The following is a 115,343-nucleotide window of genomic DNA, read 5'->3' as shown; positions in this document are numbered from 1 at the left end:
GACCCATCTCGTCGCTCACAAAATAGATAGCCACACCCACCGCGATAAGCATAAAGAGGGTTTGTAAGGTATCTGTCCACACAATAGTTTTTATACCAGCTTTAAAGGTGTATAGCCAGATAAGGATGATTGTAAGAGTTACTGTTACAAAAAATGGTACTCCCATCTCATCAAAAACGAGTAGCTGTAATACGTTTGCAACTAGGTACAATCTAAAACTCGCACCTATAATCCTGCTTAGTAAAAAGAAAGATGCTCCCGTCTTATAAGAATAGGTGCCAAATCTTCCTTCTAGATAGGTATAGATAGAAGTAAGGTTCAATTTATAGTAGAGTGGGAGTAGTACAAGGCCTATAACAGCATAACCCACAGTATAACCAAGGACGACTTGAAAATAGCTGAAGCTTGATGCCTCAATCCATCCAGGGACAGATATAAAGGTTACTCCAGATAGTGAAGCTCCTATCATCCCAAAAGCAACAAGATACCAAGGAGATTTCTTGCCTGCTTTAAAAAAATCTGTGTTAGAATCTCCCTTGCTTGTTAAGTAGCTTATGAGCATAAGCACACCAAAGTAACCAGCAATAAGAAGTAATATATGTAAGGGCTGCATATCAATTAAATTAAGAATACGAATATACTCTTTTGATAAATGATTGCAGATTGTGCAGTTAAGATTTCTCTATACAGGACTTCTCTTACTCGTAACGTAAAGACTCTACGGGGTCAAGTTTTGCCGCTTTTATAGCTGGAAATAATCCTGAGATAATTGCAATAACAAAGGTGATAATAGTCGCTGCAATAATAGCTCCCCAGGGCGTAGTAAACACAAAATCTGCCACAGATGCTATGAGCGCTCCTATACTTATACCAAGTACAATCCCTGTGAGACCTCCTAGCTGCCCTACGATGATTGCCTCGTATAAGAATTGTGCTGCAATGGTAGATTTTTTAGCACCAAGGGCCTTACGTACGCCTATCTCTCGTGTACGTTCTGTAACAGAGACAAGCATTATATTCATAAGTGCAATACAAGACCCAAAGATTGTAATAATACTTATAACCCAGGCGGCAACACTTAGAACTCCTGTAATCTCACCTATTTGATTTATGAGGTCGTCGCTACGCCCTATACCAAAATTATTTTCTTCTATAGGTGAGAGACCACGTATGTTTCTAAAGGTAATTATCGCTTCTTCTTCGGCGCTGTCTAGAAGTTCGGCGTCTTCTACCATTACACTCACGTTATAGTTTATGTTAGGTTGTGTAAACATTGTTCTCGCTACTTGTATCGGTATGAGAACTCGCAAGTCTTGATTGTTACCAAAGGTGGCTCCCTTTTCTTCAAGCATTCCTATTACGTTAAACTTGGTACCACGTATACTTATGGTTTTCCCTATGGGGTTATCATCCTTAAATATATTTTTATAAAAGTCACTTCCTAGTACACAAACACGTGTATTGTTATTTATGTCAAAAGAGGTGAAGTTTCTTCCCTTTTCTAGCTTGAGGCCGGAGTTGTTTAAGAAGTTTTCATTTACACCTACTACACTTGCTTCTGGATCTGTCTTTTCATTTTCATACTTCACTTCTGCAGTTCGTGTTCCTTGAAAAGAGATAGCCGTACGGGCGGTAGGGTAATTGTATTGTTCTGTAAATTCTTTTACCTGGCGATAACCAATGACGGGGTTAATAACCTGTTTTTCATCAGAGCGACGTGAGGTAAACTCATAGCGTTGCACATTAAAGGTGTTACTTCCCATACTTGCAAAGTCTGAGCTTATCGTATTTTCAAGCGCCTTTACAAGACTTAAAATCCCTACCAATGCCGTGATACCTATGGCAATGATAAATACAGTTAAAATAGTACGCAACAGCTGACTTTTAATACTGTCAAAGGCGATTCTTAAATTCTCGCGAAATAGTGAAAACATAGGTTCAAGTATGAATTAAGCATTTCAGAAACACAATTGTCTCTGTACACAATGTACGATAAGACTATTAACTCGTCAAAAAGTTACCAAACTTTTCAAATAATTCTCTCGTGGCTTCAATTTTTAAGATATTTGCGAGTGCATTTTAAAAATGCCACAACCGCAAATTTTGTGGTAAATCACATTATAAAAAAGAGATATACGCTTTCGCGAAAGCATAAAAAGAACACAGGTAGTCTTTCCTTTTAATAATTTTGATAGGAAGTACCTTAAAGAATACGACTGTAACATATGAGTACAAAACCTTCTATACCTAAAGGAACCAGAGATTTTTCACCAGAAGAAGTTGCTAAGCGCAGCTATATTATGAACACCATACGCACACAGTTTCAGCGTTTTGGTTTTCAGCCTATTGAGACGCCTAGTTTTGAAAACAGCAGCACCTTGATGGGTAAGTACGGAGAAGAAGGTGATCGCTTGATATTTAAGATTCTTAATAGTGGTGACTATTTACGTAAGGTGAAGGATGACGCTTTCGCGAAAGCGGACTCAACAGCACTCACACCACAAATCTCAGAAAAAGCACTTCGTTACGATCTTACGGTACCTTTTGCGAGATACGTAGTACAACATCAAAATGATATTGTATTCCCATTCAAGCGTTTCCAGATGCAACCCGTATGGAGAGCAGACCGCCCACAGAAGGGACGTTTCCGCGAGTTCTATCAGTGTGATGCAGATGTGGTTGGTAGTGATTCTTTATGGCAAGAAGTAGAGTTTGTACAGTTATACGATGCTGTTTTTAGCGCATTAAAGCTAGAAGGAGTTACTATAAAAATGAACAACCGCAAGGTACTTTCTGGTATTGCAGAGGTGATAGGCGCAAGTGATAAACTCATAGATTTTACCGTAGCGCTAGATAAGCTTGACAAAATAGGAGAAGAAGGTGTGACTAAAGAAATGCTTGCCAAAGGCATTACCCAAGAGGCGATAGAGAAGGTAGCACCGTTGTTTACACTATCTGGATCTTTTGGTGATCAGCTAGCAACACTTAAAACCTTGCTTGCAGATTCTGAGACGGGAATGGAAGGAATTAACGAACTGCTATTTATTAATGATGCTATAGAAAATTTAGGTTTACAAACCGCAACATTACAACTAGACGTAACCCTAGCCCGCGGACTTAATTATTACACGGGAGCTATTTTTGAAGTAAGTGCTCCAGAGGGCGTAAAGATGGGAAGTATAGGTGGCGGTGGTCGCTATGCAGATCTTACAGGTATTTTTGGACTTAAAGATATGAGTGGTGTAGGGATCTCTTTTGGTCTAGATCGTATTTACCTTGTGATAGAAGAGCTAGGCTTGTTTCCAGAAGAGGCGACAGAAGGTATAAAAGTGTTTTTTGTAAACTTTGGAGATCAAGAAGCGGGTTATGCAATGCAAGCGATAAGCAAGCTACGCCAAGCAGGAATCTCAGCCGAGTTATATCCAGATGCCGTGACGAGCAATAAGCAGATGAAAAAGCAAATGACCTACGCAAACCGTCGCAATATTCCGTTCTTGGTACTTGCAGGAAAAGAAGAGATGGATGCAAAACAATACACGCTCAAAAATATGGCAGAAGGCTCACAAGAGACTGTAAACATAGATGAGCTAGTAGCAGCTTTGAAATAAAATTAAACCGAGCCACCCTTCAAGAACGGAAAGCTCTGTGACTAACGACTATTGACTTAACACCTATGAACATCGATTTTAAAAAACTCCTTCCGCATATTCTAGTTGTACTTGGCTTTATAGTCGTGGCGCTGGTTTACTTCAATCCGGTGTTATCTGGAAAGCGCATTTATCAAAATGATATCAAGCTCTATGAAGGGATGGCAAAGCAACATCGTGACTTTAGAGCAGAGACGGGTGAGGAGACCTACTGGACTAATAGTGCCTTTGGAGGGATGCCTACCTACCAGATGGGAGCGAGGTTTGAGTATGATATGATGGATAAGTTGGACCGTGTGATTCGCTTTTTACCACGCCCAGCAGATTATCTTTTTCTATATTTTATTTCCTTTTATGCATTAATGCTAGTGATGCGCGTCCCTTGGAAGCTTGCTGTAGTTGGTGCGCTTGCCTTTGGCCTTTCTACTTATCTTATTATCATCATAGGCGTTGGGCATAACTCAAAGGTGCACGCCATAGGTTATTTTCCGCTCGTACTTGCGGGTATTATACTTACGTATCAAAAAAGATATCTCTGGGGATTTTTACTCACTGCTGTTGCAATGGGGCTAGAAATACAGGCTAATCACTACCAGATGACCTATTATCTAGGGTTGCTTTGTGTGATTTTAGGGATTGCATACCTCGTAGATGCTATCAAGAAAAAACAACTTCCACATTTCTTTAAAGCTTCGGGAATATTAGTCATTGCCGTACTATTAGGTCTAGCTACAAACGCAACGACCTTACTTGCTACTGCAGAGTATGCAGAGACAAGTATACGTGGTGAGCAATTATTAAAAGATGACCTTGCCAAAGACGCCGTAGAAGACGGTCTTGGTTTTGATTATATCACGCAGTGGAGTTATGGAAAGCTAGAGTCTCTCAATCTCATTGCATCAGATTTTATGGGAACCGGTACCGCTGCCGATTTGGGTCGTGATTCCGCTTTCGCGAAAAAGCTAAGCGAATTAGGAGTTCCTCCTAATGAAGTAAGTTACTATGCGCAAGGAACGAGATTGTACTGGGGAGAACAGCCCTTTGTAGAAGCTCCTCCATACCTTGGAGTAACAGTTTTTGCACTTGCATTATTAGGACTGTTTCTAGTAAATGGAAGATTGCGCTGGTGGTTATTAGCAGGTATGATTGTTTCTTTAGTACTGAGTTGGGGAAAGAACGTAGAAGGGATTACACGTTTCTTTATCGACTACGTGCCATTATACAATAAATTTAGAGCGGTTACGAGTATACAGGTGATTTTAGAATTACTGTTACCTATCGCTGCAATGGTAGGTTTACACAGATTTTTAAACGACCGAGTAGACCAAGCCGAAAAGCAAAAGAAGTTGCTCATCGCTATAGGTTCACTAGCAGGTCTTTTTGTGATACTCTACCTTTTTAGCGGAAGCTTATTTAACCTACGCTCTGCCGCCGAAGGACAGATGGCCATCGAGCAACCAGAAATATTAAATGCCATAAAAGAAGATCGCCTCGCTGTATTAAAAAGTGATGTGTTGAGGTCTTTACTATTTGTGCTTTTTATAGGAACCGCTTTGTGGTTAACGCTCAAGAAAAAGATTTCAGAAAATATCGCCATAATCACCATAGGCGCGCTCATAGTTTTTGACCTTGTAGGTGTAGATAGACGTTCTGTAAATGAAGAAAACTTCATCACCCAGCGACAGTATGATCAAAACTTCCAGATTACTCCAGCAGATGAGGAGATGCTTAAGGATGATAGCTATTTCCGCGTGATTGATCTTGCTCGAGGATTTAATAATAGCCATACTTCGTACTATTTCAATTCGCTTAACGGATATTCTGCTGTACAACCGCGTACGATTGATGATTTATACAATCAGCAGATTGCTCAGGGTAATGCTGAGGTGCTTAATATGTACAATGTAAAATACATCCTTCAAGACAGCGAGCAGGGTATGGGGATAAGCAAAAACCCAGAAGCAAACGGCCCAGCTTGGTTTGTAAATGAAATACAGTACGTACCAGATTATAATGCAGAGTTTGAGGGGCTCACAAAAGTAGACACAAAAAATACAGTACTCATCCGTGAAGAATATCGTGAGGAACTAGGAAACTTCCAGCCGCAGCGTGATAGTACGGCGGTAGTGAAAACTAAAGAGGTACAGCCTAACAAACTGGTGTACCAAGTAGAAAATGGTAGCGATGGCTTTATGGTCTTTGCAGAGAACTATTACAAAAATGGATGGATTGCAACCGTTGATGGTGTAGAAACTACCATTTTACCAGTAAACTATGCCTTGAGAGGTATTAAAGTGCCTGCAGGTGCTCACGAAGTAGTAATGACTTTTGAGCCACAAGTGGTAAAAACCGGAGGGATGATTATGCTGGGTAGTAGTCTATTACTTTTCTTACTAGTTGCCGGAGGAATATTCTACACGGTAAAAAACCGTGATACAGAAGCACAGGCTTAATGAATAACAAGGTACTCATCATCGCATATTATTGGCCGCCCGCTGGTGGTCCTGGTGTGCAGCGATGGCTCAAGTTTACAAAGTTCCTGCCAGAATTTGGGATAGAACCTATTGTTTACGTTCCAGAAAATCCTAGTTATCCTATCGTAGATGATTCTTTGGTTGCTGAGGTTTCAGATAAGGTGACTGTGATTAAACAACCTATTAAAGAGCCGTATGGGTGGGCGAGTACGCTTTCGCGAAAGCAAACTAAAACCATTTCATCGGGCATTTTACCTAAGGAGGGAAAGCAAAGTTTGTTACAAAAAGCGATGCTCTACGTACGTGGTAATTTCTTTGTGCCAGACGCTAGAGTAGGGTGGGTAGCACCTTCTGTGGAGTACTTGAAAAAGTACGTCGATGAAAACGATATTGAAAAAATCATCACTACAGGACCACCGCACAGTCTACATCTCATAGGCAACCAACTCAAAAGCTGGAAACCCAACCTAAGTTGGCTAGCCGATTTTAGAGATCCGTGGACGACTATTGGGTATCACGATAAACTCCGAATGACCGCCAAAACAAAAGCGCGTCACAAGCAGTTAGAAAAGCAAGTACTCACCACTGCAGATCATATCATTGTAACCAGCCCAGGAACAAAAATAGAATTTCAAGCAATTACCGAAAAACCTATTACCGTTATCACAAATGGGTTTGATGATAGAGTAATTACTCCGCATCAACCTACAGAGCGGTTTGTATTATCTCACATAGGTTCTTTACTCTCAGACCGTAATCCGCAGTTGTTGTGGAAGGTGTTGAGAGAATTATGTGATGAGTTGCCAGCCTTTTCTAAAGCGTTAGAAATACAGCTTGTAGGGAAAGTAAGTCAAGAAATCATTGACGCAATAACGGCAGCAGGTCTAGAGTCACAATTGAACCTTGTAGGTTATGTAAGTCACCAAGAAGCACAGCGATTACAAGAACAGGCAAATGCCTTGCTCCTCATAGAAATTAACGCCGAAAAGACTAAAGGCATCATAGCCGGAAAACTTTTTGAATACCTAAGCGCACAGCGACCAATAGTCGCTATAGGTCCAAAGGATGCAGACATAGGAGCTATTATAGAAAAAACAGCAACAGGTAGTTTTGTAGATTACAGTCAGGAAATAAAGTTGAAATCAGTAATTGAAGCGTTATTTACTGGTGACTACAAGTATGCAAGTAATACAACCGAAGTAGCCAAATATCATAGGAGAGAACTCACAGCACAACTGAGTAATTTAATAGCGTAACTATAAAAGAAAACTGTGGGAATCGTATTAAAACAATCTTTTCAGAATCTTATCACGACCTACTTAGGTTTTGGTTTAGGTGCCGTAAACACACTGTTTTTGTACGTGAATTTTATGAGTGACACCTATTATGGCTTAGTAAGCTTTATTCTTTCTACGGCGTTTATTTTAGTACCTTTTCTGGCTTTTGGGGTTCAAAATACGATAGTCAAGTTTTACTCATCTTTTGAGGGAGAAGATCAAGATCGGTTTTTAAGTTGGATGCTGGTTTTGCCACTATTTTTAATTTTACCCATTACTGGAATCACGTATTTCTTACATCAACAAATTGCAGATTTCCTTTCGTCAAAAAATGAGATTGTTGCTGGCTACGTGTGGTATATCTTCATTATCGCCTTGTCGTCGGCTTATTTTGAGATATTTTTCTCTTGGTCTAAGGTGCAGCTCAAAAGTACGTTTGGTAATTTTTTAAAGGAGGTTTTTCATCGTTTGGGCGTGACCTTACTTCTTCTGTTACTGGCTTTTTCTATCATAAATGTGGATACTTTTCTAGTGCTTACGGTTGCCATTTATGTAGTAAGAATGATTGTGATGCTGCTCTATGCCTTTGGACAACGAAAGCCTGTTTTTACGCTTTCGCGAAAGCGTAATCCCTCAAAACTTGATAGACAACGCACCGCTATTATAAAGTACTCCACGCTTATCATTATTGCGGGTTCTGTGGCGACCTTACTTATCGATATAGACAAGTTTATGATAGGTAAATATGTGGCGATAGAAAATGTAGCTTACTATGCAGTTGCTATCTACATCGCAACGGTAATAGGTGTGCCTGCGAGGGCAATGCACCAGATTACATACCCGATGGTGGCTGGTATGCTCAATAATAAACAGTGGGAGGAAATGCGCATACTTTACAAGAAAAGTAGCCTGAGTTTATTAGTGATTTCTGGCTTGTTATTTTTACTGATATGCTGCAACATTAAAAGCCTTTATCTCATTGTAGGTCCAACCTATGCGACGGCACTTTATGTAGTGCTTTGTATAAGTGCTTCAAAACTTTTAGATAACTGTCTGGGTATAAATAATGCTATTGTATTTAATAGTGATTATTATCGCATTGTACTGGCAATAGGAGTTGTGGCGGTAATGGTAGCAGTAATTTTAAATATGGTGTTGATTCCCACTCTGGGGATAAATGGCGCAGGAGTGGCAACGCTTATCGCAACGGTAGGCTACTCGCTTGCCAAATTACTTGTGGTACAGGCCAAATTTAAAATGCAACCATTTTCTAAAAAGTCGTTATTAACCTTTGGAGTGATCGCTACCTTGTTTTGTGGGTTTTACTTTTGGGATTTTTCTTTTAATCCACTAGTGGCAATTGTTGTAAAAGGCACTATGTTAGGAAGTATATACCTCATACTTTCATATAAGCTTAAACTTTCTTTAGATATTAATAACGCGATTGATAGCTTGCTCCGTACTGTGTTTAAAAGATAGAAATTTTACTTAATAACATAGAAAAACCCCGATTTACAATTGTAAATCGAGGCTTTAACAAACCAACCAAAGTTATCGTTAGTATTTGAGAATGAACATTTATCCTCGTACACGTATTTTTTTATTCTTCTTAATCTTTATATTTCTTCCGTTTGCACGCTGTGCTCTGTGTGTACGGTAGTTATAATCTACTAGATCTACAATGTGACCTCTTCTATTATAAATTACCTTCATATCTCCTACACGATCTAGACGACCATTATTATATCTCAAGGCAACAGAACCTATCTGTCTTACTTTACCACGACGGTTGTAATCTATGAGATTGCGACCTACTTTATAAATTTCACCTTGACAGTTATACTTTACAAAAGTGTTATTTCTGTAAGGATATGTTACACCATAAGCGTGTCCTGGCGTACCTTGATTAAAACCTCTGCGCCCTTGTGTGCGAGTTTGATATCTATTACCACGTTGTGTAAAATCAAATTGTCCATTTGTATATACCTCAAAGGTGATACCTCGCTCAGTAAATGTGATAGACTGTGGTACATTGTAACGTGGCCCTCTTTCTGTAGTGTGATCGAGATCTGTCACTGTGTTTGCTTGTGCAGTCATTCCTCCTAGAAACAATACTGCGATTAATAGCTTTTTCATAATATAAAAGTATTAGGGTTGATACGTTACCGTCTTTCGGTGTACGCTTGCTAGTTAGTTTGCAATCAGCGTGCCAGAAATAGAAAAACCTTGTTACGTGCAGTGTTTATAGGTGTTTACGCTTTCGCGAAAATGTATTCGGTATAAATTTTAGAAATTAAAAAAATGCTATTTCAAAACTTTTATAATCAGAAAAGCGCTATTTAATGATATAAATAACGCTTTTCCTCAACCAAACCTCAACCTTAGTTATAGATTTACTTTTTTATATTTTGGATACTTCAGTTCATAAGAAAATTGTTTGCTATTAGATGAAGCAGGAGAGAGCGTAAGTGTCCACTCAAGAATACCAGTATCCTCATCGTATAAAGCATCTCCTGTAATAATTTTTCCTACCTTGATTTCTTTGTTTTGTGATATAGGAACACGATCTACTACTTTTACAGTGATAGGTTTTGATTTATTATTTTTTACAACTACTTCATATTCTTTGTTGATAATACGTTGCGAGCCTATTAAAGATCTAGACTTAAAATTATCTAGTTCCCTACGTTTTACAATCAAATTTGGATCAATACCTAATGATATGGAAAGCTTTTCTGTGGTTTCTAAGGGATTGAGATATGTCTTTCCAGAAAAACTACCCTCAAAATAGACATTTGCCTCACCTGGTAATAAGCTATAGTTAATCCAATCTTTAATGGAAGCAGTTAGAAAAACATTTTCATTTATCGCTGGTGCTACGTAGTATTCATAACTTGCCGGAATCATAAAGCTATCTATCTCGATTACAGTTACGTCACCATCTGAGTTTATGGAGTATGGTTTGTTAATTTCAAATTTTGTATTAGTGATTCCTTCTGTTTTTATATCGCCTGTTGCCGTTGGAATACTACTTAGACCTCGAATTATAATATTATTAGATGATCCAAATGCTCCATTTCCTCTCGTTATTTGTACGCCTGAGGCTTTTCCAGATAAAACTCTAGCGACATCTCCTTCTTCTCTGCTGTTTAATTCTTTGGTTGTTACTTCACTTACTGCATATCCTAATGCTCTTTTTTCTCTTTTAATTCCATAGCCAGTAAGTACAACTTCGTCAAGTGCATTATCTGCTTCTAGATTTGCATTTATCATACTTGCGTGAATTGGAATCTCTTTAGTTTTAAAACCTACAAAAGAAAATAATAGCGTTTCTCCATCATTTACTTGAATTGTATACTTTCCATCAAAGTCAGTTTGTGTTCCGTTTGTTGTCCCTTTCACTATTACATTTGCGCCAGGTAATGGTCCATTATCTTCAGTGACTATTCCCGAGATCGTTTTGATGTTTGGGTTGTATTTATAGTTATAAGCTCTCGTCGTTGTGCTGTTGTTGCGATAATTACGATTTACAAAGCGTAAATACTTTGTATCAACTGTTGGTTTTATGTTATTCGTATTGGGGTCTCCAGTAGACAGCACAAGTTGCACGTTGTCCCAATCTTCACTTGTTTTTTGATACAAATGAGCTTTGTAAGAAACATCTAGCGGAGCGTCTGTACCTGTTGCCTTAATATCATATTCTGGATACCAGCCCGCTTCACGTACATTGTATTTGAGTATTAGATTAAGAGTTGTGGCTTCTTCACTAGATAATTTTAAGGTTATCTGTCCTTTACTTTTCTCTTCTGTGACATTTAGCTCTGTAAATTGCTTTTCTATATCTCTGATGTGTTTCTGTATTTTAGATTTTTCCAATTGAGCATCTACAATCGCATTTTTAATTTCTGTAACACGCGTTCTGTAATAGGTAGAAAGCTCCTTTACTTTAGAAATGTCTAACTCCTTACTAGTACCTCCTAAGCGCTGATTTGCTGAGATAACTTCTTCCTCCTTAGATAATCCGCTCATTTTACTATTAAGTTTAAGTATTTTGACTTCTAAACTTGTTTTTAAAGTATTAAGGCTGTCTATCTGAGCAGAGTTGCGCTTCTCTGTTAGGTAATTAATACCAAAGTTTATTGACAAAATAGATGCGTTGTCCAAACCAGATATTTGGATACTATTTTCGTTAACATCATTAGAAAGATTGTCAAATAATATACTCGTAGTACCGGGTGCAATGGTTACCTGTGATGATCTTTCTACCTGAGCGCCGCTTAAATAAACAGTTACCTTAGATATTTTAGATGGAGTAGGTCTTGGTGGGATTGAGTACGCTTTCGCGAAAGCATAATTTACAAGTAGCAGTAGCGAGGCGAGAAGTGTTAGTTTTTTCATCGGTTTGGTTTTTAAAGTTGCTCAAATCTATGAGTAACTCATACCGACTGAAATAGCCATTGAGGGAAGTGCCCTTATGGTTGAGTAAACATAACACTACATAGGTGTAGTGTCCAAAAACTTACTCTTAAGTTCTGGAGTAGGGATCATACAGGCTTCTTTTTTGCCAAACCATTTATAGCGATTACGGGCAATAAAATCATAAACCGCATCACGCAAGAATCTCGGAAGAATTAGAAACACTGCAAGCAAAGGCCAGCCAGCAGATAGTTGCTTTGCAATGCGAAGCGCCGCCGTAGATTTTGCATAGGCTTTATCTTCAGTCACTAAAATGATAGAGTCTACCTTATCAAGATCTATATGATGTTTTGCTGCAAGTTCTTTTCCTATCTCGCTTTGCAATGGAGCATATCTAAATAGATCCTTCTTATCACGCTGTATGATAAAGGTGATGGCCCCGTTGCACAAATTGCAAACTCCGTCAAAAAGGATGATTTTTTTAGTCATATTAATGATAGGCTAATACTTAGCATTCCTCTTTTTGCGTTGTACGAGCTCTAGTTGTTCTAGAGAAACATTTGTGGTAAACATCCCGTAATCTACGGTGGCTTTGCCTTTTTCTATACTATCTATCACTCCCACAGCCTTACCATCAAACATACGCACGCGATCTCCTTCTCTTAAAATCACCTTTGGTTTTACAACCTCTGGTTCTTTTTTCTTAGCCTCTTTCTTTTTCTCACGTATGACTTTTACGTGCTTTTCGGCTTCTTTTTTTGTGGCGATTGCTTTGGCTTTTTCTGCCTTGGCTTGTTTGGCACTTTGTTTTTTACGCTTACTATTTTCTATCTGTACGATTTTCATAAACTCGGCTACGAGTTCGCGTTTTTTCTTATCGTGATAGAATTTCTTGCTTATGCCATCTAGCTTTGTACCTAAGTAAATCAAGCGCTGGTTACTGTCATACAGTTCTTGGTAAGCCTCTAGTTTGCTTTGTACTTTCTCGTTTATTTCGGCGAGTTGGGCTTTTTCTTTTGCGGCTTGTTGCTCTTTCGCTTTAAGCGAACTTGTAGTTTTTGAAAGTTTGCTGCGCTCCTTTTGTAGGTTTGCGATACTCTTGTCAAAACGTATTTTGCCACGCTCTACCTTTTTCTTAGAACGGTTTATAAGCGAGTAGGGGATGCCATTTTTTTGTGCTACCTCAAAGGTAAAGGAGCTTCCCGCTTCTCCCATATGTAGTTTAAAAAGTGGCTCCAGCGTGCGTGCGTCAAAAAGCATATTTGCATTTACAATCTCTGGCGTCTCGTTTGCCATCATCTTGAGATTTGCATAGTGCGTCGTGATAATACCAAAGGCCTCACGCTCGTGAAAGACCTCAAGAAACGTCTCTGCCAGCGCACCACCCAGCTCAGGATCTGACCCTGTACCAAACTCATCTATAAGAATAAGCGTGTTTTTATCACACTTCTTAAGGAAGTAGTTCATATTCTTAAGGCGGTAGCTGTAGGTACTTAAGTGATTTTCTATACTCTGGTTATCACCTATATCTGTAAGAATCTTATTAAACAGGCACATTCTAGAATACTCGTGTACCGGTATAAGCATACCACTTTGTAGCATTACTTGCAGCAGCCCTACGGTTTTTAAAGTGATACTCTTACCGCCGGCATTAGGTCCAGAAATCACAATAATGCGACTCTCTTGATCTAGGTGTATGTCTTGCGGATACGTCTTCTCATTTTTTGCATTGTTATTAAGAAGAAGTAGCGGGTGATAGGCATCTTTTATGGTAAGTTCCCTATCTGTAGTGATTTTAGGAAGTAAGCCATTCAACTTTTCGGCATACTTCATTTTTGCGGCAATTACATCTATGTCACTCAGTAGTTCTTGATACTCCTCAAATAGCGGAATGAAAGGACGCATCGCATTAGTAAGTTCTTTAAGAATACGTTTTACCTCCTCATCTTCCTCAAAAATAAGATTGTTGAGTTCGCGCTGCGCCTGTAGCGTAGCTTCTGGTTGTATATAAGTGATGCTCCCCGTCTTTGAGCTACCCATAATAGAACCTTTTACCTTGCGTCTATGCATCGCAGTTACAGCAAGTACACGCACATTATCTACTATTGTCTCGCGTATATCATCTAGATAGCCATAACCAGCATACTGCCCTAGTGCGCTAGAGAAGCTTGAGTTTATACGACCTTTAGTTTGGTTAATCGCTCGGCGTAAAGTGCCTAGGGTAGGTGTTGCATCATCGCGCACCTCACCATACTTATCTATTATTCTTGTGACAGCATCTATAATCGCTGTGGTATACTCCGTTTCCCTTACAGTATTATAAAGCGTAGGGTAGAGTTCTTCAAACTTTTTAAAAAACTTGAGGTGGATATTTACCGTTTCAGAGATGCTAGATAGTTTTTTAAAACTCCCCTTCTCGAGGGTACTATCTTCTATGGCTAGGTATTTTAACTCGTGGTCAAGACTATCAAAGCCGTGATTAGGTATTGCACTATCCGCCGTTCTAGAAGACAGATACTCATTAGTCTGATGAAGGCCAAAAAGCGCTTGCTTAGGTGTAGGGTAGGGCTCTATGGTGAGCGCTTTTGCTTTACCTTTTTCTGTCGTACAACGCTCAGAAACCTGTTCACAAACAATATCAAATTCTAAGTCTTGAAGTGTCTTTTTATTGATTTTTATCATAGGGATCTCGCTTTCGCGAAAGCGTAATAGAACCACAACGGCTCTGTAATTATTTCTTTTTTCTCTAGCTTTGAGTTGTCTAATAGCAATGACAAACTCTTATACAAAAATACGGATTATGCACGTAAATATAGAAGACAGCTGGAAGCAAGAACTCACTACCGAATTTGAGAAGCCTTATTTTAAATCGCTTACCACATTTGTAAAGGAGGAGTATGCTACCCACAAGTGCTATCCGCCGGCTGGGGAGATTTTTTCTGCCTTTGATCATTGCCCTTTTGATAAGGTAAAAGTCGTGATTATAGGCCAAGATCCTTACCACGGAGCAGGACAGGCTAACGGACTTTGCTTTTCTGTGCAAGATGGTGTAGCGCATCCTCCATCACTTAAAAATATTTTTAAGGAGCTAGAGACAGATATGGGGCTACCTGCACCAGTATCTGGTAATCTAGATAGATGGGCAGCACAAGGAGTTTTACTTCTCAATGCAACGCTTACAGTAAGAGCAGGCGAGGCAGGATCTCATCAAAAACAAGGCTGGGAGCAGTTTACAGATGTGGTGATAGATACGCTTTCGCGAAAGCGTGAAAACATTATTTTCTTACTCTGGGGAGGATTTGCCAAAAAGAAAGGTAGAAAGATAGATGCGTCAAAACATTTTATCCTACTCTCTGGGCATCCATCACCACTAAGCGCAAACAGAGGGTACTGGTTTGGTAACAAGCATTTTAGTAAGGTAAATGAGATTTTATTGAGTAAAGGAGAAGCACCAATAAACTGGTAAAACAAGACATAAAAAAAACGACGCCGAAAATTTGAATTAGCTTTCAGCGCCGTTCTTAACTTAATATATAATTAGCTTACTCTTCTTCCTCAGTCTCTACTTCTAACCCCTTGTTGCAAGAAAATTGCAGCAGTAAAAAATTTACAGCGACTAGAATTCCTATAACAATAAAAAACGTCGTCATCTAGGGTATTGAAGGTTGGTTGTTGTGCTATAGATGCAAAGAAATAGGAATGGTTGCGTATAAAATCAAAAAAATTATAAATTAATCTTAAATTTTTTTATATCTATCTGATTTTCAATCATTTTTAGATCAAATATTTTAGACTGTACACGTGTTAATTCTTCGTCTGTAATCTGTTTTTGAGACCAAGTGGTCATAGAGAGCCATTGCTGTATGTCTTCTAGTTGTTGCTCGTATCTATTTGCTAGGGTACGGTCTATAGATGGTATTTTCTTAAAATCTGCTGTAACGGTATTAATTAAATCTAGCACAATCTCTATTGATGCCTTATGTTCCTCTATAAACGACTCTCTACCCGCAATTACAAAACAACTCCAAGGAGTAGGAAAGTCACCAAGACGTCTAAAGACTCCATTATCTACAATGGGTTTTGTTGTAAAATGTTCCCACATAAAATAGTCTGCAGTACCTTCAGTGAGTGCTTCTATAGCCCCGTCTAATGTGTTAATCACATTAAACTTAAGAGCACTAGTATCCCAGCCGCGCTGTTCTGCTTGTACGTGTGCCATTACGTGAGAGCCAGACCCAAAACGGCTTATGGCACAGGTTGCGTTCTCAAGTTCTTCTATAGATGTAAATTCACTTTTTGCACCTACGTGTACTCCCCATTGTAAAGGAGATGATACGTAGACTTGCAATATTTTTGATGGATTGCCATTTGCTATGTCTTTTATTATTCCTCCCGTGAGGATAACAGCAAGATCAATCTCTTTATTGCGCAGTGCCTTGTTCATTGCTCCAGTTCCTTCTGGAAACATTATCCACTCTAGATCTATGCCGTGATGAGCAAACATTCCATCCTCTATAGCAAGATGCCAAGGGAGGTTAAAGTGTTCTGGTACTCCACCTATGCGTATTTTAATCATATATTAGGTATGCTTATTCTTTAAGTAGTCAAAAATAGCATATTGTGACCTAATAGCTGTTTTATTTTCATCCTGCTGTCTCACATATGTATTTGAAGCCACAGCATCTTGTATGCGGGCTTTAACCGTATCTTCAAGTTGTAGGGTTAATATATCTAGTAATTCCTTTTTACAGTCAGGCTGTGTGATAGGTACAAGTACTTCTATACGTCTATCTAAGTTACGCGTCATAAGGTCGGCACTTCCCATATACACTTGCTCCTCACCACCGTGATAAAAATAATAGATGCGACCGTGCTCTAAGTATCTATCTAGTATAGAAGTCATATAAATATTGTTACTAAGCCCTTTTATACCAGGTACAAGAGAGCTAAAACCTCGTACCAGCATACGTATTTTTACTCCGGCTTGACTAGCTTTATACAGCAACTTAATCATTTCTTTATCCTCGAGGCTGTTGATTTTTATTTTAATTTCTGCCTTTTGTCCTGCTTGAGCATATTCTATCTCATCATATATAAGTTTTTCAAAAGTGCGACGCGTGGTAAAAGGACTTACTAGTAAGTGTTTGTTGCGCGGTACAATGAGGTCTCCCTGTAGCACTTTAAATACTCTATCGAGTTCTTTACTTAACTTTTTATCTGCAGAGAATAAACCGTGATCTGCATAAATTTTTGAGGTTTTTGCATTAAAATTACCTGTACCTATGTAGATGTATCTTCTGTTTTTACCTTCTTCTTTGCGCTTTACGAGTAAAATTTTAGAATGTACTTTTATTCTTGGGTAACTGTAAATAACGACAGCGCCTTTTTCTTCAAATTTTCCTCCCCATTTTATATTGTTCTCCTCGTCAAAGCGTGCTTTGGCTTCTATAAAAATAAATACCTTCTTATCGTTATCTAAAGCCTTAAGTAGCGCAGTTGTAAGTGGTGACTCATTTGCAACACGATAAAGCGATATTTTAATTTCGGTAACTGTGGGGTCTATAGAGGCTTGTTCTATAAAGCGCTCAACATAGTTAAAAGACATAAAAGGAAAATGCACCAGATGATCGCGCTCTTTTAATGCTGTAAAATAATCGTCTGTATGGGCTAGCGTGCTGTGTGGTATGGAGGGTTGTTCTTGATAATGAAGTTTTGGGTTATCTGTCGGATCGGGAAAACTAAAAAAATCATTAAAGTTATGATAACGACCTCCTGGCATCATATCTACCTTACCTACATTGAGTAATTTTCTTAAGCGTTTTGCATCTTCCTTGTCCATAGACGCGTCATAGAGTAGCCGCGTAGGTTGTCCTTGGTGTCTTCGTTTTAAAGATTCATAAATACGCTCTGCAAGTATACCATCTACCTCATCATCCAGATATAACTCTGCATCTCTTGATATTTTAACCTCATAAATTCCTCTAATAGTTTCGGCAGGAAAAATATCTTGCATTTTATGATGAATGATATCATCTATAAACGTGAGATAATGCGCTCCATTTTCTTCATATAGCTCTAGAAAACGATTTATTTTATCTGAGGGAATATTTACAAATCCTACCTTTTGAGTATCCTTAAATAGCACATAAAAATATAGCGCTTGATCCTGCAAGAAGATATCACCTTGTTTTACATTTACTACAGTTACTTCTAGAAGAGATTTTAATTTTTCTTCATAGTAAGTATCAATAATAGCATCGTGCTTTTCTGTATATAATTTTGAGGTAAGAAGATGTATACCATTTGCCTTAAGCTCTGGTATAATATGTAGTCTAAAGACCTTGCCAAAACGCTCCTGCTGAGTATGTACAGTTTTCTTTATCTCCTTAACAATCTTATTAGGCCTTAGTGAGAGTTCTTTACGTATCTTCTTTTTAACTCTTTTAAGTTGACGCAGCTGTGACACGCGCACACGAAAAAACTCATCGAGATTTGTAGAGTATATGGCAAGAAACTTTATACGCTCATAAAGCGGATTATTTTCTACATCTTCTGCCTCTTGTAATACGCGCTCATTAAAAGCTAGCCAGTTTATATCGCGATGCTTAAAATTAGTCTCGTCTAGTTTAATCATAGGGAGTTTTTCTCAAATGTACAAAAGCGTACTCCCTACAGTTTTAATTATCTGTTAAATGATAAACGGAACCATTACCTCTTTGTTTTATGAGTTTTAAAGCCTTTCTAAAACTTCTTGTATAAGTTTTTCTGTTTGCTCTGTAGGTGTTGTGCTAAAGGTTTTGTTTACTCTATTTGCGAGGATACAGTTTAAAGAAATTGCTCTATGCCCTAATAATTTTGCGAGCCCATAGATGCCAGAAGTTTCCATTTCTAGATTTGTAACGCGCAGGTTGAGTCCGCTTTCGCGAAAGCTAAAAGAACCCAATTTATCATTCATCTCAACGTCGCTCGTTTTAAGTCTAAGCATTCTACCTTGAGGCGCATAAAAACCTATGTTTGTAGCAGTAAAACCTTGGTAAAAATCTGGCTCATTAAATTTTGCTGCTAGCGTTTCATCACAAGACACTATGTAAGGAGCACTCTTTTCTGGAGCCCAGTTCATATGTTTCATAAAAGCCTCTTGCATCTCAGGATGTTGTATGTGCTTACTATCATAAAAATGTAAAAGCGCATCAAGTCCCATAGCGTAGCGACTTATTAAAAATGAGTCTACAGGGATGTCTTTTTGTATAGCCCCACTGGTCCCAATGCGTATAATATCAAGTGTTGTGTGCGTATCTTTTACAGCTCTAGTCTCTAGATCTATATTTACAAGGGCATCTAGTTCATTAAGGACAATGTCAATATTATCTGTACCTATACCGGTTGATATGACGGTAATCTCTTTTCCTTTATAAGTTCCTGTGCTTGTTTTAAACTCACGTTTTTGTGTTGTAAATCGTACACTATCAAAGTATTTTGTAACCGTATCTACACGATCTGGATCACCTACGGTGATAATTGTTGTAGCAATATCTTGCGGTTTAATATTAAGATGATAGATACTCCCGTCTGGGTTAAGTATAAGTTCTGAAGAGGCTATGGCCATATTATAATTTTGTAAGCTGGTGGTTATTTTCATCATAGGTGTAATCATACTTTGATACACCACCTAGGTTGCAAGAATAAGCGATTTTTTGAAATACATTTTTACCCGTATCCAGAATGTTATTAGACTCTTCTGTGAGAGTAAGTACATCATTCTCGAGGATGAAAAATGGTCGCATTCTAGTTATCATTTTAAATAGTTGTATATCTCCATACCCATAGTAACCTTGGTAATTGAGCATATAACCACATAGTTGTTTTTCTGTTTTTATTTCATATTTGCGTATGAGTCTAAGCATATTTGTTTCCAGTGTGTTAAGTCCACTCTGCACGTGCGGAAAACGCTCTTTGTGCGCACTTATACAGTTAGATAAATAGATAAAGCTAGCGTCTTTTGCACGCTGTGGTTTAAGTTTTAAGTGGTCATTACCACAATATAGTCTCCATAAATCATCTGCGAGAAAGATATCGTGGTTTGTAAGCGTTGTCTTGTCTTTATAATGAGCCAGTAGTTGCTGGTCAGATAATTGCGAGAGGCCTTTAAGCTCTTTTTCACCACTTACACGCCCGCTACACACAAGTGAGACAATACCTTTGTAATTTATAGCACGTAAAAAACTTATACAGGCAAGCATATTAATATGACAAAAGAGATCATATTCAAACCATAAGACGACTTCTTCATATAAATGGGCGTCTGCAATAATAGCTAGCTGACTCCCAAATTTATCATCATAAGATCCAGCGTGCTCCGGGTAATTTGATTTAAAAAAAGATATACGTGCCGCTCTAAACTCCTCACTGGCTAGGTTTGCCACTGTCTTACCTTCACACAGCATCTCTCGCCATACCGCATAATCACCTTTTACCTTAAGGGCAAGTAATCTATCATTAAGGCTATCGCCGTTTGTAACGTGTAAAAGCTTTGACATAGGGATGATGTATCTTAAGAGGAAGAAGTAAGCTTATCCGCCTACACGTTTAGTTTTAAAACCTTTATCTTTTAGAAAAGACATAATACGATCTCTATAATCACCTTGTATGATGATACTTTCATTTTTAAAACTACCACCTACACCTAGTAAAACTTTAATCTCTTTTGCAAGAATTTTAAAGTCTAAGGTAGCGCCGGTATACCCTTCTATAATCGTGATGGGTTTTCCTTTACGTTTCTCGTATTTACAAATGAGAGGATCATCTTGTATCCAGAGTGTATCTTCTATGTCAAGATTTTCTGTAACATCTATTTCCGGAGTGTGATCCGGAAAAAGATTCTTTAATTGATCACTTAAGTCCATACTTATTCTTTAATCAACCCTATTTCTACAAGACGCTGATGTAAAAAGTCACCCGCTGTAATATCTTCAAAAGCCTTTGGATGGTTTTCATCTACACACTCGTCAAGACAGTTAAGTTTCATATCTGACCTAGGGTGCATAAAGAAAGGAATACTGTAGCGAGCCGTTCCCCATTGCTCTTTTGGAGGGTTTACCACACGGTGTATAGTAGAACGTAATTTATTATTAGTATGACGCTCTAGCATATCACCTACGTTTATTACAAGCTCATCTTCATTAGGTATGGCATCTATCCACTCGCCATCTTTACGTAGTACTTGTAATCCTCCGGCAGAGGCTCCCATAAGTAAGGTTATGAGGTTTATATCACCGTGAGCACCTGCACGTACGGCACCTTTAGGCTCTTCTGTAATAGGAGGGTAGTGTATAGGTCTTAAGATGCTGTTTCCGTTTCTTGCCCAGTGGTCAAAATAAAACTCATCAAGACCTACATAAAGTGCTAGTGCACGTAATACATAGATTCCTGTTTTTTCTAGCATACGGTATGCTTCCATACCTTTTTCATTAAACGCTGGAACCTCGTTTACAATCACATTTTCTGGATACTCCTCGATAAGATTTGCATCATCATCTGCCTCTTGTCCAAAATGCCAAAACTCTTTTAAGTCACCTTCTTTCTTACCTTTTGCGTGTTCTTTTCCAAAAGAAATATAACCGCGCTGGCCACCGCCACCTTCTATTTCATACTTCTTTTTTGTAGCCTCTGGAAGTGCAAAAAAGTCCTTTACATTCTTATATAAATCATCTACAAGCTCATCATCTAGAAAATGGTTCTTAAGGGATACAAATCCTATTTCTTCATATGCCTTACCTATTTCTTGAACAAACTTATCCTTAGTTGCAGGATCATCGCTCAAAAAATCTGCAAGGTTTACACTTGGTATATTATTCATCTTGTAATCTTTACTGTTGTGTGACGAAGGTAAGCATTTTTAGGGGCTTAACAGCGTTTTTCACATTTTGGAGGCTCAAATTGTTAGTAACTTTTTGTGCGCTTTCGCGAAAGCGTATTGCAACACATTAACACTTGCTTTATGTTAATTTCATTAGTAATTGATTCTCAAAATGATACTTTCATACTAAATCGAAGTTAAACCGATTAGTAATCTATGGTTTGCCGTCAGTATCTTTCTATCTTGAGGTTATGGAAAAGATATTAGTAGCAGGTGCCCACGGTACCACAGGAAAAAAAATAGTAAACCTTTTAAATGAATCACAATACTTCACGCCTATAGCAATGGTGCGTAAGGAGGAGCAAAAATCTTTCTTTGCATCAAAGGGTATAGCAACCGTAATGGGAGATCTTGAGGAAGATGTGACTCCAGTATTTAACCAGCCTTATGATAAAGTACTTTTTGCAGCCGGATCTGGTGGTAAAAAAGTAGTTGCTGTAGACCAAGAAGGAGCAAAGAAGATGATAGATGCTTCAAAACAGAATAACATCAAGAAGTTTGTAATGCTAAGCTCTATGGGTGCAGATAATCCAGAGCAGGCAGAAGACTTACAAGAGTATCTCAAAGCGAAACATAATGCAGATGTATACCTTAAAGAAAGCGGTATTAATTACACAATAGTGCGCCCAGGAAGCTTAACAAATGATGAGCTCACAAATAAAATTGAGCTACAAGAAAAGCTAGGAAAACACGGAGAGATAAGTCGTAATGATGTAGCTCAAACGCTGGTACGCTCTCTTAATGATGATGTAGCAAATAGAGAGACTTTTGAAATTATAAAAGGAGATACGCTCATAGCAGACGCCTTAAATAAAGTAGCAGTAGAGGAGGCATAATCACTGCTTTTTAAATTATTTACAAATTTTATGAGAAGCTAGTAGCTCGTATGTACTACATATGAGCTACTAGCTTTTTTGCATATACGTACTTATTGATGAGCTTATTAGCTCAACATTTTACGGCAAGTCTTCGTTAGGCAATAATGATTACATTTGGTTATATCAAACACAACCTAATGGCTACGCATACAAAAAACACACTCTCATTTAATTATAATCGAGGTACTCTTGATGACAAAGTACTCTTGCAATTGTACAGAGCGATGCTCAAACCTCGTATGATAGAGGAGAAAATGCTCATCTTGCTTAGACAAGGCAAAATCTCAAAATGGTTTTCTGGTATAGGCCAAGAGGCCATTTCTGTAGGAGTTACATCTGCAATGCGCGACGAAGAGTATATCTTGCCTATGCACCGCAATCTAGGAGTGTTTACCACGAGAGAGATACCGTTGTATAGATTGTTTACACAATGGCAGGGTAAAATGAGTGGTTTTACAAAAGGAAGGGACCGTAGTTTTCACTTTGGCACTCAAGAATACAATATTGTGGGAATGATATCACATCTGGGTCCACAACTTGGTGTGGCAGATGGGATCGCGCTTGCTCATAAATTAAGAGAAGAGAAAGCCGTAACGGCCGTTTTTACAGGAGAGGGTGGTACGAGTGAAGGAGATTTTCACGAGGCGCTCAATGTAGCGTCTGTATGGCAGCTGCCCGTACTTTTTTGCATAGAGAATAACGGCTACGGACTCTCGACACCTACTAGCGAGCAGTATAATTGTGAGCATCTTGCTCACAGAGCTCAGGGCTACGGGATGGAGTCACAAATTATAGATGGTAATAACATACTTGAAGTCTACACACAAATTTCAAGAATAACAGAGGACATACGTAATAACCCGCGACCGGTACTTATAGAGTTTAAAACCTTTAGAATGCGGGGCCACGAGGAAGCTAGTGGTACAAAATACGTACCTCAGGAGCTTATGGATATGTGGGCAAAGAAAGATCCGCTTAGTAATTATGAGGCCTATCTGAAGCAAGAAGGTATACTTTCGGCTACGGTAAAAGAACGGTATGCCGTTGAGATTAAGAATGAAATAAATGAACACCTAGAAAAGTCATATCAAGAGGAGCAAATCACTCCAGATCTCAACACAGAGATGGAAGATGTGTATGCACCTTTCCGCTTTCGCGAAAGCGTACCCAGCAACACTACAGAAGAGCTAAGACTCATAGATGCTATCTCTCAAGGCTTGCGCCAGTCTATGGAAAAGTATGACGATCTTGTGATTATGGGACAAGATGTGGCAGAATATGGCGGTGTTTTTAAAATAACCGAAGGCTTTGTAGCGCAGTTTGGTAAAGAACGCGTGCGCAATACACCTATTTGTGAGAGCGCCATTGTTGAGACTGCAATGGGTCTTGCTATAAATGGAAAAAAAGCAATGATGGAAATGCAGTTTTCTGATTTTGCAACCTCGGGTTTTAATCCTATTGTAAACTACCTGGCTAAGTCACATTACAGATGGTCACAACCGGCAGATGTGGTAGTGCGTATGCCTTGTGGAGCAGGCGTGGCTGCTGGACCTTTTCACTCTCAAACTAATGAAGCCTGGTTTACACATACACCAGGTCTTAAGGTGGTTTTTCCTGCTTTTCCTGCAGATGCCAAAGGATTACTTGCAACGGCTATAGAAGATCCAAATCCAGTGCTATTCTTTGAACATAAAAAGCTATACAGAAGTATAAGACAAGAAGTGCCTACAGATTATTACACAATCCCGTTAGGTAAGGCTGCACTAGTAAGAGAAGGGGCACAACTTACCATCATCACCTACGGAGCAGGGGTGCACTGGGCGCTTGACTTATTAAATAAAAGAACAGAACTATCTGTAGATCTTATAGACTTGAGAACACTACAACCACTAGATAAGGAGAGCATCATCGCATCTGTTTGTAAAACGGGTAAGGCATTATTACTTACAGAAGATTCTGGCTTTGGGTCTATTATGTCAGATATTTCGGCCCTTATAATGGAATCTTGTTTTGAGAAGCTAGACGCACCGGTAAAACGTGTGACAAGTTTAGATACTCCTATTCCTTTTGATGCAAATCTAGAGCAGCAATACTTACCATTAGAGCGTCTAGAAAGTGCGCTTCAAGAGCTCATAGACTATTAAGAATTTACACTAGATTATTATTTAAAAAGGGCTTCATATATGAAGCCCTTCTTTTTATGGGGTTGAAAATGTTAATGTTTTAAGTAAAAATGAGTTAAAAGGTAGAATCTTGGCTATCGGTTAACATTTAGCCGTTAAAGGCTGCTAAAGTCTAAAAAAAACGCAACAAATGGCGATACTTTTACACCATACTAATCAATAAAACAATCACATTATGTTACGTTACACAATCATATTTATTATTATCGCTATTATCGCTGCAATCTTTGGATTTGGTGGTATAGCCTCTGGAGCAGAGAGTATTGCAAAGATCTTATTCTTTATCTTCATTGTATTATTTGTACTATCATTAGTAAGTCGTTTATTTAAGAGATAATACGTACTTATAGAAAATATCTGGCAATCTTTCATTTTTTTGAGAGATTGCCTTTTTACTTTAAAACCTAACTATTATGAAATATTTAAAAATGTCAATGCTAGTTGTTGTACTAGCTGTGATTACAAGTTGTGGTTCTACATCTGTTATTAAAGAATCAAAGAAAACACTTAAAGGAACCTGGACACTTAACGATGTGAGTTATGACCGTGCAGGTACTTATAATATAAACCTTTTGAACGATGCTTCTGAGGAGTGTATGGAAGGTAGTACTTGGAGATTTATACCTAATAATAATTTTGGAAACTATGAACTTTCGGGCGCGAGCTGCGATACCGAAAAAAGATACTTCGTTTGGTCTATACCTGATAACGAAGGCGATGACATGAATTATGACATCTTATTAAAGCCTACAGATGCAAAGATGAAATCTGATACTAATACCGGTTTTAGAATAGCCATTTCTTACCTTTCTGATAGCCAGTTACAAATGACGCAAACGGTAAATGTAGAGGGATCACCATTCAAAATCACAATGAATTTTACTAAGAACGCAGAGTAATTATAACACATCAAAAAATCATAAAAATGAAAAATATATTAAGAAATATAACGGTGGTAGCACTTGGTGCTGCAATGCTTACAGGTTTTACTAGCTGTGAAGCGACAAAAAATGCAAATAATAAACAAAAAGGTGCCGTAATAGGTGCTACTGGAGGAGCCATACTAGGAGCCATTATAGGTAACAACGCTGGTAGCGGTGGTAATGGAGAACTAGGTGCAGTGATAGGTGGTGTAGTAGGCGGTGGTGCTGGTGTTCTTATAGGAAATAAAATGGATAAGCAGGCACAACAGATAGAGCAAGAAATACCAGGTGCAAGTGTAGAGCGTGTAGATGATGGTATAGTCGTAACATTTGATGAGAACTCTGGTGTGTATTTTGATACAGCCAAGTATAACATTAACGCAAATAGCCAGACTATGCTCAATAAACTGTCTAATATTATGAAAGAATACAACCAGACTAATGTTATTGTAGCAGGCCATACAGATAGTGTAGGATCTGATGCGAGCAACCTCACATTATCTCAAAACAGAGCAAACGCAGTTACAAATTATATGATAGGTACAGGGCTCTCTGCAGGGCGTTTTACGACTGTATGGTATGGAGAGGCACAACCAGCAGCTAGTAATGATACAGCTGAGGGGAGAGCTCAAAACAGAAGAGTGCAACTTGCAATAGTGCCTAATGAGCAAATGAAAGAAGATGCAATAAATCAGGCTAACGGAGGTAATTAAGAACTAGCCTCAACAGAATTCATAAAATCCTTAAAACTTCAGTTTTAAGGATTTTTTATTGTCTCGCGGTTCGTAACTTCACAATGTGAGACAAGATTATGACATCATTATTGTAGGAGGTGGCCTTGCGGGACTAACCGCAGCTCTCCATTTATCCCAATCTGCTCACAGCATTCTTCTTATAGAAAAAAATGAGTACCCAAAACATAAAGTATGCGGTGAATATGTCTCAAATGAGGTTTTACCGTATCTCAAACGTTTAGGTGTAGATCCCATCGCTCACGGAGCAAAGGTAATTACAAAATTTGCTTTCTCAGGTTTAAGCGGTGAGGCGCTTCATATAGATTTGCCACTAGGCGGTTTTGGTATAAGCAGGTATGCGCTAGATTATATGATGTACAATAAGCTTATTGAAAAAGGCGTCACCGTTGAGAGAGCAAGCGTTTTGGACATCACGTATTGTGATGAGATGTTTGAAGTAGCCATCACAGATAAAAGCTATAGAACCCCACACGTAATAGGAGCCTACGGAAAGCGGAGTACGCTAGATATTACGCTTTCGCGAAAATTTATTTCCACCCGTTCTCCTTGGCTCGGTGTGAAGGCACATTATCAAGCAGATTTTCCAGAAGATCAAGTTGCCTTGCATAACTTTAAAGGCGGGTATTGTGGTCTATCTAAAGTAGAGACAGATGCTGTAAATGTTTGTTATCTGGCAGATGTTGCATCATTTAAAAAATATAAAGATTTAGATATCTATCGAGTTGAAGTATTAGAAAAGAATAAAGAGCTTAAGTCATTTTTCGCGAAAGCGAAACCCTTGTTTAACAAACCACTCACCATAAGTCAGATATCCTTTCAAAACAAGCAGACTGTGGAGAATCACATACTTATGGTAGGTGATAGTGCAGGTCTTATTCATCCATTATGTGGTAATGGTATGGCGATGGCGATACATAGTGCTAAGATTGTTAGTGAGTGTTTATTAGAGTATCTGTCATATCCAAAAAGTAGAATGCTTCTAGAGCAAAATTATACCAAGCAGTGGAAGGCTGCATTTACAACCAGAATGCGCAACGGTGCTATCATACAGCGAGGCTTGCAAAGCGATACTATCACTAAAGTAGGTGTGAGAGTTTTACAGCAATCACCTAGATTACTCACTAAGATTATAACATCTACTCACGGCAAAAACCTCTTATAATGAATTTTAATAAACGTAGTACTGCTCCAGAATTAATGGATGACCCAGAGTTGCCAGAAGCAGACCTACGTCTTGCTCTCAAAGATCTAGCTGTGGTAAACAAATACTTAGGTGGTAACCAGATTACAATCAATGCGCTTGAGGATATGATTACCTCACAACCCGATAAAAAACATTGGAGAGTGATAGATGTAGGTTGTGGAGATGGAGAGGTTTTAAGACAGATTGCAAGACATTTTGAAAACCTAGATTATAAGATAGATTTTATAGGGCTTGATATAAATGAGAAGAGCATTGCCAGAGCAAGAAAGAAGTCAGAAGGTATCTCACATCTCGCGTTTAGTACTCAAAATATACTTACGCTAGACGCTGCTACAGCAGGGTGCGATATTATTTTATGCACCTTGACAATGCACCACTTTACAGACCAGCAAATCTGTACCTTTATTAAAACCTTTGTGCAGCTTGCAAGTACAGGAGTGATTATAAATGATTTGCAGCGCAGTAAGATTGCATATCGTTTGTTTCAGCTTTTTAGCGGTATATTTATGAAAAGTAAGATTGCTAAGTATGATGGTAAGGTGAGTATAGCTAGAGCCTTTAAAAAAGAAGAATTAGAAACCTATTCAAAACAACTCGCACTAGATAGTTATTCCATACATTGGAAATGGGCATTTAGATACTTGTGGGTTATAAAAACAATATGAGCGTAAAAATCACAACGGTAGCAAAGCAGTTGCCACAATACTCTCGCACCACAGAGGAAATCTTGCCTTTTTTAGACATATGGCTAGACGGGCAAGAAGATCGCTTTAAGAGGAAGGTAAAAAAGATTTTTGGCAATGCCGCTGTAGATAAGCGCTACAGTATTATGGCACCAGAGGAGGTATTTACTGCTACCAGTTTTCAAGAAAAAAACGATATCTACACGAGAGAGGTTGTAAAGCTAGGAGAGCAAGTGCTCTCAAAAGCACTTGATAAAGCTGCGTGGGAAGGGCAATCGCTAGATTTTATAATAACAGTGAGCTGTACAGGTATTATGATACCGTCACTAGATGCCTATTTAATAAATGCTTTAAATTTAAGACAAGACATTGTACGCCTTCCAGTAACAGAGATGGGATGTGCAGCTGGTGTAAGTGGTACCATTTATGCAAATGAGTTTCTCAAGGCAAATCCTGGCAAGAGAGCCGCGGTGATTGCTATAGAGAGTCCTACGGCTACCTTTCAGCACGATGATTACTCTATGGTAAATGTGGTGAGCGCGGCAATTTTTGGTGATGGAGCTGCCTGCGTTTTATTATCGAGTAGAGAAGAAGATAAGGGACCAGAGATAGTAGATACCGCAATGTATCACTTTTACAATGCCCAAGAGATGATGGGTTTTAAGCTGGTAAATACAGGTTTACAAATGATATTAGACCAGCAAGTACCACAACAAATAGCAGATAAGTTTCCAGATATTATACATCCGTTTCTTGCACAAAATGGATTTAGTATAGAAGATGTAAATCACCTTATATTTCATCCAGGAGGCCGTAAAATTGTCGAGACGGTAGAAAACCTTTTTGGTAAACTAGGTAAAAATATAGATGATACAAAAGAGGTTCTAAAGTTGTATGGTAATATGAGTAGCGCCACTGTTTTGTATGTTTTAGAACGTTTTCTAGACCGACAGTGTGCTCCGGGGGATCTAGGGATAATGTTGAGTTTTGGTCCAGGTTTTTCGGCACAACGCGTACTTTTAAAATGGTAATAAGAGATGAGTCAAAGCTATAAAAATAAATATGCTGTTATACTGGGTGGAAGTGCTGGATTAGGCCTTGCCACGGCAAAGAAGCTTGCCCACGAAGGTATGAATATTATTATCATACACAGGTCAAGACGTAGCGTGGTCGCAGCTTTTGAAGATGCTGTGCGGGAGATGGAGGTCTCTGGCTGTGAGATTATATCTTATAACACAGATGCACTTAATCCTAAGAAAAGGCAAGAGACTGTAGATGATATTTTAGCAAAACTTGGTAAAGGTGTCATTAAATTAATCTTACATAGTATTGCACGCGGTAACCTAAAGCCGTTGTATGATGCAGAAGGCGGAAATATACTTTCTAATGAAGATTTCAAGGGCACGCTGGATGCAATGGCAGTGAGTTATTATGATTGGGTTTCCGCTTTCGCGAAAGCGGAATTATTTACCCCATCTGCAAGAGCCATTGCGTTTACGAGTGAGGGTAGTAGTCGTGCGTGGCCACAATATGCAGCAGTTGCGGCGGCAAAAGCTGCCCTAGAGAGTATCTCTCGCGGAATCGCCCTTGAGTTTGCACCGCTGGGTATAACGTCCAACTGCATACAAGCCGGCGTTACAGATACCGAAAGTTTACGCCTCATACCGGGTAGTGATAAGATGAAAGAAATGGCGGTTAAGAGAAATCCATACCAACGACTTACACTTCCTAATGATGTGGCAAATGCAGTGTATCTTTTAACAAGAGACGAAGCCTCGTGGATTAACGGTACAACAATACCAGTAGATGGTGGTGAACACATAAGATAATGAGCGGAGAAGAAATCATTGCAGCACTACCATATGGCGAGCCCTTTTTATTTGTAGACACTATAGATATGGTGACAAAAGAGGAGATACACGGTAGTTATACCTTTAAACCTGAGGCTTTTTTTTACAAAGGCCATTTTAAAGATTTACCTGTTACTCCTGGAGTTATTCTTACAGAGTGTATGGCACAAATAGGTCTTGTAAGTTTAGGTATTTTTAAAATGCAAGATAAGCATCTATCTCAATTACAAGTAGCTTTTACAAACGCACAAACAGAGTTTTTAAAACCTGTATTACCAGGAGAACGAGTTGTAGTAAAAGCTGTACAAAAATATTTTAGATTTAATAAATTAAAGTGTACCGTAAAGTTATATGATAAAGGAGGTGATATATGCGCTCAAGGTGAGCTAGCAGGAATTTTTAGCACAAAAGATGAAGCATAGAGTAGTGATTACAGGTATGGGTGTTTGTGCTCCTAACGGAATAGGATTAGCACAATTTTCAGATGCTATATTTTCGGGTAAAAGTGGTGTTACTTTTCATCAACAGCTAGCAGATTTGAATTTTGGCTGTCAGATTGCGGGACAGCCCGATGTTACTCCTGAGCTTTTAAAAAAATACTTTACTCCCTTGCAGTTACGTGATTTACAAAGTTCAGGTATTGAGTATGGTATGATAGCAGGTGTAGACGCTTGGAAAGATGCTGGTCTCACTATTATGGATAAGGATGCTGTAGACTATGATAGTGGGATAATATTTGGCGTTTCGCTACTGGGTGCAGAAAAATTTAGAAGCGCTATTTACCAAACTGATGAGGGTAAAGTGCGCCGCTTAGGAAGCACTACAGTAATCCAAACAATGGCAAGCGGCATAAGCGCCTACTTAGGTGGTTACATAGGTTGTGGTAATCAAGTTACAACAAATAGTAGTGCCTGTACTACAGGTCTTGAGAGTGTCTTAATGGGATATGAGCGCGTGCGCAATGGTGATGCGGTGCGTATGCTAGTAGGGAGCTGTAATGACAGTGGTCCTTACATATGGGGTGGTTTTGATGCTATGCGTGTACTTACTAAAAAATATAATGAGAACCCTACGGCTGGCAGTAGGCCTATGCAAGAAGATGCAAATGGTTTTGTACCGGGGAGTGGGGCAGGAGCACTTGTGCTAGAATCTTTAGATAGTGCACTGTCACGGGGAGCTCGCATTTATGCAGAAGTATTAGGAGGAGCCGTAAATAGCGGCGGACAGCGTATGGGAGGCACAATGACAGCACCTAACAGTGAAGCTGTGCAGCACTGTATACGTACTGCTGTAAGAAATAGTGATATAGGTAGTAGAGACATAGATACCATAAATGGTCACCTTACATCTACAGGAATGTGCCCTACAGAGATAAAAAATTGGAGTGAAGCGTTAGAGTTAAAGGGTAAAGATTTTCCTTATATTAATTCTCTCAAGAGTATGACTGGTCATTGCCTTGCTGCCGCTGGTAGCATTGAGACTGTGGCAACCATATTAGAACTTAAAAATAATAAGGTCTTTGGTAATATAAATACAGGTAATTTACATCCAGATATAAAGGGTATAATAGATGATAGCTGTGTGCCTAGTCATACCGTAAATAAAACAATTTCTATAGCGGCTAAGGCTAGTTTTGGCTTTGGAGATGTAAATTGCTGTATGATATTTAAAAAAATTTACAGCTTAAAATAAATTTGATAGTAACCTGACGAGTAAAAAATCTCATCGCACATTTAAAGATATGAACGCAAAGCATTACGACGAGTTAAAAAACATTATTAAAATCTATCTTCCAGAAGATGTCTCTGTAGATGATATTAAACCTACCAGTCATCTCACTCAAGAGCTTAATATAAATTCTGCAAATCTGGTAGACATCGTATTAGATGTAGAAGATCATTTTGATATTACCATAGAGGACGATGAGATAGAAAAGATGGAAACAGTAAAATCTGCTATAGAAATTATAGAAGCAAAGGTTTTATAAGACTTTTTGTAGTAAAATAAGTTATTCAAAAAGCTCCAGATAGGGGGCTTTTTTATTTGTAGTACATTTCTTTATTAAAAATAACGCATTTTTATTCCGAAGTATATTTACTTTATTTTTTGTGTTAACCGATAAAAACTTACTTTTTAATAGATTGATTTCTAGTATTTTAAGTTTAGTGTAGTTTGGGGTTAATATAATTTGTAATTTTAGTCTGTAAGTAAACTTTTATCGGTGCATACTTATAATCAATGATTTATACGATGTTTTTGTACCTTACAGACATCAATCAAACGAACACTTATGAAATCATCACTCATTGTATTATTACTTTTTCTAAGTATCCCGCTAGTCGCTTTTTCAAATCCTACGATAGACCCAGACGAAAATGCTACACAAGAAACTCAAGAAGGACTTTATATTGATACAGCAAGTGCGCTAGAGCGTGAGGCCATTTTGTATACCAAAAATGGGCAAGAAGATAAGGCGGTAGCATCTCTCGAAGCCTATATTGTAAAAACTGGTGATTTTTCTATTTTAGAAAATAGCGCATATGAAGTTCTAAAACGAAACAACGGCTTTATTGAATTAAAGGATAAGTACTTAGTTAAGTTTAGTATGGGTACTTTTTTCTATTTGTATGTAGGGTTGATAGGTATATTTATTGCCCTCATTCTAAATGCGAGAAAAAAGCAAGATAAAATGGCAAATGGTCTTATAAGTCTCTTTGTCTTTATGCACTCTTTTTTCTTAATACACGTAGCACTTTATTTATCTAATTATGTGTATTATGAGCCGCACACATTATCGATGTCTGCGCCGTTTTCATTTTTGTATGGTCCTGTACTTTACTTTTACTTTAAGCGAATTACAAAAAATTATGAGTTTAAAAAGACAGATGCGCTGCATTTAATACCTACGGTTATATTTTTAATACTGCTTATCCCAGTCTTTGCAATTTCTGCCGAGGGAAAATTAGAGATTATGCTTGGTGAAGGCTCTTACTCTACACTGCCGTATTTAGTGCCGGCTACTATATGTAAAGTAATATCTCTTGTAGTCTACGGATTTTTTACTATCAAACTCTATCTCAATAATAAGCAAGCAGCAAACGTTGAGATAAAGCAATTGCGTTTACGTCGTAACATAGTTGTTGTGCATAGCGTGTATGCAGTGTTTTATGCCCTTTATGCATTTATATTAATACAGTATAGTTTTGGAAGTGATTTGTTGCATATTCAACTCTTAGCAATGACAGGCCTTGTATTATATGTGGGGTATGTGGCTTACTCAAATCCACAGGCGCTTATAGGGACTACGGTTGTTAAAGTAAAAAAGGCGGTAAACAAATATCAAAACTCTGGTCTCACACCGAGTTTCTCAAACGAACTCAAAGAGCAACTTGTCAAGCTGCTAGAAGAAGACAAACTGTATAGACAAAGTACTCTCAAACTGGAGTATGTTGCAGAGCGACTAGGTACAACACGTCACAATGCTTCACAGGTAATAAATGAGCATTTTGGCCTTAACTTCTTTGAACTTATAAATAAATATAGAGTAGAAGAGGCTATGGAACGTTTAAAAAACAACCCAGAAAACCTTAATATCATAGACATAGCCTATGAGGTAGGCTATAATAACAAAGTGACTTTTAATAAGTCATTTAAAAGATTTTGTGATCTCACACCTACACAGTTTCTCAAGCTTGAAAATGTGAGCTGATCATTGTATTAAATAGTTGGAATATTCATAATCGGCTCTCAAGTAGAGTCGATTTTTTTGTGCGTCTGTGCGGTAGCTTTTACGCTTTCGCGAAAGCGTAAACCCTTTTTTATTAATCATTTCCTCATTAATTACCAGGCTATAATGATCTGAAGTTTGTACCCAGTACCCCAGCCAGTCTAATGTAGACTCTTCATAATAAAGATACCAAGTATCTGTGCCATCTTGAAAAGTCACTTTAAGCTCGTGCGCTGGTTTATCTTGAAACTCTGTAATACCTAAGTACGTTTTTGCCGAGCTATCTGTGTCTAGCGTGTAGGGAAGACCTAACACAAAAGTGGCGGCATATAATTTGTTTTGTAGAGCCTTCCTGCTTACAGATGTATCACGTGTACCATCCTTAAACTGCAGTATAGCAGTATCCTTCTGTATGAGTTTGTACGTGTGTAGGCTATCTTTCCAGGTAATGGATCTCATAGCACCATTTGTAAAATCATAGGTGTGTTTTTCGAGACGGTCTATTTTGGTAATACTGTCTTTATCGTAAAGTTTGAATGCTTTTTCAAAAGAGAGTGATTTTATACCCTCGTAGTTTTCCTTTCCTCCGCTGGAGTTCATTATTTTTTTTAATAACGAGTTTCCAGTTATTATTTCTGGTTGCACATTCTTATCATTGGTATTAAATATGATAATTAATGCTACTGCCACAGCTCCAGCAATAGCAATAAGTGCAAGTCTTCTTTGTAAACCTCTTAGTATGGCCATAAATATGATTTAACAAATGGTAAGATACAAATAGTGGCTGTTTGTGGTAGTAAAAAGTGGATGATCTAGGAGTGTTTCTTTTCGCGAAAGCGTATAAAATATAGCAATCAACAATAGCATTTTAAAATTGTTAATTACTTCTTTTTTTTGTGCTTACTTAACCCATCGCAAGTCCTTATATTAGCGACTCCACGACATTTTATGGCTCAAGAAACACAATACAACGAAGATAATATACGCTCCCTCGACTGGAAGGAGCATATCCGTATGCGTCCCGGGATGTATATAGGTAAACTAGGCGACGGCTCAAGTGCAGATGATGGTATCTATATCCTTGTAAAAGAGGTGCTTGATAACTGTATAGATGAATTTGTGATGGGTGCGGGTAAGACCATTGAGATTTCTATACAAGGCGAAAAAGTAATCGTACGCGATTACGGCCGTGGGATTCCGCTAGGAAAAGTGGTTGATGTGGTTTCAAAAATGAACACGGGTGGTAAGTATGACTCGCGTGCATTTAAGAAATCTGTAGGCCTCAACGGTGTAGGTACAAAGGCGGTAAATGCTCTTTCTAACTATTTTAGAGTAGAGTCTACAAGAGATGGTAAGTCTGCAAGTGCAGAGTTTGAGCGTGGAGAGCTTACAAATCAAGACTTACTAGATGAGACTTCTCGTAGGCGCGGGACTAAGGTTTCGTTTGTACCAGATAGTGAGATATTCAAGAACTTTAAGTTTCGCTCTGAGTATGTGGAGCGCCTTATAAAGAACTATGTATACCTTAATCCGGGTCTGACCATTGTTTTTAACGGTGAGAAGTTCTTTTCTGAAAATGGATTAAAAGATTTACTATCTGAGTCTATAGCAGAAGGGGATAGACTTTATGACATTATTCATCTTAAAGGTGAAGATATTGAGGTCGCAATCACACACAGTAAAACGCAGTACTCAGAAGAGTATCACTCTTTTGTAAACGGGCAGCATACCACTCAAGGAGGTACACATCAAGCGGCATTTAGAGAGAGTATCGTGCGTACTATACGAGAGTTTTATGGTAAAAACTATGAAGCTTCAGATATTAGAAAGTCCATTGTTTCCGCTATAAGTATTAAGGTGATGGAGCCTGTTTTTGAGTCGCAGACAAAGACCAAACTGGGTTCTACAGATATGGGAGGAGACTTACCTACGGTAAGAACCTACATAAATGATTTCTTAAAAACCGCCCTTGATAACTTCTTGCATAAAAATCCGCCAGTGGCAGATGCCTTGCAACGTAAGATTTTACAAGCAGAGCGTGAGCGTAAAGATCTCTCTGGAATAAGAAAACTTGCAAAGGAGAGAGCAAAAAAAGCGAGTTTACATAATAAGAAATTAAGAGATTGCCGTATACATCTTACAGATAGTAAGAAAGCCCGAAACCTAGAGACTACACTGTTTATCACAGAGGGAGACTCTGCTTCTGGATCTATAACAAAGTCACGAGATGTAAACACACAAGCGGTTTTTAGCCTTAAAGGGAAACCTCTCAATAGCTACGGTCTTTCTAAAAAGATTGTTTACGAAAACGAAGAGTTTAACCTATTACAAGCGGCACTTAATATAGAAGAGTCTATTGAAGATTTGCGCTATAACAACATTGTAATCGCTACCGATGCCGATGTAGATGGTATGCACATACGCCTGTTACTAATTACATTTTTTCTTCAGTTTTTTCCTGAAGTAATTAAGGAAGGACATCTGTATATACTAGAGACGCCACTTTTTAGGGTACGTAATAAGAAAGAAACCATATACTGCTACAGTGATCAAGAAAAGGCAGATGCGATGGCAAAGCTAGGCGCCAAGCCAGAGATAACACGATTTAAGGGGCTTGGTGAGATATCGCCAGATGAGTTTCAGTTTTTTATAGGAGAAGATATGAGACTTGCACCCGTGATGCTTGACAAAGCACTTATGATAGAGGAACTTCTTTCATTCTATATGGGTAAAAACACCCCAGATAGACAGAAGTTTATTATTGAAAATCTAAAGGTAGAACTAGATAGAGTAGTAGAGGAGTAAAAGAATAACGCTTTCGCGAAAGCGTAAACCATATCAATGAGCGAAGAAATAAACGACCATAACCAAGACGAAGAATTAAACTCAGATATGCTTTCATCTCAAACAGGAGAAGGAAGTGGGGAGACGATTACTCGTGTCTCAGGAATGTTTGAAGATTGGTTTTTAGACTATGCATCTTATGTAATACTTGAGCGTGCTGTACCTGCAATAGAGGATGGCTTTAAGCCTGTGCAGCGACGTATTATGCACGCACTTAAGGAGCTAGATGATGGCCGTTATAATAAAGTAGCAAATGTAGTAGGGCACACGATGCAGTATCACCCTCACGGTGATGCGAGTATAGGTGATGCAATGGTGCAAATAGGTCAGAAAGACCTACTTATTGATACACAGGGTAACTGGGGTAATATTTTAACCGGAGACCGCGCGGCGGCATCTAGATATATTGAGGCACGCCTTTCAAAATTTGCACTAGATGTTGTGTATAACCCAAAGATTACAGACTGGCAGGCCTCTTATGATGGGCGTAAAAAAGAGCCTATAAACTTACCAGTAATGTTTCCTTTATTACTCGCTCAAGGTGCAGAGGGAATTGCCGTAGGCTTAAGTACTAAGGTGATGCCTCACAACTTTATAGAGCTTATAGATGCTTCTATAAAACATCTCAAAGGAAAACGATTTACCATTTATCCAGATTTTCCTACCGCTGGTATTGCAGATTTTACAGACTATAAAGACGGTTTAAGAGGAGGGAAGATACGCTGTCGTGCTCGTATGAGCCAGCAGGATAAAAACACGCTAGTAATTACTGAGCTGCCCTTTGGACAGACTACTACATCGCTCATCGATTCTATTCTTAAAGCAAATGATAAGGGTAAAATCAAGATAAAAAAGATAGAAGATAATACCTCTGCAAATGTTGAGATACTTGTGCACTTGCCTAGTGGTATTTCTCCAGATAAAACCATAGATGCACTGTATGCATTTACAAATTGTGAGACATCTATATCACCACTAGGTTGTGTTATTGAAGATAACAAGCCACTTTTTGTGGGAGTGTCAGAAATGCTACGCAGGTCTACAGATCGTACAAAAGCACTTCTTAAGTCTGAGTTAGAAATCCAGCTTGGAGAGTTTGAAAACCAATGGCATTATGCTTCACTAGAACGTATTTTTATCGAGAATAGAATTTACCGTGATATTGAAGAGCAAGAGACTTGGGACGGTGTAATAGAAGCAATAGATAAAGGTTTAAAACCACACATAGGTCACTTAAAGCGCGCAGTGACTGTAGAAGATATCACACGTCTTACCGAGATACGTATTAAGCGTATTTCTAAGTTTGATATAGATAAAGCACAGCAGAAGATAGATGCACTTGAGGATCAAATAGCCCAAGTAAAACATCATCTGGATAATCTCACACAGTATGCGATAGATTATTTTACGCGTCTCAAAAAAGATTACGGAAAAGGAAAAGAACGTAAAACTGAGATCCGTGTTTTTGACGATATTCAAGCAGCTAAGGTTGTGCTCAGAAACACTAAACTTTATGTAAACAGGGCTGAAGGTTTTGTAGGTACTTCTCTTAAAAGGGATGAGTATGTTACAGATTGTTCAGACATAGATGATATTATTGTTTTTACAAAGTCTGGATCTATGATGGTGGTTAAGGTGGAGTCTAAAACCTTTATAGGTAAAGACATCATACACGTAGCTATCTTTAAGAAAAAAGATAAACGCACCACCTATAATATGATTTACAGAGCAGGTAGTGGACTACCTACTTATGTAAAACGTTTTAATGTTACCTCTGTCACGCGTAATAATGATTACCAGCTTGCTGGTGATAAAAAAGGAGCACAAGTACTCTATTTTAGCGCAAATCCAAATGGTGAGGCAGAGCTTGTTACCGTCTATTTAAGAGCTGTAGCCTCTGTAAAGAAACTTAGACTTGAGGTAGACTTTGCAGATGTACTCATAAAAGGGAGATCTTCAAAAGGAAATATTGTCTCAAAAAATGCTGTAAAATCTGTAGAGCTTAAGGAGAAAGGCCTTTCTACGCTCAAGCCTCGTAAAATATGGTTTGACGAGACTGTGCAAAGACTCAATCTTGATGAGCGAGGAGATCTTCTGGGAGAATTTAGACCAGATGACAGATTACTTATCATTAACCAGCACGGTAACGTGCGTACCATTATACCAGAGGTAACGCATCACTTTGATGATGATATGATTGTACTAGAGAAGTGGGTGCCTAAAAAGCCTATAACCGCAATTTATTGGGATGGAGAAAAGGAACGTTACTACGGTAAGCGTTTTTTAATAGATAGTCCAGATAAGGAAGAAACCTTTATTTCAGATCATAACAACAGCCAGCTAGAACTTGTATCTACAGACTGGAGACCTGTTGCAGAGATGGTTTTTTACAAGCAACGTGGTAAAGACCAGCGTGAGAATGAAACAGTGTCTATGGAAGATTTTATCGCTATTAAGGGTATTTCGGCAATGGGTAATACGTTCTTTACCGAAAAGCTAAAAGGCCTCAACTGGATAGATTCTCTACCTTATGAAGAAGTGCAAGAAGTACCTAAAACAGAGATAGAAGTAGTAGACGAGAAGGTTGTTAGTCCTTCAGGAGTCGCTACTGCACAGGGCACAAAGCCTAGTGATGATGAAAACGGGGATGACGGCGAAGGGCAAACTACCTTATTTTAATAGCACAGCATTTGAGTATTTTAAACTCAATATCCATTTTTAATCTTACGAAAACATAAATTAGTTTGCCGTATATTTGGTAGACTAGACCTATTTTATGTGGTAGTATTATGAAGCAGTTAAGACATTATATCAATTTAAAGATCCTTTCTTTAGTGGTATTTGTTCTTTTTTCCGCTTTCGCGAAAGCGTATACTACATATGACCCCTGCGCATTACTTACTTCACCCGTACAAGGAGCTACAGATGTAGGAGTAACCGAAACGATATTTTTTGAAGATATACCTGGTGCGGTGAGTTACTTTGTAGATCTAGGTACTACCCCTGGTGGCATAGACATTCTTAATAATTATAACGCAGGAAGCACCTCGCAGTTTACAGCCCCACAAGGATTTCCAGAGAGTACATTAATATATATTACTATAAGAGGTTTCTTTCCGAGCGGAAATACCGTGAGTTGTGATGCTCAATTTTTTACTACAGAAAATAATACGCTTCCACCAGGATGTACAGAAGTTGTTTCTCCCATAAATGGCGCGGTAGATGTATCTGTAAGCACAAGCATTTCGTGGTCTTATGCTCCACGAGCAACAGGTTATATTATAAACATAGGCACATCGCCAGGGGCCACAGATGTTATAAATGGGCAAGATGTGGGTAACACGCTTACGTTTGCGCCACCATTTGACTTAGAATCTGATACAACATATTATATTACCATAATACCTTATAATGAAAACGGGCAAGTTACTACCTGTACAGAAACTAGCTTTACTACAGAGGTCATAGCATCTGAGATACCGGAGTGCACGCAACTTTTTAGTCCTATAGATGGGGCAATAGAGGTTGCTCTTACACCACTGCTTGAGTGGTTTCCGGTAGATAATGTAGAAGGCTATTTGATAAAAATAGGCTCAACCCCAGACGGCGATGATGTACTAGCAAATACAAACATAGGGGTAACCACATCTACACCTGTAATAGACTTTGAGGAAGGCGTTACCTACTATGTAACCATCACACCCTTTAATGCAGCTGGGCAAGCTCAGAATTGCACGCAAACTAGTTTTACAACAACACTGGGCTGTGGACCGTATACAGACGGTATTACAGGTGAAATGGTCGATCTTAACCCTGTAATTAATCTTGAAGATTCTTATGAGATTTGTGAAGAACAGTCTCCCTTGCAGTTAAGTTATCCAGATCCTTATGAATCTATCTTTTGGTATGAGATTATAGAAGGGCAGCAACAACTTCTCTCATCAGATCCTAATATTACTATCACTCAGACAGGGACTTATTTGCTAGAAGTAAATGAAGAGGCGATGGTAGAGGCAGGTTTTGTAATCTGCACAGCCACGCATATGTTTGACGTGACAATATCTACAGCTCCTGTAATAAGTAATCTAGTTATTTCAAATCAAGGTGCAACGGCAAGTGTGCTTTTGGAGCTAGAGGAGGAAGGAAATTTTGAATTTGCTAGTGGTAATCCTGCAGGACCTTATCAATCTAGCCCATTATTGCAAAATATAAATCCATTAGATATACAAGTATACGTGAGAGATATAGGGGGCTGCGGTATGGATAGTAGAGTAATACGTCCAGATCCAGGTTTTCCAAAATATTTTACACCTAATGGTGACGGTATAAATGATACCTGGCAGGTAAGGGGAGTAGTAGTAAATGGAGAGACAGTTACTAGCATAGAGATTTATGACCGTTACGGTAAGCGATTAAAAACCATTTTGCCTTATGGTATTGGCTGGGATGGAACCTACCAGGGAAGACAGTTATTAGATAGTGGGTTTTGGTACAAAGCATATACAGCGTCTAACGTAATCTTTACGGGCTACTTTGCATTAAGACGACAATAGAATAGGTACGCTTTCGCGAAAAAATAAATTTATTTTATCATCAGTTAATTTAATTTATTATTGATTTTGAGAGCATTACCATTAGAGATTAATTTTTAAGGTAAAGTTTATACATTAATCCTCATTTTATTCTTGTTTTCTTGTATTTCTTGATGTACATTTGCATCCGCTTACAATAAGCAAGTTCATTTATTAGTGAAAGGAGAGGTGCCTGAGTGGCCGAAAGGAGCGGTTTGCTAAATCGTCGTAGGTGGAAACACTTACCCAGGGTTCGAATCCCTGTCTCTCCGCAAATTTCAAAAAAAGTCTATTTTATAGATTTTTTTTGATGTATGGGATTATGCACTTTGTGCAGGTCTCGGGGTATAGCGTAGCCCGGTTATCGCGCCTCGTTTGGGACGAGGAGGTCGCAAGTTCGAATCTTGCTACCCCGACATTTTGTTGATTAGGGCTCTTAGCTCAGCTGGATAGAGCACCTCCCTTCTAAGGAGGCGGTCGAAGGTTCGAATCCTTCAGGGCTCACAACATTCAAGAAACCACATCTTTTATAGATGTGGTTTTTTTGTTTAGCCTACTTCCATTTACATTTTCATATAAAGACCTTCCACCTCATAGAACATAAGCTACACAAATCAAAAAGATTGTGGCTTTAGTTTATAGCAAATGACCTCAAAATTGTAGGATTAATGTTAACAAGCTTGTTATATTACAAAGTGTTCGCACTCAGTGTTTGAGTGTGATTTTTCATATCTTTCGCTAGGTTTTATTTGAGTTAAAATAAAACTGGCATTTATGGTAAGAAATCTCCATTAAAACGACACCTATTATGAGATCATCTTTATTTCTAATACCTGTATTATTACTATCACTCTTTACTGTGCAAGTTAATGCGCAGGCAATAACAGTAGACGGAAGTGCAACAACCGTTGCAGATGTTGAAACTTTAATTACAGATATTCTTATAGGTAGTTCTAGTGAATGTGCAGAAATTAGTAATGTTTCAAAATCTACTGGCTTAGATCAAGGTGCCGGGGTAAATGGGATTGGTTCATTTGAGGCAAATGGAGCAGATTTCCCTTATGAAGCTGGGATAGTATTAGTCTCAGGTAATGTAAATAATGTACCAGGACCAGAAGTAGACGGGACACCTAGTGGTGGCGGCTGGGCAGGTGATCCAGATCTTGAAGCAAATACTACAGCTATAAATACTAATGATGCAAGTTTTATACAGTTTGATTTTACACCTTTTGTCGATGAGTTAAATTTTAACTTTATAATGGCCTCCGAAGAGTATAATCAAGGTTTCGAATGTTCATTTTCAGATGCATTTGCCTTTATTTTAACAGACTTAACGACAGGTGTAGTTCAAAATCTAGCTGTACTTCCTGGTACAAATACTCCAATTGAGGTAACTAATATTCATCCAGAAGTACCTGGAAACTGTCCTGCTATAAATGAGGAATATTTTGATCGTTATAATTTTCTACCATTTAATCCAGAAGCAAATTCTGCTATAAATTTCCGGGGACAAACGGTTTCATTAACGGCAGTAGGAACTGTAGTAGTGGGTAATCCGTATACTATAAAACTTGTAGTTGCAGATCAAGGTGACTCTATTAGAGATATCGCAGTTTTTTTAGAAGCTGGGAGTTTTAATTTAGGAGTTGATATAGGTGGTGATAGAATAGGTTCAGAATTTAATGCTGCTTGTGAAGGAGAGACACTTACGCTTGATGCTACATTTGATGGTGCGATAAGCTATGCTTGGGAGGTAGATAATGGTGGTGGATTTGTACCGCTACTAGACGGTGCAGGGATGCAAGTTACAACACCTATTATAGATGTTAATGTAGCTGGCGAATATAGAGTGTTAGTAGATGCAGGAACCGGATGCCTTGGTGAGGATACAGCTATCATAGAGTTTGCAGAGGCGATTTACAATGATCCTTTGGATTTAACTGTATGTGATGATCCATCTGGTGATGGTGTTGAAATTTTTAATTTAAATGATCAAACATCAGATATTTTAGGAACACAAGATCCTATGGTTGTAAGTGTTACCTATTACGAAAATCAGTCAGATGCAGAGATGAATATTAATCAGATTTCTAATCCTGATTCATATACAAATACATCCAGTTCTCAAGAGATATGGGTTCGTGTAGAAACAGATTTAAGTCCAGATTGTTTTGAGGTGGGCTCATTTATAATTTCAGTAAATAGTCAAACTATTGCAAATGATCCTGGAATTTTTATCGTTTGTGATGATGCATCAGATGGTAGTGATACAAACGGAGAGACTGTATTTGACTTATCATCGTTAAATAGTCTTATTCTTGACACTCAAGACCCAACTATGTTCAGCGTTTCTTATCACGAGACGGCTGTGGATGCAACAAACAATGCAATGCCATTACCATTTGCTTATACTAGTACGGATGATATGATATGGGTGCGAGTTGAAAATAATGGCGATGTAAATTGTTTCGCAATTAGAGAGATCACGCTTGATGTGGCAGAGCTTCCAGTACTTTTAAATAATCCAGTACTGTTATCGCAATGTGATACAGATCAAGATGGTTTTGCTTTTTTCAATCTCACAGAAGCACAGACCTTACTTAGTGCCGATTCAAATAATGAAACGTTTGTTTATTTTGATTCTGGAGGATCACCAATAGTCGACCCGACGGCATATTTTAATCAAACAGCAAACAACGAATCCATAAGCGTTTCTATTTCTACCATAAATGGATGTACACGTCAGGCTCAGATTGACCTTGAGGTAGATACTTCAGAGATACCCGATACTTTTCAATTAGAATATTTTGAGTGTGATACAGATAGTGATGGTCAGTCTGTATTTGATTTTTCTGATGCTACAGCACAAGTGCTAGCTTTATTTCCTGCTGGACAGATGCTTACAGTAAGCTATTACGAAACCCAGCAAGAAGCAGAAACAGAGACCAATCCTATAACGGCAACTATTGATGCCTATACAAATAACCTCACCTATACAGGTGCAAATGGACAGCAAGGCATCTGGGTACGTGTAGATGGCGATACTGCAAATGACTGTCGTGGTCTAGGGATACACGTATTGCTCAATGTGGAGGCTAACCCCACCTTCCTACCCAACATCTCTTCACTTGAAGAATGTTCACCTATCGCAAATGCTGCACAATTTGATCTTACCCAGAACGATGCCGAGATTACTGGCGGTGATCCTAATATTCTAGTTACTTATTATGAGAATGTAGGGAATTACACGGCTATGAATGCCATTGCTAACCCTACTGCTTTTTCAAACAGCAGCAACCCTCAGACCATTTACTACAGTCTGGAGGATGCTACTACAGGCTGTACTACGTTTGATTTTGTCAACCTGGCAATGAACTTTGAGATCATCGTAAACCAGAACCCTGTACTCACCACGCCTACCGAACTTCAAGTCTGTGATGATGATGGTGTGATAGATGGCCTTACCACGGTAGACCTCTCTTCAAAAGATATTGAGATCACGGGTGGTTTTGATGCAAACCTTACCATCACCTACCACCTAGACCAGGCTGGAGCCGATGCTGGTGATGCAAGTATTCCAGACAAAACAATGTTTACAATGACCACCAACCCTCAGATTGTAGTGGGTCGCGTGACCGATAATACCACAGCTTGCTACTCAACAGTAAATCTTAGTGTGCGCAGCTTCCCAGTGCCGGTACCCGTAACGCCTGCAGATTATGAGGAGTGTGATGATGATAACGACGGAGTTTTTGACTTCTTCGTGCTTTCCTCTAGAGACGCCGAAATCACCGGTGGTGACCCAACCCTTACCGTAGCCTATTACCTCACCCAGGCAGATGCAGATAATGCACCGGTGGGTCAGGAGCTCGATAATATGATGTATATCAACAATGAGCCTTTTGAGCAAATTGTGTATGCTCGTGTCTTTAACGATGCCGGTTGTTACAGCACTACACCGCTTACCCTGCGTGTGCTCAACACCCCAATGCCTAACCAAGATGCAACTCCATACGCACTGTGTGATGATGATACAGATGGGCTTCAAATATTTGATTTAAGTACGCAAGAAGCTAATATTCTAGGCGGCTTAGACGCTGCAACGCATACGGTGGAGTGGTTTTCTTCACTCGCTTCCGCGGAAGCTGGTACTCCTGCCATTGCAACTCCTACTGCTTATACGAGTAATACCGCTACCGTATATGCCCTAGTAACCGACACTGCACAGATGACCACTACAATGACCTTCTGTAGTAATATTGCTCCTTTAGAACTTATTGTAAACCCATTACCAACTCCTATCCAACCTGCCGAATACGAGCTCTGTGATGATATAGAAAGCGGTAGTGATACCGATGAGTTTGCAAACTTTGATTTACGTAGTCGTGACGATGAGATTACTGGTGGTAATGACGACTGGAGCGTGAGCTATCACCTCACCCAAGCAGATGCAGATGCCGGTACGCCAGCACTTGCAGATATGTATCAGAATGTGGTGATGGCAAACCAAACCATCTTTGTACGTGTAGAAGATATAGTAACGTCTTGTTATGAGACCATCACCTTAACCTTAGTGGTAAATCCATTACCATCACCTACCACCATAGCACCGGTAGAGGAGTGTGATACAATGGCAAATGATGGCGACCCAGATAATGATGGGGATGCTATTTTTGATCTTACAGGTCAAGTAACGACAGACATTATAAATGGCGAGGCCTTTGTGGGACTTAGTTTCCACGAGACAATTGCCGCTGCAGAGCTAGGTACACCTGCCATTGCAAACCCAGCAACCTACCAGACGCCATCAAGAACTATTTATGTAAGAGCTACAGATACAGACCCAGCTACCAGCACTGAGTGTTACCGTATCGTGGAGTTAGAACTTATCGTGCAACCTGCACCGGTAGTACCTACCACCATCCCAGACCTTACCGAGTGTGATGATGATGGGGATGGGCAAGCGCTGTTTGATCTTACACAAAACGATGCCGTGATCTACGGGACACAAACCCCTGCAGCTATAACTCTTACGTACCACGAGACGCTCGCCAGTGCAGAAGCTATGGTAGGCAGTGCGGCAGATATGCCTATTGCAGACCCTGTAAACTACCTTGCCAGTGCACCCGCTACCCAGCTGTGGGTACGTCTAGAAGACACCGCAACAGGTTGTACTGTTGTAGGTACTTTTAATCTAAACATCGCAATGATTCCTACCATCACCCCACCAGGACTTTTTGAAGCCTGTGATAGTGCGGGTGCCCTCGTAGGAACCGATGATGATGGGATTACCACTTTTGACCTTACCAGCCTTGATGCAGGTATTACCGGTGGCGACCCAACCCTTACCGTGACCTACTATGAGTCGCAAGCAGACCTCGATGCAGGTATTGCAAATGCTATTGCCACACCAGAGGCATATATCAATGATGGAACTAGTCCGCAGACGCTTTTTATCTTAGTCAGTAGTAGTGATGCAGGAATGTGTGGTGCAGAGACTACGGTAGACCTGCAGGTCAATCCGCTACCTGTTATTGGAGAACCTTTACCAGAAGCGATAGCTTGTGATGAAGACAATGATGGTTTTGGAGCCTTTGACTTGCAACAGTATAATGATGACTTATTAGCAACGCTTACAGATATCACCCTGCGTTTTTATGAAACCCTAGATAATGCCACGGCAGACACGGGAGCAGGGCAGATAGATATTACCGTTCCTTATAACAACATCACAGGGATGACCTCACTGTATGGGTAGCACAAGATACCAACCCTGCTACGGCAACGGCTTGTACTAAGATTTATGAATTTGAGCTTGTGGTATATCCTATCCCTGAGATTCCTGCGGCTCTTGAAACCCTTACCGAGTGTGATGATGATAATAACCTGATGGAAATTATAGACCTTACTCAAAACGAGGTTGCCATCATAGGGACACAAGATGCAACCACGCTTGTCATCACGTATCACAATACCCTGGTAGATGCAGAAACGGGTAACAACCCGATTATAGATCCCCAGCCAACTATAACGCAACACAGATGACACCACTTGAGGTAATCTGGGTACGTTTACAAGTAAATGATGGCAGTCCAAATATGTGTGCTGCAGTGAGCTCTTTTGAAATCTCTGTAGAAAGCCCACCTACGGCAAACCCAGCAAATGATGATCTAGACCTAATGGTTTGTGATGATGATGCAGATACCTTTAATGTATTTGACCTTACCGTTAATGAGGCAAGTCTTACCGGCGGTGATCCATTACTATCTGTGACCTATTATGCGAGCCTTGCAGACCAGATGAGTGATACGCCTATTGCAGACCCTACGGCTTATGCAAACATTCAGAACCCACAGACGATACAGGCAGTAGTCTCTAGCGCAGCAGGATGTACTGACCAGACTACTTTTGACATTGAGGTGTTACCTCTACCTACGCCTAACCCAATGCCAGATGCCGTGGAGGTGTGTGATGCCACGACAGATATTGATACTGATGGCGATGGGGTGATTGACGCTGGCTCTGGTTCGGATACCGATGGTTTTGAGAGCTTTGATCTTACGGGTGTGATTGCTCAGATAGGTGGAGGGGAGCCTGTAGATATCTTAGTGTATACAGATCTCGCTTTCGCGGAAGCGAACCCAGACGACCCAACGCTTGCAGTGGCAGATGTTACCAATTTTATAAACACCACATCTGGTAACCAAACGCTCTATGCACGTGTGGAACGTAATGTACCGGGCGACGATGACTTAGACAGCGACGGAAACTTATGTTATGTGATTGTGCCTTTTGAGGTGATTGTAAATCCGCTACCTGTTTTGGCAGAAGCGGGACCTATTGATTATACTTTCTGTGAAGAATTTGATGGAGATGATACAATGGGAAGTGTGGATCTTACGACACTGGCAGATGAGATAGGGATTCTTGCGGCGCCACAGGTAACGAGTGATTTTACGATAAGCTATCACCAGTTACTGGTCCAGGCAGAGGCAAACACTGCTGCACTAAGTTCGCCATACACGGTGGCAGATGGCGAGGAGCTTTTTGTGCGTATTGAAGATAACACCACAGGTTGTGTGAACTTTACAAGCATCATATTTACGGTAGAAAGTCGTCCAGAGGTATCTCCAGCAGATAATATGGTACAGTGTGCCGATGATCTTGGGATTAATGTTGCGCCTAACCAAGATGAGTCCACCTTTGATCTTACGCAGCAGAATGCTATGATTACCGGTGGTGTGACTGCAACCTCTGTAACCTACTACACCAGCCTTGCAGATGCAGAGGCGATGGTAAATGCCATAGACACGCCTAGTGCTTATGTGAATACGAGTAACCCACAGACTATTTATGCCAGAGCGGTTAATACAGATAGCAACTGTGAGAGTACGATGGTGGTAGACTTTGAGATATTTGTACAACCACTACCATATACAGACCTTAGCAATGAGGGTGGACAGATTTGTGTGGATGAGATTACGGGTGAAACTTTAGAACCATTTACGATAGATGGTACGGTAGAAGATCCTCAGATTGGGGTGATTTATAGCTATGCGTGGACGCTCGATGGTGCATTAATATCAGAAGATCCTGTGGTGACTGTAGATGCTGCAGGAACCTACCAAGTGCTGGTCACAGCTACGTATGTAGATGGTACGGAGTGTGATTACCTAGCAGAGGCGGTATATACGGCAGAGAGCGCGCCGGTGTTTGAGGCGATTGTAATAGAACCTTCTTTTAACAGTAGCGGATTATACACGGTAGAGGTGATAAACATCACGGGAGCAAATCCTAACTCTGAGTATGAGTTTGCACTAGATGATGGCCCGTTCCAGAGTAGTACGACTTTTACAAATGTGACTCCAGGGACGCACACTATTTTTGGAAGACTAGCAAGTGGTAACTGTTCGATCTCTGAGTTTGAGATAGGGATTATAGACTACCCACGTTTCTTTACACCTAACGCAGATGGCTTCCACGATACGTGGAATATCATAGGGCTAGGCGTGGATCCCAACCTGAATGCGAAGATTTTTATCTTTGATAGATACGGGAAGCTCTTAAAACAACTAAGCCCTACAAGCCCAGGATGGGACGGTACCTTTAACGGACAACCGATGCCGAGTAACGATTACTGGTTTAGAGTAGAGTTTACAGAGGTAGATGACCTAGGGACACAGAGAACGGTTAATGGTCACTTTACATTGAAGAGATAGGTAACCATAACGTTCTAGAATAAAAAAACTCCCTACAGCTCTGTAGGGAGTTTTTTTATGGGGTTGTACTGATAGCTTATAATCCTATCTATATAATAGGTTACTTAGATTTAATAGGGGAGTGGCTACTTTCGCAGAAGCGTAAAATAAGATATAATGATGTTAGAGTAAGTATGTTTATAATCTAAACTAATGTATGGTTTTTGTGGAATAAGAGAAGTTTAAAAAACATCATCATCTTCTTCCTCTTCTTCTATGATCTCATCACTTTCATCATCAATTTGTTGCAAATCTAAAGGAGAGTCTGCAGGTATGGTAACAATTTTACCATTCCAACGTACACGTTTAAGCTCTTGGTCTAAATTAACACCATACAAACGATCAAATATTTTTGTTCTTATCGTATACGTTATAGCTGCGACAATGGCAATTATTGGAATTGTATAAAGGAGTTCGTTGGTATCATTAAAACTTAAATCTTGATTAAGAGATGTAATAATTTGAAAAACATACATACTAATGGGTACGATAATGGAGTGATACCACCAGTGTTTACAGGTAAAAAACCAAATTAATAATAAAATAAATGGTACTACCTTACCAAACACTACCCAAGCCAGTGTATTAATACTTTCATAATATTTACTGTCTATAGTACCAAAAAAAGATTCCCAAGATTTTACATCTGGGAATCCTTGATATGCGTAAAAAAGTATAGGCGATAATACTATACATAAGGCAATAAGTGTACCTACAGATAAGATTTTTCTCTTATCCGTGGTCTGGTACTTTAATTTTTGATCTATCGATTGCTTGTTCTGCATTTTCTGTTATTGCAGTGTACGTTAATGCTGTTGCACCCGCGATAAGCAGGCCTAATAGTAAAGCTTTAATTTTCATAATTTAGAGTGTTTTGAGTATTAATGATTTGTTGATACAAACATCACTCTATTCTCTCAAATTATAACCAATCGCTTTTTTTTGTATATTCGCGCCCTTTTTGAAAAAAAATACGCGAAAACAACATTTTACACTTGTTAGGGGTTGTCTATTAAAATCTTATTTTTCGATTAAAAGTTTTATGTTATGTTTTTTATCAATAGGTGAAATCCATTTATCAGAAAATACCTACATTTTTGTTAAATCACATTAACATAATTTTAACATAATTAATTTATTGATATTACTCTTTTATTAATGTTTTGCTTCTCTATCTTGATAATATCTGCTTCTTTTGGTAAAAATTTTGAAATATTATCAGGCCACTCAATAAATATCCAGTCGCCATTATATATATATTCTTCAAATCCCATATCAAGCGCTTCTTCTTGATTTGTGATTCTATAAAAGTCAAAGTGGTAAATGAGCTGGTCATTACCTGTGACATATTCATTAACAATTGAAAAAGTGGGGCTACTTATGGTGTCTGTCACACCAAGTTTTTTTGCAATGGCTTTAATAAGTGTTGTTTTACCAGCACCCATCTCTCCATAAAAAAGCAATACGTTGCTTTGGACGGTAGTGATGATTTTATCTGCAATAGCTTCTATATCAGATAAATCATAAGATATTTGCATTATTAAGTAGTTTAAGGGCGTTGCTAATATAAGAATTTTTTAAACTTTTATCGTTCAAATACTAATTATGAGTCTTAAAATGTTTAAAAGAGTAGGAATATTCTTTCAATTAAAATTAACAAGAGCTATTGACATTTTTTTGTAATATCTGGGGTGAATTTTTTGAATAGAATTTTTTTCCTTTCCTTAGGAAGTAGGAATGAGGTTTATGAAGATGTTATTTTCTAGTAAGAAGAAGAGTAGTTTTGAGAGAAGTAGTGCGAGCGTAATACTTACTATAATTCTAATAAATCGATGTCAATCTGTAATAGATTTGAAGGCAACATTTGATTAACTGTTAGATCCCTTCATATAACTTGTTTCAGTTGCAAACCCCTAATATGTAGTATAAAAACGAGTTGATAAACACCGATTATTAGAATTGTGATAGTACCTTAATTTACTATTATTCCATAGTACTAGTAAATAACATCAGGTACTTGTCCATTTTTTGATTGTCCTTAAACGACATTAATGATTTAAAGGTCTTGTTTTATACCATACCAATCAACTAGGGTATAGGTATATTTATAAATATACCGTCTATATTTATCTTTTTACCGAAATTGTAGTATGCTGAAAAACAATGGTTTGGTCGTTGTTTAGTTCGTTTAAACTAAAAAGAACATAATGTATTTCAAATAGACATTTCAAGTCAAAAAACCTGCTAAAATAACGGCATAAAACAGCGGTACGACATACACTTACTTTAAGTTTTAAGTGTAAACTATAAGATGTTATGAGTATTATGAATTAAGTAAGAAATTTCGTTTGTTTACTAATGAATGTATATTTTTGACTTTTACTTGTTATTTATGAAGAAGCGCGTTTTTCTCCTTTTTTTAATTTTTTCTGTTGTAACTATTTCTGGTAAGGCTCAAGATTTACCCTTCTTAATTGATAATAAAGTCCCAGACTCTATACGCCTACAAGATTATCAAACAGTAAGGGAAAAATTCTTTGCATTAATACATAATGATATACAGGTTATTGATACACTATTACTAGAGCTTTATGGCAAAGATTTAATAATCAAAGCAACGGGAAAAAATGACCATCTAGAAGTCTCTAATTTTTACGATACTCTTAGTGATTATCGTGAAAATTGTTTACCTACTATTGATTATGTATTAAAATATACGAAAACACATAATCTTGACGAGTTCTATATTGAAGCGTTAATAAGAAAAGCTCTTTTTTTTATTAATACAGAGTCTAATTTAGAAGAAGCTTATAGTTTAGCTCAAGAGGCTTACGATAAGAACAAACGTTTTGATAATCCAGTTATAGCGTATACTACAAAGTATATTATGGCAGTATTGCTTGCGGATAGTGATAAAACTAAGGAGGCTATTAAAATGTATTTAGAACTTGAAGAGTTATATCATACTGATGTAATAAATCAAATATTTAAGTTTGACACGGATCAATATATAAAGGAGGCACTTACAGCTATACAGTATAATCTAGCATTAGCATATTTTAGACTTCATAATTATATCAAAGCTTCTGAATATATAAACAAAGTAAAGGAGTATGCAGATGTTTCTGGTACTAATGATTTTCTTAGCAAGTACTTAGGGCTAAAAGGTGGTATTTTAATCAGACAGGGAAGTTATAACGAAGGTTTAAAATTTACCAATGAATATTTAGACATAGCAGTTAATCTAGATAATGATGAGTTTTCTCACTCCTATACAATGCAAGGCATCGCCTATAGGGGTTTACATCAACCTGAGAAGGCTTTAACTTCATTTCTCACAGCCGATAGTTTACGTGATGTTGCTGGATCAGATTATTTATTTTCAGATTTAAAAGTTACTTATGAGTATCTACACAATCATTATAAACAAACAGGAGATGTAGCTAGACAAATTGAATATCTCAACAAGATGATTGCTTATGAAGAGGAGTATGGCAAACTTAGCCAGAATATAGGTGATGAGATAATAGCGTCTTACACATTACCAGAGTTACTGTTAGAAAAAGAAAACGCGATAAAGACCTTAGAAGAAGAAAAAGAAAGTAGAAACATTGGTATAATTCTCTTTGTAATATTGGGACTGGCAGCGATAAGCTTTGCGATTTACCAGTATAGAAGACGACTCAAGTTAAAGCAACGTTTTATAAACTTAAGAGATACTTATAGTGAACGCATAACCACTGAGGAAAAGCCAGAAGAAACTACTGCAGTAACAAGGCCTGTCGTACAAAATCATATAGAAGGCGCATTATCACATATTAAACCAGCCCAGCTTGAAAAGATACAAGAAGGCTTAGACAGTTTTGAGAAAAAGGCTCTTTTTACATCTCATAACGTGACACTCAAGAGCCTAGCCAACCAGATAGGGACAAACGCCTCATACCTTTCGAAATATATTAATGTAGAAAAATCTGAGAATTTTTCTACTTACTTAAATGATTTGAGAATTAATTATGTCCTCAAAGAGCTTTATAACAATCCAAAATTAAAATCTTACACAGTCGCCGCTATAGCAGAGGAGGTAGGCTTTTCTAACGTAAAATCATTTTCAACACACTTTAAACGTGTCACTGGGCTTTCGGTCTCCTATTTTATAAAAAATCTTTCTAGTGAGCGAGACAGCTTTTCTAAGGAGGAGAAAGACGGCGTTATCAACCTTTCTGACCGTGTGAATAAAGCTGGTTAAGGTATATTGATTTTTAGTACGCTTTCGCGAAAGCGTACTCACGCTTTGCAATATTTAAGTATTGTATGATAAAAAGGTGGCTTAAAGCATAAGCTACGTTGTAAAGTAGTAAGAAATTTCGTAAAATTTAAAATGTAATCTCTATTTTTGTCGGCTATTAGTTAGTTTCCCTTATGAAGGTTTACACCTTATATTTCTTTACAATACTTCTTTGCTTACCAGCTTTGGTATCCAGCCAAGACCTACCCTATATTACAGATCAAGAAGTACCAGATTCTATAGCTTCTATAGACTACTCAGTACTTAGAAAACGTTTTTTTAAAATTTCTAATGATCTACCTACAAATGTAGATTCACTCACTATAGAACTTTATGCTAGGTCTCTAATTACTAGAGCAAAACAAAAAGAGTTAAAAGCTGACTTTGCTAAATTTTATAGTGCTTTAGGTACTTTTAGAGGAGATATTGCAAGTATAGATTACGCACTTCAACATACAGATAAACAGGAATCATCAGACTTATATGAGCAAATATTGATTCAAAAGGCTATTCATCTTTATAATGATGATCAATTTCAAGAATCTTATGACATAGCTCAAGAGGCCTTGAAATTTGCAGAAAAATCTAAAAACTTATCAAATGAGTGGTCTCTAAAAAATTTAATAGCAGTATTACTTATTGAAAATAATAAAGAGGTCGAAGGAATACAAGTTTTAAAAGAAATTGAAAAGACCTATAGTACTGATAAGATTAAACAAATATTTCCATATAGTTGGGAAGCTAACAATAAAGAAATATTGGCATCGGTGCAATATTGTATTGCTATGGCATATTTTGATATAAATGAATTAGATAGTGCCACATATTATATATCAAAGATTAAAAAATATGCAAAAGATGCTAATGATAATGACTATTATTTATCTTATTTAGGATTACAAGCAGGCATATATACAAAATCACATAAATATAAAGAGGGATTAAAGCTTACTAATCAATATTTGGCAGAAAATCTAGATGGAGATCCCGATGCTTTATCTCACTCTTATGCATTTAAAGGCATAGCTCACAAAGGACTACAGCAACCGGAAGAGGCGCTCGCGGCGTTTCTTAAGACTGATAGTTTACACGAGTCTGGTGGTGCAGATTATTTGTTTCCAGAACTTAAAACCACCTACGATTATCTCCTTACACACTACAAAAACACGGATAATAGCACTAAACAAATTGAGTACCTCAATAAAATGATAACCTATGAAGAGGATTTTGGATCACTTAGTAAAACCATAGGTGATGGTATTGTAGCATCTTATACGATCCCTCAATTACTCTCAGAAAAGGAAGCAGTTATACAAAGTCTTGAGGGTGATAAAAAACAGCGCACTGTTGGTCTTATTCTTTTAATAAGCCTAGGGTTGCTTGCATTATTTTATGCGCTTATTCAATATAGAAAGCGACGTATTTTAAAACAACGTTTTGAAAACTTGCGCGCCATATATAGTGAGTGGGTTGTACAAGAAACGAATCCTGTAATGGAAGCCGAAGCAACCTTAGCTGTTGTAAAAGCTGAGCAAGACGGCCCTTTATCACGCATAAAGCCAGCACAGCTAGAAAAGATACAAGAAGGTCTAGACCGTTTTGAGAAAAAGGCCCTTTTTACTTCTCATAATGTGACGCTTAAGAGCCTTGCTGCACAAATAGGAACAAACGCCTCCTATCTTTCTAAATACATTAATGTAGAAAAATCTGATAATTTTTCTACCTACCTAAGTGATTTACGTGTTAATTATGTGCTTAAGGAGCTGTATGCTTCTCACAAACTACGTTCATATACTGTTGCCGCCATTGCAGAGGAGATAGGTTTTTCTAACGTAAAATCATTTTCTACACACTTTAAGCGTGTGACTGGACTCTCTGTGTCTTATTTTATTAAGAATCTAGAGGGTATTAAAGAGACTGCTGTGAAGAAAAAGGATGATAATGTGATAGACTTTTTAGAGCGAATTAATAAAACGGGGTAACTACGTTTTTATATCTTATAGCATCATAAAAAAACCACAGCTTCTGGCTGTGGTTTTTTATTTAAAAAGGAGGGTGTTTAAAACTTCTTAAGGCGATAGCTCAGGTTAAAGTACGGCAATATAATAGAAGCATTAGGTCTTGTGGTCGTACCAAACCCGTGTTGTGTAGAAAAGTATATGCCACCTGTAAAGCTTATGCCATTGCTTTCATAACCTAAAGCCGCATTAGTAGGATACCACGTAAAATTTCCATTATTTGCTAAAGCTATTGTACCAAATTCTACATCTGGTATATCTAAAATACGTGAAGTGGCATATCTTGTTCCAGTATTTGCAATACATTTTCCAAACCTTACGTAGAGGCTCTTGCCTTGTGAGAGCATAAAATGCTTTTCTATATAAAAATTATAATCCATTATTAATCTATATATAGGCTTGTCATAAGTTATGCCGAAATTATTAGAAACATTTGCTCTCTCGTTATAGACAAAGTTATAACGTAAGGAGTGCGAAAAGTTAAAACTCCAATTTTTTACAAACTCCCACCCCAACTCATAGTTTATGGAGGGACCTATTAACATATCATCAGTATTAAATGTTACAGGGGCTATACGAGTGACAATACCTGGCTCAAGTTTTTGTATTGGGGTTATTCTGTATTCGGTGCCTATAGTGAGGGAGAACTTTTTTCTCTTAGTTTCTTGTTCTTGAGATAATCCAAAGACACTGTGTAATAATAAAAAGAAGAGGGGGAGGTATTTTGCTTTGAGCATTTTAATTGTTTTATAATTTAAAGATGCTCTTTTCCTAGATGACGTACAAAAAGTTTCTACGAAGAATCATAAAAAAGCAGCCTTGTTTTATAAATATTCCTAATAATAATCGCGCTGTGATTTTTTATTTAAAAAGGAGGGTGTTTAAAACTTCTTAAGGCGATAGCTTAGGTTAAAGTACGGCAATATAATAGAAGCATTAGGTCTTGTGGTCGTACCAAACTCGTGTTGTGTAGAAAAGTATATCCCACCTGTAAAGCTTATGCCATTGCTTTCATAACCTAAAGCCGCATTAGTAGGATACCACGTAAAATTTCCATCTCTTCTAGTAGCTATACTACCAAATTCACCCAGTTCAGGTATATCTAAAAATTGCGTAGTGGCATATCTTGTTCCAGTATTTGCAATACTTGTTCCAAACCTCACGTAAAGGCTCTTGCCTTGTGAGAGCATAAAATGCTTTTCTATATAAAAATTATAATCCATTATTAATCTATATATAGGCTTGTCATAAGTTATTTCCAAATTATTTGGAACGTTTGCTCTCTCGTTATAGACAAAGTTATAACGTAAGGAGTGTGAAAAGTTAAAACTCCAATTTTTTACAAACTCCCACCCCAACTCATAGTTTATGGAGGGACCTATTAACATATCATCAGTATTAAATGATACAGGCGCTAAAGACATAATAAGACCTGGCTCAAGTTCTCTTATAGTTGTTATTCTATATTCTGTACCTATAGAGAAGGAGAACTTTTTTCTTTTGGTTTCTTGTTCTTGAGATAAGCCGAAGGCACTATGTAATATTAAAAAGAAAAGAGGGAGGTATTTTGCTTTGAGCATTTTAATTGTTTTATAATTTAAAGATGCTCTTTTCCTAGATGACGTACAAAATGTGTTTACGAAGAATCATAAAAAAGCAGCCTTGTTTTATAAATATTCCTAATAATAATCGAGTTGTCATATCTCATAATAGTATAAAAAAACCACAGCTTTTAGCTGTGGTTTTTTAGTTGAGTTTACGCTTTCGCGAAAGCGTAATAGGTCTATTTAGGTTCCATTACAACAAATGGAATCACCATTTCTTCAAGGCTCACACCACCGTGCTGGTAGGTATTTCTATAATAACTCACGTAGTGGTTAAAATTATTTGGGTAGGCAAAAAAGAGGTCACTCTTTGCAAAAATATAAGAGCTACTCATATTTATAGAGGGTAAGTGTATAGTGCGCGGGTCTGGTGCTGCGAGTACATCTTTATCTTCATAGGTAAGGCTACGGCCTGTTTTATAACGTAGGTTAAGACTGGTGTTTTTATCACCTATTACCTTAGAAGGATTTTTTACATTTATAGTACCGTGGTCTGTAGTAAGTACCAGCTTCATACCTAGCTCTTGTGCTTGTTGTATCATAGAGAGCAGCGGTGAGTTTTTAAACCAGCTCTCTGTAAGGGAGCGGTATGCCTTATCATTACTAGCTAGCTCTTTTATGACCTCCATCTCGGTTTTAGAGTGCGAGAGCATATCTACAAAGTTATAGACCACCACAGTAAGGTCATTATCCTTTTGAGACTTAAAGTTGTCTGCTAGCTTTTTACCATTTTTAAGATTAGTAATTTTATGGTATTCCCACTTTACATCTAGGTTTAATCTCTTAAGTTGCGCCTCAAGAAAGGCCGCCTCGTGCATATTTTTTCCTCCCTCGTCTGTGTCATCTAGCCATAGATTGGGGTGTTTCTTTTTCATATCTTCTGGCATAAGCCCAGAAAATATGGCATTACGAGCATACTGTGTTGCGGTAGGGAGTATACTGTAGTAAGGCTCTTCTTGTACTTTTTTATAATGGGCAGCAAGGTGTGGCTCAAAAGCCTTCCACTGGTCATAGCGCATATTATCTATCACCACAAAGAGGGTAGGAGTACCCTTTTTAATATGAGGCTGTACCTTGTCTTTAAACAAGGTGTGAGACATTGTAGGAGCATCATAACCGTCAAACCAGTCTGGGTAATTTTTATCTATAAATTTACAAAACTGGTTATTTGCCTCTGTTTTTTGAGACTCTAGAATCTCAAACATCCCGCTATCTTCTATGCCTTCTAGCTCCATCTCCCAGTAAATGAGTTTCTGGTACAGTTCGCTCCACTCCTCAAAACTATTTATCATAGAAAGGTCCATCGCAATTTTTCTAAACTCTTGCTGGTATGAGGATGTTGTTTTCTGGCTTATAAGACGGCTATGGTCAAGGTTTTTCTTTAAGCTTAGTAAGATCTGGTTAGGGTTTACCGGTTTTATAAGGTAGTCTACTATTTTTGAGCCTATGGCTTCTTCCATAATGTACTCTTCTTCACTCTTAGTGATCATCACGACGGGCACATTTTCTCTTTTATTTTTTATCTCATTGAGCGTCTCAAGCCCCGTGAGGCCAGGCATATTCTCATCTAGAAATATGATGTCAAAGTTTTGTTCATCTATCATATCTACTGCCTCTGCACCGTTATCACAGGTGGTCACGGTATAATTTTTCTTTTCAAGAAAGAGGATGTGTGGTTTCAATAAGTCTATTTCGTCGTCTACCCAGAGTATTTGTATGTTGCTCATATATATAGTTAGTTCTTTAGTGGCCTTACCGTTGTATGGTGAAACCTTATATTTGTAAGGAGTACGCTTTCGCGAAAGCGTAAAACAACAGAATTTAAACTTTTTCTATTGCAGTCTTCCAAAGTTACAATTATTAACGACCCTATTTATGGGTTTATTACCATACCAAATGGGGTGCTCTTTGATCTCATACAGCACAAATATTTTCAGCGACTGAGACGTATCACCCAGATGGGGCTTTCTTATCTCGTATATCCTGGGGCGCATCACACCAGATTTCAGCACGCTATAGGCTGTCTGGGTGTAATGCAAAAAGCGCTCAAAGTCCTTATAGACAAAGGTGTTGTTATATCTGAGGCAGAGCAAGAAGCTGTACTTATCGCAATCTTATTACACGATATAGGTCACGGTCCTTTTTCGCACGCGATGGAGCATAGCATTGTAGATGGGGTGAGTCACGAAGATATTTCTACCTTATTTATGGAGGCTCTCAATGAGGAGTTTAACGGAAGTTTAACGCTCGCCATACAGATTTTTGAAGGGTCATATCATCGCTCCTTTTTAAATCAGCTGGTTTCTGGGCAGCTAGATATGGATCGTACAGACTACCTCAAGCGCGATAGCTTTTATACGGGTATGGCAGAGGGTAACATTAATACAGAGCGCATAGTCGCAATGCTCAATGTAAAGGATGACCACCTAGTGGTAGAAGAAAAAGGGGTGTATACGGTAGAGAAGTTTCTCGTGGCGCGACGCCTTATGTACTGGCAAGTGTATTTACATAAAACGGGTATCGTTGCAGAGCAATTGCTTACCAGGGTACTTAAAAGAGCAAAAGAGCTCTCGCGAGAGGGTGAGATATTACCTTCTAGCAAGGCACTGCAGTTCTTCTTGCAAAATCAAATAGATAGCGATACCATAAAAAAGAGCTTAGACACCTTTGCACAGCTTGATGATTATGACATTATTTCGGCAATGAAGGAGTGGTGCTCGCATAAGGACTTCGTGCTTTCTGAGCTGTCTAAGAGTATCATAAATAGAGACTTATTAAAAGTAAAAATACGTAAGAAGCCTTTTGCACCAGCTAAACTGGAAAAGCAAACGACTACACTTATGGAGCGATATGATATATCTCATCACGAGGCGAGCTACTTTGTGTTTACAGGTACGATATCAAATCAAGCGTATAATTATAAAAAAGGGGGGATTAATATATTATTGAGTAATGGAAAGATTGTAGATGTTGTAAAGGCTAGTGACCAGCTTAGTTTAAAATCACTTACTAAAGAAGTAGTTAAAAACTATCTGTGTTACCCAAAACCTAAACGTTAATTTTTCCTATTTTTGTGCTTTATGAAATTTACCGCAACCCAAATCGCAGGCATACTAGAAGGGACCGTAGAAGGTAACCCAGAAGTAGAGGTCTCTAAGCTCGCCAAAATAGAAGAAGGAACCCCTGGTTCTCTTACTTTCCTGGCAAACCCTAAGTATACATCATACATCTACTCAACAGAGGCTAGTATTGCCATTGTGGGTAATGATTTTGTGGCAGATCAAGAAGTTAAGCCTACACTCATACGTGTAGAAGATGCTTATAAGTCTTTCTCAAAATTATTAGAATATTATAACCAAGTAAAACTAAGTAAGTCTGGTATAGAACAACCTTGTTTTATATCTGATACGGCTAGTTATGGTGAAGGGCTATATCTAGGTGCATTTTCTTATTTAGGAGATAACGTGCGTATAGGTGATAATGTAAAGATTTATCCTAACGTTTATATAGGTGATAATGTAACCATAGGTGATAACTGCGTGCTTTTTGCAGGGTCTAAGGTATACTCAGACAGTGTGATAGGTAATACTGTTTATATACACAGTGGTGCTATAGTAGGCGCAGATGGATTTGGCTTTACGCCAAATGAAAAAGGGGAGTATAGTAAAGTACCACAAACAGGTAATGTAATTATAGAAGATCACGTAGATATAGGTGCTGGTACTACTATAGATCGTGCTACACTAGGATCTACTATTATAAGAAAAGGAGTAAAACTAGATAACCAAATACAGATTGCACATAACGTAGAGATAGGTGCACACACCGCTATTGCTGCTCAAACAGGAATTGCAGGATCTACTAAGATAGGTAAGCACTGTCTTATAGGTGGGCAAGTAGGTATCTCTGGTCACCTCACCATAGGTGATAAAGTGCGCATACAAGCACAATCTGGTATAGGAAGAAATATAAAAGATGGTGAAGTGCTGCAAGGCTCTCCGTCATTTAACTACGCAGACTGGAACCGCTCTTATGTACATTTTAAAAATTTACCAAAAATTGTACAAGCGGTAAACAAACTAGAAAAACAACAAAACAATGGGTAACGCTAAAGCACAACAACGTACGATAGCAAAAGAAGTAAGCCTTACAGGAGTAGGTTTACACACTGGTGCAAATGTAAAAATGACATTTAAGCCAGCGCCAGAAAATCACGGATATAAGTTTAAACGTATAGACCTTGAGGGGGAACCTATTCTCAATGCAGATGCCTCTCTCGTTACAAATACTCAAAGAGGTACAAACCTTGAAAAAGGTGGAGTGGCTATACAAACTACAGAGCACGTTCTTGCTGCTTGTGTAGGTCTAGAGATAGATAACCTGCTTATCGAGCTAGACGCATCTGAGCCGCCTATTATGGATGGATCGTCAAAGTTTTTTGTAGAAGCACTAGAAGAAGCAGGTATACAAGAGCAGGATGCAGCACGTGATGAGTATATAGTAAAGGAGGTCATCACTTATAGAGATGAAGAAACGGGAAGTGAGATTATCCTTATGCCATCAGACGAGTATCAGGTAACTACAATGGTAGACTTTGGTACAAAGGTGCTAGGTACTCAAAATGCAAGTATACAGCACATCTCAGAGTTTAAAGAAGAGATATCAGATAGTAGAACCTTTAGTTTTCTACACGAGATAGAGATGCTACTTGAGCACGGTCTTATAAAAGGAGGTGATCTTAACAATGCGATTGTATATGTAGATAAGGAATTATCGCCTAGTACAATGGAAAAGTTACGCGTAGCCTTTAATAAAGATCACATTTCGGTAAAACCTAACGGTATTTTAGATAACCTTACTTTGCATCACGCAAACGAGGCAGCACGTCATAAATTACTTGATGTAATAGGTGATCTTGCACTTGCAGGTACCCGTATACGTGGTAAAGTTATAGCAAATAAACCTGGGCATTTTGTAAACACACAGTTTGCAAAGAAGCTACAGAAAATCATAAAAAATGAGCGTCGCAACTATGTGCCAGATGTAGACTTACACGCAGCGCCAGTAAAGGATATTAATCAAATTATGGAGATGTTACCACACAGACCTCCATTCTTACTGGTAGATAAAATTCTAGAACTTACAGAAGAGCACGTAATAGGTATAAAAAATGTCACGATGAATGAACCATTCTTCGTAGGGCATTTTCCTGGTGCACCTGTAATGCCAGGAGTACTTCAGATTGAGGCAATGGCACAAACAGGAGGTATATTGGTACTCAGTACAGTACCAGATCCAGAAAACTATCTTACATATTTACTTAAAATAGATAACGTAAGATATAAACATCAAGTGGTGCCGGGTGATACGCTTATTTTTAAGCTAGACCTTATGGCGCCTATACGTAGAGGAATTTGCCAGATGCAAGCACGTGCTTATGCAAATGGAAAATTAGTGTCGGAGGCAGAAATAATGGCTCAGATCGTTAAAGTAAAAAATAACTAATATGAATCAGCCATTAGCATATGTGCACCCGGGTGCAAAAATTGCAAAGAATGTAGTGATAGAGCCTTTTACAACTATACATAATAATGTTGTAATAGGTGAGGGAAGCTGGATAGGTTCTAACGTAACTATTATGGAGGGAGCTCGTATAGGGAAGAACGTAAGTATCTTTCCGGGAGCAGTAATCTCTGCAGTGCCACAAGATAAAAAGTTTAATGATGAAGATACCGTTACCATTATAGGTGATAACACGACGATACGCGAGTGTGTTACCATAAACCGCGGTACATCAGACCGTATGAAAACTCAAGTAGGTAATAACTGCTGGATTATGGCATACTGTCACATAGCACACGATTGTATCGTTGGTGATAACTGTATTTTTTCAAACAATAGTACACTAGCAGGACACATTACCGTAGGTGATTATGTGGTCCTTGCAGGTATGGCAGCCATACAGCAATTTTGTACCATAGGGAGTCACGCCTTTGTAACCGGTGGATCGCTAGTACGTAAGGATGTACCGCCATTTGTAAAAGCAGGTCGTGAGCCATTAAGTTATGTAGGTATAAACTCTATAGGTCTACGTAGACGCGGTTTTACGACAGAAAAGATAAGAGAGATACAAGATATCTTCCGTATACTATACCAAAAGAATTATAACAACTCACAAGCGGTCACTATTATAGAAGCAGAGATGGAGGCAACTCAAGAGCGTGATGAGATCTTACAGTTTATAAAGAATTCTCAACGCGGTATTATGAAGGGGTACTTTAGCTCTTAATAGTTGTGTTTCCGCTTTCGCGAAAGCGGAATTTAAACCATATCAAACAACCTCTAGCTTTAGGCGCGAGGTGACAGAATAATAAACAAGAGGGGAGAGTGGTAATCTTTTCCTATTTTCGCGAAAGCGTTATTTTAACAACAATATCAATATGAGTATCTCGAGCTAAGAGGTAGTCGATTAATTTTAATTTATGGCAACAACATCAGATATCCGTAACGGTCTTTGTTTACACTACAATAATGACATCTATAAAATTGTAGAATTTTTACACGTAAAACCTGGTAAAGGTCCAGCTTTTGTACGTACAAAAATGAAGAGCGTGACAACTGGAAAAGTGTTAGATAACACATTTTCGGCAGGACATAAAATAGACGAAGTACGTGTAGAAACTCACAAATTTCAGTTTTTATACAATGATGGAGAAGGGTATCACTTTATGAATACCGAAGATTACACACAGATTGCTTTACAAGAAACAGCGCTAGATCGTTCTGACTTATTAAAGGAAGGTGAAGTAGTAACAGTACTTATTAACTCTGAAGACAACTCTCCACTCTCTGTAGATATGCCAGCCTCTGTTGTGCTTGAAGTGACACATACTGAGCCTGGAGTAAAAGGAAATACAGCTACAAATGCGACAAAACCTGCAACAGTAGAGACAGGAGCAGAGGTAAACGTACCTTTATTCATAAATGAAGGAGATAAGATTAAGATCGAGACTGTAAAAGGTACGTATAAGGAGCGTGTTAAAGAATAAATAATACTAGCTAACTAATTATAAAAATCCCGCAATTTGGCGGGATTTTCTTATTATATTCGTAATCGTGAAATTTCAAAAACAACATACACTTCAAGAAATCGCCAGTCTCATAGACGCCACTTTTGTGGGTGATGCATCATTTCCAGTACTTGGTATGAATGAGATACACGTCGTTGAGGCGGGAGACATCGTTTTTGTAGATCATCCTAAGTATTATGATAAAGCGCTTAACAGTGCTGCAACAGTAATACTTATTAATAAAGAGGTAGATTGTCCAGAAGGCAAAGGGCTACTTATCTCTGATGATCCTTTTAGAGATTTTAATAAACTTACTACGCATTTTAAACCTTTTGAGAGTGCAGGAGCCAGTGTTGCCACAACAGCATCAATAGGTGAGGGAACGGTTATACAACCTAATGCCTTTATAGGTAATCACGTTACAATAGGAAAAAATTGTACCATACACTCTAACGTAAGTCTTTACGACCATACGGTAATAGGTGATAATGTGACAATACACGCTGGGAGTATACTGGGTGCAGATGCTTTTTATTATAAAAAACGACCAGAAGGTTTTGATAAACTTAAATCTGGTGGTCGCGTGGTTATAAAAGATAATGTAGATATAGGCGCTGCCTGTACTATAGATAAAGGCGTTACGGGTGACACTACTGTAGGGGCTGGTACTAAAATAGATAACCAGGTGCATATAGGTCACGATACGGTTATAGGAGAGAGGGTCTTAATAGCCTCTCAGACTGGGATAGCTGGTTGTGTAGTTATAGAGGATGAAGTGACATTGTGGGGTCAGGTAGGTGTAACCAGTGGTATTACAGTAGGAGGTAAAGCCGTGATCTCTGCACAAAGTGGTGTAAGTAAGTCACTAGAAGGTGGTAAAAGTTATTTTGGATCTCCAGCAGGAGATTTTAGAACAAAATATAAAGAACTTGCGGCATTGCGCCAGGTTCAAGAATTATTAGATAAATTAAATAAGCAATAATGGCTAAGAGTAAGAAGAAGATCGTGCGAGAGTTTTATGAGTCAGATTTTTTTAATGACACCTCTAACCTTGATAAGTATATGCATCCAGAAATGGAACTTTACTGGAATGCAAAAACTGGATACAATCATATGGATATCCAGGCTGTAAAGGATATGGCAACAGAGGCTGGTAAGTCTTTTGATGCAGTGCGACCTCATATTACACACCTTATGTCTGATGGTGATAATGTAGTAATACGTTTTACATATCACGTAACTACTATAGAGACACCAGAGGTAGAAGAGCCTATTGCACACTTTATGGCTATATGGGAACTTAAGGACGGATTAATGTACCGTGGTTACCAGATGTCCCAGCCTATAGAAGAAGATAAAGAGGCTATGAAGTCTTGGAAGTAAAATTCATTAATATTTTACTTGAGAATACTTAATCAAACTGCTATTTTTGCAGAGCAAAATTTTAAAACAAACTGATGAGCGTTTTAGTAAATAAAGATTCAAAAATAATTGTTCAAGGATTTACAGGTAGCGAGGGAACTTTCCACGCGGGCCAGATGATCGACTATGGAACAAATGTAGTAGGTGGAGTTACTCCAGGTAAAGGAGGACAAGTACACCTAGATAAGCCTGTTTTTAACACAGTACAAGAAGCTGTAGAAAAAGTAGGAGCAGACACAACTATTATTTTTGTACCGCCAGCATTTGCTGCAGATGCAATTATGGAAGCTGCAGATGCAGGTATCAAAGTAATTATAACAATTACAGAAGGTATCCCTGTTGCAGATATGATCAAAGCATCAGACTATATCGCTACAAAAGAGTGTCGCCTTATAGGACCTAACTGTCCAGGTGTAATCACTCCAGGAGAAGCAAAAGTAGGTATTATGCCAGGTTTTGTTTTTAAAGAAGGAAAAGTAGGTATCGTTTCAAAATCTGGAACACTTACTTATGAAGCTGCAGACCAGGTTGTAAAACAAGGTCTTGGTATCACAACAGCTATCGGTATAGGTGGTGACCCAATTATCGGGACAACTACAAAAGAAGCTGTAGAGTTACTTATAAATGACCCAGCAACAGAAGCTGTCGTAATGATAGGTGAGATAGGTGGTCAACTAGAAGGTGATGCTGCAAAGTGGTATAAAGAAAGCGGAAGCAAGAAGCCAGTTATAGGATTTATAGCCGGAGAGACTGCACCAGCAGGACGTACAATGGGGCACGCAGGTGCAATTGTAGGTGGATCTGATGATACAGCTCAAGCTAAAAAAGCAATTATGAGAGAATGTGGAATACACGTAGTAGATTCTCCAGCAGAAATAGGTAAGAAAGTAGCAGAAGTTTTAGGCTAGTATTTTATCTAATAACTATTAAAAAAACCTCTCAAGTATCGAGAGGTTTTTTTGTGCTTTATGGTTATCGTAATTCTTATATTTGATATATAAATAAGTGGGGTATTACGCTTTCGCGAAAGCGTAAAAAAGAATATGCTAAGTATATCGAACACTTATTATAAAAACAAAACAGTCAACAGACACAATATTTATAATGAAATTACTAGAGGGAAAAACAGCCATTATTACAGGTGCTAGCCGTGGTATCGGAAAAGGAATAGCAGAGGTTTTTGCACAACACGGAGCAAATGTAGCTTTTACATACAGCTCATCATCTGCCGCGGCAGATGAGCTTGAGAAAAGCTTAGAAGGAACTGGCGTAAAGGTAAAAGGATATAAAAGTAACGCTGCAGATTTTGAGCAGGCACAAGAGCTTGTGAAAAATGTTCTTGAAGATTTTGGCGCGATTGATATCTTGATAAACAACGCAGGTATCACAAAAGATAATCTCCTTATGCGTATGTCTGAAGAAGATTTTGATAAAGTGATAGAAGTAAACCTTAAGTCTATTTTTAATATGACTAAGGCTGTACAACGCACGATGCTTAAGGCTCGTAAGGGAAGTATCATAAATATGAGCTCTGTAGTAGGAGTAAAAGGAAATGCTGGGCAGGCAAACTATGCAGCATCAAAGGCAGGTATGATAGGTTTTTCAAAATCTATGGCACTAGAGCTAGGTTCTCGTAACATACGTACTAACGTGATTGCACCAGGATTTATCGAGACAGAAATGACAGGTAAGCTAGATGAGGCTACTGTTGCATCGTGGAGAGATGCTATACCGCTTAAACGTGGTGGTAGCCCAGAAGATATTGCAAACGCTTGTGTATTTTTAGCAAGTGATATGAGTGCCTATATCACAGGTCAAGTGATTAATGTAGATGGAGGGATGCTTACCTAAAACAAGGTAAAACTCAATATAATTTAGTCATATACTATTGCAAACAGAGACACTATTATTAATTATTGGAGCTGCTATTCTCTCACTGGGAGTAGCGGTTTTTCAATATTTCTATCGTGTTAAATATAAAAGTAAGCGCAATCAGGTTTATGCATTTTTACGGTTTTTAACCATTTTTGGTTTACTGCTTTTACTTATCAACCCTAAGTATGAGCAAGTATCTTACTACACAGAGAAGCCTTCACTGGCTGTCGCTGTAGATAATTCTTCTAGTATTGCACACCTTGGTTATGATGGGGTGTCTCAAGATGTGATATCCCGCTTTCGCGAAAGCGTAAAACTCAACGATGCTTTTGATATTCAGTACTATCAATTTGGAGATGATTTTAAATCACTAGATTCCCTTTCATTTACTAATAAGCAGACTAATATCTCAAACGCTTTGCGTGGTCTGGAAGATATTTATACAACAGATGTAGCTCCTGTAGTACTAGTCACAGATGGTAATCAAACTTATGGAGAGGCCTATCAATATCTTGGTCAGAATTATAGCCAGCAGGTATATCCCGTAATACTGGGAGATACAATCATTTATGATGATCTCAAATTAGGTCAAATAAATGTAAATCGATATGCCTATATAAATAACAAATTTCCTGTTGAGATTTTTGCTTCTTATAATGGTAAAGCAACAGTACAATCTGTGCTTACTATACGTTCTGGAGGTAAAACTTTACATAAGCAGTCTGTAAATTTTAGCCCAGATAATGCATCACAAATTTTTAATATAGAAGTTCCTGCAACACAAGTAGGAGTGAGACAATATAGTGTGAGTCTTGTGCCTGTTGCAAGTGAGAAGAATAAAAGTAATAACTATAAAAACTTTGCGATAGAGGTTATAGATCAAAAAACGAATGTACTTCTTATAAGTAATATAGTTCACCCAGATGTGGGAATGCTTAAAAAGAGTATCGAGAGTAATAGGTTGCGCACGGTTACCTTCACAAAACCATCAGACGCGATTTCTAAAATAAATGAGTATGAACTTATTATACTCTATCAACCAGACGCAAGCTTTAATGATGTCTATAAACAACTAGAAACACTAGCTAAAAATAGTATAACAATAACTGGAGAGTACACTGGCTGGAATGCTATAAATAAATTTCAAAAAACAATCACACAAGAGATTACAGGTCAAACAGAAGAAGTACAAGCTCGGCTTAATCCTAACTTTTCTGCTTTTGTAATTGAGGATATAGGTTTTGAAGATTTCCCACCCCTAGTTGCGGCCTTTGGAGAGACGCGTTTTAATACAAATGCAGACATTGCTTTATCACAAAGTATAGGCCTTGTGGAGACTAGTCAACCACTTATAGCCACAACAGAAGATAGTGGAAGAAGAGAGGTATATATATTAGGAGAAGGTTTATGGAAGTGGCGAGCACAGAGTTTTGTAGACAAGCGTGATTTTAAATCTTTTGATAATTTTATAGATAATCTAGTACAATATGCTGCTTCAAACAAGAAGAAAAGTAGACTTAACTTAGATTATGAGTCGTTTTACTATGGCAATAAAGCAGTGATGCTTTATGCACAGTACTTTGATAAAAATTACAATTTTGATGCAAGGGCTAAAGTGTCTATAAAAGTGATAAACCAGGAGTCAAAAAAGCTTACAGAGATTCCATTATTACTTAAAAAGAACACCTACCAGGTAGATATGAATAATCTTGAGCCTGGAAGTTATAAGTTTACCGTATCTGTAGCAGATCAAGGTATCGCGCGTTCTGGATCTTTTACAATTGTTCCTTTTGATATAGAGCAACAATTTTTAAATGCAAATGTAAAACAGCTACAACTTCTAGCGTCTCATACAGATGGCGGTTTATATAACCCTGTAAGCTTAGATAAACTTATAACGTCGCTCGTTGCAGATAATAGATATAAACCTATACAGAAGAGTACAAAAAATAGTGTACCTTTTATAGACTGGAAATTACTACTTGCAATTTTGGCATTACTGCTCGCTTTGGAGTGGTTTATGCGCAAGTATAATGGACTTACTTAAAACCAAAATTAAAAATTAGCTATGGAAAAATTACCTAAAATTGGAGTGCCTGTCGTAATAGGCCTCGTTATTCTACTCGTGATTATCACAAAATCTGCCATCACAATAGACTCTGGAGAGGCTGGGGTGTTGTATAAAACATTTGGCGGTGGTGTGGTAACAGATGAGCCACCACTAGGAGAAGGATTTCACCTAGTAGCCCCTTGGAACAAAGTGTACGTTTATGAAGTGCGTCGTCAAGAGCTTTTTGAAAAAATGAAAGTACTATCTTCAAACGGACTAGATATACAACTTGATGCCTCTGCTTGGTACAAGCCTAGATACAATGATGTAGGTAAGTTACACCAAGAGATAGGTGAAGATTACTTACAACGTATCTTATTACCTACTATACGATCTGCAGCGAGATCTGTTGTGGGGCGTTATACGCCAGAGCAGTTATATTCTTCTAAGAGAGATGCGATACAGTCAGAAATTTTTGAAGAAACAAAGAAGATAATAAAGGATCAGTATATCGAACTAGATGAGATACTAGTAAGAGATGTAACCCTGCCAAATACAATTAAAGAAGCTATCGAGCGTAAATTAAAGCAAGAGCAAGAGTCTCTTGAGTATGAATTCCGTCTAGTAACAGCTACAAAAGAGGCAGAAAAAGTACGTATAGAAGCACAAGGTAAGGCAGATGCAAACAAAATTCTTAGTGCGTCACTTACAGATAAGATTCTACAAGATAAAGGTATTGATGCAACAATAGAGTTATCAAAATCTCCAAATTCTAAGGTGATAGTTGTAGGTTCTGGTGAATCTGGACTACCATTAATTTTAGGAAATAATTAGAATACTCTCTAAAATTATATGAAAGTGTTAAGATGACGCTTTCGCGAAAGCTTATATCTTTACAGTCTACTCGTCATAATGGGTAGATTGTAAAGATTTTTTTATGTTCAAATATCAGAAAGTACTTTTATTATTTGGCTTTATACTCGCAGTGAGTTGTGGTCAAAAAGTTGAAAGTCAAAATAGTAAGAAAGGATATGCACCAGAGGTAGTTAAGGCTACATTTCAAGCCAAATATCCAGGAGAGAATGATCCAGACTGGCACGTAGACTCAAATGGAAATTATGAGTCAAGATTTAGAATAGATGGTATAAGACACCGTGCAGATTTCAGTCCTAATGGAGATTGGATTGAGACAGAAGTAAGTATAGATAAGGATGAATTGCCAAAGGCAATTAAAAAAGCTATAAAAAGAGATTATAGTCACGAGAAGATCACAGAGATTGAGCGCGTGCAAAGCGCCGAAAAAGGGCTATTTTATGACGTAGAATTTAAACGTAAAGGGAAAAATAAAGATGTAGAGTTTAATGAGGCAGGTGAGGAGATAAATTAATAAATCTATGTTTTATATAAATGAAAAAACCACCTAGTAGGTGGTTTTTTCATTTATCATATTTTTTTTTGAGTTTCCTTTTTCGTTATCCTCTGTTTGTGTATTCTCGGTAAGTCTTTTTGCCTTTGCTACCCATCTATCATTTTTAATTCTATCTGGAAAAAACTTAATGAGCTTTGTTACTGCGGCGATGTCGTCATTATTAAAACGGCTTATTTGCTCGTAAGTGTAAATCCCTAGTTCATTGAGTTTAGCCTCAGTATATGGACCTATTCCAGTAATTTGTTGTAAGTCATTACGTTCTGCCATTGTGGCTCTTCCTATGCGTTCATAACTTATAGGGTCCTTAATTTCTGTTTTAGAGAGCTTTTCTGTAAGCACATCATCAGAAAAAGCTCTGTTTCGTATCTGTAGATGCTCATATTCCTCATCCATACGGTCTTTTCTAAAAACGCCATCTGCCTTTCTATCTAACTCGTCTTGTAGATTTTTGATGGTATTGTTGAGCTGCTGTAACGTGTTTTTATGCTGTTGTTCTTTACGTTTGTGAGCAAATTTTTGAGAGAGTTGCGATCCTCCATAACCTATCAAAAATGCAACAAGAGTCATTATAAATGTCTCTATATAAGCAATGGGTATTGATATGGCCTCCTGTAATGCGAGCATTAATCTACTATAATTTCTATTCTGTTGTTTTGGCGTCGTCCAGATACGGTGTTATTTGAGGCGATAGGTTCTTCTTCACCTCTTGAGGTAGCAGTAATTTTACTGCGGGGGATTCCTCTACGTGCTGTAAGATACCATTTAATTTGTCTTGATTTTTTTAAACCTGTGCTAAAATTATCTCGAGCATTTCCTACGTTATCTGTATGGCCTAATATTGTTACTTTTTTATCTGGATTATTTTTTAATAATTCTTTGAGTTCAGATGCATATGCAACGAGCTCTTTATCAAGTATTAAATCTGTATTGTTATACTGCGGGTAAAATACCTCGCTAGAAAAAGAAGGGCCTGAAAGTGAATTAAGCTCTTTTTCAAAAGTAATAACCGGTTCATCTTTTGTAAAATCTACAGTATCACTTATAGCAATAGATTTTTGTATTTCTTCAGCAATAAAAATGGACGCCTCCCTATCGATGTGCGTTTTTGAAATGCTATCTATAGTTTTTATCTCGCTATTACTAGTACTTGTCGTAGTTGGTTTAGTAATAGGTTGTTTATCATTACTATTAGAAATTGTAGTAGATGAATTCTTTTCTATAAATGGTGATGGCTCCTTAGCACTTACGTAATAGATACACGTAAATGACCAAAGTAAAAAAACAAGGAAGGCCCCCAAAAATCCTTTCATAGTTAAATTTATGTGCTTTAGTAGTTGAATTAAAGCGCTATGCCAAATCTACTAAAAAGTTCTGTGTGTTAAGTAATTATTAAATCACTTTATTCACTTGTTTTTAACAAAAGACTTCTTAAATTTGTGCCAGTAATGAAATTGAACAAAACACATCATCACCATACTACATTATTCGCTCAAGCGAGGTAGTTTGGTATGTAAATAATTCATATATAAACCCGTTTGAGATACTCAAACGGGTTTTTTCTTTTTTGGGTAATTCAAACACAAACCAACAAAAATGAGTCAAAAAATTAGAATTGCTATTCAGAAGTCAGGTCGTCTCAATGAGGAGTCTTTACAACTGCTTAAAAACTGTGGTGTATCTATAGATAATGGTAAGGATCAACTTAAAGCCATTGCTAGAAACTTTCCACTAGAAGTTTTATACTTACGTAACGGTGATATCCCTCAGTACTTAAGAGACGGAGTGGTAGATATCGCAATACTTGGAGAAAATACACTTATAGAAAAAGGAAAGGACCTTCCTATCATAGAGAGATTAGGTTTTTCAAAATGCAAGGTGTCACTAGCGATCCCAAAAGGACAAGAATATAACTCTGTAAAAGATCTTGAAGGTAAGCGCATTGCAACTTCATATCCTAATACAGTAAGAGAATACCTAGCTGAAAAAGGTGTAAACGCAGAGCTACACATCATTAACGGTTCGGTAGAAATTGCCCCAAATATTGGACTTGCAGATGCTATCTGTGATATTGTTTCTAGTGGTAGTACATTATTTAAAAACAACCTTAAGGAAGTAGAGCAAATGCTCACGTCTGAGGCTGTTCTTACTGCATCACCTACTATTTCTGACGAGCGTAAGGAGCTTTTAGAAACACTTAAATTCCGCATAAAATCTGTACTTGCAGGACAACGCAGTAAGTATGTACTTATGAATGTGCCAGACGCAAAGCTTGATGATGTTATCGCAATGCTTCCAGGTATGAGAAGTCCTACGGTTTTACCACTAGCACAAGAAGGCTGGAGTAGTGTACACTCAGTAATAAATAAAGATAGCTTTTGGGATGTGATAGATAATCTCAAAAAAGCAGGTGCAGAAGGAATACTTGTATGCCCAATCGAAAAAATGGTACTATAATTTTACATTGCTATGAATAAGATTTATAATCCAGAAAGAAGTGAGTGGGCAGAAATTCTAAAAAGACCTACTCAAACTGTAGATGATATAGAAGCCACCGTTACCGATATTTTTAAGGAAGTAAAGGAAAAAGGAGATACTGCGGTAGCAAAGTACACAAGCATCTTTGATAATGTGACTCTTGAGAGCACTGCAGTAACTGATACAGAAATAGAGGAAGCGCAAGAGCTTATATCTAACGAGTTAAAGGAAGCCATACAACTTGCAAAAGGTAATATAGAACGTTTTCACACAGCTCAAAAAACAGAGAGAGTAGCTATTGCTACTACAGAAGGGGTAGACTGCTGGCAAGAAAAAAGGCCTATTCAAAAAGTGGGTCTTTATATACCGGGAGGTACAGCGCCATTATTTTCTACTATACTAATGCTCGCAATGCCAGCAAACATCGCTGGTTGTAAAGAGATTGTATTATGTACACCACCAGATAAAGAAGGAAAGGTAAACCCTGCCATTCTTTATACAGCAAAGCTAAGCGGAGTTACAAAAATCTTTAAAGTAGGAGGTATTCAGGCTATTGCTGCGATGACCTTTGGTACAGAGAGAGTTCCTCAAGTTTATAAAATATTTGGACCAGGTAATCAGTTTGTGACTGTTGCAAAGCAGCTTGCTACAAAGCACGGAGTGGCTATTGATATGCCAGCAGGCCCATCAGAATTACTTGTTGTGGCAGATGATGCTGCTCAGGCAAGTTTTGTAGCTTCAGACTTATTAAGTCAGGCAGAGCACGGTGTTGATAGTCAGGTGATTTTGGTTTCTACTTCAAAGGATTTGATAGACGAGGTAGAAAAAGAAGTAGAAGAGCAGATGAGTACGCTTTCGCGAAAGCGTATTGCAGAAAAAGCTATTGATAATAGTAAGCTCATTTATGTAAAAGACGATGAGACGGCACTCGCGCTGATAGATGAATACGGTCCAGAACACTTTATAGTTTGTACCTCAAATGATGACTACTATGTAGATAATATAGGTAATGCGGGATCTGTTTTTATAGGTAACTATACGCCAGAAAGCGCTGGAGATTATGCGTCTGGTACAAACCACACCTTACCTACAAATGGTTATGCTAAGCAGTACAGCGGTGTAAATCTAGATAGCTTTATGAAGTCTATGACATTTCAAAAAATATCTGAAACTGGAATAAAAAATATAGGTCGTGCTATAGAACTTATGGCAGAGGCAGAGGGTCTTGATGCTCATAAAAATGCGGTAACTCTTAGACTTAACGCATTAAAATAAAGCAGTAAAGATTATTAAGTACGTATAGCACAATGAATAAATTTGACATAAATAAGCTCGTAAGAGCAAATGTTGCAAAGATGAAACCGTATTCTTCTGCGCGAGATGAGTTTACAGATTTTGATAAAGAAATGGTTTTTCTAGATGCAAATGAAAATCCGTTTGATAATGGTGTAAACCGTTATCCAGACCCGCAACAGCGTAGTTTAAAGAGTTTGATAGCCTCTCAAAAAAAGGTCTCAGAATCTCAGATTTTACTAGGTAACGGAAGCGACGAGGTGCTCGATCTTATTTTTAGGGCATTCTGTAATCCTGGAGTAGATGGTATTATAACGGTACCACCTACTTACGGTATGTATAATGTACTGGCAGGTACAAATGATGTAGCAAATACAGAAGTACTCCTTACCGAAGATTTCCAACTGGATACTGAAGGTATTCTGAATGCTGTGAGTGATACTACAAAGCTCATTTTTATATGTTCACCAAACAATCCTACGGGTAATATGATCAAACCAGATCTTATTATTGAGGTTTTAGAAAACTTTAATGGGTTAGTAGTTCTTGATGAGGCATATATAGATTTTGCAGCAGCAGAGAGTTGGATATCACAGTTAGAAACTTATCCTAACCTGGTAATCACTCAAACGCTTTCTAAGGCTTACGGTCTTGCTGGTATACGTCTAGGTTTATGCTTTGCAAGTAAAGAAGTTATTGCGATTCTTAATAAAATCAAGCCTCCTTATAATGTAAATGCATTAACGCAAGATCGCGCTTATGATAGATTGAGCGATTTACCTATGGTTCATAATGAGGTAGATACCTTACTTGATAATAGAAAAACACTAGCAGCTGTGCTTAAGGATGTGGCTTTTGTAGAAAAAGTATATCCGTCTGACGCAAACTTTATTTTAACTAAAGTAGACGATGCAAACAAGCGTTATAACCAGCTTATAGAAAAAGGAATAGTTGTGCGCAATCGCAGCACACAGGCGCTTTGTGAGAACACACTACGTTTTACAGTAGGGACCAAAGAAGAAAATACAACACTAATAAACGCATTAAATACAATACAGTAATGGCAAAAAAAGTACTTTTTATCGACCGCGATGGTACAATGATTAAAGAAACGGTAGATGAACAAATCGATGCGTTTGAAAAAATGATTTTTTATCCTAAGTGTTTTACTTGGTTAGGTAAGATTGCTCAAGAGCTCGATTATGAGCTAGTGATGATTACAAATCAAGATGGTTTAGGAACAGATTCTTTTCCAGAAGATACATTCTGGCCAGTGCATAACTTCATTATGAAGTCTTTTGAAAATGAAGGTGTTGTTTTTGATAATGTATTTTTAGATAGAACCTTTCCGCACGAAAATAAAGACACTAGAAAGCCTGGGACCGGTTTACTTACACAATATTTTTCTGAGGAGTATGATCTCAAAAACTCTTTTGTAATAGGTGATAGACTTACAGATATGCAACTTGCGACAAATCTGGGAGCCAAAGGAATCTATATAAATGATAACACAAACCTTGGTACTGGTGAGATTACCATCTCTGAAGATGAGCTCAATAAAGACATCGCTCTAGAGACAAACGACTGGCAAAAAATATACGAGTTTTTAAAATTAGAAAGTCGTGTTGCTACGCTTGCGCGAAAAACTAATGAGACAGACATAAACATCACCCTTAACCTAGACGGTACAGGTAAATCTAACATAGACACAGGTCTAGCTTTCTTTGACCATATGCTTGACCAGATAGCGCGTCACGGGCAAATGGACCTTGATATTCAGGTAAAAGGAGATCTAGAAGTAGATGAGCATCACACTATAGAAGACACGGCAATTGCACTAGGAGAAGTGTTTGCCATTGCTTTAGGTAATAAATTAGGAATAGAGCGCTACGGTTTTTGCCTGCCTATGGATGACTGTCTTGCACAAGTTGCCATAGATTTTGGTGGTAGAAACTGGCTCGTATGGGAAGCAGATTTTAACCGTGAGATGATAGGTAAAATGCCTACAGAGATGTTTTACCACTTCTTTAAATCATTTACAGATGGAGCAAAGGCAAACCTAAATATCAAAGCCGAAGGAACAAACGAGCACCACAAGATTGAAGCTATCTTTAAGGCGTTTGCAAAAGCGATAAAAGTAGCCGTAAAGCGTGATGCAGATAAAATGATTCTTCCATCTACAAAAGGAATGTTATAATGAAAATTGTGATCATTAATTATGGCGCTGGAAACATCCAGAGCATAAAATTTGCGATAGAGCGCCTTGGTTATCAGGCGGTCTTAAGTGATAGTGAAGAAGAAATACGTAGTGCAGATAAAGTCATTTTTCCTGGAGTAGGAGAGGCGAGTAGTGCTATGAGTAAATTACGAGAGACTGGTCTCGATAAAGTGATTCCTACACTCACACAGCCTGTGCTGGGTATCTGTCTGGGTATGCAATTAATGTGTACAGGTTCAGAAGAAGGAGATACTATAGGTCTTGATATTTTTAATGTAGATGTAGTACGCTTTCGCGAAAGCGTAAAAGTCCCACAAATACAGTGGAACACCATTAACAATCTATCATCACCACTTTTTAATCAAGTAGCCGAAGATTCTTTTATATATATGGTGCACAGTTTTTATGCTCCCGTAGTAGAAGACACGATTGCGACTACTACGTACGGACTTCCTTACAGTAGTGCTCTTGCCAAAAATAATTTTTATGGAACTCAGTTCCACCCAGAAAAAAGTAGCGCTGTAGGAGAGCAAATACTTAAAAACTTTTTAGAATTATGAGAATAATACCTGCTATAGATATCATAGATGGTAATTGTGTGCGTCTCTCAAAGGGAGATTATAACACAAAGAAAATATATAATGAAAATCCGCTGGAGGTTGCAAAGCAGTTTGAGGCACACGGTATCACGCATTTACACCTTGTAGATTTAGATGGTGCAAAAAGCAAGCACATTGTAAACCACAAAATCCTCGAGCAAATAGCTACAAAGACTGCGTTAAAAGTAGACTTTGGAGGAGGTCTTAAAACAGACGAAGATTTACGCATAGCCTTTGAGAGCGGAGCTTCTCAAATAACTGGTGGTAGTATTGCTGTAAAGAATCCAGATACGTTTAAAAGCTGGTTGTCAAAATTTGGTAGTGATAAAATTATCTTGGGAGCAGATGCTCATCATCGTAAAATTGCTATCTCTGGCTGGCTAGAGGAGTCTGATGATGATGTGGTGGAGTTTATAAACGCTTATCAAAAAGAAGGTGTCTCTTATGTAATCTGTACAGATATAAGTAAAGACGGTATGCTAGAAGGGCCTAGTTTTGACTTATATCAAGAAATACTTGCTAGCACACCAGACTTAAAACTTATTGCTTCTGGAGGAATTTCTACCTTTGACGAGTTGCCAAAGCTTGCAGAGATGGGCTGTGAGGGAACCATTATAGGGAAGGCAATCTATGAGAATAGAATCACATTAAAGCAACTAGAAGATTTTATACTAAGTTAGAACGTATAGATATGATTAATACTTGGCATCAAGATTTTAAGGACAATGCTATTTTTAGGCTAGAAGAGAATGTGCGTATGATAAGTATTGCGCTTTCTAAGGTAGTAGAGGAGGAGCTGTGGACAAAGCAAAACCAGAGTCTCAACACACTTGGTAACCAGTTATTGCATATCTGTGGCAATATGACACAATATATCGTTTCTGGTCTTGGTGGTAATCCAGATGAGCGTAATAGAGAAGAGGAGTTTAGTACCGAAGATGGTTTTACAAAAGATGAGTTGCTACAACGACTTTTACTTACTGTACAAACAGCCACGACTATTATAGATGATGCAACACCAGAAAACCTATTAAAGAAGCGAAAAGTGCAAGGTTTTGATCTCTCAGGTATAGGTATTGTATTACACGCTGTTGAGCATTTCTCATATCACACGGGGCAAATAGCTATGCAAGTAAAACTTGTTATAGACCAGCCCCTCGGGTTTTATGAGGGAATGAACTTAAACACCCTTAATGAAGAAGATTAAAATTCTTTCTTTAAGAATTTGATGATTTCAGATCTTACTTCCTCTTGATAAAGTGAGTGACCAAAACCTTCGGTCTCGATGTAGGTGCTTCCTTTCCAGTTTTTATGGATGTTTTGTGAGGCAGATACAGGAGTGATTTTATCAAACTTATCGTGGATTATTAAAGCAGGCAATGTAAGTTCTTTTGCAAAAGCTGCTCCAGAAAAACCTTTAAAGTCAAAACCAAATAACTCTTTTACGAGCTGTTCGAGAGACTTCATTGTTCGGTTATTAAGTCCTAAAATTGCTCTATAATCTATCATTATCTCACTAAGCTCTGATGCAGATCCTAATATAACTGCAGATGTAAATTGTGTAGGTTTATAAGTATACTGATGAAAAACCGTAGCTAGTCCTCCTATAGAATGCCCTATAATATGGTCTGGTTGGTATCGCTGTACAGCTTCTTCTATGGCTTTTGCATAACGCGGCACATTGAGTAACGTCCCTGTAGAGTTACCGTGAGCGGGTGCATCTATGGCATAAATATCATAGTTTTCTTTCTGTAGTTCTTCTACTAGTTTAAACCAGCGATGGGCATTGCTTTCCCAGCCGTGTATAAGAAGTACTTTTTTACCAGTGCCTTCCCAGTGATATGCTTGTAACTCACACGATCCAGAAGGAAAACGTTCATAAGCAGCATTTTCTAGATAAGCAACCTGCTCACCATAAGGTTTACCCTTGCGTGGTGTGCAGAATATATTAAAAGCTTGCTGAGCTGCAGCTCTAGGATTTACTAAACTTAGTGCATTTATCTTAGTTCCTATAGCCTTAGGGATGAATCGTTGTAGGGTCTTTTTCAAAATATCTATTCTTCTCTATGAACTGAATCTGGTGAAAACGCAGGTGTACAAACCGCCATATACTCACACTCTGTATCAAAAGGATTGCTGTATTGCACTCTGGTATTGCGAGCAATTTTAATACTCTGGCCGGCGTGAAGTACTACGGTATCACCATCTATGATAAATTGCTTTTTACCTTTTATAATATATGTATATTCATCAAACTCCGGCGTTTGAAATGGCTCACTCCACCCTGGTGGAGCAATCATATGAGCAATGCTTATATCATTATTACCATCTGTCGCTTTTCCCCAGTGCTCTTCTATGGTTTTACCATCTGTAGTGGGTACTACAAAAGGGCTTTTTTGGATTTTATAACTCATATTTACCAGCTTATTTGAATATACTTAATAGGAGCATCATCAGGGATTTGAGTAAGTTCAACCTTAGTGGTTGTATCAAACATAAGTTCTGATGGCAAGTGTTTTTTATCTATAGTAAAGTACACATCACTATCTTCTATCAAAACAACAATGGTAGATATAAGGTTTTCTATACGCTTTATCTTGTGTCCATCTAGAATATCCTTAAAAGTACTTTTTACAGTAACTCCACCATCTGTTGTATAGCGCTCGTCATATAAACGTATGTAATTTATTGTAGCATCAGAGTCGCCCGTGGTAGGTTCTAGTTCTAATAATTTTTTACCTCCTTTTTCAAAAACGGTAATATATTGTACAGGTGCTTTTAGTTCTGTAGATCCATTTGCATCTACAAGGCTATCATTTACAAAGGTGGTTTTAAGTTCACTTACTTTTGTAGTTTTAGTAAGTGGTCCTACACCTTCATTTGTAATAGCAAAGTTTCCAGAGTTACTACAGCTAGTAGCTATTAAACCTAGAATAGAAAGGGCTATTATATTTTTTTTCATAAAATTAAATTGAGGGTACGCATATAAAATGCGCAATTATTATTTTAACATTTTACCTAGTATCCCAAAGACACCACGTATTACGGTAGCACTTGTAAGCACTTTTATTAATGCTTTTGATCCAGCACTTTGAGTAGACCTAGAACTTTTAGATCTAGAAGACGTTTTTGAAGCTTTGGCTCTTTCTTTTTGAGCCTTTTCCTTTGCTTCCGCTTCGTTTGCTTTATCTATTTTCTTTTTGAGTAGCTCGTAGGCACTCTCTCTATCTGAGATTTCGCTATATTTTTCTACAAGCTCAGACCTGTCGTTTATACCGTCTATTTCCTTTTGGGTTAATACATCCATACGTGACATAGGTGCACGTAACATTGTAGCTGCAAGTGGAGTAGGGCGACCCTTCTCATCGAGAGCAGATACAAGTGCTTCTCCTATACCTAAAGATGTAAGAACGGTCTTTGTGTCATAATATTTAGAATCTGGATAGTTTTCGGCAGTGAGTTTTATAGCTTTTCTATCTTTTGCAGTAAATGCACGTAATGCGTGTTGCACTTTAAGACCTAACTGGCTCAATACACCATCTGGAATATCTGTTGGGTTTTGAGTTACAAAATAAATTCCTACACCTTTAGACCGTATCAACTTTACAATACTCTCTATCTGGCTATGTAACGCTTTTGATGCCTCCTTAAATATGAGGTGTGCTTCATCTATAAAAATTACAAGCTCTGGCTGGCCGCTATCTCCTTGCTCTGGAAATGTAGAGTAAATCTCTGCAAGTAGACTCAACATAAAAGTTGAGAATAATTTAGGTCTGTCTTGTATATCTGTAAGGCGTATCACATTTATTACTCCACGACCGTCAGAGGTGGTGCGAGTAAGGTCATCTGTGTCAAAAGATTTTTCTCCAAAGAAAATATCTGCTCCCTGCTGTTCTAGTTCTACTATTTTACGCAGGATAGAACCAGAAGAAGCTGGAGAGATACGCCCATACTCTTCTTCTATTTCTGCCTTACCTTCTTTGGTCGCATATTGTAAAATCTTTTTAAAGTCTTTAAGATCTAGCAGCGGTAATTTTTTATCATCACTGTACTTAAAAAGTATAGAGATAATACCAGACTGTGCCACCGTAGCGTCAAGTATACGTGAGAACAGCACAGGTCCAAACTCACTTACGGTAGCTCTAAGGCGCACGCCATTTTGTTCAGAAAGTGTGAGGAGTTCTACTGGGAAATCTTTGGCATCAAAGGGTAGGCCTATCTTCTCGTGGCGCTCATCTATCTTTGCGTGACCTGGGCTTGCTTTTGCAATACCAGAGAGATCACCTTTCATATCCATAAGTAGTACCGGTATCCCTTTGTCAGACAGATTTTCGGCAAGCACTTGTAATGTTTTTGTTTTACCAGTACCTGTAGCACCAGCAATGAGACCGTGACGATTAAGAGTTTTAAGAGGTACTTTTACGTGAGCATTTGTGATGGTCTCGCCATCTAGCATTGCTGCTCCCATAGTGATAAAGTCACCCTTAAAGGTGTTTCCTGTTGTAATAGATTTTAGAAACTCTTCTTTTCTTTCCATAGTAGATTGTTGTGTTTACGCTTTCGCGAAAGCGTACTAAATCGCATTTATCTCAAAGTTTAAAAATACATAATAGTTAAAAAATGTTGCCATCTATCCGTACATTTATTACCAAAATCTATAACTATGAGGCCTATTATATTGACAATCTTTGGGATGCTTTTACTCACTTCTTGTAAAGAGGAGTTACAAAGACCCCACACACCACCTCCTGAAGGTCATATGGAGAAGAGAGCTCCTGTGTTCCACACGTCTCACGAGCCTACTAAGGCAGACGCACCATTTTCTGATGCGGTGCAGGTGGGCGATATATATTTTTTATCTGGACAAATAGGAATAGATCAAAGCACGAGAACACTCGTAACAGGCGGCATTGAAGCCGAAACAAAGCAAGCCTTAGAAAACATAAAAGCGGTGCTTGCACATCACAATCTAGAAATGACAGATGTTGTAAAAGCAATGGTTGTGCTAGATGATATTGAGGATTTTGCAACATTTAACGCTATCTATAAATCGTACTTGCCACAAAAACCCGCTAGAACCACCTTTGCAGCAAAGGCACTGGCCGCAGGGGCAAAAATTGAGATTGAAGTTATTGCTGTAAGGAAGAAATAACTTACTTTTATTCAATAAATTAAAACATCATCAATCAATGAAACTTTTTAAATTTTTACCTTTTTTACTTCTAGGCTTCACCGCCTGTTCTAATGACGACGATACGACTAGCGTAGCCGAGTCTGATGTAAATACCGCACTGGCTCAAATAGCAATCATAGGAGACAATCTAGTTACTGGATCTAGTGGTAATGTGGTTACTTGGAATTATCTAGATGAGCAAAGTACAACTGTAAATTTACAAGAGGAAATAGGCTTTGAGTTTGGCTTTTTAAGAAACACCTTTAGGGATCGCCTAGCGATAGCTTCTGGCATACCTACTTCTCAGTTTATCACATATAGCGTGGTTAATGGAGACCAAGAGGTTTATAGTGATTACTTTACTCCGTCTAACCCTGTAAATGAATCTGAGCTTTATACGACAAATACCGAAAATAATATCATTACTTATTATTTGAATGAGTCTAGTAGCTGTTGCAACTTAAACGTAAGTACATATAATAAAACTACTAGCGTTATAACCGATGCTTACATAGGTAATATAACAATAAACGATGTCAATTCAAGTGTGATGGCAAAAGGATCTAAGACATTTATAGTAGGTACAGATACTCTTACAGGCGTAAAGAAGCTATTTGTACACAATGCAGAGACTGGGATGCCAGTGGGAGTGTGGGATATAGATCAGTATGGTGCTTACATATACGATGAGAATCTTGACGAGATGTACCTATTTGACTTTAACGGTGCTTCGCTTGCATACGCCACGCTAGATTTTGAAACGCTTACGATAAGCGAGCAGAGTTCTTTTCCGAGCGGTTTTACAGTTACAGAAGGATTTAATCAAACTAAATCACTAGCTCAAGAACTTGTTTATAAAGACCCTACCGGAAAAATAGCAAATGTGTATAATTACAATACAAATACAATTAGTACTTATACAGAGGTAGGTCTCATCAATACCATTTTAGATCAGACTGGGATGAGTATAAACATACGCAATACAGATATAGCGCAGTTTACATCTTATTATATTGTAATGGGTACTACAGAAGTAGATGGAGAGACTCAAGGGGTAGTGGTTATTCTCAACAGAGATTTAACGGTAATACAAACAGCCAATAGTGGAGATATACGACCACATAGTCTTGTGGAAATACCTATCATATTTAACTAAAAGACTTTTAAGCTAGACCAATAAAAAAAGCCACGTCATAAACGTGGCTTTTTTTATTTAATATCTTTTATGACTTATATATCGTCAAAGCTTACATCTGTAAACTTATCTGCCGTTGCAGTAGGCTCTTCTGAGGTTACCCCTCCAGAATCTACCACTTCTGACGCTACAGGTCTTGTATAATCATTCTGGTGGCGGTCAGATATTACTTCTTCACCTTTTTCTTCTAGTATGTAAGAAGTCATCTCATTAAGATTTTCTGTAAATCCAGCAAAGTCTTCTTTGTATAAATAGATTTTGTGTTTCTTAAAGTGGAAAGAACCGTCATCATTAGTAAACTTTTTACTCTCTGTAATGGTAAGGTAATAATCTCCTGCCTTTGTAGATCTCACATCAAAGAAGTACGTGCGTCGTCCTGCTCTAAGTACTTTTGAAAAAATCTCTTCATTGTCTCTTCCGTCGTAATCACTCATAATGGTCCTTCTTGTTTTGGATTGTGTGTTTGTTGTTTCAAAAATGATAAAAAATATACCATTGCCCAATTATTTTTTACATTTCTTTCTCGTCCAGCTGCTTTACATACAGCTCTTTATAGTAGCCTTCTTCTGTTATTAATTGATTATGAGATCCTTGCTGTGTGATTTTACCATCTTCGAGAATGATAATTTGATCGGCATTTTTTGCAGATGAGATTCTGTGGCTCACGATAATAGTGGTTGTATTTGTTGTGAGCTGCTGTAAATTGTTGAGTATTTCTTCTTCTGTCTCGGTATCTACTGCGCTTAATGAGTCATCTAGTAACAAGATTTTAGGAGATCCTATAAGTGCTCTTGCAATAGAGACGCGTTGCTTCTGTCCTCCAGATAGGGTTATGCCTCGCTCACCAAGTACGGTATCATACCCATCCTTAAAGTCTATGATATTATGGTGTACGGAGGCCGCTTTCGCGAAAGCGTAAACCTCTTCATCACTAGCATCTGTTTTACCAAATTTTATATTCTCACCTATGGTGTCAGAAAATAAGAAGGCATCTTGAGGTACATAACCTATCTCAGAACGAAAATCATTAAGATTAAGGTTTTTTATAGCTGTCCCATCTATGGCAATGGTTCCGTTTGTAACATCATACAGACGGCCTATGAGTTCTAAAATAGTAGATTTTCCAGATCCTGTAGGCCCTATAACAGCAAGTGTTTGTCCTGGCTGCACGGTAAAACTTATATTTTTTAGAGCTGTAATAAGTGTGTCTTCATACGTAAAAGTTACATCCTTAAAAGCGATAGCACCATTTATAGGTGTGTGCTCTGTAACGGTATTTACAATGTCTGGTTCGATTTCTAAAAACTCATTAATACGTACCTGAGATGCCTCTGCTGCTTTTATAATTGAGGTTACCCATCCTACAGTAGCAACTGGCCACGTGAGCATATTTACATACATTATAAACTCTACTAGGGTTCCTAGCTCTGCAATGGTACCATCTATATACTGCTGCCCACCTACAAATATCACAATGAGGTTACTCGCACCTATAAGCCCTATCATAAGTGGGAAGAAGAATGCTTGTACCTTAACGAGGTTTAGATTTTTTTGCTTGCTGTCTTCACTAAGTGTTGCAAAGTCTCTAAATGTATTAGGTTCTAAGGTATATGCTTTTATGACAGAGATACCACTAAAAGACTCTTGCGTAAACGTAGTAAGTTTTGATAGGTACTCTTGTACTATAGTACTACGCACGTGTATCGCGCGGCTTAGTTTATAAATAGCAATAGATAGTATAGGTAGTGGTATTAAGGTATATGCGGCGAGTGATGGAGCCATACGTACCATATAGGGTATTACTACAGCAAAGAGTACGAGAGCTTGTAGTAAATACATTATGGCTGGACCTAGGTACATACGTACTTTTGTTACATCTTCAGAGATGCGGTTCATAAGGTCACCAGTTCTATTTTTTTTATAAAAACCTAGGCTGAGACGCTGGTACTGTGCGTAGACATCATCTTTTAAATCTGCTTCTATAAATCTTGACACCACAATAATAAGCTGTCGCATTAAGAATGTAAAAAAACCAGAGAGTAGGGCAGCACCTAAAAGTAATCCTAGTTTAAAGAGCATACTATCTTTGAGGCCATCTAGGTTTGTGTCTCCACTTTTAATGTATGTTTCAACATCATTTACGATATCGCCTACAATATCTACATTAAAAACGGCAAAGACACGAGCTGCGATAACTATAAAGAAACCGGCTATAAGACGCCATTTATAACGTAAAAAATACTTGTTAAGAGATTTTAATGCACCCATCGCCGTACTGCAATTTTTTTGAAGCGCTAAGGTCGGTTTTTTTTAAGACCTGTGCGAGCCAAATTTTCCTATAACATAATTGATAAAATGTGATGATACTTTTAGAAATACTGTATTTTTGCATCGATTTAAAAACGAACCTAATTCGTTCTTATAACTATAAAAGTTCTTTGTCGCTATGTTAAACAGACGCCATATCCGTGTCAAAGTAATGCAAACCATTTACGCCCTAGGGAGTAAGGAGCAGTTTGATCTTCAAAATGAGGATAAATTTACGGTTGAGAGTATGAACCAGATGTACAATCTGTATCTCTTAATGCTAGATTTAATGGTGGAGGTTCACGCTTTCGCGAAAGCGGAACAAGAAAAAATCTCTAAAAAGATTCTAGCTACCGAAGAAGAAAAAAATCCTAACACAAAATTCATTAACAACCAGGTCTTGACAAAACTGTCAGACAACGCCGAGTTGCGTGATGAAATAAGCAAGCGTAAGCTCAAACACTGGAGACAGAATGATGAGTATGTTGCTATCATATATAACGAGATTGTAGCAAGTGATCGCTATGCCTCATATATGGAAGAGGAGGATACTACCTTTAAAATAGATAGAAAGTTTGTGGTAGATATCTATACAGAGATTATAGCGCCTAATGACAAGCTATACGATTATATAGAAGATGCGCGCCTTACCTGGATAGATGACTTGCCTATGATTAATATGGCAGTGTTAAGAAGACTGGGTAAGCTTAAACCAGCATCACCAGAGTCTTCATTACTACCTAGCTTATTTAAAAATGAGGAGGATGTACATTTTGGTACAGAGTTACTAGAGAAGACGGTTGCAAATGAGACTTTTCTTGCAAACGAGATTACAGAAAACACACCAAACTGGGATAAAGAACGTATCGCAGATGTAGATATGGTGCTTATAAAGATGGCACTTTGTGAGTTCTTAAAATTCCCTACCATACCTGTAAAAGTGACTATAAATGAGTACTTAGAAATCTCTAAGGAATACTCAACACCTAAGAGTAGCATCTTTATAAACGGTATACTTGATAAGCTTGTAAAACAATATGAGCGAGAAAAAAGGTTAAAGAAAGAGGGTAGAGGTTTAAAATAGTATACTTTTTCTTATTTTTACGAATCATTATTTATAAAAAAAACAACAATGAAAAAAGGTTTATTAGTATTAGGAGTACTTTCGGCTATGGTGTTTACTTCTTGTAAAGAAGATGCAGCAAGCAAAGTAAAAGAAGAAAATGTTGAAGTTGCAGCTGCAAGAGATGCACAGGCTACAACATACCCAGTGATTACTTTTGATGAGACTGAATTTGATTTTGGAAACATTGAAAAGGGAAACACTGTAGAGCACAAATTTACATTTACTAACACAGGTAAAGCACCACTAGTAATTGTAGATGCAAAGAGTTCTTGTGGATGTACAGTACCAGAATATTCTAAAAATCCAGTTGCACCAGGTGAGAAAGGTGAGCTTCTTGTAAAATACAACGGTAGCGGTACTAATCAAGTAACTAAAACTGTAACAATCAAAGCAAATACTGAGAGAGGTACAGAGACTGTAAAGATCAAAGCATTTGTAAACCCTGCTGCTGGAGCAGCTAAATAATATGATGGATCTTTTTAACGGAATAGGCGGTCCTATTCTATTATTTACGGTGTTTATAATATTCTTTATAGTATTACCACAACGTAAGAAACTCAAACAAGAAAAGAACTTTGATAAAGATCTTAAAAAGGGTGATCGTGTAATTACAAAAAGTGGTCTACACGGTAAGATTTTAGAACTTAATGATAATGGTACTTGTGTATTGGAAACAATGTCTGGTAAAATGAAGTTTGAAAGATCTGCACTATCTATTGAGATGACACAAGCGCTTAATAAAAGCGTTGTAGAAGCAAAGAAATAGTCTTTTCTAATTATTATACATAAGCCCTCGCAATTGCGAGGGCTTTTTTATGTCTTCTATTTCTATTATTTAATAGGGTCTATCTTCACACTAACTTATAGGTATGGATGAGATTATACGAGCATTACCTAAGTAATAAATAGGCTTGCATACTAATAGAATATGGCTCATAAAAAAAGGCTCTGCGGTAAGCAAGAGCCTTTTAACTATTTAATGGTCTGAAATTACTTTATAATCCCACCGCAAGAAATTCTTGCTCCTGCAGCACCACTAGGTTGTGATGTAAAATCATCTGTACCTTGGTGTACGATAATTGCTTTACCTACAACATCTTTTTTAGGATCTCCACAACCTATACACCACTGGTCTGTGCTCATTGTGATAGTTCCGTTTCCGTTTTCATCTGCTGGGAAGTTACCTATATCACCTTTATGATATCCCTCTGCTGCGCCCCACTTACCGTGCTGCTCGTTTGTAGGGTTCCAGTGTCCTCCTGTAGACTTTCCATCTGCACTTGAACAGTCTGCCTTGTCGTGTATGTGTATGGCGTGCATACCTTCATCTAGTCCACCTATTACGGCTGTAAATTTTACAACACCATCCTCTTCTTTAAAAACAACACTTCCAGAAGCTTTACTGTCACTCTTAGGTTCAAGTTTTAAAGTGAGTTTTTGCATCTCTGGCATAACTTCAACTTCTTCTACTTCAACAACCTCTATTACTTCTTCGCTTTCTTTTTTGTCACCTTTACAACTCGCTAGTGTGGCTAGAGAAAGTAAGGCTATTGTCATAAATCTGTATTTCATCATCTTTTGGTTTTGATAATTAGTAATTAATTAGCTCTAATATACCACGACAACTTAAGAAATACTAAGATTTTATAAAACCTTTTAGATACTTATGGTGCTTAATTGTGATGTGTTTGTGATATCTTGAGCATCAAGGCTATATTGATATACACCAGTTTCTCCCACGGCTATGAGTAAATCTCCTTGTATAATCACATCAAAAGCAAGCTTATCTATAGCGTGTACTAGTGTAGACTCTGCAGGATTTGACACATCAAATATTTTAATCTCATCATCACATACGATAAGGTAATCACCATAAAGACCTAATCCTTTTGGGAATGTAAGTTCGCGCACATTAATGAGAACAGGATTAAGAACATCTGTCACATCATACACCTCTAGCTGATTTACAAAGCCATTACAGCCCAAATCACTCCATAGGGTTACAAATGCATATTGATCATTTGCAACAACAGGATCACAAGAAGTAAAATGTTGTACTGAAGATAATTGTTCTGGAAACTCTGGACTATCTACACCATAGATAAACATCCCGTTACGAGATCCTATATAGAGGTAATTTCTGTAGCTAAATAATGTCTCGATATCAAAACCTATGCGTACAGAGTTTACTAATACTGGTTCTGATGTATTTGTGATGTTAAATACATTTAGATCTTCATTATCTACTGTGTAGAGATAATTTCCTTTTATAACAAAGGTTGCAAGTGAGCCTCCTTGACCTACACTATCTGCTGTGCTTAAAGATTCACCACTGCTAGTCCCGTCAGAACTACATCCTAGTGCAACAATCACTAGGGCAATTATATATATATACTTTTTCATCTTATTTAATCTTCAAGTTCGTAATCAATGATAATTTCTCCATCTGGGATATTGTGTACAAAGCCATCTGGAGACACTTTAGGAGGAAAAACTTCTCTAATGCGTTTTGTCACCTGCAGGTTTGCTGTTTGTTTATCATAAGTAACAGCAATAAGGTCTACAGCTTGATTTATGTAGTATACCTCATTCTTAATAGCAAGATCTGTTGCTCCAGGTGCTTTTATATAAGCAAGAGCAACTGGAGAAGAAGGGTTCTCGTTATCAAACACGTGAAAGCCCTTGTTCTCTTCGTTTACAAACAGTAAACCATTAAATACATAGATTTTACCCGAGTTTATAATGCTTCTAGCGTCTTCGAGAGTGACGCTGGCCTCAAACGTAGGGCGATCAAGAGTAATCGCATCATAGTTTGTTAATAGATCAACAGTATCTACATCATCGCTGGTTCTGTCTGTGACGCAGCTTAGAGAGGTGATACATACAAGTAGTAGGATACACAAATGTTTCATATAATATAGTTTTTACTCTAGATGCAATAACTACATATACGTTGCGCGTGATTGTCAATACTTTACAATTATTTAATATTAGCCTGTTTTAAATAGTTGTCTTGGGTCACGTATACCTCGTTTAAGATTTTCAAAGAGTATAAGCATTTTGTCTACTTGTGTTTGCTCACTCTTATAGCGCTTTACTTGATAGATAAGACCTCTTTTTTTTCCATCTGTAAGCGATTCAAAAATTGACGCACCGTCTGGGTCGCTATCATAAACTGCGTCAAAAGCCTCTGGAGTAACGACACCATACTTAGTGGTATCTTTTATGAGTTGGATACTAAAGATGTCTAAAGGCTCAATTTTTAAAGCTTTATGGTGCTGTTTTCCAAATAGTACCCAGTACACACCTTTCATTTTACGTAAAGCAATATGTGTTTCTAGTGTATTTGTATCACTACTTGCTTTAAGCAAGACCCGCTTATGGCCTGCATTGGCCCACTCATCACCCAGTTTTTCAGGCAAAATGAAGCCTCCTTTTTGGAGTTGTACTTGTATGATTTGTGATGTTTTGATTCTTTACTAGATAATGAGGTGTATGGTTATAAGTGCGCTTTCGCGAAAGCGTAATCCTACCTAAGCGTAGTTATTACTTGTGTCTCGCTATGAAGAGTTTTGTGTACTGGACATTTATCTGCTATTTGTAAAAGACGGTTGAGTTGCTTCTCATCAAGATCTGAGGTGATTTTAATCTCACGGTGAAAGGTATCAATCTTTGCTGAAGGGTTTTCTTCGCAGTCAACACAATCTTGAGCGTGGGTTTTACTGTAACTTGTGTGTACCTCAACATTTTCTACTGCCCACTTTTTACGCTTTGCATACATCTGTATGGTCATTGCGGTACAGGCAGAAAGACTACCTGCGAGCAACTCGTATGGGGTTGGGCCATAGTCGTTTCCGCCTACGCGTACGGGCTCATCTGCCTTCATATGGTGATTACCCAGTTTTAATAAGGTTGTAAACCCATCTTCTTCATCTAGGCTTGCCACCACTTGAAAGGTGGTTTTTATGGTCTCTTGAACAGGTTGCGGTATATATCTCGCGGCCCATCCAGCGATAATTTTACCTACGTAAGCTGCATTTTCTTTGTCAATAAGTAAATGCTCAGATCCATCCAGAGTTACAAAACTCTTAGGGTGATGAGCGGCGTGGTATATTTCTTCGGCATTTTTTATAGAAACTGTTGCATCTTGTGGAGAGTGGAGTATAAGTAAAGCCTCGTGCAAGTTACGAGCAGCTTCTACACAAGAGTTTTCTTCTAGGTTATCTATAAACTGCTTTTTAAAAGTAAAGTCACGTCCTGCGAGTTTTACATTAGCCTGACCTTTATCTTTTATTACTGAAAGCTGAGAGCCTAGTTGCTTTTGTACGTGTACTGGGTTGCTAGGAGCCCCTATAGTTGCGACGGCCTTTATCGTATCAATCTTACCACCTGCAAAAATTGCTGCAGCACCACCTAGCGAGTGTCCCACAAGTAAAGAGGGTGCTTTGTATTCTTTGGCAAGAAAATCTGCAGCGCTTATGAGATCATCTACATTACTTGAGAAGTTTGTATCTGCAAAGTCACCATCACTGTCACCTAAACCCGTAAAATCAAAGCGTAACACGCCAAAACCTTGAGAGGCAAGTGCTCTACTTACATTGCGCACAGCACTAAAATCTTTTGTACAGGTAAAGCAATGTGCAAAAATGGCAAAGTTATGTGGGTCTTGATTTGCAGGTAGATCTAATCTTCCAGCCAATATTTCTCCGTGTGCATTTGTGAAGTTTATTTTACTCGATCTCATAATACGTAATATGTTTAATGGTTGTAGCTCTTCTGTCGAAGGAAAAAGGGCAACCTATCTTTAAAGAATTTAATGTACGATTATTACGTGTAATTAATATACAATAAAGGTTATCCTTCTTGTTTTTTACACTTTTATCATATTTTTCTATTCCGCTTTCGCGAAAGCGTAAAAAAGAAAACCCCAATCATAAGATTGAGGTTTTTTAATCATTATAGGGATGTTATCATCCTTTTTTATTTCGCCAGTCTGTTTTTATAAAAACAGCGAATTGAAACCTGTCATAGGTGTCTACCGCAAAATCATTTTTGAGATATCCCATTTGTGCACTTAGGTTCTCGCTAAAGTTGTACCCTAAAGCACCGTACAGTCTATTCTGCCCAAAAAAGTCATTCTGCAGATTTATAAAAATCTCATCATATGCGGTTAGAAACCATTTGTCATTAAGAGGATAGGTTACTCGTAAAAAGTAACGCGCTCTATGCTCTGTAGTGTTCTCACCAGCAGGTCTATTTATAAAACGTTGCTCTAGTCGATATCTATGGCTAAAGTTAAATTTGCCAAGACTATTTTTAAGAACAAACTGCTCGTACAGGCGATTTTCATTTACATTCTCTTCACCTGCAAACTCAAGAAAGTTTGTGTCTGTGGTGATATTACCATACCCAAAAGAAGCCATAGCCTTGTCTGATATATGGTAGTTAAGAGCCGTACGCAGGAGTAACTGATTAAAGTTACTCCCAAACTCGTACGTTCTATACTGTGCCTCTGCGTGTATGCTTAGCTTTTCTGATATTCTATTATTTGTGAATATCATTGCCCACGCGCCTAGATCATCTTCGCCACGGTCTTGGGCTTGCAATGATACAAGAGATGAGAATAATAGTATTAAGGCTAAAAGCTTTTTCATACTTAGTTTAATTTAAACGTTTTTATCTCTTTAAAGCTACTTACATCCATAGCTTTCAGCGTAGTTTCAAATGGTGCCCACTCTGTGCTAAAGAATGTATTAGTCTTCTCTAGAGCGCTCTGTAGCTCGTTACGTGCGTGTGACATAAGAGTAGTCTCTGTCGTAGTAAGTCCGTTAGGGCGACTACGTACATAACCACTGGCAGCACCTATACGATTCATCACTGTGATTTCTGGATTACGTGTGATACCCTGCCTTTTATCTAACTTACCTATGTATAATGCGATTACTTCATCTATGCGCTTATCCATATCTTTTATAGAGGCTAGCTCATCTTTATACGCCTTTTTATCATCAAGTTTGTTAATCATTTTCTTGTAATCATTTGCAAGGTTCTTGCTCTCTACAAGTTGTTTTACAGCATCTGCGGCTACTTGAGTCATCGCTTCAAGATCTTTGGCAGCATTGTAACTATCGTCTATTGCTTTTTGTGGTACATCATACCTTGGGTCGCTCTCTACTGTGATAGCGCTCTCGCTTGTTTGATCTCCGTACTGCATTACAAGCTTGTAAGTTCCTGGTTTAACAGAAACTCCACTAGGTTCGTTCTTACGTTTTCTTATGCGTCTAGATGGGCGATCACCACCAGATTCATTCATATACCAAGTAGTTTTGTAGATACCTGTACTGTCTGGAGTTTTCCACTTAAGGTGACGTATCTGTCTCACACCATCATATATTTTAAGGTGGATAGAATCCCAAGTTACTTTTGCCTCATCTACTTCTTCGGCAGCTTTATCGTCTCCTTTTTTCTTTTTATCTACTTTTTGCTTAGTAACATAGTATGCGATTTGCGCACCACTTTTTCTATTCTCACCGTTGTAAATCGCATCTGCTCCAAAACGACTTCCCGTAGGTTGCTGGTATGATGCGTCATATGCAGTAGGAGGGGTGAAAAGTTGTAGCTTTCGCGAAAGCGTACTTCTATCACTCGCTATCTTACGCAGTGGTCTTATATCGTCAAGAACCCAGGCTGCACGTCCAAAGGTCCCAATGACAAGATCGTGCTCTCTAGGGTGAATTACTAAATCTTTTACCGAAGTAGTAGGAAATCCTTTAGTCCATTTCTGCCAGTTGTTACCAGCATCAATAGACACATAAAGACCGTCATCTGTACCCAAGAACAAAAGATTCTTTTCTTCTGGATCTTCTATAATTGATAACGCATAACTCTGCACATCATTCTCGTCTACAATGCGCGTCCAGCTTTTACCATAATTTGTAGTTCTGTAGGCATAAGGAGTGTAGTTAAAGCGTCTATAGTCGTTTGCAACTAGAAGCGCTTCACCTTTATTCTTATCACTTGCTTTAATTTGTACAATCCAGCTTCCTTTAGGTAAACCTTTTAAGTTATTAGACACTTCTGTGTATGATGATCCGCCATTTGTAGTGTAATGTACACGGCCATCGTCTGTACCTACCCAAAACATATCTTTTTCAAGCGGAGAAGGTTCTATAACAAGAATGGTAGTGTGATTTTCTGCACCGGTGGCATCCATAGTAAGACCACCAGATTCAGATTGCTTTTGTTTCTCTGGGTCGTTTGTAGTAAGGTCTGGAGAAATTACTTCCCAAGTGAGTCCCTTATCTGTAGACTTGTGTACAAACTGACTACCAAAGTATATAGTACTGTTATCAAAAGGATCAATATTAATAGCACTATTCCAGTTGAAACGAAGTTTTACATCTGCATCTGGGTGCGTAGGCTTAACACCATAGTTATTTCCTGTTTTGTAATCATAACGGCTCACAAACCCCTGCTGACTCATAGACCATCCATACTGGCTGTCATCGCGATCTGGCACTACGTCAAAACCATCTCCAAAAGAGATTTCTTGCCAGTAATCGTTACGTATCCCCTGAGCTTTCCATACATAAGCAGGTCCTCTCCACGATCCATTATCTTGCATACCTCCATATACATTATAAGGAAACTCATTATCTACATTAATGTGATAAAACTGAGCTACAGGTAAGTTACCTATAAAACGCCACGTCTTACCACCATCTTTTGTGATGTTAAGACCACCGTCATTACCATCCATCATAAACTTACCATTATTAGGGTGTATCCACCAGGCGTGGTGATCTGGGTGTACACCGTTATCTACTCCGTAAGCGCCCATAAGTTGGTCAAAATTCTTCCCACCATCTTCAGATACGTTTACATAGGTAAATACAGAGAAGACACGATTTTCATTTTGTGGATCTACGTGTATATCACTGTAGTAAAATGGTCTGTTGCCTATATCACTCTTGTCATTAATCTTTTTCCAATTAAAGCCGCCATCATTAGAGCGGTACAATGCATTCTTCTTTGCTTCTACAAGCGCATAAACCACGTTAGGGCTTCCAGGCGCAATAGAGAGACCTATACGACCTAGTTCTCCTTTAGGAAGTCCATCTTGATCTGTGAGCTTTTTCCAAGTGTCACCACCATCGTGCGTCATATACATACCAGAACCTTCACCACCAGACTTAAAGAACCAAGGGTCACGTTTGTGCTCCCACATTGCCACAATAAGTTTATTAGGATTTGTAGGGTCCATAACCATATCTGCCACACCAGACTTGATGTTTGTAAATAAAATCTTGTTCCAAGTCTTACCGCCATCTGTAGTTTTAAAAACGCCACGTTCTGGGTGTTCTCCCCAAGGAGAACCTATAGCGCCCACATAAACCACATCTGGATTAGTAGGGTCTATAATAACGCGGTGTATGTGACGGGTTTTTTCTAATCCCATAGATTGCCACGTCTTACCGCCATCTAGTGATTTATAAACACCATAACCGCCATTAAGAGAGTTACGAGGGTTTCCTTCTCCTGTACCTACCCATATCACAGATGGATTAGATTGTTGTATCGCCACAGCTCCTATAGATGCTGTAAGTTCGTTTTCAAAAACAGGATCCCATTTTATTCCGCCAGAAGTAGATTTCCATAAACCTCCAGAAGCTGTACCTACGTACATTACATCTGGATTATCTGTAACCACATCTATAGCAGTCACACGTCCAGACATACCGCCTGGGCCTATGTTACGGGGTTGTACATCCTTGAGCAAGGATATATCAAGTTTTTGAGCAGATACTACTGTGCAGATGCATAGCAGTAGGAGTGAGAAGAGTTGTTTCATTATAAAATTTTGGTTGAATTTTAATGACCTTTCGGTCAAGGGACTAAAGTTAATTAAAAGACAATCTTAATTTCTTAAATAGTTGTTAATGGATGCGCTATGTTTTAAAGGTTTTATTCACGCTTTCGCGAAAGCGTAATTGTATCCCTAATAAGGTCTTATGAAATAATTAACAAGACATTGGTATAACATTAGCTTTTTGTTTAAGAATATGAGCATATCTTTGAACAAATAAAAAAACCAATTGTTATGAAAAAGATTTTATTAATGGCAGCAACAGCAGGATTATTATTTGCTTCTTGCGCCGAAGGAACTAAAGAAAAAGCAACAGAAACTAACGAGGAAGTTGCACAAGCAGTAGTAGAGCTAGAGGAGCCTGTGGTAGAAGAGCCAGGTACAATAGTAGATATCGCTGTGGGTAATGAAAATTTTACAACACTAGTAACAGCTGTAAAAGCAGCAGGACTTGTAGAAACTTTGGCTAGTACGGGACCATTTACTGTATTTGCACCTACAAATGATGCTTTTGCAAAACTACCAGAAGGAACTGTAGGTACTCTAGTAAAGCCAGAAAACAAAGCAATGTTAACAGATATCTTAACGTACCACGTAGTAGCTGGTGAGTATATGGCTGGAGACGTAGTTGCCGCTATTAAAAAGAACAATGGTTCTTTTAGTACAAACACAGTGATGGGAGAGCAAATTACTTTAATGATGGACGGAGAAAACGTTGTTATTAAGGATGCAAAAGGCGGGACATCTGTAATTATTATGACAGATGTAGATGCTTCAAACGGAGTGATACACGCTATAGACACTGTAATTATGCCTAAAGGGAAGTAATTACCACTCACTTTTAATAAAGAATTAAGAAGCGCCTCTGTTGAGGCGCTTTTTTATTGACCTATTAGGTAGTAATTTTATACAGCTATGAGAAAAAAACAAAATAGGAGTGGTTTTGTATTCAAAACCTATGACGCTCCGCAAAAATTCCTTTTTGACCAGCTGCTTGATATATTTCAAGAGCTCATCACCCACACCTCTGGTGATTTTGACGAGGCGATGGACTGGCTCAAAGAGCTTGATAAAGAATATAAACTCACAAATGATGAGTATACCTTAGACGACTTTGTACAGGAGCTTAAAGACAAAGGCTACATACGAGAAGAAGTTAAGCCAGACGGTAATAACGGCACAGCTATCACAGAGAAGACAGAGCGCGCCATACGTAAGAGAGCCTTAGATCAAATTTTTGGGAAGCTTAAAAAGAGCTCTCAGGGTAACCACAGATCAAAACTTAACGGTAGAGGAGATGAGCATACTGGTGACTATCGCGAGTATCGTTTTGGTGATGGGCTAGAGCGTATCTCTATGACAGAAAGTTTGCGTAATGCCCAAATTAATAACGGCGCAGAAGATTTCCGCTTACGCGAAAGCGACCTCGTGGTAGAAGAAACCCACTTTAAGGCACAAATGAGTACCGTACTTATGATAGATATATCACACAGTATGATACTTTATGGAGAAGACCGTATTACTCCAGCCAAAAAGGTAGCGATGGCACTTGCACAGCTCATCACAACGAGGTATCCCAAAGACTCTTTAGATATAATTGTATATGGTAATGATGCTTGGCCTATTAAAATTAAGGATTTACCTTATTTGCAAGTAGGACCTTACCACACTAACACAGTAGCAGGTCTTAATCTCGCTATGGATATCTTGAGGCGTAAGCGCAACTCAAATAAACAGATCTTTAATATTACAGATGGTAAACCGTCTTGTATAAAGCTTAAAGACGGGCGCTACTATAAGAACCCAAATGGACTAGACGAGTATATTGTAAACAAGTGTTACAGTATGGCTAGACAAGCACGTAAGCTTCATATACCTATCACCACTTTTATGATTGCAAATGATCCTTACCTGCAGCAGTTTGTAGATAATTTTACTGAGGCAAACCAAGGAAAAGCGTTCTATACAGGACTGCAAGGTCTAGGAGAGATGATCTTTCAAGATTATGAAAGCAACAGAAAGAAGAGAATAAAATAATTGTAAAAAAAAGAATAGATACCTCATTGTGAGATGAGGTAAAACAAGAATAGCTATGAATCATACAGAAATAAAAACACTAGGAGCTCTTAAAAAAGCATCGTGGACATCTAGAAGTATAAAAGAAGAGTTGCGCGAGCACCTTATATCAAAATTACAAGCTGGTACACCTACATTTACAGGTATACACGGTTACGAGCACACAGTTATACCAGAACTAGAAAGAGCCATATTAAGTAAACATAATATCAATCTGTTAGGGCTACGTGGTCAAGCAAAAACTAGACTTGCACGTCAAATGGTAAACCTACTTGACGAATGGATGCCTATAGTAGCAGGATCAGAAATTAATGATGATCCGCTTAATCCTATCTCGAGGTATGCTACAGAGCTTATTAAGGAAAAAGGAGATGATACACCTATAGACTGGGTACATAGATCTGAGCGCTTTGCAGAGAAACTTGCAACACCAGATGTAACTGTTGCAGATATAGTAGGTGACGTAGATCCTATAAAGGCAGCAAACCTGAAACTAAGTTATGCAGATGATCGCGTGATACACTACGGAATGATTCCTCGTGCAAACAGGTCAATTTTTGTAATCAACGAGTTGCCAGATTTACAAGCACGTATACAAGTGGCTTTGTTTAATATTCTACAAGAAGGTGATATTCAAATACGCGGCTTTAAATTGAGACTACCGCTTGATATGCAGTTTGTATTTACTGCAAATCCAGAAGATTATACAAATAGAGGAAGTATAGTTACTCCGCTTAAAGATCGTATAGGTTCTCAAATACTTACTCACTATCCAGAAACAGTGGCTATCGCGCGTACTATAACAGATCAAGAAGCAAATCTAGACGAGCGCCAGAAGACTAAAGTACACGTACCTAACCTAGTAAAAGATCTTATAGAAGAGATAGGTTTTGTGGCTAGAGAGAGCGAGTATATAGATGAAAAGAGTGGTATAAGTGCACGTATGAGTATAACGGCATTTGAAAACTTAATGAGTACAGCAGAGCGTCGTATGTTGTTATCTGGAGATACAACAACCACAATACGATATTCTGATCTTATGGGCATCATTCCTGCGATTACCGGAAAGGTGGAATTAGTATATGAAGGAGAACAAGAGGGAGCAGATGAGGTTGCAAAAATTCTTATAGGTGATGCAACGCGATCACTTTTTGATGATTATTTCCCAAAGATCGAAAAGCTTGTAAAAGATAATCAAGAAGATCCTTATGGTGATGTCTTGGCTTGGTTCTTTGAGCAAAGTGGTTTTGAACTTGAAGATAATTTGACTGACAAAGAATACAAATTAATGCTAGACAGCATTACACCTTTAGAAGAACTCGTAAATAAATATCAGCCCGAAACAGTAGAGGAGGACCGCTATTTCTTAAAAGAGTTTATCCTTTTTGGACTTGTAGAATATAAGAAACTGAGCAAGTATAAACTCACCACAGGGATGCGTTTTAATGATCTTTATGGTAATTATATTTCAGGATTAGGATAATTTTAAAATATAAATTATTGATTTATATAATCATTGTAAGTATTTGACTTTAAATACTTAGTGCAAAATTTTTAGATTAGACTAAAATGTAAAAAACTCCCAAATTGGGAGCTTTTTTTATGATTGTAATTCAATGTTGTTATTGAATATTATCCTAGATTAGGAATCACAAGATTCTGATCTGGATGTATAACATCTGGGTTTTTAAGGATGTCTTTATTTGCTTCAAAAATCTCTTTGTACTTCATTGCATCTCCATAATAATGCTTTGCAATCTTGCCTAGTGTGTCTCCACTCGCAACTGTATGACGTGCATAAACAGATGTATCTGCGACTTTAATGTCTGCTACAATGTCACCTGGATTTTCTCCTCCAGCCGCTTTTATAGCATCCCAAAGTTGGTTTTTCTCATATTGATTTGTTGCAGTACCTGTTACGTGAAGTACTCCATTTTCTTCTTTTACATCTCCGTTCTGGATGTTAAGTTTTTCTCCTAGGTCAAGAACGTTTTGATATTTTGCTTTTACCATTATTTTAGTATTAGTGTTAATATATTTTTAATATACAAAGTGTTTAAGATATTGTAATTAATCTAATCTTCAAAAATTAATTGCCCTGTAAAAAGCACATCTACATCGACTAGCGGTGGTTCTGTGACAGATATAAGGTCTCCTGTGGCTTTTATAAAGCCTTGCAGGCTGTTTTGAGGATTTACTACAATTTGTGCAGCGCTGGTGTGGTTAAAGGTCAAATCGCCTATCTCGAGGTTTCTACCATTGAATTGTGGAAACTCATCGCTAAAGTTTATAGACGCCGTTTCAACACTTCCAGACATTGCAATATTACTTGATCCATTTGCAGAAACCACCAGGTTAGTACTGTTTATATGGAGCGTCACAGCACCACTTTTATTAATATCTGTAATGTTAAGACTGTTAGGAGTTGAGTTGCTCACAATAGTTAATGATTCATAGTTGAGTAAACCCTCACTGGTAATCTCAAAGGCAGACGCCTGGCGTATGCGAGTGATATTTGGTGAAGTTACAGTCACAAGTGTCCTTCCATACTCGCGTAAAAAATTACAACCATTTAGGTTCTGCAGTACAAGTGTTTCTTGTTCTACAAATAGATTGAGGTCTGGCACTAGATTTTCACCAGTTTCAACGATAACTTCTTGTTGAGGTCCTTCTTTGAGTATAACGCGTATGTCATCTTCCATTTGGATTTTTGAAAATGTATCCACATCAAGAGTATACGTTATGATATCTCCATCTGTTTGAAAACAATCATTTGCATCTTCAGAGTCGCAAGAAATAAAAAATGCGAGCAGTAGGGCGAGTAGGAGGGAATTACGCTTTCGCGAAAGCGTAGATATAGCCCTTATAAATCTTAAGTTTGTTGTCATCATAATCGTATTCCTAATCCAAATTCTACGGCCTCTGCTTTTGCTCCGTGCGTTTTTACGGCAGCAGAAACAAAGTATTTTTCTTGTATATAATGTTTAAGCCCCACGCGCTGGTAGAACCTACCTTCAAAATCATAAGGATAGTACACATAATAACCGGCGTGCGTCATAAGTGCGGTTTTATTAAATCGCAATTCGTGACCAACAAATACACCTGCTCGTTTCCAATCTTGGTCTTTTGTAACACCAATTGAGGGGAAGGCTACAGATAGAAACTCAATTTCGTTCTTTAAGAATTTTGAGAAAAAGAATTCTCCTCCAGCAAGAATGGTACTTTTTTTACTCAATCTCTTATCTGCATAAGCAGTCAAGATTAAGAATGGTTCTTGACCCAGCCCTACATAATCACTCTCGTTAAGCCCCATATTAAGAGCAAAATTAAAACCTATAGGTTCTGTATAGCGTTCTCTAGGTCCTCTGGGAATATAGTCTGGAATCGGTTTATTTGTATAAACCACACCTGCGTTAATTGCTAGTGTATTTGTACTTGTGTTAGGTGCTTTAAAATTACCATTTGACCCGTGTAAAAAGGAAAGTCCTGTTTGTAAAGATATTTGTGGAGTGATAGGTTGCTTGTAGTTAAGCATTACAAGTGTGGCGCTAAAAAACCTTGACCCATAAGCGTTATTTGCTACATTGGTATCAATGTCAAAAGGATTTGTAGTATACCCGATACCTTGACCAACTCTAAACATAAGTTTCCGGTTAAGAAAGTAGAAACTGTAATGCGCTAGGGCGTTATAGGTCTTGCCTAGGTTGTCATTTTTAAGATCTTGATAGGCAAATGTAAATCCGTAGTCAGGGTAATTATATCTTCTGGACCATTCTTGATTGCCGTAGGTTTTTTTGTTATAACTTAAAATCAACCCCTCTGGATGCCCGGTTATGAGCGATGTGATGTCTTTGTTGTGTCTCAATATACTCCCATAAAAGTAGTTGAGCTCTACTTCAAAAGGATTACTCTCCTGAGCAAACATAAAACTACAGCACAAAAGGCCTACAGCGGCTAGAAAATTTTTATACATATAAATCTGGTCGTACTGCGAATGTATAGATAATTATAATTACTATCTACATACTAAAAAAGCCGCCCAGTAGGCGGCTTTTTTAGTATGTAGGTTATTGCTTTTACAGACCTGTGTAAAATTCCATTATCTTATTAAGGTCTTCTTCGTTTTTATAATTTAAATCATTTTCATCTACGAAGGTTTTTACTTTTTCTTCTTGTGCAGCAAGAAGCTTAAGTACTTTCTTCTTTCTAAGACTAAATTTTTCGAAACTATCTTTTTTAAGAAGCATATAAAACTCTCTAGGTATGTAACGAGCAACCGTTGTACCACGCATTGGGTTTGAGCTTCCCTCGTTTATATCTACTACGTGATCTTTTAATATTTTAAATTCTGGTGTTTCTACAACAAGTTCGTAAACTTTTATGACAGCACTATTAGGAGATTCTATATTTACAAAAGTTTTACCATTAATAATAGCCTTATCAACCGCGAGAGAGTTAAATGTGTAAATAGAATCTTTATTGATTTTTGCAACAATTTTATTTCTTCTGCCGTCAAAGTTTACATTTTCAATTTTTAGATTTTCACCGGCCTTTGTTACAACCGTTGCAGCACGATCCCAATTTTCAAAAAGATAAGGTGATCCATCTATTTTTTTATCTTCAACGCGATTTGCTCCAGCTTTATATCCAAGGTTCATTTTCTGATTAAAAACAGAATTTGCAGATGTAGAAGAGCCGCCGCCTCCAAAAGTATTTTGTCCAGTTGAAACTGTTGCCGTTAGTAGGAAACCAGCAATGAATAGTGTACGTAAAATCATAAGAAGTTTTTGTGTTTAAAGCTCAAATATAACAGGATTAAGAAAGTTTTAAGTGTTAAAATCTCATCTTTAACTACTTTTAACTTTTCTTTAAACATTAGATTATGTAGTCGTTGATTTTACTGCGTTTGACAGTGTTAAGATTGCAGTTTATTGAATTTTTTAATCCATTTATTAACGTGTCTGCATCGGGCCTTAAAAGCTGCACTCCCGGTATGATATCCGTCTTCCATAATTCGTTGTAATTCAGGATGTATCCAGTCTATTTCGGTACCTAAATAATACAATGTAAACATAGTATAAGCCTTTACAGCAACCTTTTGATCTGTGATTAACCAGTCAAATCCGCATTCTGTAATATGATTCTTATGGTTTGATAAAAGCATCTTTCTAGTTTCTGGGTGCTTTTCTTTGTAATATGATATTGTAAGGTATTCGCAAATTTTTGCAACAGGTCTCAAGGCGGAGTCCTGATAGACAGTATGCATATGCGTTGTAAAGTAATCAAGATGCGGTAAGATAATTGTTATATCCATTTTTGTGGCAAACTCCGCAAGCCATCCGGCACGATTAGATCTAGGGTCGTCTACCATAAATAGAATTTCTAGTACGTGTCTCATTGCATCAGGATTATCAACAATAAGTTGCGCATAGTAGGCGCGCTTCTCACGACTGTGATTGACGTAGTCTAGATCTTTATAAAGCTCGTTAAGTGTCAAGTGTTAGTTTATTTAGAAAGAAGTGTATCTACCACTTTTTTAACTCCTGTTGTTGCTCTCTCTGGCAGTATCTTTAGTCCTTTTTTTTGTGTGATAGATGGTGCGGGGTCAATAAAAAACACTTCTGCATCTGGTTGAGCTAGTGTAATGAGTCCAGCAGCGGGATATACTTGCATAGAGGTACCTACTATGATGATATAATCTGCCTGACTAACAATATGAGCAGCATCTTCCATAAGCGGTACTTCTTCTCCAAACCAAACAATATGTGGTCTAAGCTGGCCTCCTTGAGGACATAAATCACCAGTTTTTAAATCTTTTTTCCATTCTAGAACTTGAGATGGGTCTTTACAGCTGCGCACCTTAAGTAATTCACCGTGTAGGTGTATTACTTGTGAGCTACCCGCTCTCTCGTGTAAATCATCTACATTTTGAGTGATGATATGTACATCATAGGCTTCTTCTAGTTTCACAAGATCGAGATGTCCTTGGTTAGGCAAGACTTCTAGTAATTGCTTCCTGCGCTCGTTGTAAAATCTCAAAACAAGCTCTTGGTTTGCTTTCCAGCCTTCTGGTGTGGCCACTTGCATAACATCGTGACCTTCCCAAAGACCATTTGCATCTCTAAAGGTTTTAAGACCGCTCTCTGCACTCATACCAGCGCCAGATAATACAACAACTTTTTGCATACTCCTCAATAGGTTTTTTACACTTTAAAAGTACAGTATCTTTACCCTGTAAACAATTTTTAATGGATCAAGACCTTTTAACCTACCTGCAATCTTTTTTAACCGAACGTCGCGTACAATTATTTGATAAAGTATTAAGCGAGCGCACAACACATTTTACCGTGGCTGTAGAGGATGTTTATCAATTACACAACACAAGTGCCGTAATACGTAGCTGTGAATCTTTTGGAGTACAAGAACTGCACGTTATAGAGGAGGTAAACGCAAAGCGTATAGATCGTGAGATTGCTATGGGGGCTCAAAAATGGGTAGATGTAGCGCGTCACAATAGTGCTTCTAGTTGTATAAAATCACTGCGTGAGCAAGGGTATAAGATTGTTGCGACCTCACCACATAAAGATGCACACAGACTAGAAGAGTTTGATGTGACAGAGAAGGCTGCTATATTTTTTGGGAGAGAGACAGAAGGTTTAAGCGAACTCGTGATGGAGGAGGCAGACGATTTTATTTATATACCTATGGTAGGCTTTACTGAGAGTCTCAATATTTCAGTTTCGGCGGCAATAACATTACAGTATATAATGACTAAGCTCAAATCTTCGGCTGTAGCCTGGAGGTTTTCTGAGCAAGAACTTTTTGACAAAAAGCTAGCCTGGACTCGTAAAATGATTAAAGATGTAGAGCGCATTGAGCAGCGCTATCTAGATGAAAGAGGGTAGGAGTACGCTTTCGCGAAAGCGTAATTAAATCTCTTAATCCTTATTTTGTAAGACACGATACTCTTCATAACACTCACTTATGGCATCTAGAATCTGAAGGTCATTTGCAGTCATTATAAAGTTATCTGAATAGCTACAATTTTTTAATATAGCATCTATATCTACACGGTCTATTTGAAGTAGAGCGCCCAGAGTCTCGCGGTCAAATTTACGTTCAAGAAGGTTACGCACTTTGTCATCTTCTTTCATCTGGCGTAGCTTGCGCAATTGTCCCTTCTTACGGCTGAATATATTGTAAAGAAAATCTGCAGGGTTAAAAATAGAGCTCAGCACGCGTGACACGGCACCAGGTTGTCCTTGACCTACTTCATAACCAGAGTTAAGACCAGAAATGCTATAGCGCTGGTTGCTGTAAATAGGGATTCTCTTTGCATCTATCTCTAAGTAGCCTGTAAGTTCTATCTCTTCTACAACCACTTCTTCTAGTGCAATGCCTATCTCTGTCATTTTAATCTTTACATCTCCATATTTTATCCAGTCAGAACTTACTCTTACTTTGAGCGATTTATAACCTAAATATGAAAAGTATAGTGTATCATTTACGGCGGCCTTAATGTCAAAGTTACCTAGCTTATCTGTAGTAGCTCCTTTAAAGTTTGAAAGGTTGAGAATATTTACGTTTTGTAAAGCAATATCTGTACTGCTGCTTAAAACTTTACCATCTATAAATCCATCTTGAAGCTCCTTTGTAGAAGTTTCTCCAGTTGGGGTTGCTGGTTCTTGCGAGTATCCTACTGTGCATACGGCAAGTAGCAATAAAAAAAGTATGGTTTTCATCATATAGAGTAGCAATTTATGCAATCCTATGAGAAAACCATACCAAAATTTAACTTTTACAATAATTCTAACACTTTAGGCTAGCTGCGACGGCGTCTTTTTCCAGAAAATGGGCTTTTGTTACCTTCTGTAGCTCTGTCTGGAGTGCGACTTGGTCCTCTACGATCTGATCTGCCTTCTGATCTACTAGATCTTTCTGAGCGATTTCTAGATCTTCCTTGATCTTCTCCATAGCTAGGCTTTCCATCACGGTCACCGCCACGACGGTCACTACGTTTTCTGTCTGATCTGTCACGATCACCACCGCTACGACCACCGCTACGACCACCTCTAAAGCCATCATTGCCACCTCTACGGCCACCGCCGCTACGGCCTCTTCCGCCACCGCCACGGTTACCACCGCGACCTCCGCCGCCTTGTGTCTCTTCTACACTTACACGTCGACCATCAAGTTGATAATCTTCAAAGAGTGCAAGTACTTTTTCTTTATGCTCTGTATCTGTATTAAAGAATGAGAAGGCGTCTTTACAATCTACACGGTATATCCCGTCTTGACCTAAACCTGTCATTTCTTTTAGGAAGTCCTTAAGCTTCATCCAGTCAAAATCGTCTTTACGACCTACGTTTATAAAGTAACGTGTTGTATCGCCAGACTCTTCTTTAAACGCTGCAACAGCATTTTGATTAAGATCTTTTGCTTTTTTGTAATAATTAAAGAAGCGTGTAAACTCTACCGAAAAGACTTTCTTTATAAGCTCTTCTTTAGTATTGTCTTTAAGTACTTCTTCTATTTCTGGAAGATAAGCATCAATCTCTTGGTTGATCTCTGTGTTATTTATGCTATTTGCAAGGTGAAATAACTGTACTTGTGTAATCTCTTTTCCGTCAGGAATTGTTTTTTGATCAAACTTCTTTGCTAAAATCTTTTCGAGCTGCTTGATTTTACGCATTTCACTCTTGGTCACAATAACCATAGAGGTACCAGTTTTACCAGCACGACCTGTACGACCAGAACGGTGCGTATATGTCTCTATCTCATCTGGAAGTTGGTAGTTTATAACGTGTGTAATATCATCTACATCTATACCACGTGCAGCAACATCTGTTGCAACAAGCATTTGTATTTGATTATTTCTAAAGCTCTTCATAACAAGGTCACGCTGATTCTGACTTAAGTCACCGTGTAGCGCACCTGCATTATATCCATCTTCTATAAGTTGCTCTGCAACTTTTTGAGTATCTCTCTTAGTACGACAGAATATTACCGAAAATATATCTGGATTTGCATCAGAAAGACGTTTAAGTGCTTGATAACGATCACGTGTGTGTACAACGTAGTACTCGTGTGATACATTTTTTGCACCTTCATTTTTATGACCTACTGTTATCTCTAGTGGGTCGTGCATAAACTCTTTTGCAATACGAGCAACCTCTCTAGGCATTGTCGCACTAAAAAGCCACGTAAGTTTATCTTCTGGAGTGTCTGCAAGAATATTTGTAATATCCTCATAGAATCCCATATTAAGCATCTCATCTGCCTCATCAAGAACACAGTAGCTTAATTTTGTAATATCTACCATACGACGACGCATCATATCTTGCATACGTCCTGGTGTCGCTACTACAATCTGAGCACCACGTGAGATCTCACGAGCTTGCTCTTGTATATTAGAACCACCGTAAACAGCTACTACGCGCACACCTTTAATGTGTTTTGCATAAAGTTTCATCTCGTTAGTAATCTGGAGACATAGCTCACGAGTAGGGGCTATAATAAGACCTTGTGTGGTCTTGCTTGAAGCATCAATGTTTTGTAATAGTGGAAAACCAAAAGCAGCAGTTTTACCTGTACCTGTTTGTGCAAGTGCAACCATATCGCGATCTTCGGCGAGTAGTTGTGGGATTGCTTCTTCTTGGATTTTTGACGGGGTTTCAAATCCCATATCGGCGATAGCCTGAAGTAAGGGCGCGTTTAGGCCCAGTTGATCAAATGTCATAAGACAAAATTTTAATAAGTTATCGTGCTGTAGGAAGCGCAACGACTTATTAACCAATTGCTTCAATCAACACGTGCCATAAATAGTGGCCGTACCTCACCCTGAGGTTTTTCAAGGTGCAAAAGTACTATATATAATTGAATAATCGTAAAGTGACTTGGTAATTTTTTAAAGAACGTAATTTACTCGTCTCTTAAGTAAGATAAAAACTGCTGCATCGCACGCCCTCTATGGCCTATTTTACCTTTAAGAGATATTGCCATTTGGGCAAAAGTGGCCTCGTAGCCGTTAGGTTTGAAGATAGGATCATAACCAAAACCGTCATCTCCGTAACGTTCTTTTGTAATTTCTCCCTCACATATGCCTGTAAAAGTCTCTATTTTTTCTGCTTTCGCGAAAGCGATAACCGTCTTAAACCTCGCCGTTCTATCTTGCTTTACTGCAAGAGCTATGAGAAGTTTATCCATATTATCTGAAGCGCTTCTTTGAGGCCCTGCATATCGTGCAGAGTATACTCCTGGTGCACCATCTAGGGCGGTAACCTCAAGGCCCGTGTCATCTGCAAAGCAATCATAGCCATAATGATCACGTACGTATTGTGCTTTTATAATCGCATTGCCTTCTATTGTAGGTGCATCTTCTACAATATCTTCATCACATCCTATATCTGTAAGTGATAATATTGTGATATGCCCTGGTACAAGGGCTTGTACTTCTTTAAGTTTATTAAGGTTGTGCGTTGCAAAGACTAACTTCATTTAAGAGACAAGGCTAAAAATGGCTGCTCCATAAATCGCATAACGTACAAAACGCGCTAGACCAAAGAGTGCCCAATATTTAAAATCAAAACGAATCATACCAGCAGCAAGACTTGCTACGGCAAAGGGTAATGGGAGCAAGGCTCCTACTAAAATTAAGAACCCTCCCCATTTACGAGCATTTTTTAAATGCTTTTCCATTCTTACTTCAAGGTAGTTGTGTACCGCTGGTATTTTAAGAGAAGCTCTCCCCGTAAAATAAGAGACAGCACCACCTAGGTAAGATAGTAATGCAATAATAGAAAGATATAATACGGGATCACTAGTTTTATCACTCCAAGCTATAAAAAGCTCTGGAGGGATAATACCGAGTATAGACTCCGAGACAAAGAATAAAGTAAGTACTAAAAAATTAGAGTAATTATCTATCACATATTGTAATGCCGTGTTAAGGTCTATAACAAAGTAGTGTATGCATACTATGGCAGCTACAACAAATAGTATAGGTGGTAGTGCTTTTTTAAGTGCATCTTTAAGAAAAGAGTAAAAGCCAGTGTATACATAATACTGGTGCAGTAACTGTAGTCTATTTTTCTTTTTTATGCCTGATTTTGAACTCATTAAATAGTAGTCGTATATGTATTACAAAAATAACGTGAGTACGGCGTCTTAGTATCTTTAGTACTCATAAATATTGGTTAAACTATGTAGGGCTCGGTTTATTGATGATGATAAGGTTCTCCTTTTAAAATGGTAAACCCTCTATAAATTTGCTCTGTGATAAATAAACGTACCATCTGGTGGGAGAAGGTCATTTGTGACAAAGATACTTTACCTATCGCTTTATTGTAAACTTCTTGAGAAAAACCATAAGGGCCTCCTATCACAAAGACTAAAGTTTTTATACCACTGTTCATCTTTTTTTGTAAAAACTTAGAAAACCCCACGCTAGAAAATGATTTGCCATTCTCGTCAAAGAGCACAAGGTGGTCATAGGGACCCAATTTTGAAAGTATGAGGGCGCCTTCTTTAGTCTTTTGCTCTTGCTCACTGAGATTTTTCACATTCTTTATATCTGGAAGAGTCTCAATATTGTACTTAATATAAAAATTCAAGCGCTTGCTGTACTCATCTACGAGTACCTGTAGCTGCTTGTTATCTGTCTTGCCTACGCATAGAAGTTTTATATTCATTTTGCAAAAATACAAATCTCTCTATGACGATGGATGTGTTTGTGTTTCCTTATTTTTACAGAAACCGTATTTTATATTTTTATGATAACAGAAGCGCAGTTTCAGCTTGAGATAGATGGTATAATTTCTAATGCAATAAGAGAAGATGTAGGTGATGGAGATCACAGTAGTCTAGCTTGTATTCCGGCAGATGCGACGGGCAAAGCAAAGTTGCTGGTGAAGGATGAGGGGATTCTTGCGGGTTGCGCTTTCGCGAAAGCGGTATTTGCCTACGTAGATGACAGCCTCGTAGTTGAGGATATACTTACAGATGGTGATCAGGTAAAGTATGGAGACATTGCATTTTATGTATCTGGCTCGAGCCAAAGCATCTTAAAGGCAGAGCGACTGGTACTTAACGCAATGCAGCGTATGAGCGCTATAGCGACCAAAACAAAGTTCTTTGTAAACCTACTAGAGGGAACAGGTACAAAAATACTTGACACAAGAAAGACCACTCCAGGTATACGCGCCTTAGAAAAATGGGCAGTAAAAATAGGAGGGGGAGAAAATCATCGTTTTGCATTATATGATATGATTATGCTTAAGGATAATCATATAGACTTTGCTGGAGGAGTGACTAAGGCGATACTTAAAACTGTAGCGTATCTTAAAACTGAAAATCGAGATCTTAAAATAATCGTAGAGGCGAGAAGCCTTGAGGAGATAGAAGAGATTCTTGAAAATCACGAGCACGTATACCGTATTCTTATTGATAATTTTAATTATGAAGATACGCGTAAGGCGGTTGCTCTTATAGGTGATAAATGCCTTACAGAATCTTCTGGTGGTATTAATGAAGAGACCATACGCGAGTATGCACTTTGTGGTGTAGATTATATCTCTAGTGGAGCACTTACTCACTCTGTTTATAATCTAGATTTAAGCCTTAAAGCGGTATAATGGCTTCAGACAAGACCTTAGAGCAACGCCTTATGCGGTTCAAGCCTTTTTGCTGGATCGTAGCAATGCTAGATAAGGTGGTGATTCCTGGTTTTGAAGGAATGACTTTACTAAACTTGTCACGCGCTTACTTTACAGGTATTATAAAAGGCGCACTGGGATCTAGAGCAGGATCTATTGCTTATAGTTTTTTTATGGCCATTTTTCCCGCGCTTATATTTGTGCTTAATCTTATACCTTATGTACCTGTTCCAGACTTTGATATTAAGTTTATGGCGTTTATTTATGAGCTCATACCATCACAGTCACTAGATTTCTTTAGGCCTATTATAAGTGATATTGCACAAAATGAGCGTGCAGGCTTACTGTCTGTAGCTGGTCTTCTTGCTTTGTTTCTTACGGCAAATGGTGTTAACTCCATTTTTAGTGGTTTTGAGGGTTCTCATTACAATGAGATTAATCGAAGCTTTTTTAGGCAGTATGCTGTGGCTATAGCGACTTCTATTATCTTGGCATTGTTGTTGGTTACTACTATATCGGTAGTTGTTTATTTTGAGTATTTACTCGTTTCTCTCAAGGAGAGGGATTTTATGAGTACAGATTTAGATATAACATTGCTATCGGTTGGAAAAAACGTGTTTGTATTGATAATGATATATGCTGTGATTGCAACGCTCTATTATTTTGGTACCAAAGAGGGGCGCAAAAGCAGATTTTTTTCACCAGGTGCATTAATGACTACTGTATTATTTATGATAACCACGTACCTTTTTGGTATTTATATCGACACTTTTGGGAGATATAATGAGTTGTATGGCTCAATAGGTGCATTATTGATAATGATGCTTTATATTTGGTTGAACTCAAATCTTATATTATTAGGATTTGAGCTCAATGCAACATTGCAAAAACTAAGGATATTACACAAAAACCCTAATTAAATTAACACAAACGTAAATTATGAAAAAGTATTTATTAGCACTAGTAGCAGTATGTAGTCTTACTTTTAGCCAAGCTCAAACAGTTGTAGGTGATGCAACATTACCTAATACAATGACTGTAGAAGGAACAAATCTTGTACTAAACGGTGCGGGAATGAGAGAAAAAGTAATCTTTGATCTATATGCAGGAGGATTATACCTAGCTTCAAAAAAGAGTGATGCCGCTGCTATTGTAAATGCAGATGAGACAATGGCTATGAAACTAGATATTGTTTCTGGTATGGTGTCAAGTAAGAAAATGATAGGAGCTGTAGATGATGGTTTTGACGCTTCTATGAACGGAGACACAAGTTCCCTAGATGCACAAATCACAAAATTCAAAGGTTTCTTTAGCGATAAGATTGTAAAAACAAATGTTTTTGATATTTCTTATGTAAAAGGAAAAGGAACTGTTGTTAGTAAAAACGGTAAAGAAGTAGGAATGATACCAGGATTAGAATTCAAAAAAGCACTTTTTGGAATTTGGTTAGGTAGCGACCCTGCAGATGATGATCTTAAAGAAGCGATGCTAGGTAAAAACTAGTAGATTACAACTTTTATAAAAAATGGCGATTCTTAAGAATTGCCATTTTTTGGTTTAAAACACAAATACACTTATGACATTATGAAGTATCTAATTAGTTTTTTTATCGTAATACTGTTTACTGTAAGTGCTGTGGCACAACAAGACTCTGTTTTTGGTAAATGGAAAACTATAGATGATGAGACTGGTGAAGCAAAATCTATCGTAGAGATTTATAAAAAGGGTGATAAAGTTTATGGTAAAATTACAGATATACTTAATCCTCAAGATCGAGATAAACTATGTATTTACTGCGAGGGAGAAGAGTATAACAAGCCGGTACTTGGTCTGGACATTATCAAAAACCTAGAAAGAGATGATGAAGAGTATACCGGAGGTACTGTTTTTGATCCAGAAAAAGGGAAAACCTATAAGGCAAAAATCTGGATAGAAAATGATAATCCAGATAAGCTCTATCTTAGAGGTTATATTGCTTTTTTATATAGAACTCAAGAGTGGATACGCGTTAAGTAACATCATTATTATTCATATTGAGAGCCGCTTTTGTAAAGATTGCGGCTCTTTTTTTGTGCTATGCTTTCGCAAAACTTTACTTAACAGTACTTTTGAAATACACACTGCTCATTTATGCCCCACTTTATAGACGTCATACTTCCTATACCTGTAGAAAATACGTTTACCTACCTCGTCTCAGAGGCAGAATATAATTACATTCAGAAAGGAATGCGTGTTGCAGTTCCGTTCGGGAAAAAGAAAGTGTACGCCTCAATCGTAAAAAATAAGCACACTAATGCTCCTACAATTTATGAGGCAAAGGAAATTCAGCAAATATTAGATGAGGATCCTATAGTCACAGAGCAGCAACTCACATTCTGGTCTTGGATTGCAAATTATTATATGTGTACCGAGGGGGAAGTGATGCGAGCAGCATTACCAAAGGCATTTTTACTAGAGAGTGAGACCGTTATAAGGCTCAAGTCTGATGGTCTTGTAATTAATGATGAAGAGCTTCAAGATGATGAGTTTTTAATTTACGAAGCATTACAACATCGCTCAGAGCTTAAGGTGCACGAGGTGATGGATATTCTTGATAAAAAGAAAATACTTCCTTCTATACAGCGCCTCATAGATCAAGGGGTTTTAGAAATGCAAGAAGAAATTTACGAGCAGTATGTCCCTAAACTTGTAAAGTTTATTACAATAGCCCCAGAGTATGACAGTGAGGAGGCTTTGCCTGTTATTCTAGAAGAATTATCTCGCGCACCAAAACAAAGAGAGATGGTGCTCACTTTTTTTTCGCTTAAAGCGAAAACTAATAAACCCATATCTTCACAAGAGTTGCAAAAAGCATCTGGAGCAACCGCTAGTCAACTCAACGCGCTGGTAGATAAAGGAGTTTTTCAAACATATCAAAAACGCCAAGATAGAGTAGGGTTTGAGGGAGAAGTTTTTGAGACGAAGACTCTCAACACCTATCAAGCAACAGCACTGTCTGAGATTAAAACACATTTTGAAACAAAAGACGTTACATTATTACACGGTGTAACTGCCTCTGGAAAGACAGAAATTTATGTTCAGCTCATAGAAGAAATGCTTGCAACTGGAGATCAAATTCTATACCTCCTGCCGGAGATTGCTCTTACTACGCAGTTAATAAGCAGGCTGCAAACTTATTTTGGAGAAAGAGTAGCTATATTTCATTCTAAGTATTCTGTAAATGAGCGCGTAGAAGTATGGAATAATGTTCTTAAAAAAATGGACAAGGCCCAAATCATTATTGGGGCTAGAAGCGCATTACTACTACCGTTTAGAGATTTAAAACTTATTGTGGTAGATGAGGAGCACGAGAGTAGCTTTAAGCAGTATGATCCCGCGCCTAGGTATCACGCTCGCGACTGTGCTATTGTACTAGGAGCATTTTTTAAAGCCAAAGTCTTATTAGGTTCTGCGACGCCATCTGTCGAGACGGTTTATAATGCCCAGAGCGGAAAGTATGGTTATGTATCTTTAAAACAGCGTCACGGTAATATTTTAATGCCAGAAATCAACCTTGTAGACATAAAAGAAAAGTCTCGTAAAAGGGAGATGACAGGTCACTTTTCTGATACATTATTACGAGCAATTACAGATGCACTTGCGCTAGGTGAGCAGGTTATTTTATTTCAAAACAGGCGTGGTTTTTCCCCTATACTTGAGTGTAATACTTGTGGGCACGCTCCACAATGTCCTAATTGTGATGTGAGTCTTACCTATCATAAGTATAGGTCACAACTTCGTTGTCATTATTGTGGTTATAATATTGCCTTACAGCAAAAGTGTATGGCTTGTGGTAGCACAGATCTTACAACAAAGGGGTTTGGTACAGAACAAATAGAAGCAGAGCTCAAGGAGTTGTATCCAGATAACAATATTGCTCGTATGGACTCAGACACCACAAGAGGTAAGTATGGTTTTGAGAAACTTATAACAGCTTTTGAGCAAGAGCAGATAGATATTTTAG

104 protein-coding genes and 3 tRNA genes (2 of these 107 only partly in view) are annotated in these 115,343 nt (G+C 38.0%); 62 read left to right on the top strand and 45 right to left on the bottom strand.

Going from position 1 to position 115,343, the window contains the following annotated elements:
* Both MED134_RS02755 and MED134_RS02750 read right to left on the bottom strand, forming a co-directional pair.
* Nucleotides 1–613: the 5' end (the start) of a sodium:solute symporter gene (locus MED134_RS02755; protein ID WP_021778896.1), read on the bottom strand. 821 nt of this gene lie to the left of the window's left edge; only the first 613 of its 1,434 coding nucleotides appear in the window; it begins with the start codon at nucleotides 611–613; its stop codon lies beyond the left edge, outside the window.
* A gap of 85 nt (nucleotides 614–698) precedes the next feature.
* Nucleotides 699–1,934, bottom strand: coding sequence for an ABC transporter permease (locus MED134_RS02750; RefSeq protein ID WP_021778897.1), 1,236 nt, complete (start codon nucleotides 1,932–1,934; stop codon nucleotides 699–701).
* A gap of 291 nt (nucleotides 1,935–2,225) precedes the next feature.
* Here MED134_RS02750 and hisS point away from each other — a divergent pair, with 291 nt between their 5' ends.
* The 4 genes from hisS to MED134_RS02730 all read left to right on the top strand — a co-directional run bounded on the left by hisS (nucleotide 2,226) and on the right by MED134_RS02730 (nucleotide 8,877).
* On the top strand, nucleotides 2,226–3,608 hold the full coding sequence (gene hisS / locus MED134_RS02745) for a histidine--tRNA ligase (RefSeq protein ID WP_021778898.1): 1,383 nt from the start codon (nucleotides 2,226–2,228) through the stop codon (nucleotides 3,606–3,608).
* Nucleotides 3,609–3,673: 65 nt separating this feature from the next.
* Entirely contained in the window at nucleotides 3,674–6,100 is a 2,427-nt protein-coding gene (locus MED134_RS02740; protein ID WP_021778899.1) for a YfhO family protein, read from the top strand.
* Complete coding sequence (locus MED134_RS02735; protein WP_021778900.1) at nucleotides 6,100–7,377, top strand: tpr/glycosyl transferase; 1,278 nt, start codon at nucleotides 6,100–6,102, stop codon at nucleotides 7,375–7,377. The genes MED134_RS02740 and MED134_RS02735 overlap by 1 nt, the downstream gene beginning before the upstream one ends.
* 15 nt (nucleotides 7,378–7,392) lie before the next feature.
* Nucleotides 7,393–8,877 carry a polysaccharide biosynthesis C-terminal domain-containing protein gene (locus tag MED134_RS02730; RefSeq protein WP_021778901.1) on the top strand — a complete coding sequence of 495 codons (1,485 nt, stop codon included), beginning with the start codon at nucleotides 7,393–7,395 and terminating at the stop codon, nucleotides 8,875–8,877.
* A gap of 99 nt (nucleotides 8,878–8,976) precedes the next feature.
* Here MED134_RS02730 and MED134_RS02725 read toward each other — a convergent pair whose 3' ends face one another.
* The 4 genes from MED134_RS02725 to MED134_RS02710 all read right to left on the bottom strand — a co-directional run bounded on the left by MED134_RS02725 (nucleotide 8,977) and on the right by MED134_RS02710 (nucleotide 14,496).
* Nucleotides 8,977–9,534: a hypothetical protein gene (locus tag MED134_RS02725; RefSeq protein ID WP_021778902.1), complete on the bottom strand. Its 558-nt coding sequence runs from the start codon at nucleotides 9,532–9,534 to the stop codon at nucleotides 8,977–8,979.
* A gap of 249 nt (nucleotides 9,535–9,783) precedes the next feature.
* Entirely contained in the window at nucleotides 9,784–11,796 is a 2,013-nt protein-coding gene (locus MED134_RS02720; RefSeq protein ID WP_021778903.1) for a mucoidy inhibitor MuiA family protein, read from the bottom strand.
* A 96-nt stretch (nucleotides 11,797–11,892) separates the two neighbouring features.
* A complete protein-coding gene (locus tag MED134_RS02715; protein WP_021778904.1) occupies nucleotides 11,893–12,303 on the bottom strand; it encodes a thiol-disulfide oxidoreductase DCC family protein in 411 nt (136 codons plus the stop codon).
* Nucleotides 12,304–12,315: 12 nt separating this feature from the next.
* Nucleotides 12,316–14,496, bottom strand: a complete 2,181-nt coding sequence (locus MED134_RS02710; RefSeq protein ID WP_021778905.1) for an endonuclease MutS2 — start codon at nucleotides 14,494–14,496, stop codon at nucleotides 12,316–12,318.
* A gap of 118 nt (nucleotides 14,497–14,614) precedes the next feature.
* Here MED134_RS02710 and MED134_RS02705 point away from each other — a divergent pair, with 118 nt between their 5' ends.
* On the top strand, nucleotides 14,615–15,280 hold the full coding sequence (locus MED134_RS02705; protein WP_038596959.1) for a uracil-DNA glycosylase: 666 nt from the start codon (nucleotides 14,615–14,617) through the stop codon (nucleotides 15,278–15,280).
* Between the two features lie 258 nt (nucleotides 15,281–15,538).
* Here MED134_RS02705 and MED134_RS02700 read toward each other — a convergent pair whose 3' ends face one another.
* From MED134_RS02700 to MED134_RS02675, 6 genes are all read right to left on the bottom strand, one after another.
* Complete coding sequence (locus tag MED134_RS02700; RefSeq protein WP_021778908.1) at nucleotides 15,539–16,390, bottom strand: substrate-binding domain-containing protein; 852 nt, start codon at nucleotides 16,388–16,390, stop codon at nucleotides 15,539–15,541.
* Nucleotides 16,391–16,393: 3 nt separating this feature from the next.
* Nucleotides 16,394–18,448 (bottom strand): polyphosphate kinase 1, encoded by a 2,055-nt coding sequence (gene ppk1, locus MED134_RS02695; protein ID WP_021778909.1) that lies wholly within the window; start codon nucleotides 18,446–18,448, stop codon nucleotides 16,394–16,396.
* 96 nt (nucleotides 18,449–18,544) lie between these two features.
* Nucleotides 18,545–19,420, bottom strand: a complete 876-nt coding sequence (locus tag MED134_RS02690) for a nucleoside phosphorylase (RefSeq protein ID WP_038600828.1) — start codon at nucleotides 19,418–19,420, stop codon at nucleotides 18,545–18,547.
* A gap of 1 nt (nucleotide 19,421) precedes the next feature.
* Nucleotides 19,422–20,351 carry a hypothetical protein gene (locus tag MED134_RS02685; RefSeq protein WP_021778911.1) on the bottom strand — a complete coding sequence of 310 codons (930 nt, stop codon included), beginning with the start codon at nucleotides 20,349–20,351 and terminating at the stop codon, nucleotides 19,422–19,424.
* Between the two features lie 33 nt (nucleotides 20,352–20,384).
* Complete coding sequence (locus MED134_RS02680) at nucleotides 20,385–20,717, bottom strand: translation initiation factor (protein WP_021778912.1); 333 nt, start codon at nucleotides 20,715–20,717, stop codon at nucleotides 20,385–20,387.
* 2 nt (nucleotides 20,718–20,719) lie between these two features.
* On the bottom strand, nucleotides 20,720–21,670 hold the full coding sequence (locus MED134_RS02675; RefSeq protein ID WP_021778913.1) for an isopenicillin N synthase family dioxygenase: 951 nt from the start codon (nucleotides 21,668–21,670) through the stop codon (nucleotides 20,720–20,722).
* A 251-nt stretch (nucleotides 21,671–21,921) separates the two neighbouring features.
* On the opposite strand from MED134_RS02675, the gene MED134_RS02670 reads away from it, so the two are divergent.
* The 13 genes from MED134_RS02670 (at nucleotide 21,922) to MED134_RS02610 (ending at nucleotide 33,915) form a co-directional block, all read left to right on the top strand.
* Nucleotides 21,922–22,566: an SDR family oxidoreductase gene (locus MED134_RS02670; RefSeq protein WP_021778914.1), complete on the top strand. Its 645-nt coding sequence runs from the start codon at nucleotides 21,922–21,924 to the stop codon at nucleotides 22,564–22,566.
* A gap of 179 nt (nucleotides 22,567–22,745) precedes the next feature.
* Entirely contained in the window at nucleotides 22,746–24,752 is a 2,007-nt protein-coding gene (locus tag MED134_RS02665) for a thiamine pyrophosphate-dependent enzyme (RefSeq protein WP_038596955.1), read from the top strand.
* Between the two features lie 214 nt (nucleotides 24,753–24,966).
* Nucleotides 24,967–25,128, top strand: a complete 162-nt coding sequence (locus MED134_RS14855) for a DUF1328 family protein (protein ID WP_021778916.1) — start codon at nucleotides 24,967–24,969, stop codon at nucleotides 25,126–25,128.
* Nucleotides 25,129–25,204: 76 nt separating this feature from the next.
* Nucleotides 25,205–25,690, top strand: a complete 486-nt coding sequence (locus MED134_RS02655) for a lipocalin family protein (protein ID WP_038596952.1) — start codon at nucleotides 25,205–25,207, stop codon at nucleotides 25,688–25,690.
* A 26-nt stretch (nucleotides 25,691–25,716) separates the two neighbouring features.
* Nucleotides 25,717–26,427: an OmpA family protein gene (locus MED134_RS02650; RefSeq protein WP_021778918.1), complete on the top strand. Its 711-nt coding sequence runs from the start codon at nucleotides 25,717–25,719 to the stop codon at nucleotides 26,425–26,427.
* A gap of 85 nt (nucleotides 26,428–26,512) precedes the next feature.
* Entirely contained in the window at nucleotides 26,513–27,631 is a 1,119-nt protein-coding gene (locus MED134_RS02645) for an NAD(P)/FAD-dependent oxidoreductase (protein WP_021778919.1), read from the top strand.
* Nucleotides 27,631–28,338, top strand: a complete 708-nt coding sequence (locus MED134_RS02640; protein ID WP_021778920.1) for a methyltransferase domain-containing protein — start codon at nucleotides 27,631–27,633, stop codon at nucleotides 28,336–28,338. The genes MED134_RS02645 and MED134_RS02640 overlap by 1 nt, the downstream gene beginning before the upstream one ends.
* Complete coding sequence (locus MED134_RS02635) at nucleotides 28,335–29,387, top strand: type III polyketide synthase (RefSeq protein WP_021778921.1); 1,053 nt, start codon at nucleotides 28,335–28,337, stop codon at nucleotides 29,385–29,387. The genes MED134_RS02640 and MED134_RS02635 overlap by 4 nt, the downstream gene beginning before the upstream one ends.
* Before the next feature lie 6 nt (nucleotides 29,388–29,393).
* Entirely contained in the window at nucleotides 29,394–30,185 is a 792-nt protein-coding gene (locus MED134_RS02630; RefSeq protein ID WP_021778922.1) for an SDR family oxidoreductase, read from the top strand.
* Nucleotides 30,185–30,628, top strand: coding sequence for a 3-hydroxyacyl-ACP dehydratase FabZ family protein (locus MED134_RS02625; protein WP_021778923.1), 444 nt, complete (start codon nucleotides 30,185–30,187; stop codon nucleotides 30,626–30,628). Before MED134_RS02630 ends, MED134_RS02625 begins: the two co-directional genes overlap by 1 nt.
* Nucleotides 30,618–31,898 carry a beta-ketoacyl-[acyl-carrier-protein] synthase family protein gene (locus tag MED134_RS02620; protein WP_021778924.1) on the top strand — a complete coding sequence of 427 codons (1,281 nt, stop codon included), beginning with the start codon at nucleotides 30,618–30,620 and terminating at the stop codon, nucleotides 31,896–31,898. Before MED134_RS02625 ends, MED134_RS02620 begins: the two co-directional genes overlap by 11 nt.
* A 49-nt stretch (nucleotides 31,899–31,947) precedes the next feature.
* Entirely contained in the window at nucleotides 31,948–32,193 is a 246-nt protein-coding gene (locus MED134_RS02615; RefSeq protein WP_021778925.1) for an acyl carrier protein, read from the top strand.
* A 303-nt stretch (nucleotides 32,194–32,496) separates the two neighbouring features.
* Nucleotides 32,497–33,915 carry a helix-turn-helix domain-containing protein gene (locus tag MED134_RS02610; protein ID WP_021778926.1) on the top strand — a complete coding sequence of 473 codons (1,419 nt, stop codon included), beginning with the start codon at nucleotides 32,497–32,499 and terminating at the stop codon, nucleotides 33,913–33,915.
* Here the strand turns inward: MED134_RS02610 and MED134_RS02605 are convergent, their stop codons facing one another.
* Entirely contained in the window at nucleotides 33,916–34,680 is a 765-nt protein-coding gene (locus tag MED134_RS02605; protein ID WP_021778927.1) for a hypothetical protein, read from the bottom strand. It abuts the gene before it with no gap.
* A gap of 201 nt (nucleotides 34,681–34,881) precedes the next feature.
* Between MED134_RS02605 and MED134_RS02600 the strand changes: the two genes are divergently transcribed.
* From MED134_RS02600 to MED134_RS15365, 9 genes are all read left to right on the top strand, one after another.
* On the top strand, nucleotides 34,882–36,738 hold the full coding sequence (locus MED134_RS02600; RefSeq protein WP_021778928.1) for a DNA topoisomerase IV subunit B: 1,857 nt from the start codon (nucleotides 34,882–34,884) through the stop codon (nucleotides 36,736–36,738).
* Nucleotides 36,739–36,774: 36 nt separating this feature from the next.
* A complete protein-coding gene (locus MED134_RS02595) occupies nucleotides 36,775–39,456 on the top strand; it encodes a DNA gyrase/topoisomerase IV subunit A (protein WP_021778929.1) in 2,682 nt (893 codons plus the stop codon).
* A gap of 110 nt (nucleotides 39,457–39,566) precedes the next feature.
* Nucleotides 39,567–41,330 carry a T9SS type B sorting domain-containing protein gene (locus MED134_RS02590; protein ID WP_021778930.1) on the top strand — a complete coding sequence of 588 codons (1,764 nt, stop codon included), beginning with the start codon at nucleotides 39,567–39,569 and terminating at the stop codon, nucleotides 41,328–41,330.
* A gap of 201 nt (nucleotides 41,331–41,531) precedes the next feature.
* Nucleotides 41,532–41,620 (top strand) — tRNA-Ser (locus MED134_RS02585).
* A gap of 69 nt (nucleotides 41,621–41,689) precedes the next feature.
* Nucleotides 41,690–41,764, top strand: a tRNA-Pro gene (locus MED134_RS02580).
* A 14-nt stretch (nucleotides 41,765–41,778) separates the two neighbouring features.
* Nucleotides 41,779–41,852: transfer RNA gene (locus MED134_RS02575), tRNA-Arg, on the top strand.
* Nucleotides 41,853–42,156: 304 nt separating this feature from the next.
* The gene (locus MED134_RS02570; RefSeq protein ID WP_038596933.1) at nucleotides 42,157–47,106 is read left to right on the top strand and encodes a choice-of-anchor L domain-containing protein; all 4,950 of its coding nucleotides are present in this window, start codon (nucleotides 42,157–42,159) and stop codon (nucleotides 47,104–47,106) included.
* 59 nt (nucleotides 47,107–47,165) lie between these two features.
* Nucleotides 47,166–47,393, top strand: coding sequence for a hypothetical protein (locus tag MED134_RS15370; protein ID WP_038596930.1), 228 nt, complete (start codon nucleotides 47,166–47,168; stop codon nucleotides 47,391–47,393).
* Complete coding sequence (locus MED134_RS15365; protein ID WP_038596928.1) at nucleotides 47,390–49,567, top strand: T9SS type B sorting domain-containing protein; 2,178 nt, start codon at nucleotides 47,390–47,392, stop codon at nucleotides 49,565–49,567. Before MED134_RS15370 ends, MED134_RS15365 begins: the two co-directional genes overlap by 4 nt.
* Before the next feature lie 221 nt (nucleotides 49,568–49,788).
* Here the strand turns inward: MED134_RS15365 and MED134_RS02555 are convergent, their stop codons facing one another.
* The 3 genes from MED134_RS02555 to tsaE all read right to left on the bottom strand — a co-directional run bounded on the left by MED134_RS02555 (nucleotide 49,789) and on the right by tsaE (nucleotide 51,144).
* Entirely contained in the window at nucleotides 49,789–50,391 is a 603-nt protein-coding gene (locus MED134_RS02555; RefSeq protein WP_021778932.1) for a hypothetical protein, read from the bottom strand.
* A complete protein-coding gene (locus MED134_RS15420; RefSeq protein ID WP_262485471.1) occupies nucleotides 50,339–50,467 on the bottom strand; it encodes a hypothetical protein in 129 nt (42 codons plus the stop codon). Before MED134_RS15420 ends, MED134_RS02555 begins: the two co-directional genes overlap by 53 nt.
* A gap of 269 nt (nucleotides 50,468–50,736) precedes the next feature.
* Complete coding sequence (gene tsaE, locus MED134_RS02550; protein WP_021778933.1) at nucleotides 50,737–51,144, bottom strand: tRNA (adenosine(37)-N6)-threonylcarbamoyltransferase complex ATPase subunit type 1 TsaE; 408 nt, start codon at nucleotides 51,142–51,144, stop codon at nucleotides 50,737–50,739.
* Nucleotides 51,145–51,998: 854 nt separating this feature from the next.
* Between tsaE and MED134_RS02545 the strand changes: the two genes are divergently transcribed.
* On the top strand, nucleotides 51,999–53,852 hold the full coding sequence (locus MED134_RS02545) for a helix-turn-helix domain-containing protein (protein ID WP_158407695.1): 1,854 nt from the start codon (nucleotides 51,999–52,001) through the stop codon (nucleotides 53,850–53,852).
* A gap of 224 nt (nucleotides 53,853–54,076) precedes the next feature.
* Nucleotides 54,077–55,873, top strand: coding sequence for a helix-turn-helix domain-containing protein (locus MED134_RS02540; protein ID WP_237747142.1), 1,797 nt, complete (start codon nucleotides 54,077–54,079; stop codon nucleotides 55,871–55,873).
* A 77-nt stretch (nucleotides 55,874–55,950) separates the two neighbouring features.
* Here MED134_RS02540 and MED134_RS02535 read toward each other — a convergent pair whose 3' ends face one another.
* The 3 genes from MED134_RS02535 to MED134_RS02525 form a co-directional block, all read right to left on the bottom strand.
* Entirely contained in the window at nucleotides 55,951–56,646 is a 696-nt protein-coding gene (locus MED134_RS02535) for a hypothetical protein (RefSeq protein ID WP_021778936.1), read from the bottom strand.
* Nucleotides 56,647–56,790: 144 nt separating this feature from the next.
* Nucleotides 56,791–57,489: a hypothetical protein gene (locus MED134_RS02530; protein WP_021778937.1), complete on the bottom strand. Its 699-nt coding sequence runs from the start codon at nucleotides 57,487–57,489 to the stop codon at nucleotides 56,791–56,793.
* Nucleotides 57,490–57,692: 203 nt separating this feature from the next.
* Nucleotides 57,693–59,240 (bottom strand): bifunctional response regulator/alkaline phosphatase family protein, encoded by a 1,548-nt coding sequence (locus tag MED134_RS02525; RefSeq protein ID WP_021778938.1) that lies wholly within the window; start codon nucleotides 59,238–59,240, stop codon nucleotides 57,693–57,695.
* A 108-nt stretch (nucleotides 59,241–59,348) separates the two neighbouring features.
* Between MED134_RS02525 and MED134_RS02520 the strand changes: the two genes are divergently transcribed.
* The 12 genes from MED134_RS02520 to MED134_RS02465 all read left to right on the top strand — a co-directional run bounded on the left by MED134_RS02520 (nucleotide 59,349) and on the right by MED134_RS02465 (nucleotide 71,317).
* A complete protein-coding gene (locus MED134_RS02520) occupies nucleotides 59,349–60,572 on the top strand; it encodes an HD domain-containing protein (RefSeq protein ID WP_021778939.1) in 1,224 nt (407 codons plus the stop codon).
* Nucleotides 60,573–60,593: 21 nt separating this feature from the next.
* Complete coding sequence (gene lpxD / locus MED134_RS02515) at nucleotides 60,594–61,619, top strand: UDP-3-O-(3-hydroxymyristoyl)glucosamine N-acyltransferase (RefSeq protein ID WP_021778940.1); 1,026 nt, start codon at nucleotides 60,594–60,596, stop codon at nucleotides 61,617–61,619.
* The gene (locus tag MED134_RS02510; RefSeq protein WP_021778941.1) at nucleotides 61,612–63,018 is read left to right on the top strand and encodes a bifunctional UDP-3-O-[3-hydroxymyristoyl] N-acetylglucosamine deacetylase/3-hydroxyacyl-ACP dehydratase; all 1,407 of its coding nucleotides are present in this window, start codon (nucleotides 61,612–61,614) and stop codon (nucleotides 63,016–63,018) included. The genes lpxD and MED134_RS02510 overlap by 8 nt, the downstream gene beginning before the upstream one ends.
* A 1-nt stretch (nucleotide 63,019) precedes the next feature.
* Complete coding sequence (gene lpxA, locus MED134_RS02505) at nucleotides 63,020–63,802, top strand: acyl-ACP--UDP-N-acetylglucosamine O-acyltransferase (RefSeq protein ID WP_021778942.1); 783 nt, start codon at nucleotides 63,020–63,022, stop codon at nucleotides 63,800–63,802.
* Between the two features lie 193 nt (nucleotides 63,803–63,995).
* Nucleotides 63,996–64,562: an elongation factor P gene (gene efp / locus MED134_RS02500; RefSeq protein ID WP_021778943.1), complete on the top strand. Its 567-nt coding sequence runs from the start codon at nucleotides 63,996–63,998 to the stop codon at nucleotides 64,560–64,562.
* A gap of 67 nt (nucleotides 64,563–64,629) precedes the next feature.
* Nucleotides 64,630–65,565 (top strand): UDP-3-O-(3-hydroxymyristoyl)glucosamine N-acyltransferase, encoded by a 936-nt coding sequence (locus MED134_RS02495; RefSeq protein WP_021778944.1) that lies wholly within the window; start codon nucleotides 64,630–64,632, stop codon nucleotides 65,563–65,565.
* Nucleotides 65,565–65,966 carry a nuclear transport factor 2 family protein gene (locus MED134_RS02490; protein WP_021778945.1) on the top strand — a complete coding sequence of 134 codons (402 nt, stop codon included), beginning with the start codon at nucleotides 65,565–65,567 and terminating at the stop codon, nucleotides 65,964–65,966. Before MED134_RS02495 ends, MED134_RS02490 begins: the two co-directional genes overlap by 1 nt.
* Before the next feature lie 74 nt (nucleotides 65,967–66,040).
* Nucleotides 66,041–66,913 carry a succinate--CoA ligase subunit alpha gene (sucD, locus tag MED134_RS02485; protein ID WP_021778946.1) on the top strand — a complete coding sequence of 291 codons (873 nt, stop codon included), beginning with the start codon at nucleotides 66,041–66,043 and terminating at the stop codon, nucleotides 66,911–66,913.
* A 196-nt stretch (nucleotides 66,914–67,109) separates the two neighbouring features.
* Nucleotides 67,110–67,856 carry a 3-oxoacyl-[acyl-carrier-protein] reductase gene (gene fabG / locus MED134_RS02480; RefSeq protein WP_021778947.1) on the top strand — a complete coding sequence of 249 codons (747 nt, stop codon included), beginning with the start codon at nucleotides 67,110–67,112 and terminating at the stop codon, nucleotides 67,854–67,856.
* A gap of 37 nt (nucleotides 67,857–67,893) precedes the next feature.
* Nucleotides 67,894–69,927, top strand: a complete 2,034-nt coding sequence (locus MED134_RS02475; protein WP_021778948.1) for a hypothetical protein — start codon at nucleotides 67,894–67,896, stop codon at nucleotides 69,925–69,927.
* Between the two features lie 21 nt (nucleotides 69,928–69,948).
* Nucleotides 69,949–70,764, top strand: coding sequence for a prohibitin family protein (locus MED134_RS02470; protein WP_021778949.1), 816 nt, complete (start codon nucleotides 69,949–69,951; stop codon nucleotides 70,762–70,764).
* Nucleotides 70,765–70,867: 103 nt separating this feature from the next.
* A complete protein-coding gene (locus MED134_RS02465) occupies nucleotides 70,868–71,317 on the top strand; it encodes a PepSY-like domain-containing protein (protein ID WP_021778950.1) in 450 nt (149 codons plus the stop codon).
* A gap of 33 nt (nucleotides 71,318–71,350) precedes the next feature.
* Here MED134_RS02465 and MED134_RS14640 read toward each other — a convergent pair whose 3' ends face one another.
* Nucleotides 71,351–71,983 carry a hypothetical protein gene (locus MED134_RS14640; RefSeq protein ID WP_021778951.1) on the bottom strand — a complete coding sequence of 211 codons (633 nt, stop codon included), beginning with the start codon at nucleotides 71,981–71,983 and terminating at the stop codon, nucleotides 71,351–71,353.
* On the bottom strand, nucleotides 71,983–72,669 hold the full coding sequence (locus MED134_RS14635) for an OmpA family protein (RefSeq protein ID WP_021778952.1): 687 nt from the start codon (nucleotides 72,667–72,669) through the stop codon (nucleotides 71,983–71,985). Before MED134_RS14635 ends, MED134_RS14640 begins: the two co-directional genes overlap by 1 nt.
* A gap of 283 nt (nucleotides 72,670–72,952) precedes the next feature.
* On the opposite strand from MED134_RS14635, the gene hisG reads away from it, so the two are divergent.
* Genes hisG through MED134_RS02420 form a run of 7 tightly spaced genes read left to right on the top strand, consistent with a single transcriptional unit; the run spans nucleotide 72,953 to nucleotide 79,151 of the window.
* Nucleotides 72,953–73,813, top strand: a complete 861-nt coding sequence (gene hisG / locus MED134_RS02450) for an ATP phosphoribosyltransferase (protein WP_021778953.1) — start codon at nucleotides 72,953–72,955, stop codon at nucleotides 73,811–73,813.
* Between the two features lie 12 nt (nucleotides 73,814–73,825).
* Nucleotides 73,826–75,109: a histidinol dehydrogenase gene (hisD, locus tag MED134_RS02445; protein ID WP_021778954.1), complete on the top strand. Its 1,284-nt coding sequence runs from the start codon at nucleotides 73,826–73,828 to the stop codon at nucleotides 75,107–75,109.
* Between the two features lie 32 nt (nucleotides 75,110–75,141).
* Entirely contained in the window at nucleotides 75,142–76,188 is a 1,047-nt protein-coding gene (gene hisC, locus MED134_RS02440; protein WP_021778955.1) for a histidinol-phosphate transaminase, read from the top strand.
* Nucleotides 76,188–77,324, top strand: a complete 1,137-nt coding sequence (gene hisB, locus MED134_RS02435; protein WP_021778956.1) for a bifunctional histidinol-phosphatase/imidazoleglycerol-phosphate dehydratase HisB — start codon at nucleotides 76,188–76,190, stop codon at nucleotides 77,322–77,324. The genes hisC and hisB overlap by 1 nt, the downstream gene beginning before the upstream one ends.
* Nucleotides 77,324–77,905: an imidazole glycerol phosphate synthase subunit HisH gene (gene hisH, locus MED134_RS02430; protein WP_021778957.1), complete on the top strand. Its 582-nt coding sequence runs from the start codon at nucleotides 77,324–77,326 to the stop codon at nucleotides 77,903–77,905. The genes hisB and hisH overlap by 1 nt, the downstream gene beginning before the upstream one ends.
* Nucleotides 77,902–78,624 (top strand): 1-(5-phosphoribosyl)-5-[(5-phosphoribosylamino)methylideneamino]imidazole-4-carboxamide isomerase, encoded by a 723-nt coding sequence (gene hisA / locus MED134_RS02425; RefSeq protein WP_021778958.1) that lies wholly within the window; start codon nucleotides 77,902–77,904, stop codon nucleotides 78,622–78,624. Before hisH ends, hisA begins: the two co-directional genes overlap by 4 nt.
* 11 nt (nucleotides 78,625–78,635) lie before the next feature.
* A complete protein-coding gene (locus MED134_RS02420; protein WP_021778959.1) occupies nucleotides 78,636–79,151 on the top strand; it encodes a DinB family protein in 516 nt (171 codons plus the stop codon).
* Here the strand turns inward: MED134_RS02420 and MED134_RS02415 are convergent.
* From MED134_RS02415 to MED134_RS02400, 4 genes are read right to left on the bottom strand one after another with little or no spacing between them, the layout of a single operon-like run.
* Nucleotides 79,148–79,993, bottom strand: a complete 846-nt coding sequence (locus tag MED134_RS02415; RefSeq protein WP_021778960.1) for an alpha/beta fold hydrolase — start codon at nucleotides 79,991–79,993, stop codon at nucleotides 79,148–79,150. The genes MED134_RS02420 and MED134_RS02415 overlap by 4 nt on opposite strands.
* A 5-nt stretch (nucleotides 79,994–79,998) precedes the next feature.
* Nucleotides 79,999–80,358, bottom strand: coding sequence for a cupin domain-containing protein (locus MED134_RS02410; protein ID WP_021778961.1), 360 nt, complete (start codon nucleotides 80,356–80,358; stop codon nucleotides 79,999–80,001).
* Nucleotides 80,359–80,360: 2 nt separating this feature from the next.
* A complete protein-coding gene (locus tag MED134_RS02405) occupies nucleotides 80,361–80,906 on the bottom strand; it encodes a hypothetical protein (protein ID WP_021778962.1) in 546 nt (181 codons plus the stop codon).
* 39 nt (nucleotides 80,907–80,945) lie between these two features.
* On the bottom strand, nucleotides 80,946–82,481 hold the full coding sequence (locus tag MED134_RS02400; RefSeq protein ID WP_021778963.1) for a helicase HerA-like domain-containing protein: 1,536 nt from the start codon (nucleotides 82,479–82,481) through the stop codon (nucleotides 80,946–80,948).
* Nucleotides 82,482–82,607: 126 nt separating this feature from the next.
* On the opposite strand from MED134_RS02400, the gene MED134_RS02395 reads away from it, so the two are divergent.
* A complete protein-coding gene (locus MED134_RS02395) occupies nucleotides 82,608–83,096 on the top strand; it encodes a Rid family detoxifying hydrolase (RefSeq protein WP_038596918.1) in 489 nt (162 codons plus the stop codon).
* 37 nt (nucleotides 83,097–83,133) lie between these two features.
* Nucleotides 83,134–84,273 carry a hypothetical protein gene (locus tag MED134_RS02390; RefSeq protein ID WP_021778965.1) on the top strand — a complete coding sequence of 380 codons (1,140 nt, stop codon included), beginning with the start codon at nucleotides 83,134–83,136 and terminating at the stop codon, nucleotides 84,271–84,273.
* A 74-nt stretch (nucleotides 84,274–84,347) separates the two neighbouring features.
* Here MED134_RS02390 and MED134_RS02385 read toward each other — a convergent pair whose 3' ends face one another.
* Both MED134_RS02385 and MED134_RS02380 read right to left on the bottom strand, forming a co-directional pair.
* Complete coding sequence (locus MED134_RS02385; protein ID WP_021778966.1) at nucleotides 84,348–84,746, bottom strand: PUR family DNA/RNA-binding protein; 399 nt, start codon at nucleotides 84,744–84,746, stop codon at nucleotides 84,348–84,350.
* Nucleotides 84,747–84,822: 76 nt separating this feature from the next.
* Nucleotides 84,823–86,580 (bottom strand): ABC transporter ATP-binding protein, encoded by a 1,758-nt coding sequence (locus MED134_RS02380; protein ID WP_021778967.1) that lies wholly within the window; start codon nucleotides 86,578–86,580, stop codon nucleotides 84,823–84,825.
* A gap of 211 nt (nucleotides 86,581–86,791) precedes the next feature.
* Here MED134_RS02380 and MED134_RS02375 point away from each other — a divergent pair, with 211 nt between their 5' ends.
* The 3 genes from MED134_RS02375 to yajC are packed head-to-tail and all read left to right on the top strand — an operon-like array spanning nucleotide 86,792 to nucleotide 88,511.
* A complete protein-coding gene (locus MED134_RS02375; RefSeq protein WP_021778968.1) occupies nucleotides 86,792–87,703 on the top strand; it encodes a transcription antitermination protein NusB in 912 nt (303 codons plus the stop codon).
* A 48-nt stretch (nucleotides 87,704–87,751) separates the two neighbouring features.
* Nucleotides 87,752–88,210 carry a DUF1573 domain-containing protein gene (locus MED134_RS02370; RefSeq protein WP_021778969.1) on the top strand — a complete coding sequence of 153 codons (459 nt, stop codon included), beginning with the start codon at nucleotides 87,752–87,754 and terminating at the stop codon, nucleotides 88,208–88,210.
* A 4-nt stretch (nucleotides 88,211–88,214) separates the two neighbouring features.
* Nucleotides 88,215–88,511: a preprotein translocase subunit YajC gene (gene yajC / locus MED134_RS02365; protein WP_021778970.1), complete on the top strand. Its 297-nt coding sequence runs from the start codon at nucleotides 88,215–88,217 to the stop codon at nucleotides 88,509–88,511.
* A 224-nt stretch (nucleotides 88,512–88,735) separates the two neighbouring features.
* Here the strand turns inward: yajC and MED134_RS02360 are convergent, their stop codons facing one another.
* From MED134_RS02360 to MED134_RS02330, 7 genes are all read right to left on the bottom strand, one after another.
* Nucleotides 88,736–89,317 (bottom strand): superoxide dismutase family protein, encoded by a 582-nt coding sequence (locus tag MED134_RS02360; protein WP_052084128.1) that lies wholly within the window; start codon nucleotides 89,315–89,317, stop codon nucleotides 88,736–88,738.
* Between the two features lie 84 nt (nucleotides 89,318–89,401).
* The gene (locus tag MED134_RS02355; protein WP_021778972.1) at nucleotides 89,402–90,148 is read right to left on the bottom strand and encodes an LVIVD repeat-containing protein; all 747 of its coding nucleotides are present in this window, start codon (nucleotides 90,146–90,148) and stop codon (nucleotides 89,402–89,404) included.
* Nucleotides 90,149–90,153: 5 nt separating this feature from the next.
* Nucleotides 90,154–90,657, bottom strand: a complete 504-nt coding sequence (locus tag MED134_RS02350; protein WP_021778973.1) for a hypothetical protein — start codon at nucleotides 90,655–90,657, stop codon at nucleotides 90,154–90,156.
* A gap of 78 nt (nucleotides 90,658–90,735) precedes the next feature.
* Complete coding sequence (locus MED134_RS02345; RefSeq protein WP_021778974.1) at nucleotides 90,736–91,167, bottom strand: YdeI/OmpD-associated family protein; 432 nt, start codon at nucleotides 91,165–91,167, stop codon at nucleotides 90,736–90,738.
* Between the two features lie 107 nt (nucleotides 91,168–91,274).
* Nucleotides 91,275–92,489, bottom strand: coding sequence for a bifunctional alpha/beta hydrolase/OsmC family protein (locus MED134_RS02340; protein WP_021778975.1), 1,215 nt, complete (start codon nucleotides 92,487–92,489; stop codon nucleotides 91,275–91,277).
* Nucleotides 92,490–92,715: 226 nt separating this feature from the next.
* Complete coding sequence (locus MED134_RS02335) at nucleotides 92,716–93,399, bottom strand: DUF2490 domain-containing protein (protein WP_021778976.1); 684 nt, start codon at nucleotides 93,397–93,399, stop codon at nucleotides 92,716–92,718.
* A gap of 2 nt (nucleotides 93,400–93,401) precedes the next feature.
* On the bottom strand, nucleotides 93,402–96,596 hold the full coding sequence (locus tag MED134_RS02330; protein WP_021778977.1) for a WD40/YVTN/BNR-like repeat-containing protein: 3,195 nt from the start codon (nucleotides 96,594–96,596) through the stop codon (nucleotides 93,402–93,404).
* A gap of 249 nt (nucleotides 96,597–96,845) precedes the next feature.
* Here MED134_RS02330 and MED134_RS02325 point away from each other — a divergent pair, with 249 nt between their 5' ends.
* From MED134_RS02325 to MED134_RS02315, 3 genes are all read left to right on the top strand, one after another.
* The gene (locus MED134_RS02325; RefSeq protein WP_038596903.1) at nucleotides 96,846–97,439 is read left to right on the top strand and encodes a fasciclin domain-containing protein; all 594 of its coding nucleotides are present in this window, start codon (nucleotides 96,846–96,848) and stop codon (nucleotides 97,437–97,439) included.
* Between the two features lie 87 nt (nucleotides 97,440–97,526).
* Entirely contained in the window at nucleotides 97,527–98,648 is a 1,122-nt protein-coding gene (locus MED134_RS02320) for a vWA domain-containing protein (RefSeq protein WP_021778979.1), read from the top strand.
* A 55-nt stretch (nucleotides 98,649–98,703) separates the two neighbouring features.
* Nucleotides 98,704–100,170 carry a sigma 54-interacting transcriptional regulator gene (locus tag MED134_RS02315; protein ID WP_021778980.1) on the top strand — a complete coding sequence of 489 codons (1,467 nt, stop codon included), beginning with the start codon at nucleotides 98,704–98,706 and terminating at the stop codon, nucleotides 100,168–100,170.
* Nucleotides 100,171–100,319: 149 nt separating this feature from the next.
* On the opposite strand, the gene MED134_RS02310 is transcribed toward MED134_RS02315, so the two are convergent.
* The 6 genes from MED134_RS02310 to MED134_RS02285 form a co-directional block, all read right to left on the bottom strand.
* The gene (locus MED134_RS02310) at nucleotides 100,320–100,700 is read right to left on the bottom strand and encodes a LysM peptidoglycan-binding domain-containing protein (RefSeq protein ID WP_021778981.1); all 381 of its coding nucleotides are present in this window, start codon (nucleotides 100,698–100,700) and stop codon (nucleotides 100,320–100,322) included.
* Nucleotides 100,701–100,762: 62 nt separating this feature from the next.
* Nucleotides 100,763–101,578 (bottom strand): head GIN domain-containing protein, encoded by an 816-nt coding sequence (locus tag MED134_RS02305; RefSeq protein ID WP_021778982.1) that lies wholly within the window; start codon nucleotides 101,576–101,578, stop codon nucleotides 100,763–100,765.
* Nucleotides 101,575–102,660 (bottom strand): acyloxyacyl hydrolase, encoded by a 1,086-nt coding sequence (locus tag MED134_RS02300; RefSeq protein WP_021778983.1) that lies wholly within the window; start codon nucleotides 102,658–102,660, stop codon nucleotides 101,575–101,577. The genes MED134_RS02305 and MED134_RS02300 overlap by 4 nt, the downstream gene beginning before the upstream one ends.
* Before the next feature lie 103 nt (nucleotides 102,661–102,763).
* Complete coding sequence (locus MED134_RS02295; RefSeq protein ID WP_021778984.1) at nucleotides 102,764–103,465, bottom strand: hypothetical protein; 702 nt, start codon at nucleotides 103,463–103,465, stop codon at nucleotides 102,764–102,766.
* A 137-nt stretch (nucleotides 103,466–103,602) separates the two neighbouring features.
* A complete protein-coding gene (locus tag MED134_RS02290; protein WP_021778985.1) occupies nucleotides 103,603–104,184 on the bottom strand; it encodes a hypothetical protein in 582 nt (193 codons plus the stop codon).
* A gap of 8 nt (nucleotides 104,185–104,192) precedes the next feature.
* A complete protein-coding gene (locus tag MED134_RS02285) occupies nucleotides 104,193–104,873 on the bottom strand; it encodes an SIR2 family NAD-dependent protein deacylase (protein ID WP_021778986.1) in 681 nt (226 codons plus the stop codon).
* A 62-nt stretch (nucleotides 104,874–104,935) separates the two neighbouring features.
* Between MED134_RS02285 and MED134_RS02280 the strand changes: the two genes are divergently transcribed.
* On the top strand, nucleotides 104,936–105,592 hold the full coding sequence (locus MED134_RS02280; RefSeq protein ID WP_021778987.1) for a TrmH family RNA methyltransferase: 657 nt from the start codon (nucleotides 104,936–104,938) through the stop codon (nucleotides 105,590–105,592).
* A 33-nt stretch (nucleotides 105,593–105,625) separates the two neighbouring features.
* Here MED134_RS02280 and MED134_RS02275 read toward each other — a convergent pair whose 3' ends face one another.
* The 5 genes from MED134_RS02275 to rlmH form a co-directional block, all read right to left on the bottom strand.
* Complete coding sequence (locus MED134_RS02275; protein ID WP_038596897.1) at nucleotides 105,626–106,432, bottom strand: carboxypeptidase-like regulatory domain-containing protein; 807 nt, start codon at nucleotides 106,430–106,432, stop codon at nucleotides 105,626–105,628.
* Nucleotides 106,433–106,509: 77 nt separating this feature from the next.
* Nucleotides 106,510–108,426 (bottom strand): DEAD/DEAH box helicase, encoded by a 1,917-nt coding sequence (locus MED134_RS02270; RefSeq protein WP_021778989.1) that lies wholly within the window; start codon nucleotides 108,424–108,426, stop codon nucleotides 106,510–106,512.
* 182 nt (nucleotides 108,427–108,608) lie between these two features.
* Entirely contained in the window at nucleotides 108,609–109,184 is a 576-nt protein-coding gene (locus tag MED134_RS02265) for a non-canonical purine NTP diphosphatase (RefSeq protein ID WP_021778990.1), read from the bottom strand.
* The gene (locus MED134_RS02260; protein ID WP_021778991.1) at nucleotides 109,185–109,805 is read right to left on the bottom strand and encodes a YqaA family protein; all 621 of its coding nucleotides are present in this window, start codon (nucleotides 109,803–109,805) and stop codon (nucleotides 109,185–109,187) included.
* Nucleotides 109,806–109,903: 98 nt separating this feature from the next.
* Entirely contained in the window at nucleotides 109,904–110,377 is a 474-nt protein-coding gene (gene rlmH / locus MED134_RS02255) for a 23S rRNA (pseudouridine(1915)-N(3))-methyltransferase RlmH (RefSeq protein WP_021778992.1), read from the bottom strand.
* Between the two features lie 81 nt (nucleotides 110,378–110,458).
* Between rlmH and nadC the strand changes: the two genes are divergently transcribed.
* From nadC to priA, 5 genes are all read left to right on the top strand, one after another.
* Complete coding sequence (nadC, locus tag MED134_RS02250; RefSeq protein WP_021778993.1) at nucleotides 110,459–111,319, top strand: carboxylating nicotinate-nucleotide diphosphorylase; 861 nt, start codon at nucleotides 110,459–110,461, stop codon at nucleotides 111,317–111,319.
* Nucleotides 111,319–112,260, top strand: coding sequence for a YihY/virulence factor BrkB family protein (locus MED134_RS02245; protein WP_021778994.1), 942 nt, complete (start codon nucleotides 111,319–111,321; stop codon nucleotides 112,258–112,260). The genes nadC and MED134_RS02245 overlap by 1 nt, the downstream gene beginning before the upstream one ends.
* 19 nt (nucleotides 112,261–112,279) lie before the next feature.
* Nucleotides 112,280–112,843 carry a chalcone isomerase family protein gene (locus MED134_RS02240; RefSeq protein ID WP_021778995.1) on the top strand — a complete coding sequence of 188 codons (564 nt, stop codon included), beginning with the start codon at nucleotides 112,280–112,282 and terminating at the stop codon, nucleotides 112,841–112,843.
* A gap of 81 nt (nucleotides 112,844–112,924) precedes the next feature.
* A complete protein-coding gene (locus MED134_RS02235; protein WP_021778996.1) occupies nucleotides 112,925–113,356 on the top strand; it encodes a DUF2147 domain-containing protein in 432 nt (143 codons plus the stop codon).
* Between the two features lie 114 nt (nucleotides 113,357–113,470).
* Nucleotides 113,471–115,343: the 5' portion of a primosomal protein N' gene (priA, locus tag MED134_RS02230; protein WP_021778997.1), read on the top strand. Its footprint extends 584 nt past the window's final position; only the first 1,873 of its 2,457 coding nucleotides appear in the window; it begins with the start codon at nucleotides 113,471–113,473; its stop codon lies beyond the right edge, outside the window.

Source organism: Dokdonia sp. MED134 (assembly GCF_000152925.2).
Classification (GTDB): Bacteria; Bacteroidota; Bacteroidia; order Flavobacteriales; family Flavobacteriaceae; genus Dokdonia.
Note: the sequence above shows the minus strand (reverse complement) of the source record. Positions and strands in the feature narration are given on the sequence as shown.

Bases quoted from the DNA above. Each gene is read 5' to 3' on its own strand.
- MED134_RS02325 (WP_038596903.1), top strand. From the start codon at position 96,846: ATGAAAAAGATTTTATTAATGGCAGCAACAGCAGGATTATTATTTGCT.
- MED134_RS02590 (WP_021778930.1), top strand. From the start codon at position 39,567: ATGAAGCAGTTAAGACATTATATCAATTTAAAGATCCTTTCTTTAGTG.
- MED134_RS02665 (WP_038596955.1), top strand. From the start codon at position 22,746: ATGGCTACGCATACAAAAAACACACTCTCATTTAATTATAATCGAGGT.
- hisC (WP_021778955.1), top strand. From the start codon at position 75,142: ATGAATAAATTTGACATAAATAAGCTCGTAAGAGCAAATGTTGCAAAG.
- tsaE (WP_021778933.1), bottom strand. From the start codon at position 51,144: ATGCAAATATCTTATGATTTATCTGATATAGAAGCTATTGCAGATAAA.
- hisG (WP_021778953.1), top strand. From the start codon at position 72,953: ATGAGTCAAAAAATTAGAATTGCTATTCAGAAGTCAGGTCGTCTCAAT.
- MED134_RS15365 (WP_038596928.1), top strand. From the start codon at position 47,390: ATGACACCACTTGAGGTAATCTGGGTACGTTTACAAGTAAATGATGGC.
- MED134_RS15420 (WP_262485471.1), bottom strand. From the start codon at position 50,467: ATGAAAATTAAAGCTTTACTATTAGGCCTGCTTATCGCGGGTGCAACA.
- MED134_RS02280 (WP_021778987.1), top strand. From the start codon at position 104,936: ATGGATCAAGACCTTTTAACCTACCTGCAATCTTTTTTAACCGAACGT.
- lpxD (WP_021778940.1), top strand. From the start codon at position 60,594: ATGAAATTTACCGCAACCCAAATCGCAGGCATACTAGAAGGGACCGTA.
- MED134_RS02410 (WP_021778961.1), bottom strand. From the start codon at position 80,358: ATGAGTTATAAAATCCAAAAAAGCCCTTTTGTAGTACCCACTACAGAT.
- MED134_RS02240 (WP_021778995.1), top strand. From the start codon at position 112,280: ATGAAAAAGTATTTATTAGCACTAGTAGCAGTATGTAGTCTTACTTTT.
- MED134_RS02320 (WP_021778979.1), top strand. From the start codon at position 97,527: ATGAGAAAAAAACAAAATAGGAGTGGTTTTGTATTCAAAACCTATGAC.
- MED134_RS02350 (WP_021778973.1), bottom strand. From the start codon at position 90,657: ATGAAACATTTGTGTATCCTACTACTTGTATGTATCACCTCTCTAAGC.
- MED134_RS02305 (WP_021778982.1), bottom strand. From the start codon at position 101,578: ATGATGACAACAAACTTAAGATTTATAAGGGCTATATCTACGCTTTCG.
- hisA (WP_021778958.1), top strand. From the start codon at position 77,902: ATGAGAATAATACCTGCTATAGATATCATAGATGGTAATTGTGTGCGT.
- ppk1 (WP_021778909.1), bottom strand. From the start codon at position 18,448: ATGATTAAACTAGACGAGACTAATTTTAAGCATCGCGATATAAACTGG.
- MED134_RS02355 (WP_021778972.1), bottom strand. From the start codon at position 90,148: ATGAAAAAGTATATATATATAATTGCCCTAGTGATTGTTGCACTAGGA.
- MED134_RS02260 (WP_021778991.1), bottom strand. From the start codon at position 109,805: ATGAGTTCAAAATCAGGCATAAAAAAGAAAAATAGACTACAGTTACTG.
- hisS (WP_021778898.1), top strand. From the start codon at position 2,226: ATGAGTACAAAACCTTCTATACCTAAAGGAACCAGAGATTTTTCACCA.
- MED134_RS02530 (WP_021778937.1), bottom strand. From the start codon at position 57,489: ATGCTCAAAGCAAAATACCTCCCTCTTTTCTTTTTAATATTACATAGT.
- MED134_RS02265 (WP_021778990.1), bottom strand. From the start codon at position 109,184: ATGAAGTTAGTCTTTGCAACGCACAACCTTAATAAACTTAAAGAAGTA.
- MED134_RS02525 (WP_021778938.1), bottom strand. From the start codon at position 59,240: ATGAGCAACATACAAATACTCTGGGTAGACGACGAAATAGACTTATTG.
- MED134_RS02610 (WP_021778926.1), top strand. From the start codon at position 32,497: ATGAAATCATCACTCATTGTATTATTACTTTTTCTAAGTATCCCGCTA.
- MED134_RS02270 (WP_021778989.1), bottom strand. From the start codon at position 108,426: ATGACATTTGATCAACTGGGCCTAAACGCGCCCTTACTTCAGGCTATC.
- MED134_RS02300 (WP_021778983.1), bottom strand. From the start codon at position 102,660: ATGTATAAAAATTTTCTAGCCGCTGTAGGCCTTTTGTGCTGTAGTTTT.
- MED134_RS02680 (WP_021778912.1), bottom strand. From the start codon at position 20,717: ATGGACTTAAGTGATCAATTAAAGAATCTTTTTCCGGATCACACTCCG.
- MED134_RS02380 (WP_021778967.1), bottom strand. From the start codon at position 86,580: ATGGGTGCATTAAAATCTCTTAACAAGTATTTTTTACGTTATAAATGG.
- yajC (WP_021778970.1), top strand. From the start codon at position 88,215: ATGGATCTTTTTAACGGAATAGGCGGTCCTATTCTATTATTTACGGTG.
- rlmH (WP_021778992.1), bottom strand. From the start codon at position 110,377: ATGAATATAAAACTTCTATGCGTAGGCAAGACAGATAACAAGCAGCTA.
- MED134_RS14640 (WP_021778951.1), bottom strand. From the start codon at position 71,983: ATGCTCGCATTACAGGAGGCCATATCAATACCCATTGCTTATATAGAG.
- MED134_RS02740 (WP_021778899.1), top strand. From the start codon at position 3,674: ATGAACATCGATTTTAAAAAACTCCTTCCGCATATTCTAGTTGTACTT.
- MED134_RS14855 (WP_021778916.1), top strand. From the start codon at position 24,967: ATGTTACGTTACACAATCATATTTATTATTATCGCTATTATCGCTGCA.
- MED134_RS02405 (WP_021778962.1), bottom strand. From the start codon at position 80,906: ATGAAAAAAAATATAATAGCCCTTTCTATTCTAGGTTTAATAGCTACT.
- sucD (WP_021778946.1), top strand. From the start codon at position 66,041: ATGAGCGTTTTAGTAAATAAAGATTCAAAAATAATTGTTCAAGGATTT.
- MED134_RS02605 (WP_021778927.1), bottom strand. From the start codon at position 34,680: ATGGCCATACTAAGAGGTTTACAAAGAAGACTTGCACTTATTGCTATT.
- MED134_RS02700 (WP_021778908.1), bottom strand. From the start codon at position 16,390: ATGATTAAAATACGCATAGGTGGAGTACCAGAACACTTTAACCTCCCT.
- MED134_RS02390 (WP_021778965.1), top strand. From the start codon at position 83,134: ATGAAACTTTTTAAATTTTTACCTTTTTTACTTCTAGGCTTCACCGCC.
- MED134_RS02720 (WP_021778903.1), bottom strand. From the start codon at position 11,796: ATGAAAAAACTAACACTTCTCGCCTCGCTACTGCTACTTGTAAATTAT.
- efp (WP_021778943.1), top strand. From the start codon at position 63,996: ATGGCAACAACATCAGATATCCGTAACGGTCTTTGTTTACACTACAAT.
- hisH (WP_021778957.1), top strand. From the start codon at position 77,324: ATGAAAATTGTGATCATTAATTATGGCGCTGGAAACATCCAGAGCATA.
- MED134_RS02615 (WP_021778925.1), top strand. From the start codon at position 31,948: ATGAACGCAAAGCATTACGACGAGTTAAAAAACATTATTAAAATCTAT.
- MED134_RS02470 (WP_021778949.1), top strand. From the start codon at position 69,949: ATGGAAAAATTACCTAAAATTGGAGTGCCTGTCGTAATAGGCCTCGTT.
- MED134_RS02620 (WP_021778924.1), top strand. From the start codon at position 30,618: ATGAAGCATAGAGTAGTGATTACAGGTATGGGTGTTTGTGCTCCTAAC.
- MED134_RS02595 (WP_021778929.1), top strand. From the start codon at position 36,775: ATGAGCGAAGAAATAAACGACCATAACCAAGACGAAGAATTAAACTCA.
- MED134_RS02735 (WP_021778900.1), top strand. From the start codon at position 6,100: ATGAATAACAAGGTACTCATCATCGCATATTATTGGCCGCCCGCTGGT.
- MED134_RS02685 (WP_021778911.1), bottom strand. From the start codon at position 20,351: ATGTCAAAGCTTTTACACGTTACAAACGGCGATAGCCTTAATGATAGA.
- MED134_RS02420 (WP_021778959.1), top strand. From the start codon at position 78,636: ATGATTAATACTTGGCATCAAGATTTTAAGGACAATGCTATTTTTAGG.
- lpxA (WP_021778942.1), top strand. From the start codon at position 63,020: ATGAATCAGCCATTAGCATATGTGCACCCGGGTGCAAAAATTGCAAAG.
- nadC (WP_021778993.1), top strand. From the start codon at position 110,459: ATGATAACAGAAGCGCAGTTTCAGCTTGAGATAGATGGTATAATTTCT.
- hisB (WP_021778956.1), top strand. From the start codon at position 76,188: ATGGCAAAAAAAGTACTTTTTATCGACCGCGATGGTACAATGATTAAA.
- MED134_RS02625 (WP_021778923.1), top strand. From the start codon at position 30,185: ATGAGCGGAGAAGAAATCATTGCAGCACTACCATATGGCGAGCCCTTT.
- MED134_RS02545 (WP_158407695.1), top strand. From the start codon at position 51,999: ATGAAGAAGCGCGTTTTTCTCCTTTTTTTAATTTTTTCTGTTGTAACT.
- MED134_RS02675 (WP_021778913.1), bottom strand. From the start codon at position 21,670: ATGAATAATATACCAAGTGTAAACCTTGCAGATTTTTTGAGCGATGAT.
- MED134_RS02360 (WP_052084128.1), bottom strand. From the start codon at position 89,317: ATGAAATACAGATTTATGACAATAGCCTTACTTTCTCTAGCCACACTA.
- MED134_RS02400 (WP_021778963.1), bottom strand. From the start codon at position 82,481: ATGGAAAGAAAAGAAGAGTTTCTAAAATCTATTACAACAGGAAACACC.
- MED134_RS14635 (WP_021778952.1), bottom strand. From the start codon at position 72,669: ATGAAAGGATTTTTGGGGGCCTTCCTTGTTTTTTTACTTTGGTCATTT.
- MED134_RS02535 (WP_021778936.1), bottom strand. From the start codon at position 56,646: ATGCTCAAAGCAAAATACCTCCCCCTCTTCTTTTTATTATTACACAGT.
- MED134_RS02750 (WP_021778897.1), bottom strand. From the start codon at position 1,934: ATGTTTTCACTATTTCGCGAGAATTTAAGAATCGCCTTTGACAGTATT.
- MED134_RS02670 (WP_021778914.1), top strand. From the start codon at position 21,922: ATGGAAAAGATATTAGTAGCAGGTGCCCACGGTACCACAGGAAAAAAA.
- MED134_RS02310 (WP_021778981.1), bottom strand. From the start codon at position 100,700: ATGGTAAAAGCAAAATATCAAAACGTTCTTGACCTAGGAGAAAAACTT.
- MED134_RS02375 (WP_021778968.1), top strand. From the start codon at position 86,792: ATGCAAACCATTTACGCCCTAGGGAGTAAGGAGCAGTTTGATCTTCAA.
- MED134_RS02295 (WP_021778984.1), bottom strand. From the start codon at position 103,465: ATGATTTTACGTACACTATTCATTGCTGGTTTCCTACTAACGGCAACA.
- MED134_RS02715 (WP_021778904.1), bottom strand. From the start codon at position 12,303: ATGACTAAAAAAATCATCCTTTTTGACGGAGTTTGCAATTTGTGCAAC.
- MED134_RS02490 (WP_021778945.1), top strand. From the start codon at position 65,565: ATGGCTAAGAGTAAGAAGAAGATCGTGCGAGAGTTTTATGAGTCAGAT.
- MED134_RS02330 (WP_021778977.1), bottom strand. From the start codon at position 96,596: ATGAAACAACTCTTCTCACTCCTACTGCTATGCATCTGCACAGTAGTA.
- MED134_RS02600 (WP_021778928.1), top strand. From the start codon at position 34,882: ATGGCTCAAGAAACACAATACAACGAAGATAATATACGCTCCCTCGAC.
- MED134_RS02340 (WP_021778975.1), bottom strand. From the start codon at position 92,489: ATGAGATCGAGTAAAATAAACTTCACAAATGCACACGGAGAAATATTG.
- MED134_RS02690 (WP_038600828.1), bottom strand. From the start codon at position 19,420: ATGGCCATAGCCTCTTCAGAACTTATACTTAACCCAGACGGGAGTATC.
- MED134_RS02710 (WP_021778905.1), bottom strand. From the start codon at position 14,496: ATGATAAAAATCAATAAAAAGACACTTCAAGACTTAGAATTTGATATT.
- hisD (WP_021778954.1), top strand. From the start codon at position 73,826: ATGAATAAGATTTATAATCCAGAAAGAAGTGAGTGGGCAGAAATTCTA.
- MED134_RS02725 (WP_021778902.1), bottom strand. From the start codon at position 9,534: ATGAAAAAGCTATTAATCGCAGTATTGTTTCTAGGAGGAATGACTGCA.
- MED134_RS02395 (WP_038596918.1), top strand. From the start codon at position 82,608: ATGAGGCCTATTATATTGACAATCTTTGGGATGCTTTTACTCACTTCT.
- MED134_RS02650 (WP_021778918.1), top strand. From the start codon at position 25,717: ATGAAAAATATATTAAGAAATATAACGGTGGTAGCACTTGGTGCTGCA.
- MED134_RS02370 (WP_021778969.1), top strand. From the start codon at position 87,752: ATGAAAAAAGGTTTATTAGTATTAGGAGTACTTTCGGCTATGGTGTTT.
- MED134_RS02315 (WP_021778980.1), top strand. From the start codon at position 98,704: ATGAATCATACAGAAATAAAAACACTAGGAGCTCTTAAAAAAGCATCG.
- MED134_RS02465 (WP_021778950.1), top strand. From the start codon at position 70,868: ATGTTCAAATATCAGAAAGTACTTTTATTATTTGGCTTTATACTCGCA.
- MED134_RS02635 (WP_021778921.1), top strand. From the start codon at position 28,335: ATGAGCGTAAAAATCACAACGGTAGCAAAGCAGTTGCCACAATACTCT.
- MED134_RS02385 (WP_021778966.1), bottom strand. From the start codon at position 84,746: ATGAGTGATTACGACGGAAGAGACAATGAAGAGATTTTTTCAAAAGTA.
- MED134_RS02285 (WP_021778986.1), bottom strand. From the start codon at position 104,873: ATGCAAAAAGTTGTTGTATTATCTGGCGCTGGTATGAGTGCAGAGAGC.
- MED134_RS02630 (WP_021778922.1), top strand. From the start codon at position 29,394: ATGAGTCAAAGCTATAAAAATAAATATGCTGTTATACTGGGTGGAAGT.
- MED134_RS02555 (WP_021778932.1), bottom strand. From the start codon at position 50,391: ATGCAGAACAAGCAATCGATAGATCAAAAATTAAAGTACCAGACCACG.
- fabG (WP_021778947.1), top strand. From the start codon at position 67,110: ATGAAATTACTAGAGGGAAAAACAGCCATTATTACAGGTGCTAGCCGT.
- MED134_RS02510 (WP_021778941.1), top strand. From the start codon at position 61,612: ATGGGTAACGCTAAAGCACAACAACGTACGATAGCAAAAGAAGTAAGC.
- MED134_RS02245 (WP_021778994.1), top strand. From the start codon at position 111,319: ATGGCTTCAGACAAGACCTTAGAGCAACGCCTTATGCGGTTCAAGCCT.
- MED134_RS02235 (WP_021778996.1), top strand. From the start codon at position 112,925: ATGAAGTATCTAATTAGTTTTTTTATCGTAATACTGTTTACTGTAAGT.
- MED134_RS02570 (WP_038596933.1), top strand. From the start codon at position 42,157: ATGAGATCATCTTTATTTCTAATACCTGTATTATTACTATCACTCTTT.
- MED134_RS02275 (WP_038596897.1), bottom strand. From the start codon at position 106,432: ATGATGAAAACCATACTTTTTTTATTGCTACTTGCCGTATGCACAGTA.
- MED134_RS02655 (WP_038596952.1), top strand. From the start codon at position 25,205: ATGAAATATTTAAAAATGTCAATGCTAGTTGTTGTACTAGCTGTGATT.
- MED134_RS02640 (WP_021778920.1), top strand. From the start codon at position 27,631: ATGAATTTTAATAAACGTAGTACTGCTCCAGAATTAATGGATGACCCA.
- MED134_RS02705 (WP_038596959.1), top strand. From the start codon at position 14,615: ATGCACGTAAATATAGAAGACAGCTGGAAGCAAGAACTCACTACCGAA.
- MED134_RS02335 (WP_021778976.1), bottom strand. From the start codon at position 93,399: ATGAAAAAGCTTTTAGCCTTAATACTATTATTCTCATCTCTTGTATCA.